The organism is Limnobaculum allomyrinae, assembly GCF_016649425.1.
In the GTDB taxonomy this organism is placed as follows: Bacteria; Pseudomonadota; Gammaproteobacteria; order Enterobacterales; family Enterobacteriaceae; genus Limnobaculum; species Limnobaculum allomyrinae.
Genome location: NZ_JADRCR010000006.1, coordinates 1 through 115,343 on the forward strand (window position 1 = coordinate 1; position 115,343 = coordinate 115,343).

Sequence of the window (115,343 nt, forward strand, 5' to 3'; positions counted from 1 at the left end):
GGCGGAAGGCCGTAAAGTTCGCGTGGTATCGATGCCTTGTACCGAAGTGTTTGACCGTCAGGATGCGGCTTACCGTGAATCGGTGCTGCCATCAGGCGTAACGGCACGTGTGGCGGTGGAAGCAGGTATTGCGGACTTCTGGTTCAAATACACCGGTCTGAACGGTCGCATTGTAGGCATGCGCAGCTTCGGTGAATCTGCACCGGCAGAACAACTGTTTGTTGAGTTTGGCTTTACGGTTGATAACGTAGTGGCGAATGCCCGTGAGTTGTTGAAGTAACTCTAAACATTCTTCTCATATAGTTAGATTTAAAGCCCTGATAGTGATATCAGGGCTTTTTAATTTCATAAACAGCAACTGTGAGATATTGCGTGTTACAACACATATCACATCTCAAAACCAAAATTTTTTAGTTTAACCGCATATAACCAGTAGTAATTCCGGCAGGATTTTCGTAATCTGTAGAGACATGCTGAAGCGTTTCAGTTTTTATGGTTTCAGGTATAGAATAACGCTAATATTGGAACAATACCCGTGGTTTAAGGCTATCGATCCGATAGCGGTATCACAGACAGACGGCACTGTTATGATTAGAATAGACGGGTTAATCTCAACTATACTTTTCGTGTTATCATTTGCTGCAACGATTTATCCGGTATGTTAAATATTTTGATGTATAGGGCTCGTGCGCGTGTTTTGTTTACCGCGAATGTCCTGTGTGATAAGTGATTTTTTGTTAAAAGTAGCAATCTTTGGTGGGACAGAGCCGGGCACTGCCGGAAAGCGTCAACCATCGGAATATATGAGTATCGGCAACGAGGCCGGGCTCAGGTAACTTTGAGAGAATTAACAAGAGGATTCACAATGACTGTAATTAAGATGAGCGATCTGGATTTAGCGGGTAAACGTGTACTTATCCGTGCAGATCTCAACGTACCAGTAAAAGATGGCAAAGTAACCTCTGATGCCCGTATCCGCGCATCTCTGCCAACTATCGAATTAGCCTTAAAACAAGGCGCTCGTGTTATGGTAACTTCTCACCTGGGTCGTCCAACTGAAGGTGAATATAACGAAGAGTTTTCTCTGTTACCGGTTGTGAATTATCTGAAAGATGCCATTAAATCTCCGGTTCGTCTGGCTAAAGATTATCTGGATGGTGTTGACGTTGCGCAAGGCGAGTTAGTGGTTCTGGAAAACGTTCGCTTCAATAAAGGCGAAAAGAAAGACGAAGAGACGTTATCTAAGAAATATGCTGCGCTGTGTGATGTATTCGTAATGGATGCTTTTGGTACCGCTCACCGCGCTCAGGCGTCAACTCATGGTGTAGCAAAATATGCACCGGTTGCCTGTGCAGGTCCGCTGCTTTCTGACGAGCTGGAAGCATTGGGTAAAGCGCTGGGTAACCCGGCTCGCCCAATGGTGGCTATCGTTGGTGGTTCTAAAGTATCAACCAAGCTGACTGTATTAGGTTCTCTGTCTAAGATTGCTGACCAACTGGTGGTTGGTGGTGGTATCGCGAATACCTTTATTGCGGCTCAAGGCCATAACGTGGGCAAATCACTGTATGAAGCCGATCTGATTCCTGAAGCGAAAAAACTGATGGAAACCTGCCATATTCCGGTTCCTACCGATGTGCGTGTGGCAACTGAGTTTTCTGAAACTGCGCCAGCAACCATGAAATCTGTTGCTGACATTAAAGATGATGAACAAGTTCTGGACTTAGGTGATGCTTCAGCTGAAGAGCTGGCAGCAATCCTGAGAAAAGCAAAAACTATCCTGTGGAATGGCCCGGTAGGCGTATTTGAGTTCCCTAACTTCCGTAAAGGAACTGAAATCGTTGCTCAGGCTATTGCTGAGAGCGATGCATTCTCTATCGCAGGTGGTGGTGATACGTTGGCTGCGATCGATCTGTTTGGTATCGCAGATAAAATTTCTTATATCTCAACCGGTGGTGGTGCTTTCCTTGAGTTCGTTGAAGGTAAAAAACTGCCAGCAGTTGTGATGTTAGAAGAGCGTGCAAAGGGTTAATTCGATAAGACGGGAGGCTTGCCTCCCGTTTCTTCTATTATTTATAGGGTAAAATTATTTTATCCATCAATAACCAATGAAAAATAGGACGAGTAGCATGTCTAAAATTTTTGATTTCGTAAAACCGGGTGTTATCACTGGTGATGATGTTCAGAAAGTATTCAAAATTGCTAAAGAGAATAATTTCGCATTACCTGCAGTTAACTGCGTAGGTACTGATTCTATCAACGCGGTTATTGAAGCAGCTGCAAAAGTTCGTGCTCCGGTCATTGTTCAGTTTTCTAACGGCGGTGCTCAATTCATGGCCGGTAAGGGTATGAAACTGGAAGGTCAGGGCAATGCTATCGTTGGTTCAATCTCCGGTGCTAAACATGTGCATCTGGTTGCTGAACATTATGGCGTGCCAGTGATTCTGCATACTGACCACTGTGCTAAAAAATTACTGCCATGGTTAGATGGCCTGTTAGATGCCGGTGAAAAACACTTTGCAGAAACTGGTAAGCCGCTGTTCTCTTCCCATATGATCGACTTGTCAGAAGAGTCTCTGGAAGAAAACATTGAGATTTGTAGTAAATATCTGAAGCGTATGGCTAAGATTGGCATGACGCTGGAGATCGAACTGGGCTGTACCGGTGGTGAAGAAGACGGCGTGGATAACAGCCATCTGGACAACTCTGCGCTATATACTCAGCCAGAAGATGTGGATTACGCTTACGAGAAGTTAAGTGCTATCAGCCCACGTTTCACCATTGCTGCTTCATTTGGTAACGTTCACGGTGTTTATAAGCCGGGTAACGTACAACTGACGCCAAAAATTCTGCACAACTCTCAGGAATATGTTTCCAAGAAACATAACCTGCCACACAACAGCCTGGATTTCGTATTCCACGGTGGTTCTGGCTCAACGGCAGCAGAAATTAAAGAAGCAGTTAGCTACGGTGTAGTAAAAATGAATATCGATACTGATACCCAATGGGCAACATGGGAAGGTATTCTGGAATACTACAAGAAAAATGAAGGCTACCTGCAAGGCCAACTGGGTAACCCGGAAGGTGCAGATAAACCAAACAAAAAATACTATGACCCACGCGCATGGTTACGTGCTGGTCAGGTAACCATGATTGCTCGTTTAGAAAAAGCATTCAAAGAACTGAACTGCGAAAACGTACTGTAATCGTTATTGCTTTAATTGGTTGATAAACACCGGTTGGAAACAGCCGGTGTTTTTTTTATTGGTGTAAATTTGAGATGGCCTGTTCAAAAGCTAATTGATTATTAGCGTCACCTAATGGGTAATAAGAATTATCCATTTCTCATTATTCTCGTCACCCGTTAGTCTATCGCCCGATGCAATTTGTGAAGAGTTAAAGTGAGGAATAACGTGCTGGTAGCCTATTTTCAGGGAATTATTTTAGGAATGGCAATGATTCTGCCTATTGGGCCGCAAAATGCCTTTGTGCTGTCTCAGGGAATTCGCCGTCAATATCCGGTCATGGTGGCAGCACTCTGCGCCATTAGTGATGCTATTTTAATTTCTCTGGGCGTGTTTGGCGGTGGGGCACTATTGGCTCAGTCACCGCTGTTGTTGCAACTGGTAACCTGGGCTGGAGTAGCCTTTCTAATTTGGTACGGATGGGGGGCTTTTCGTGAGGCATTCAAACCCAATCCTGATACCTTCAGTATCGATAACCAGACGTTGCATACGCGCTATCGCATTATTGCCACTGTTTTGGCTGTCACCTGGTTAAATCCACACGTCTATCTGGATACGGTAGTGGTATTAGGTAGTCTGGGGGAGCAGTTTGGTGACTTAAGGCTGTGGTTTGTTATTGGTGCGGTAACAGCTTCAATTATCTGGTTTTTCTCACTGGCACTGTTAGCGGCATGGATGGCACCCTGGCTGCAAAAGAGCCAGGCTCAGCGTGGCATCAATCTGGTGGTTGGCTCGGTAATGTGGGTGATCGCCATACAGCTGGCCAGACATGCACTTTCAGGGCTGCTTGCCTGAGTCAATATTCATCTTGGGTAAACAGAACGTCAGGATGTTGTAAATTCTGTTGCCATTGTTCTGGATAATTCTATCATTGATTCGGTTATACATTGATGGCGCAGATTTTGCGCCATCAGGTTATTCTTTCCGAGGAGAGTTCATGAAATTAAAAGCGCTGGCGATGGCTGCTGTGGTTGCCATGTTACCGATGACGATGCAGGCAGCAGAAGTGCCTGATGGGCCGCATATTGTAACTTCAGGTACCGGAACTATTGAAGTCAAACCGGATATGGCAACGTTACTGATCGAGGTAAAAGTATCTGACAAAGATGCTGCGGTAGCGAAAAAGCAAAACGATGAGCGTGTTGCTAAATATATGGAGTTTCTTGAGAAGAACGGTATTGCCAAAGCTGATATTGATGCGGCTAATATTCAAACCCGGTTGGAATACAACTATCCAAATAGTAACGACAGCAGCAAAGTGGTAAAAGACTATGCAGCGGTTCGTCAGGTGAAAGTGACAGTTCGTCAACTGGATAAGCTGAACACATTACTGGATGGTGCATTAAGCGCAGGTCTGAATGAGATCCGCGATGTCACGCTGGGCGTGGCTAAAGATGACGCTTATCGTAATGAAGTGCGTAAAAAAGCGGTTGAGAATGCCAAAGTACAGGCAGAAGAGTTAGCAAAAGACTTTGGTGTTAAGCTGGGGCCGGTATTTAGCATTCGCTATCGTGCCGCTAATCCAATGCCGGTACCTATGATGCGTGCTTATAAATCTGACGCTGTCTCTGCCAGCGGTATTGACGAAACATACCAGCAGCAGAGCATCAGCTTTAACGATCAGGTCGATGTAGTATTTGATATCCAACGTTAATAGCGGGTTAGATTTGTCTTAACACCTGACGCCCGTAGCTTAACAGGGCGTCAGTCACTCCACGCATAATCTTACTTTCTGGTGAGAAACGATGCCAGTAAAGCATCCGACGCTGGCACAGGCCCGGTGTCAAATCCATTAACTCACCGTTAGCCAGTTCCCGCTCAATTTGCAGGTGTGGGATCATACAACAGGTGGTTCCCTGTTTTGCCAACTGCACAAAGGCTTCTGAAGAGCTAACAATGTGACAAGGTACACTGCCCGGCGGCAGGTCAAAGTTTTGCTGTAAGAACGCCTGATGCATATCATCCAGATGGTCAAATGCAACAGCTGGTGCTTTAAGCAATGCGGAGCGAGTCACGCCGTTAGGAAAATAGCGTTCAGCAAAGTCGGGTGATGCTACGAAGATATAGTCTAATGCCCCTAACTGATCCACCAGACAGCGCGGCAGCGCCTGAGGCTGGATACTCACTGCACCAACCACTTCCCCCAAACGTAAACGTTCCTGAGTTCGCGTTTCGTCTTCAACCTGCAGATTTAAACGAATCGGAGAATCGGATAATACGGGTTTCAGCGCCGGTAATAGCCAGGTTGCCAGACTATCGGCGTTAACAGCCAGAGAGAGCTGCAATGGAGAGTCAGCACTACCTTCATCATTAAGCCATTCATCTTCCAGTAATTCTACCTGATGTAATAACGCCAGCAGTTTTTGCCCTTGCTCTGTAGGACGGGGTGGAACGGTACGGATCAGCAGCGGCTGACCATACAGGTATTCAAGCTGTTTAATGCGTTGAGATACGGCTGATTGTGTAATACATAATTTTTGTGCTGCACGTTCAAAACCGCGCTCACGGATAACCGCATCCAGCGCCTGAAGTACGCGATAATCTGGGCGTTTCATTCCTAAGTATTCTCCGTTTTAATCAGACCGTCTCTCTGTCACTATGCCATACTTTTTAGATTATCGTATGTTTCTGACAGGTTTAACTGTTTAGCCTTGTGGGTTACTCTATAATAATCACATTTTTGACAGCGTAGGTAGATTTAACCATGACTCAAGATGAACTGAAAAAAGCAGTCGGCTGGGCGGCTCTGAAGTATGTGCGTCCGGGAACCATTGTAGGTGTCGGAACTGGCTCAACGGCGGCGCATTTTATTGATGCATTAGGTTCAATAAAAGACCAAATCGAAGGGGCGGTTTCCAGCTCTAATGATTCAACGGCCAAACTAAAAAAATTGGGAATCCAAATTTTCGACTGTAACGATGTGGATTCGCTGGATATCTATGTTGATGGTGCCGATGAAATTAATGGTCATATGCAAATGATCAAGGGTGGGGGTGCAGCACTGACCAGAGAAAAAATTATTGCGGCGATTTCTCGGAAATTTATCTGTATTGCTGACAGCTCTAAGCAGGTTGATATTTTGGGGGCTTTCCCGTTGCCAGTGGAAGTGATTCCTATGGCCAGAGCTTATGTTGCCAGGGAACTGGTTAAACTGGGCGGTATGCCAGAGTATCGTCAGGGTGTGGTTACTGATAATGGCAATATTATTCTGGATGTACACAATCTGAAAATTATGGACGCAGTGGCGATGGAAAATAAGATTAATAGTATCGCTGGTGTCGTAACCGTAGGATTATTTGCTAACCGCGGTGCTGATGTGGCGTTGATTGGTACCGCTGATGGTGTCAAAGTCATCGAGTCATAATGATGTGATGCCCCGAATTTTATATAACCCTATAAAATTCGGGGAAATATTCAAAAATTATTACATATAATTAAAAAAATATTAATTTGGTGATATATGTCACACTTAGCGTTTTTGTGATGTTAACAAGCTGCCCGTCCTTATCAGAGGCAGGATAAACCACCTAAATTAAAACATTCACTTACGCCTTCTACTGATATATAAGCAATCGATTGTATTGCTGTAACTTCTATTTTTGATATGTTGGTTAGACAGGGTCTATATAATAATCACTAGGGCAAGGTTCAGCAGATGGTAAAAGTATCGTTGGAAAAAGAGAGAATTAAGTTTCTCCTGGTGGAAGGTGTTCACCAAAGTACGGTTGAGAACCTGCGTGCAGCAGGCTATACCAATATTGAATACCATAAAGGTGCATTAGATGATGAAGAGCTGAAAGTCGCGATTCGTGATGCGCACTTTGTCGGTATTCGTTCCCGCACCCATTTAAGCGCAGACATTCTGGCGGCAGCAGAGAAGCTGGTTGCCATTGGTTGTTTCTGTATCGGTACCAATCAGGTGGATCTGCATGCGGCAGCTAAACGTGGTATCCCTGTGTTTAACGCACCATTCTCCAATACTCGTTCCGTTGCAGAGATGGTGTTAGGGGAAATTCTACTGTTATTGCGCCGTATTCCTGAGGCTAACGCCAAAGCTCATCGTGGTGAGTGGTGTAAGCTGGCGGTTGGCTGTTTTGAAGCCCGGGGTAAAAACCTGGGGATCATTGGTTACGGTCATATCGGAACCCAACTGGGTATTCTGGCGGAATCTATCGGTATGAACGTAATGTTCTACGATATTGAGAACAAATTGCCACTGGGAAATGCAACTCAGGTACGTCATTTATCCGATCTGTTAAACATGAGCGATGTGGTGACGTTACACGTACCAGAAACCGCCAGCACCAAGAATATGATGGGCCATAAAGAGCTGGCGCTGATGAAGCCTGGAGCGGTGCTGATCAACGCTTCACGTGGTACGGTAGTGGATATTCCTGCGCTGTGTAGCGCATTGGAAAGTAATCATATTGCAGGAGCCGCTCTGGACGTATTCCCAACCGAACCTGCAACCAATCAGGATCCGTTTGAATCACCATTAACCGCTTTTGATAATGTGTTAATAACGCCGCATATCGGTGGTTCGACACAGGAAGCACAGGCCAACATTGGTAATGAAGTGGCTGGCAAACTGGCGAAATATTCTGATAACGGCTCAACGCTTTCAGCGGTTAACTTCCCGGAAGTGTCCCTGCCGGCACCAAGTGAAAATGTCAGCCGCTTACTGCATATTCATGAAAACCGCCCAGGGGTTCTGAATCAGATCAACCATATCTTTGCGGAAGAGGGCATCAACATCGCCGCTCAGTTCCTGCAAACCAATAATGATATTGGCTATGTAGTTATCGATGTGGAAACCGATCGTTCAGATGAAGCGCTGGAGCACATGAAATCGATTCAGGGCACCATTCGTGCAAGACTATTGTTCTAATCGGAATCGATAATGACTAAGGCGGCTGATTAGCCGCCTTTATTTTGCCGTTTTGCCTGATATGATCTTTACCAACGCCAGTCACGAGAGGGAGTAATAATCTCTGGCAGAGGGATATCCCAGTCTTCACAAGGTAAAGCTTCAACCTGCTGGCAGTCGTGGGCAATCCCGATGGGCCAGGAGCCGTTATTGCGCCACTGTTTTAATGTGCGATCGTAGTAGCCGCCGCCCATTCCTAAACGATTTCCCTGTGCATCAAAAGCAACCAGCGGTGTAATAATCACATCCAGCTGTGACACGGGTAAAACCGACTGAACGTTCAGCCGGGGTTCCTGAATGCCAAAAGGGTGTGAAATCATCGGGGTTTCTGGTGTGTAGTGTAAAAACAACAGATGACCAGGGCTAAAAGGGTGTAGAACCGGTAGATAAAGCGATTTATTTTGTTGCCAAAGTGCCTGAATTAATGGGCGGGTATCGATTTCACCGTCAAAAGAGAGAAACAGAGAGATGTGCTGAGCTGATTTAATTTTAGGATGTTCACACAACTTTTGGCACAGTATCTGAGCGGCTGAATGTTGTTGTTCCGGGGTTAAGTTATTGCGTTGTTGGCGAATTTTCTTTCTGAGGATTTGACGAGCGGAAATCTCAAAAGTCATACCGGATACGCTTATATCAAAGGATGAACAGTGAAGAGAGGACTCCGAGGTGCCGTCCCGGGCTGTAACCCTTGAACCCTTGGTTCAAGGTGAACATGAATTTACAGTTATCAGGCTTCCCGGACGGACCGGGCATGCACACAAATTGTAGGAATCCACATTCTGTTGGTTTGAAATATCGGCTCAGGGGACTGGCCCGATAACGCACACCTCAGAGAATTTTTTCAGAAACCGTACACTACGTTTTCTATGATTCTTGGTTAGTTAATCTGTTTGACCAACCACACATTAACTATAACAACATTTATGAAAGAGTATATGTGTTTTATTCAAATTTTGCACCCTGACGTTTCGATATCAGGTTCTGTTCGACTAAAGCTTGTTCAATTGTATGCTGCAACGTGCGGATTCGCTCTTCCATATTTTTAGCATAATCATCGGTTTTATTTTTTTCCTGCGCCAGCTCATAGCTAATATTCAGAGCGGCAATAAAAACCAACTGTTCTGTATTAGTCACGCGAGTACGAACTTTCAAGTCCTGTAAGCGTTGACTCAAGTCTTCTGCGGCCTTATTCAGAGCTTCTTTTTGCTCTGGCGGGCAGTTTACCCGTAACGATCTGCCGAAAATTTGTAAATCTACCGGTTGTGCTGACATGTCACCTTCCTGCCGAATTTCGACCTGTGCTCTTTGTATGGAAAACCCGCAGGACCCAATCAACTAAGAGACGAATAAATAAAACAGATATCACTAATCTAACAAACTACGGCCATTATACCAAACTATCGCTTTGTGTGGGGCGGTACCTTCAGACTATGATTAAAAGATAGATATTCTCCTGACAAATACAGAGAGAAAGTACCTAAGATTTATGCCTTTTATGGAATCAGATCTGCGGTTGATGGTAGCATAGCATTAACTTATCTGACCTTACCTATGGTGGTGAATCACTCATGATGGCCGAGAACATGCTCCCCTCTTATCAAACACTGAATACAACGTTAGCACAGCACCATATCGGAATGACTGCATCAGAAATGCATGGCTTGATTAGTGGTTTACTGTGTGGTGGCAGCAATGATAGTAGCTGGACAGTGATGGTTCATGACTTGACCAATGAAGGTATTGCGTTTGGTTACCCTCTGAAGGATATGGTGACGCAATTATATGATGTGACCAAGCAGGATCTGGAGGATGAAGGTTTTGACTTCGACTTGTTGGTACCCGATGACGAAAGCTCGGTTTTTGACCGAATTGATGCCCTGTCAGGTTGGGTTAACCATTTTTTGCTGGGGCTGGGAATGATGCAACCTAAACTGGCGCAAGTAAAAGGGGAAACCGGCGAAGCGATTGATGACCTGCGTAATATTGCTCAGTTAGGGTATGAAGAAGACGAAGACCAGGATGAGCTGGAACGCTCACTGGCAGAGATTCATGAGTATGTAAGAATGGCGGCAATGTTGTGTCATAACGAGTTTGTTAAGCCGGGGACGGTTGGGGTGGAGAAGCCGGTATTACATTAATGTTTTGATGTTTGGTTCGGTGTGAATTTTGCTGCTTTAAGAGCTGACACAGCAGCGTAGAGCCGCCCCCGACGTCGTTGTTTGAATGTTTGGTTCAGTGTAAGTTTCGCCGCTTTATGTGCTGTGTTTGTCTCGGCAGCGGTGCTTGCGTCGAGCAGAGGGGCGTTGGGGCGAACGCCCCTCTGCACTCCCCGCGCCTGCGCAGCCGACTGTTGACCGCCGCGTTGCGGCGGCAACCTCAGCCAATAAAAAAGCTGACGCACCGGCGCAGAGCCGCTCCCGACGTCGCCGCGCCTCGACCAACATCCATGTTGGTCGTGCTACTTTTTTATTGGCTGAGGCAACATTCGGATGCTTTAACCTGAAGGGCAAAGGGCAAAGGGCAAAGGGCAAAGGGCAAAGGGCAAAGGGCAAAGGGCAAAGGGCAAAGGGCAAAGGGCAAAGGGCAAAGGGCAAAGGGCAAAGGGCAAAGGGCAAAGGGCAAAGGGCTAAAGATAAAAAATAAATGCCCGAATGGAATACCGGATTGGCCGTTAGCATTGCTAATCGGAGGGAGAGGCCGCCGTGGGGGGCGACTTGGCGTAAGCCAACGAAGTGCCCGTAGGCGGGCTAGGCCCGACGCTCTCTAAAGCTGAGTATATGGCCCTACCGGCCGAGCACAGAGATAATATGAACATTTTGGCTTTTACGGCCGGAATATCCACCGTAGCCAACAGTAAAAGAAGTTCATCGGAGGGCCAGTCCCGACGCTCTCCGAACCAAAATACAACCGGTCTTTCGGCTGGGCTCGGTGGCAATTTGCAACAGTCGCATAAAATTTTCATTAATCCGAACGCGAAAGGACAGCAACTATGATTACGTTATCTGAATTCCAGCGCCGCCGTCAGGCTCTACTATCAAAGATGATGCCGGGGAGTGCGGCGATTGTTTTTGCTGCGCCGGAAAGAACCCGCAGTGCGGATTCAGAATATCCTTTCCGTCAGAATAGCGACTTTTGGTATCTCACCGGTTTTAACGAGCCGGAAGCAGCGTTAGTGTTGATTAAAAGCGATGAAACCCACAGCCACAGTGTGCTATTTAATCGGGTGCGTGATTTAAATGCGGAAACCTGGTTTGGGCGCCGCCTGGGGCAGGATGCAGCTCCGCAAAAACTGGGTATCGATCGCGCACTACCTTATGATGATATCCATCAGCAACTTCATTTATTGTTTAATGGCCTTGACGTGGTGTACCACGCTCAGGGGCAGTATGACTATGCAGATAGCATCGTATTTATGGCGCTGGATATTTTACGTAATGGCAGCCGCCAGAACTTACGCGCACCGGCAACCATGACGGACTGGCGCCCATGGCTACATGAAATGCGCCTGTTTAAGTCACCGGAAGAGATTGTGGTAATGCGTAAAGCGGGTGAAATTACGGCTAAAGCCCATACCAGAGCCATGGAGCGATGCCGTCCCGGCATGTTTGAATATCATCTTGAGGCCGAAATTCACCACGAGTTTACCCGTCACGGAGCCCGTTATCCGGCTTACAATACCATTGTTGGCGGTGGTGAAAATGGCTGCATCCTTCACTACACCGAAAATGAATCACCGCTAAAAGAGGGTGACTTAGTACTGATCGATGCCGGGTGTGAATATTATGGCTATGCGGGAGATATCACTCGCACTTTCCCAATTAATGGTAAATTTAGCCCGGCGCAACGCACCATTTACGACATCGTATTAGCCTCTCAATATAAAGCCATTTCATTGCTTACCTCAGGACGCAGTATTCGCGATGCCAATGAGCAAGTGATCCGTATTATGTTACAAGGTCTGGTGGAAGCTGGTGTACTGGAGGGTGATGTGGAACAACTGATGGCAGACAGAGTTCATCAGCGCTTTTATATGCATGGTCTGAGTCACTGGCTGGGGTTGGATGTTCATGATGTAGGTAATTATGGTTCTTCCACTCGCGATCGCTTGCTGGAGCCGGGAATGGTACTGACTGTAGAACCGGGGCTGTATATTGCCCCCGATGCGGATGTACCCGCTAAGTTCCGCGGTATTGGGATTCGTATTGAAGATAATATTTTAATTACTGAGCAGGGTTGTGAAATTTTAACTGCAGGCGTGGTGAAAGATCCGGATGATATTGAAGCCCTGATGGCGGGAGCTCGGCAATGAATTCGGTGATTATTGTTGGCGGTGGCATGGCGGGAGCAACGCTGGCTTTAGCGCTGTCAACGCTGAGTAAAGGCCGCATCCATATTGATTTAGTCGAAGCGGTACTGCCCGAGAATGCAGAACACCCAGGGTTTGACGCTCGCGCCATTGCGCTAGCTCAGGGAACCTGCCAGCAATTGGCTCGCGTTGGTATCTGGCCTGCACTGGCGGATTGTGCAACGGCAATTCAAACGGTGCTGGTGACCGAGCGTGGTCATAGTGGCATGGTAACATTACACTCTGATGATTATGCTTTGCCAGCACTGGGGCAAGTAGTGGAACTGCACAATGTTGGTAATCGACTGTTTTCCCTGTTGAAGAAAGCGCCTAATGTCACTTTGCATTGCCCGGCTAAGGTAGTAGAGACTCAACGTGATACCACCCGGGTTCAGGTAACATTAGATAATGGCCAAAACTTGTCGGCTGCGCTTTTGGTCGCGGCGGATGGTTCTTTCTCCTCAGTAGCTACTGCGCTGGGGATGGAGTGGAGCGAAGAGGATTACCAGCAAATCGCGTTGATCGCGAATGTCACTACCGCCTTACCCCATCAGGGAAAAGCCTTTGAGCGTTTTACACCTCAGGGGCCGGTGGCATTGTTGCCTATGTCAAAAGGGCGTATGTCGCTGGTGTGGTGTATGGAACAGGCTCAACAGCAGCAGGCCATGGCATGGGACGATCAAACCTTTGTTAAACAACTTCAGCAGGTTTTTGGCTGGCGCCTGGGAGAAATCGTGTCGGCAGGGCAGCGGAGCAGCTATCCATTACGTTTGCGCACCGCACGTCAGCCGGTCAGCCATCGTTTGGTTCTGGTTGGCAATGCTTCACAAACGGTGCATCCTATTGCCGGACAGGGGTTTAATTTAGGGTTACGTGATGTGATGTCGCTGGCCGAGACATTATCCCAGGCAGTTGAACAGCAGGAAGATCCGGGAAGTTATGGTGTCTTGCGTCGTTATAGCCAGCGTCGCCAGCCAGATCGACAGGCAACCATTGGCCTGACGGATGGTTTAATTCACCTGTTTGCTAATCGTTATGGGCCACTGGTAGTGGCAAGAAATCTTGGATTAATGTCCATGGACAGCTGTGAATTACTTCGGCTGCCTCTGGCACACAGAACCCTTGGCTGGGTTAAACGATAGGACAAGCGTTCATGCACTCTTATGATGTAGTAATTGCCGGTGGCGGTATGGTTGGACTCTCTCTGGCCTGTGGATTACAGGGCAGCGGTCTGCGTATTGCCATTGTTGAAAATCAATTGCCGGATGAATCCCTGTCTACTGAACCAAGCCTGAGGGTTTCCGCGATCAATGCTGCCAGTGAGCGCTTTCTTGATTATCTTGGCGTATGGAAAGGTATTGAGGCTTTACGTCTTAGCCCGTATTCCGCCATGGATGTTTGGGATAGGGACAGCTTTGGTCGTATCGCTTTTAAGGCAGAAGATTATGGCTATACCCACTTGGGACACATTATTGAAAATGATGTGATTCATAAAGCGCTGTGGGACAAAGCCAATAGCAGTGGCGATATTACTCTGCTGGCGCCCGCCCGGCTTAAACAAGTGGTCAGAGGTGAAAACGAAGCCTTTATCACTTTGGAGGATGGCCGAATGTTAAGTGGCCGTCTGGTGGTCGGTGCCGATGGTGCTAACTCATGGGTGCGTCAACATGCAGATATTCCCCTGACATTCCGTGATTACGGTCATCATGCTTTGGTCGCCACCATTCGCACTGATGAACCTCACCAACATTGTGCCCGTCAGGTGTTTCATGGCGATGGCATTTTAGCTTTCCTGCCGCTATGGCAATCAGATTTGTGCTCAATTGTCTGGTCGTTACCGCCGGAAAAAGCTGAGCAAATGAAGCAAATGGATGAACAACATTTTAATCATCAGCTTGGCATTGCTTTTGATAACCGCTTGGGACGTTGCCATGTGGTGAGTGACAGAGCGATATTCCCTTTAACGGCTCGCTATGCGCGCAGCTTTGCCGCTCATCGATTGGCACTGGTTGGTGATGCAGCGCATACCATTCACCCGCTGGCCGGGCAGGGTGTTAACCTTGGTTTTATGGATGCAGCCTGCCTGACAGAAGAGATTCGTCGCTTACAGAAGCAGGGTAAAGATTTAGGTAATTATCTCTATTTGCGAAAGTATGAGCGCAGCCGTAAGCAGAGTGCGGCGATGATGCTGGCGGCAATGCAGGGTTTCCGGGATGTGTTTGATGGTGATAATCCGGCCAAAAAACTGTTTCGGGATATCGGACTGAAACTGGCGGATACTCTACCGGGGGTAAAACCCCATCTGGTTCATCAGGCCATGGGGTTGCGCGATTTACCAGACTGGCTGGCAAGCCCGTTATAGAGCACTGCCAGCGTTATCTTTGGTGATTAGGCCTTAGTCTGTTGGTCATGCCACTGGGCTAAGGCATCGCGAACGCGACCAATGACTTCTGCCCATGATTTTTCGTCGCTGTGACGGAATAGACGCATCGCCGGATACCAAGGGGAGGTTTCCTGTCCCTTAATCCATCGCCAGTCAATGGCAAAGGCCGGGAGCATTACCCAACATGGTTTGTTCATGGCTCCGGCAAGGTGCGCAACAGAAGTATCAACGGTAATCACCAGATCCAATTGTTCGATAATTGCTGTGGTATCTGCATAGCTGGTTACCTGATGGCCTAAGGCCAGAATTGGGAACTCTGCCGGTGCATTAAGAGCTTCATCTTCGCCTTCTCCCTTCTGCAAACTGATCCATTCAATATCAGGCACTGACCATAGCGGATGCAGTACTGACAAACTGGCTAAAGAGCGGTTGCGATCGTTAGCGTGCTGAGATGAACCTTTCCATACCAAGCCTACACGTAAACAACGGGAACTTGCCGAAGGCAAACGCCATTGTTCTGGTATCTGAGGGGGAGCAAACACATAAGGTGGTTGCAGGGCGAAAGGGTTCTGACTGTTAACAAAGTGTCGCGGTAAGTCCAGCAGCAAACTCCAGACGTCAAATTCCGGTAATGTGGCAGGATTATCTTTATCTAATACGATAACACCGTCGATATTAGGCAGTGATTGCATCAGAGCATACAGCACCGGGCGGCACATCAGATAAACTGCGGATGCGCCTTTTTCCTGCTTCAGGCGAGTGACGAAGCGACAAAATTGTATTTCATCCCCCATTCCCTGTTCCGTATGAACCAAAATGGCTTTGCCGGTCAGATCTTCACCTTCCCAATAGGGGCGGTTAATTGATGGTAGATTCACAAAACGGTGAGGGTTATTTTTACTATAACGACTGCGGTATAGCGCCCAACCCTGTTCAAAATTTCCTTGTTGCATTAAAACCATGCCTAAGGTGCATTGAGTTCGGGCATCTTGTGGCGAGAGTTCTAAAAGACGGCGCATATGTTCAGCAGCGGGTTCCAACTGCTGCATATGGGCCAATACTGAACTTAGTCCGAAGCGAGCCTCCAGATGGTTTGGGTCTGCTTCTAAGGCTAACTGATACTGTTCAGCTGCTTCCTGATAGCGATCTATTTTATGCAGCATAATACCGTAGTTATTACGGCAGCCGGCATAAGAAGGTAATACCGACAACGCCATCTGATAGTATTTTTCTGCATTGGCAAAGTCTTCGCGACCGTAGTAGGTAAGACCGAGTCCGTTTAATGAGCCGAGATCGTGTGGGTTCACGGCCAACACTCGTAAGTAATAACGTTCAGCCTCATCCAGTTTTTCACTACGACGGTAAAGACGTGCAGCTTCATGTAAAAACCAGGTGTCTTTAGGGGCAAACATCAACCGAACCTGAATTTTTTTCAAGGCCTCTTCAGTTTTTCCGGCATTAATTAATTCTGTCACCGTCTGCTGCAGAGACGATGGCGTGGCAGTTGAGCTGCTGACCTTAGCTTTTTTCTTCATAAAACGTATTGTAACTTCCCATATCTTCGTTTATGACGAGGCGAACACTTCCCTGATGAACCGCCGCCAACATGGCGATAGAACGGTGCATGTATGGCTGAAAGTGGTGCGTTTAATAGCCGTAATCATATACTAAAAAGCAGAAGATATTGAGCCTTATGCCGGGGGGTAAGTACAGTTGGGTATTGGGTAGTGATGAATACAGTAAAAATTTAGAAAAGCTGAGAGGGCAAATTGTGGTTCAGGTATGAAAAATTCTAATCTTCTGAATGTTTCAGCATTACTTTATCTAATCTGAATATTGATTCAACTATTTGTTAATTAAATAGTTATTAAATATTTCTCTCTAATCTCTATCGAACTTTAATAAAACCAATACTGATTTCTGTGCAGAAAAACGCAGTTTATGAATCAAAACTGCTGCATCATAGCAATTGTTCACATGTTGCGATAATTATTAACAATTACGTTAACTTATTATTACATGAAGTCAGATGCCGCTTTTGGCACCCGATTTATCTATTACGGGATTCACCCTGAAGTATTTAAAGAGGACGCAATGACCAATAAGACCCCTCTGTACGATAGACACCTCACCTGTGGCGCCCGCATGGTTGATTTCCATGGTTGGATGATGCCACTGAACTACGGTTCACAAATCGATGAACATAACGCCGTACGCCAGCATGCTGGTATGTTTGACGTTTCCCATATGACCATCGTGGATTTGCATGGCGTTAATACCCGAGAATTTCTTCGTTATCTGTTAGCAAACGATGTCGTCAAGTTAACTCAGCCCGGTAAAGCGCTATACAGTGCAATGTTGAATGCTTCGGCGGGCGTGATTGACGATCTGATCGTCTATTTTCTGGCAGACGATTTTTTCCGCTTGATTGTGAACTCCGCGACGCGAGAAAAAGATCTGGCATGGATCAACGAGCATGCCAAACCCTCTGCCGTTGAAATTCGTGTGCGTGAAGACCTGGGCTTGATTGCAGTGCAAGGGCCAGAGGCGAAGCAAAAAGTAGCCACCTTACTGACGGATGAACAGCGTCAGGCGGTTAGCCAGATGAAACCCTTCTTCGGCATTCAGTCCGGCGATCTGTTTATTGCTACCACCGGATATACCGGGGAAGAGGGCTATGAACTGATGATGCCCGCCAGTCAACTGGATGACTGGTGGCAGAAACTGATGGCCGCAGGAGTAAAGCCTTGTGGTTTAGGCGCCCGTGACACATTGCGTCTGGAAGCGGGAATGAACCTGTATGGTCAGGAGATGGATGAAGGGGTTTCTCCTCTGGCTGCCAATATGGGATGGACCATTGCCTGGGAACCTGCGGATCGTGATTTCATTGGCCGTGCAAGGTTAGAGGTTTTGCGTAAGCAAGGCACTGATAAGTTGGTTGGACTGGTTATGACGGAAAAAGGCGTCTTGCGTAATGAGTTACCAGTGATGTTTTGTGATGCGGCGGGTAAAGAGCATCAGGGAGTGATTACCAGCGGTTCTTTCTCCCCGACATTGGGTTGTAGTATTGCTCTGGCGCGGGTTCCGCAAGGTATTGGTGATGTAGCCATCGTGCCAATTCGCAATCGTGAAATGCCGGTGCGGGTGGTTAAACCCGGATTTGTACGTAACGGCAAATCGCTGCTGGCACCTACTGAATAAGCCAGATTAATTATCCTGAACCACTGAATTAAACAAAGTCAGTTGAAAATAGCCATAAAAAATGGAGAACGACATGAGTAATGTACCTGCTGATTTGAAATATGCGACGTCTCACGAATGGGTGCGTGAAGAGCAAGAGGGTGTGTATACCGTTGGAATTACTGACCATGCTCAACATTTGCTGGGTGATATGGTATTTGTTGAACTCCCGGATGTTGGCGACGACGTTTCCGTTGGTGAAGAGTGTGCGGTTGCTGAGTCAGTAAAGGCAGCCTCAGATATTTATGCGCCTCTCAGCGGTGAAGTGATAGCAGTAAATGAGCAACTGAGTGATGCACCAGAATTGGTTAACAGTGAGCCATACGCTGAAGGATGGCTGTTTAAAATCAGAGCCAATGACATTAATGAGCTCAACAGTTTATTGGATGCGGCAGCTTACCTGGCAACGTTGGATGACGAGTAATTGATAAAGAGCCCTGTATCTTAACGACAGGGCGTTTTGCTTTTATTTTCGCTATTTCTCTATTCCTTTACAGGTATCAGCCGATATCAGGCATGGCGGCCTTATCGAATAAATTCAGGAAGGTTATCCAATGAATCGAACAATTAAACAGCTTGAGTATGGCGAATCTTTTATTGAGCGCCATATTGGTCCATCCGCAGAGCAGCGTCAGCAAATGCTGGACATTATTGGGGCAAAAAGTCTTGATGAGTTAACTCAGTTTATTGTCCCTGCCGATATTCAATTGCCTCATCCTCCGGCAACCGGCGATGCCCAGACGGAACATCAGGCATTGGCCGAGCTTAAAGCTATTGCAGCACAAAACCAACGCTATAAATCGTATATTGGTATGGGCTATAACGCCGTACTGACTCCCCCTGTTATTTTACGCAATATGCTGGAAAACCCGGGTTGGTATACCGCTTATACTCCGTATCAACCGGAAGTCTCTCAGGGGCGTCTGGAAGCGTTACTCAATTTCCAGCAGATGACTCAAGATCTCACCGGTTTAGATTTAGCTTCCGCATCACTGCTGGATGAGGCAACCGCCGCGGCAGAAGCTATGGCGATGGCTAAACGCGCCAGTAAATTGAAGCTGGCAAACAGTTTCTTTGTGGCTGAAGATGTTCATCCGCAAACTATTGATGTCGTTAAAACTCGCGCAGAGGCTTTTGGCTTTAATGTGGTTGTCGGGCCAGCCGATCATGTACTGAACCATAGCGATCTGTTTGGTGCTTTGGTTCAACTGACCGGAACTACCGGTGAGCTACATAATGACAGTGCGTTATTGCAGCAGTTAAAACAGCGTGGGGTTATTACCTGCATGGCAGCGGACATTATGTCACTGGTATTGCTGGAATCTCCTGCTGCGATGGGGGCTGATGTAGTGTTTGGTTCCTCCCAGCGTTTTGGTGTCCCTATGGGATATGGTGGCCCGCATGCCGCGTTTTTTGCCTGTCGTGATGAGTTTAAACGTTCCATGCCGGGGCGAATTATTGGTGTATCCAAAGATGCTGCCGGTAACACGGCACTGCGTATGGCAATGCAGACGAGAGAACAGCATATTCGTCGCGAAAAGGCCAACTCCAATATCTGTACTTCACAGGTGTTGCTGGCCAATATCGCTGGTTTTTATGCGGTGTATCATGGGCCGACAGGGCTTAAACGTATCGCTCAGCGTATCCATCGGTTAACCGATATTCTGGCGGCAGGATTACAACAAAAAGGGCTTAAGCTTCGTCACCAAAGTTGGTTTGACACCCTGTGCGTGGAAGTGGCAGATAAAGCGGCGGTGTTAACTCGTGCACTGAGCTTTGGCGTTAACCTGCGGGCGGATCTTGATAGTGCAGTAGGTATCAGTCTTGATGAGACAACCACAGTAGACGATTTGAATATCCTGTTCGATATTTTGTGCGGTGACCATGCCGATATCGATATAGACGCATTAGATCGCCAATGTATCACCCAAAGCCAGAGTATTCCTGCGGCGTTATTACGTCAGACTCCGATTCTGACTCACCCGGTATTTAACAGTTATCACAGCGAAACCGAGATGATGCGCTATATGCATCGTCTGGAGCGTAAAGATCTGGCATTGAATCAGGCGATGATCCCATTGGGCTCTTGTACAATGAAGCTGAATGCTGCTGCTGAGATGATTCCTATTACCTGGCCAGAATTTGCCGAGCTGCATCCATTCTGTCCGCCAGAACAAGCAACGGGATATCAGATCTTGTTAGGTCAATTATCCCAATGGCTGGCGCAGATCACTGGGTACGATGCGGTATGTATGCAACCTAACTCCGGGGCTCAGGGGGAATATGCCGGATTGCTGACTATTCGTCGCTATCATGAAAGTCGCGGCCAGGGAAATCGTCATATCTGTCTGATCCCAAGTTCTGCTCATGGGACTAACCCGGCATCCGCTCAAATGGCCGGTATGACGGTCGTGGTGGTGGACTGCGATAAGCAGGGAAACGTAGATTTACAAGATTTAAGAGTCAAAGCGGAACAGTCTGGTGATGAACTCTCCTGCATTATGGTGACGTATCCATCCACTCACGGAGTGTATGAAGAGACTATCCGTGAAGTGTGTAACATCGTGCACCAGTTTGGCGGTCAGGTTTATCTGGACGGCGCCAATATGAACGCACAGGTTGGTATTACCACTCCGGGCTATATTGGCGCTGATGTTTCGCACCTTAACCTGCATAAAACCTTCAGTATTCCTCACGGCGGCGGTGGGCCGGGCATGGGGCCTATTGGCGTGAAGAAACATTTAGCGCCGTTTGTTCCGGGACACAGCGTAGTGCATCTGGAAGGGGTAATCACTCATCAGGGGGCTGTATCAGCGGCACCGTTTGGCAGTGCTTCTATTCTGCCAATCAGCTGGATGTATATTCATATGATGGGGGCTGAGGGGCTGAAAATGGCCAGTCAGGTAGCGATTTTGAACGCTAACTATATTGCCCGCCGACTAAAAGATGCCTATCCGGTGCTCTATTCTGGTGTAGATGGTTTAGTGGCTCATGAATGTATTCTGGATATTCGTCCGTTAAAAGAGGAGTGCGGCATTACCGAAATGGATATTGCTAAACGACTGATTGATTATGGCTTCCATGCACCAACCATGTCGTTCCCGGTAGCGGGCACATTAATGGTAGAACCAACTGAGTCAGAGAGTAAGGTGGAGTTAGACCGCTTTATTGATGCCATGTTGGCCATTTGCAGTGAAATCCGCCGGGTACATTCCGGAGAGTGGCCGCTGAATGACAATCCACTGGTGAATGCACCGCATGTTCAGGGTGAATTGGTACATGAGTGGAACCACCCTTACAGTCGGGATCTGGCGGTTTTCCCGTCTCAGGCCGTGTTCCATAATAAATACTGGCCAACGGTAAAACGTTTGGACGATGTGTACGGGGACAGAAACTTATTCTGTTCTTGTGTGCCGGTGGGGGAATATCGGTAAGCTTGTGGGTATTCCGGCCGTGATGATTAATTTTGTGTGCGGCCGGAATCTCTTTTGTATCTTGTATTAAATCGTCCGTCAGCGAATGCCACGAATAGTGATCCCTCCGATTTTCCCACCCGGTTTCGTGGTTGTGCTGTTCCCGGATTGGCTACTCTCGTCTTCGTTTGATGCGCTGTTGGTTTTACCACTGTTGTTAGCGATCCCTGCTTTTTTAATACAGTATCTGGCAGTATCTTCCATCACTTTCTTAATCTGTGTCTGTGTTGGGTTATTCATTGCCTGAATTTTTTCTAAATCTTTCTCCTGACGAGATTCAACACACTGACAAACCTTTATCGCCTGAGAGCGCGTAATTTTTGAGTTAGTTTGTTGCTGCATGTCCGCACAGGCATTGACATAGTCACTATTAGCGGCCAGCACATTACCGCTTATCAACATCATGGTACATAACAACAATGCTTTTTTAAGCATGGATTTCATCCCTGATAGCTGGTGTATGGTGAGAAACCATTATCTGGACTCAGATAATGATTAATATCATTGTTTTGGTAACGCATCATCAATCTTAATATCAAAACTAGCCAGACTTATAAGGTGAAAACGTGATCATTTTCACTATCACGCATATTAATAATTGCATTGTGGTACTAACAGCTTATATGGAATAACCCTATCCAACGCTTGATTATTAGTGTTATATTTCCCGCAATATGGGGAGGTGTTTTCTTTCTCTGTCATTTTGCAGCGCTCTCTTGCATATCTTACTGATATACCAAGGTTCGTTCCCTTGGTGTTTTGATTGGGTATGTCAGGCTGCCAAAGTGAGAAAAGTGACAGACTACTCATATACAACAATGACGTGCGATAACGCACGCGTAAAAATTGCAAGCAAACACACAACATAACTAAGAGAAACTAAAGTATGGAGATACTTGAGCAACTGGTCGATCGGGTTAATAGCCTGCTCTGGGACCATCTATTGATATTCCTGCTATGCGGAACGGGGATCTACTTCACCATTCGTTTAGGTTTTATCCAGATTAGACATTTTGGCTCCGGCGTTAAAGCGCTGTTTGGCGGCATGTCGCTTAAAGGGGATAAAGCAGGCAAGCATGGGATGAGTTCATTCCAGGCGGTGGCAACCGCCATTGCAGGTCAGGTAGGAACAGGGAATCTGGCCGGGCCGGCAACGGCAATTCTGGCTGGTGGACCGGGTGCTATCTTCTGGATGTGGGTCTCCTCTTTTCTGGGGATGTCTACTATCTATGCTGAAGCCATTCTGGCACAAAAATTCAAAACCAAAGATAAAAACGGACAAACCGTTGGTGGCCCTGCGTACTATATTGAGCAAGGTTTAAAGTGTAAGTGGTTGGCCTGCGTTTTCGCCGTGCTGATTATTTTTGCTTTAGGCTTCATCGGTAATATGGTGCAGTCCAATGCGATTGCTTCTGCCTTTAACAGCTCTCTTGGTGTTCCAAACTGGCTGATGGGCGTGATCATGGCTATCGTGGCCGGTGTGGTGATTATCGGTGGTATTCGCAGCATTGCTTCTTTCAGTGAGAAAGTGGTGCCAATTATGGCCATCTGCTATCTGATAGGTGCTTTTACTATTCTGGCATTTAACTACCAATATGTTTTGCCCGCTTTTGAGTCGATTTTTATCGCAGCATTTAATCCGCAGGCGGTTGTCGGTGGTGGTGTAGGTATTGGTATTCAGCAGGCGATGCGTTTTGGTATTGCCAGAGGTCTGTTTGCCAACGAAGCCGGTATGGGTTCTACGCCTCATGCTCACGCCGTTGCCCGGGTAGCAAGACCAGAACAGCAGGGCTTTATTGCCATGATGGGTGTGTTCGTGGTGTGCGTTATCGTTACCGTGACTGCTTTGGTCATCATTACTTCAGGTATGAAGGAATGGGATGCAGCGGGTCGTGTTGGTGAATCTTTCCTGAGTATTTTCCACGGTCAGGGAATTACCGTGACACAACAGGCTTATACCTATGTGTTTGGCCATTTCGGTAGCTTGTTTATCTCGGCATCGCTATTCTTCTTTGCGTTTACCACCATTATCGGTTGGTATTATTATGCAGAGAACAACGTGCGTTATCTGTTTAGCTCAACATCGGCAGTCCGTATTTATCAGTTCCTGGTGATTTGCTTTATTTTTGTTGCCTCACTGTTTAATGTCGAGCTGGTGTGGAAAATGGCAGATATGTTCAATGGTTTGATGGTGTTACCGAACCTTGCTGCATTGCTGTTGCTTTCACCGATAGTGATTAAGCTGGGCAAGATGGCGGGATACGGCAGCGGTATTGCGGATCCTGAACCGGGCCAATAATATTTGTAATGATGACTGCTCACGATGTGAGAACTTATCGAATAACTAACGGCAGCCCCTGAAAAGGCTGCCGTTAGTGTTTAAACATAACGCTTGCTGAAACCAGAATATTTTTTCAACAGTTTCCCTCCGGTAAATATTTCTACAGATTTACATAAAATATTCAGCTTACATGTGTACACTGAAATGATTCTCATATACTCTGATATCGGTTGTGAATATGAAAACTATCGACGTTGTTTTTATCCTGAATAAAAGGTCACCGTATGTCAGCGTCTGTTAAACAGGGTTACTCCGTAGCCGAAGAGATTGCCAATAGTATTAGCCACGGCATTGGATTTATATTAGGTATTGTCGGGCTGGTATTACTTTTAACTCAGGCCATCGGCAAAGATGCCGGTTCCCTGGAAATTACCAGTTATAGTTTGTATGGCGGCAGTATTATTCTGCTGTTCCTTGCCTCAACCCTTTATCATGCTATTCCCAATCAAGCCGCCAAGCGTCGGCTAAAAGTGTTTGACCACTGTGCGATTTATCTGTTGATTGCCGGTACCTATACCCCCTTTTTGCTGGTGGGTTTAGGCTCTCCACTGGCGCAGGGACTCATGGTGGTTATCTGGAGTCTGGCTCTTATTGGTGTGTTGTTTAAGTTAGCATTTACTCACCGTTTCAAAGTGGTATCGCTGGTGACCTATTTGGGAATGGGGTGGCTCTCTCTGGTGGTGATCTATCAGATGGCGGTGAAGCTGTCAGTAGGGGCGGTTGGGTTATTGGCCGTGGGCGGAGTTATTTACAGCCTTGGTGTTATTTTCTATGTGAATAAACGAATTCCGTTTAATCACGCTATCTGGCACGGATTTGTGCTGGGTGGCAGCGTTTGCCATTTTCTGGCTATTTATCTGTATATTGCCTGATGAGCGTTTGGCTTCCTGCTGCGTTGCAGGAAGCCAATGACATATTACGCTTTGTCTGCTTCTTCCAGTGAATAAGGTAGCGGTTGAATAGCTAACTGACTGGTTACATCATCTTTTACCCGCAGAACGGCATCACTCTCCAAATCGTTATTTAATACGGCCTGTACCCAAATGGTGTTGTCCGTCAGCTTGACTGAGGCCAGTACAGTACCGGTACGACGCCAGTTTTCTCCCAACTGCAATTCCAGATCGTCGCCAGTATTTGGCAGACTCAGTGCTTTACCCGCCAGCCAGTACATAGCGCGTTTATTTGCGCCGCGGTATTTAGCACGGGCAATCATCTCCTGTCCGCTGTAACAGCCTTTGGTGAAGCTGATGCCATCTAAAGCCTGAATATTGGTGGCCTGAGGAATAAACTCATCGCTGGTGGCGCTATCAATTACCGGAATACCTGCTTCAATATCCAGCGCAAGCCACTGGCGGCTATCGTTTAGTGCCGCTTTACCCAGCAGATAACCATATAAACTGTTCGCCTCATCTTGAGTCGTCACAACCAGGAAGCGCTCGGTTGGCAGCGGGAAGTGTAGAATGCAGGTATCACCATGTTGAACTACCGACGTGGTGGCATCCGGCAGAGTTGCATAAAGGGATGACAACATGGTTCGGGCATGACTACCAGCGACACCCAAAAGTACCGCATCGTTTTTCTGTTCAATAGTGACTTTAGAAAACACGGCATATTTTTTCAGCTCAGTGAGTTGAGTCTCACATACGCTGCTGCGTTGCAGATAGGCTAGCGCATCGCCATATTGAAACAGACGAATAGCACTCCACATTTTTCCTTTGGCATCACAGTGAGCGGTTAACTGATGCCGATCCGGCTGTAGGGCAAACACGTCATTACTGAGCTGCCCTTGTAAGTACTTACGATTATCTTCACCGCTCAGGGTCACCAAAGCCCAGTCTTCCAATGAGATGAGTGTCAGCGACAAGTCAGAGGATGGACAGGCTAACTGAGAAGGTAGTGGGGATTTATAAGTCATAGGTACTCCAACATAAATAGAACGATATACAGATGAGCCCGGATAACAAATTCAGGGGCCGCCATATTGCGGCATTAAGCTGTGGCATAGTTTACTTAACAATAACGAAATGCAGTATAAGAATCGTGGTTCTTTCTCTGGAAAGTTTTTCGTTAGTGAAGGCCTGATGTTGAATCCGGGTAAACACCATGTTCTATCGAGTATAAGTCAGATTTGACACAACAATTTCGATCTTTATGGCAAATTTAAGCTAACTTTATCTGTAGCCTTTCCCAAATCCGAGCCAAATTGTTACTCTACACCACCACGTAACCTGATATGAGTAAGAGTCATAATGGATATTAATAATAAAACCCGAATTCACTGGGCGTGTCGCCGCGGAATGCGTGAACTGGATATTGCCATCATGCCGTTTTTTGAGAATGACTATGACAGCTTATCGGATGAGGATAAACAAGTATTTATTCGTTTACTGTCATGTGAAGATCCTCAACTGTATCGCTGGTTAATGAATCAGGCGATACCGGAAGAGGCGGATATGGCCCGTATGATTAAAATGATTCAGAAGAAAAATGCCGAACGTAGTTCTCTGGCATAGTGACATTCGGGTTTCCTGGAAAACCCAATGCATTTCACTGTTGATACATGGTGCTCTGGTGCTATTGGTGTTGCTCTCCCCGTGGAATGATGGTTATTGGCCATTATGGTTAACGCTGGTTACTCTGGTGATTTTTGACTGTTTGCGCAGTCAGCGTCATATACAGCGGATGCAGGGGGAGATGATACTGCTGAGTAATTATGATGTTCAGTGGCACCGTGAGGAGTGGCGCCTATCCGGCAAACCGATGATGCTTAAGTGGGGTATTATGCTGAAGCTGGCTTCTGTTTCCGGAAAGTACTCCCGCCGCCGAGTCTGGCTGGCAATTGACAGTATGGATGCAGAAGCATGGAGTAGCTTACGTTTTCATCTTCTTCAGCTTGATAAACAACAAAATAAGCATTAAAAAATGATGAAAAGAGCGCAGATAGCCTGGATGAAAGGATATGGAATAAGGTTATGTCACTAATTTGGCTGGTTGAAGATGAAGCAAGCATCGCGGATACCCTAATCTATACGCTAGAGACGGATGGTTTTGACGTTCGCTGGTTTGAACGTGGCGAACCGGTGCTGGCGGCTTTGAATCAGAGTCGTCCTGCATTAGCTATTCTGGATGTTGGGTTGCCAGATATTAATGGTTTTGACCTGTGCCGTCGTATGCTGGCTCAATCTGCTGACTTGCCGCTGATTTTTCTCACCGCCCGTAGCGAAGAACTGGATCGTATTGTTGGTCTGGAAATTGGCGCAGATGACTATATTGCCAAGCCTTTTTCTCCACGTGAAGTGAGCGCCCGTGTTCGAACTATCCTGCGTCGTCTGGAAAAACAGCAGCGTATGTTACCCAGTTATGGTGCATTTGGGCTGGATGAAGAGGGTGCAACTATCACCTTCTGCGGTCAGACATTATTGCTAACCCGCTATGAATTTCTGCTGCTCAGAACGCTGATTAAATCACCTCGTCGGGTATTCTCCCGTCAGCAACTGATGGATTTGGTATGGCAGGATGCAGAAGAGAGTCTGGATCGCACCGTGGATACCCATATCAAAACATTAAGAGCTAAACTGCGCGCAATTTCAGAAGAAACCAATCCGATTCAGACCCATCGCGGTTTGGGATACAGCCTGAGCCCTGATAAATGAGAATCGGTTTTCGATTATTGCTCGGCTTTTTTATGATTGTGGCGGTGGCCGCCTACTTCGTTATGAATATTTTTGTTCAGGAAGTGAAGCCCGGAGTTCGGCGAGCAACAGAAGGCATGATGGTGGATACCGCAAACCTTCTGGCACAAATTGCCGAGCAGGATATCCGTAATCGCAATCTGAGCCAGGGTCATATCGCTCAGGCTTTCTTTGATATTAATCGTACGCCGATTGGTGCGCAGATTGACCATATCGTTAAAAATCGTATGGAGTATCGGGTCTATATTACTGACAGCAAAGGTAAAGTCATATTTGATTCCAGCGGCGAAGCGCTGGGGCAGGATTACTCGCGCTGGAATGATGTCTACCTGACCCTCAGAGGAAAGTACGGCGCACGTAGTACCCGTCTTGATCCTGACGATGAAAGCACTTCAGTAATGTATGTCGCTGCACCGATTAAATCCTCTGACGGTAAGATTATTGGGTCGTTAACCGTCTCCAAACCCAATCAGACCATGCAGCCAGTCATTCGCCGTAGTGAACGCCGGATGGAGATCGCAGGCGGCATATTATTGGGTATTGCGTTAGTGATTGGAGCCGGCTTTGTTTGGTGGATTAACCGTTCTATTTCCCGATTAGTTCGTTACGCCAGTGAAGTGGCCGATGGTCATGCACCGACGTTGCCGAAAATGGATAGCCCGGAGCTATCCAGCCTGGCTCGTGCGCTGGAGAGTATGCGAATTAAACTGGAAGGTAAGGATTACATTGAAAAGTATGTCCACACCTTAACTCATGAACTAAAAAGCCCTCTGGCAGCCATTCGTGGCGCGGCAGAGATTTTACAGGAGATGCCACCAAAACCCGTAGCTCAGCGCTTTATCAGCAATATTCAACAGCAGAATGAACGGCTACAGCTGCTGGTTGACCGGATGCTTCAGCAGGCTCAGGTTGAGAGTCGAATTCGTCAGGAGCTTGCACCGGTCGATCTGGCTGAAGTATTACACAGCGTTATTGCTGCCAAAGAGGCACAAATTACCCACCGTAAAATTCAGTTAACCAGTCAGATTGATGCTCCGGTCAGCGTTCGTGGCGATAAGCTGTTGCTGGAACAAGCTTTCAGTAATTTGTTAGATAATGCTTTGGACTTTACGCCGGAAGGGGGCGAGATCGCCATTAGCGGTGAGTTTATTGATAAACATTACCGAATTATTGTGGCAGATAGCGGGCTGGGTATGCCGGAGTATGCGCTGGATAAAGTCTTTGACCGTTTTTATTCTCTTCCCCGTCCGGATAAAGAAAAAAGTACTGGTTTGGGCCTTAGTTTTGTGCGGGAAGTCGCCTCTATTCATCAGGGAACCATTCGTTTGGTGAACGGTGAGCAGGGGGGAGCAAAAGCTATTTTCATTCTGCCGGTGAAAGAAAAATAAGTTATCTGACTTGATATAAACCTGTTACTTCACACTGCCTTCACACAACATCATCATCTGTTCACGCAGCACATTTATCCTGACCTCATAATAGGGAACAGGAGTGTTTGGTGATGTTTAAATCAACGTTATTTTGGAAAGTTTTTGTACTTATAGTGCTAACGTTACTGATGTTAGTACCTATTGGCATGGTGCTGGAGATGATTGATGGTCGTAATCAATATCGGGAAAGTGTCATTAGCCAGATTAAGGATGGAACCAGCGGTGAACAAACGGTGATAGGGCCGATATTAGTCGTTCCCTATGTGCGTCTTGAGACTGAATTAGTCAGCGACGGCACCAAAAAAGGAAAAACGATAAAAAAAGTTAACCGGGTACAGGGGCAGAGTTACTTTTTGCCGGATGATTTAGCCGTTAATGGCAGTGTCAATGTAGAGCCACGCAAGGTGGGTATTTATCAGACTCAGGTTTATCAGAGTCAGCTACAGTTCAAAGGCACCTTCGGCAAGGTGAACTTTACTAATAACGACAAAATCATCTATGAAAAACCTTATCTGGTATTAGCTCTGGCGGATTCTCGCGGCATTACCGCAGTACCTACTGCCAAACTTAATCAATATCAGAGTGCATTTGAGGCGGGAACGCGCTATACAGAGTTTCCTCAAGGGATGCACGCTGTTTTCCCGGAAGCGATACTGACATCGCCACAGCCTCTGGATTTTGAATTTACTGTTTCTCTACAGGGAACTGGCCATCTGGCACTAATGCCGGTAGGGGCAACCTCAACGTTTAATCTTAGCGGCAACTGGCCACACCCGAATTTCCTTGGGCAGTTCTTACCGAAAAAACGGGAAGTTACCGAGCAGGGCTTTACCGCCAGTTGGGAGAGTAGTTGGCTGGCTAATAATATCAATAACAACTTTGGCCGTTATGATATGAGCGATATTCGCAGAAGCCAGGCTCAGGCGCGTTCGTCAGGTTCTTACAGCTATGCTGAAACGGAATACAGTGAAGGCAGCAGGATATCGAGTTTTCCAACGTTCAGTACCAGCTTTATTGAGCCGGTTAATCATTATCAGTTGAACACGCGTACCGTGAAGTATGCCATTCTGTTTATCAGCATGACTTTTGTTGCCTTTTTCCTGTTCGAAGTACTGAAGTCGTTATCGATTCACCCTATGCAATACTTGTTGGTGGCAGCAGCCCTGATGGTGTTCTACGTTATTCTGTTGGCGCTTTCAGAACGTATTGGTTTTGCCTGGGCTTATTGCATTGCGGCAGTAAGCTGTAGCAGCCTGATTGGTTTCTATTTAAGTGCGGTATTGAAAGGGGTATGGCGCGGTATCAGCTTTGCCGGCGGGTTATTGATTTTATACGCTGTACTCTATGTCCTGTTGCAATCTGAAGATAATGCCCTGCTGTTGGGAGCCGGATTACTGTTTGTGGTATTGGCGGTCATTATGACATTGACACGTCGTTTAGACTGGTACAAGGTTGCATCGCCAGCATCGCCAGCATCGCCAGCATCGCCAGCATCGCCAGCATCGCCAGCATCAACATCAGGTGGCGGAATGCAACCTTCCGGTGATGCCAATATTGAGTCAGTGGCAGAGCACGATGAGGATAGTCTGGAGCGAAGGAAATATCGGTTATGGAAATAATGTATTTGAACTGACCGATGGTTCGTTATAGTTATCACTGACCCCATATTTTAGCGAATGCTTGAGTACGGGGTTTTTCACATGTCATGATCCACTTTTGTCAGACGTGCCTGGCAACATAGCCTGCGTTATCGCCTTAAATAATTGTTTACAAATTTACTCTAAAATTAATCCTCGATTAATCATACTGATAGTTATTGTTTTGCAGCAACGCCTCTTCTCCTTTCTGAGTGCCATTTTCCTTGTGAAAGGATGATCTTCAGGCGGAAAAAACAATACGTGCATCTCATATAATACTCTGTTGTATAAGTTAAATTAGAATAATAACCTATTGTTATTAGTCGTTGGCTGCCGTTTAATAAGGCCTTCTGAAATTATCGTCTTAATTTCTTATAACGGATAAATTTACCACGGACAGGGTATGTGCTTTAAAAACAATCATAATCTCATCAATCGAAAAGGGACGCTTTCGCATTTTTGGGGGGCAGTCGCGTTACTGCCGTTTACTTTTTATGCTCATTCAGCGCCTGAGTTGAACAGCATCAATAACCAGCAAATTATCAATCAGCAAGAACGCCAGAAGGCACTGGAAGAACAACTTGCGCCGGAACAGCCTGATGTGCGCCTGGAGCTGCCTGCGGGTAGTTCAGCGATTGCTCAGTTCCCCTCAGAATCGAACTGCATCACCATCAATCAGGTGACGTTAAGCGGTAGTGAACATTTAACCAACTGGCTGATGTTACAGCGGGTAGCCAATCAGGCTAAAGGGCACTGTATCGGTGGTAAAGGCATTAATTTGCTGATGAGCGCCATTCAAAATCGGTTGGTTGATCGAGGTTATATCACCAGCCGGGTATTAGCCCCTCCGCAAGACGTAAACAGCGGTGAACTGAAACTGCAAATTATGGAGGGCAAAGTCAGCCATATCCTGTTTGCCTCGGAAAGTGACAGTTATATTCAGATGTTCAATACCTTACCGGTATCTGAAGGCGATTTACTCAATCTGCGAGATATTGAGCAAGGGGTAGAGAACCTGAGACGAGTGCCCACTGCACAGGCGGATGTCAATATGCTGCCGGGCGCCGAGCCGGGAGAAACCGATTTAGCTATCAGTTGGAAGCAGAGCCGTCACTGGCGGCTGGGTGCATCTTTAGATGATTCCGGCACCACCAGTACTGGCCGTTATCAGGGGGGATTAACCCTGTATGTGGATAACCCACTTTCTCTGAGCGATACCTTCTATATTTCCGGCGGCCATGACCTGCAATGGAAAAATGATCGGGGTAGCCATAACTATACCGCTCACTACTCCGTGCCTTATGGCTACTGGGGATTTAATGTCACCACCAGCGCCTACAGTTATAACCAGAAAGTAGCAGGCCTGATTGAGGATTATGACTACAGCGGTGATAGCAACAATCTGACCTTTGGACTGAGCCGTTTGTTGCATCGTAATGCCTCACAAAAAACCACCCTGACTTACGATGTGCTGCTGAAATCGACCCGTAATTATATTAACGACACCGAAGTGGAAGTTCAGCGTCGTAATACTTCAGCCTGGCGTCTGGGCTTACAGCATCGTCATTATATTTACGCCGCCACGCTGGATGCCGGGGTGAGTTATCAGCAGGGTACCCGCTGGTTTGGCGCACAGCCAGCACCAGAAGAGTACACCGGTCTGGCGACGGCCCTGAGTAAGATAGCTCAGATTTCCGCCAATCTGGACGTGCCTTTCAGCCTGTTTGAACAGAAATTCAGCTTTCGCAGCCAGTACCAGCGCCAGCTTCCTTCCTCCACCAGCCTGACCTCACAGGATCGCTTCTCCATTGGCGGTCGCTATACGGTGAGAGGTTATGACGGCGAACTGAGCCTGTCAGCGGATCGGGGTTGGTTCACCCGTAATGAACTGGCATGGCAAACGCCGCTACCGTCTCAGGAACTCTATGCAGGATTGGATTACGGCGAAGTGGGCGGCAGGGGAAGTGAGTACCTGCTGGGGAAACATCTGGCGGGGGCCGTACTGGGGTTAAGAGGTAACGCCTTCAATACCAGCTATGACCTGTTTGCCGGTATTCCTACCTCAAAACCGGATGGCTTTAAAACCGATCCGGTGACGTTAGGCTTTAATCTTAACTGGCAGTATTAAGGAGGCACGAGATGAAATATGGAAACTTTCATATTACCGCCCCGTTGATGCTGGGTGGTGAAGTGAATGAAGCGGAGGTTCTGGGTGCATCGGTCTGGTTATGGATGCACTCCCCACAACACAATACCGCATCATTAAATACGCTACCGACCCTGTTACTGCCCATTATTAAAAATCAGCAGTTTGTTTTAGTCAGTGAAGGCAATAAGCCGGTGTTTTTTCTGTCGTGGGCGTGGATGAATGAGCAGGCAGAATACCGCTACTTTACTGAAGATTTCCTGATGTTCAGAGAAGAGGACTGGATCAGTGGTGAACGCTTATGGATCCACGACTGGATAGCGCCATTCGGTCATTCGATAACCATGAAGCGAATTGTCACTGACATCATTTTTCCTGAACACTTTGGCCGCATGATTTATCACAAAACCAAAAATTATCAGACTAAAACCTGGTATGGAAAAAATACCCGGCGTTTAGAGCGAGAGCAATGGTACGGGGAACATCCTGTTATCAAAGATGAGTCAACATTAGCTCAGTTAGCTCAACCGTAAAATCAGTAACCCTGTCTCTGGCAGATGTGAATAACTAAAAAAAGACCAGTAAAAGGATTTCACGAATGAATAAGAATTTATACCGGGTTATTTTTAACCAGGCCCGTGGTCAGTTAATGGTAGTACCGGAGATTGCCGGTGCACATTCTGCTGGCGGAAGTCCCCGTGTTTCATCCGGAGCCGGGCATACCTTAAGTCAACTGATTGCCGGCCTTAAACCCCTGACGTTGTTGACCAGTATGGCGTTGGGGTTGTTGGCTATTAGTATGCCGGTACAGGCAGATATCGTGGCAGATCACAGTGCGCCGGGTAACCAGCAGCCAACGCTCATCAGCAGTGCCAACGGCACGCCGCAGGTAAATATTCAGACACCGAGCGCCGCAGGCGTATCGCGCAATACCTACAGCCAGTTTGATGTGGATAATCGCGGAGCGATACTGAATAACTCAGCCGCACCGGTACAGACTCAACTGGGTGGTTATGTCGACGGCAACCCGCAGGTCATACGAGGTGGGGCTAAAATTATTCTTAATGAAGTCAATTCCCGCAACCCAAGTCAGCTTAACGGTTATGTGGAAGTGGCCGGGCAGAAAGCTCAGGTAGTTATTGCTAACCCATCGGGTATTACCTGTGACGGCTGTGGTTTTATTAACGCCAACCGTGCGACGCTGACTACCGGCACGCCAAATCTGGTGAATGGTCAACTGGAAGGCTACAACGTCCAACAGGGTAATGTGACCATTCAGGGTAGAGGAATGGACAGCAGCCAGCAGAGCTATACCGATATCATCGCCCAATCGGTGAATGTAAATGCCGGAGTCTGGGCCAATGAGCTTAACGTGGTCACCGGCAAGAACAAAGTCAGTGCTGATGCCAGCCAGATTGAAAAGCAAGGAAGCAGCGATGCTTCCAGTCCTCAATTCTCAATGGATGTCACCGCGCTGGGCGGCATGTACGCCAACACTATCCGCATGGTGGGAACCGAAAATGGTGTGGGTGTTCATAACGCCGGGCATATTGGCACGCAGGCGGGATCGGTAGAATTGACCGCCGATGGTCGTATTGAAAACAGTGGAACAATAAGTAGCGGTCAAAACCTGACAGTCACGACGACGGAAGGGCTGACCAACAGCGGTACGCTGTTTGGTAAAAATCAGGTTCAGCTCAGTGCTCAGGGAGATATGGTTAACACTGCTTCCGGGCAAATGGGGACTAACGGGGAGCTTAACGTCACCACGCAGGGTAACCTGACCAGTCAGGGGGTGATAGCGGCAGACGGTAACACCAGGGTCAGCGCCCGTCGGAAATTAAATAACAGCGGTACGCTCTCTTCAGGTCAGGAACTTCGGGTATCGGCCAGCAGTATTGATAACAGCGGTACGTTGCAGGGCAAAGGGCGTACAGCCATCAGCACTCCGGGATATATCAATCAGGCTGCCAGCGGGAAAATCAGCAGCGGTGGTTTTTTAAGCATTGACAGCGGTGACTGGATGACCAGTTACGGCAGCATCTGGTCTGCGGACGCCGCGTCTCTTAGCGTTCAAAATGCGCTGTTAAACGCCGGAACCCTGGATGCCGGGCTGAGTCTGACTTTGTCTGCCAGTCATATCAATAACAGCGGGGCGATTTACGCCGGTGGCGATGTACAGGCACAAAGCCGCAGTAGCCTGCTCAATAGTGGAACTCTGGGCGCTGATCGGGATATTACCCTGAATGCGGCGGGTGAGTTCTCCAGTAACAATACGATTTATGCTAAAGGCAATGCCCGGTTAACGGCGGGCAGCACAATTAGCAATAATGGCACGCTGGCTGCGGATGGATTGCTGAGCCTGACTACACCGGGCGCGTTATATAACAACGGTACGCTATACAGTAAAGGCAACCTGTCATTAACCGCAGACCAGTCGGTGACCAGCTATGGTTCTATCGGTGCCGACGGTGAACTGAATCTGAATACTTACGGGGCGCTGTTTAATAATCAGATGCTGTACGGTAAAGGTCAGACAACCCTTAATACCGGTGGTGATGTTACCAACCATGGCGTGATAGGTTCTGACAGCCGTTTGTCTCTGACTACACCGGGCTGGCTACTCAATACCGGCACCCTGTATAGCGGTGGTACGATGGCCGTGGCGGCCAACGGGCAGGTCACCAACGGCGGTACCCTCAATAGCGGTAGCGATTTATTCCTGACCACGCAGAGTGCGCTGTATAACGGCAATACAATTTATGCCAGAGGTCATGCCTCCCTTAACGTTGCCGGAGCAATGACCAATGATGGCACCCTTGGCGCTGACCGCAACCTGACGCTGACCGCCGGTGGCGATATCCTGAATAACGGTACACTGTACAGCCAGGGCGTGGGGAAATACCTTACCGATGGCAGCTTTACCAATAATCACCTGCTGCACAGCGAAGATTCGTTGTTTGTGGATGCCGACGGAAATATCCTCAATGACGCGGATATCTATGCCTTTGCCGGGCTGGATTTCAGCGCCGGACAACGGATTGATAACCATGCCCAGCTTTACAGCGGCGGGGCACTTAACCTGCATGCGCTTGGGGATATCAACAATACCTCAACGCTGGCAGCGCTAAACGATATTGTCCTTTCCACCCACTATTTTAGCAACGGCAGCAATGCCCTGCTGGCAGCCGGCGTGCAAAGCAATGGTCAACTGGCAAACGCCGGAGATATCACTCTTCTCAGCACACAATCTGTCGATTTACAGGGGCAGACGCTGGCCTCCGGCACTCTGAATGTGGATGCGAACGGCATTAATCTTGCTGACGGTCTGGTGAGTGCCGGCGCGGTGAATCTGCAGGGGCATAGCGGTGAGATAAACACCGACCGCGCTCAGCTCTACGTTAACAATGGCTTCAGTGCACACACCACCGGTCACTGGAGCAACCTTGACGGTCAGCTGTACGCCGGCGATATGCATCTTAATGCCGGGTCGCTGACCAACGATGCAACAGGGGTTATCAGTGCCCAGTCCACTAATCTCACTTTGAGTGGGCTTTTAAGCAACAGAGGACTGATTGACGGGCTGCTGACGCGTCTTCAGGCCAGTCAAATCGATAACTATGGCACTGGTCGCATCTACGGCACCTGGCTGGGTTTACAGGCAGATGTGATTAATAACCGGGAAGAGGATGGCACCGCTGCCACCATCGCCGGTCGTGAAACGCTGGATATGGGGGTGGGTACCTTAAACAACTACACTCATTCGCTGATATTCAGCGGTGGCAATCTGTCCATCGGTCGATTGCTGGATGAAAACGGCAATGCCATCGGTATGGGTGGCGTGTTGAATAACCACAGTGCGACGATTGAAGCGCTGGGGGATTTAAGGTTGTCGATGGGGCAGGTGAATAATGTTAATGACCATTTTTTAACTGAATTCAGAGTGGTATCGCAGGAAAATATTCTTGAGTACGCAATGAATGCCAGCAGCCGTCACTACTTCCTTGATGAGGTCAGCTTTACCTTCAATAGTCGTGGCGTTTCCACATTGTATACGCCGGATTCGGATAGGGGGGACGATGACTATTATGAGTTTACTTATGTCCGAACCACGCAGGAAAACGCCATTGTTGAAACCGACCCAGCGAAAATTTTAGCTGGTGGTAATCTGCTGATTACTGCGGATACGGTCAATAACGATAAGAGCCAAATCGTTGCGGGAAATGTATTGAATATTGCCGCAAATACCCTGAATAACACAGAAATTAGTGGTACCCGCATTATTACTGAATCGGGGATTATGCAGCATCGATATTCAACCCCAATTGGTGGTGTACGGGTACAGGGGCATCATGATTATGATTACTCCCCGGCTGCTGTGTATCAGGATATCATGCTAAAAGCCTCTGAAACGGTAGGTAACACCCAGCCGGAGGGGAGTGGTGTCTCGATTAATGCGCGTCAGGAAGGTTTGGCTCCGGGCGATAGTATTGGCGGCATCAGCATTGAACGAGTGAATATCCAACTGGCGGGTGTGAATGGCATGCAGGATGTCAGCGTGGTGACACGTCCTCCGAGTCTGAATCTGACGTTACCCAATGCCAGCCTGTATAAAATCAATCCGGCAGTCGGCAGCCAGTATCTGGTAGAAACTGACCCTAAATTTACCCAGCTTAAGCGTTGGTTAGGTTCGGACTACATGACCAGCCAGTTAAAGGCCGATCCGAACAATATGCATAAACGTTTAGGCGATGGTTACTATGAGCAGCGCCTTATCAGTGACCAGATCATCAGCCTGACAGGACAGCGTTTTTTAAACGGCTACGCGAATGACGAAGAGCAGTATATGGCGCTGATGAACAGCGGCGTTGAGTTTGCTCAAAAGTACAACCTGTCGTTAGGCGTAGCGTTAACAAAAGAGCAGATGGCTAATTTGACCTCGGATATCGTCTGGCTGGTAAGCCGTGACGTGACCTTACCGGATGGCACTATTCAGACGGTTTTGGTGCCGCAGGTATATGCCATGGTCAAGCCGCAGGATATTGATAGTAACGGTGCTCTTTTAGCAGGTAAGCAAGTCAATTTGCAACTGAGTAATGATTTGGTGAATCAGGGGCGCATTCTGGCGGGCGATAAGCTGAACGTGCTGGCGCAGAATATTCAGAATATGGGCGGCAGCATTAGCGGTAATAACGTGGCGCTGCTGGCGAATAATGATATTAATAATATTGGCGGACTGATACAGGGCAATGACAGCCTGAAGCTTCAGGCCGGTCATGATATCAATATTATTACCACCACCAATCACAATGAAAAAGGCGGAACTAACAGTTCGTCCCATACCAATATCAATCAGGTAGGAGCCTTGTCGGTTAATAACGATAATGGCGTGCTTCAGCTTTCATCCGGTAATGATATCAATCTGACAGCGGCGTTGATTATTAACGCCGGTCAAAATAGTGAAACATCTATCGCGGCGGGTCACGACCTGAATATGAATACCGTGACGGAAGAGAAGCAGCGTGACTATATCTCTGCCAGTAAGAACAGCTCGCGTAAAGAGGCAAGCTCACAGGATATCGGTACCCAGATTAGCAGTAGCGGCAATGTTACTCTGTCAGCGAAAAATGATATCAACGCGAAAGCTGCTCAGGTCATGGCCGACGGTCAGTTAGCCGTAGTGGCCGGAAACGATATTAATATTATCGCCGGACAGTCGACTGATCATGTGGAGAGCACCAGCAAATCCACCAGCCGCAGCGGTATGACCAAAACCGTGACGACAAAGCAGGTCGTGCATGATGTGCTTTCGGCGGAAAGCAGCAATTTTAGTGGTGATACCGTCATCATGAATGCCGGAAACGACCTGCGAGTTGAAGGCAGTCAGATAACCAGTACCAATGATATGGCATTACATGCCGGTCACGACCTGACGTTGACGACAGCGCAGGAACAGCAGGATGATCTTGAGATAATTCGTAAGAAAAAGAGTGGCGTGATGAGCTCCGGTGGTATCGGGGTGACATATGGCAAGATAGATGAAAAGTCGAGTAACACCAGCCATCGTGTTACTCAATTGGCTAGTACTGTGGGCAGCACTGAGGGCAATGTTACCCTGAGTGCCGGAAACAATCTGACGGTTAAAGGTTCAGATGTTATCGCTCAGCAGAACATTAACCTGACAGGTAAAAACGTCACTGTTGAGTCAGTGGAGAATCAGACCAACATTCAGGATAAGTACGAACGTACTCAGTCTGGTGTGACTATTGCACTGTCCGGCGCTGCCGGTAGCGCTCTGAATGCAGCAGTAACCGAAGCCAAACAGGCACAGGACACTCAGGACAGTAAAATCAAAGCGCTACAGGAAATCAAAGCAGCGTTGTCGGCAGTTCAGGCCGTGCAGGCCGGTATGATGGACTTGCCTGACAGTAGTGAAGGGTTTGTGGGTATCAGTATTTCCGGCGGTACCCAACATACCGAATCCACCACCGATACCAAAATTCGGGCGGCGCAGGGCTCCGCTATTGCCGCAGGGAATAATCTGTCCATTACCGCCACCGGTAACGGTGAGAAAGGCGTTGACGGCGATATCACCATTAAAGGCTCTGCCATTAATGCCGGTAATAACATGATTCTGGACGCCAATCGGGACGTTAACCTGCTGGCGGCGGCGAATACTCAAAAAACTGACAGCGAGAACAAGAGCTACGGTGGTAACGCCGGGGTGAGCTTTGGCTGGGGCGGGGGTAAAAACGGCCTGCGTTTCTTTGCTGATGCTAACTTCTCGCAAGGGAATATGCATGCAGACGGTCTGTACTGGACTGAGAGCCAGTTAGAGGCGGGTAACAACCTGACCATCATCAGCGGTCGGGATACCAACCTGATTGGTGCACTGGCGAAAGGTGATTCCGTGCTGATGGACGTGGGTCGCGACCTGACCGTTCGTTCGTTGCAGGACACCGATGATTACAGCTATGAGCAGTACTCGCTTAATATTGCAGGCAGCTACGGCACCGGCTTTGACGGCAGTCTGGGCTTCACCATGGACAAGATGGACAGCACCTGGGCCAGCGTCAATGAGCAGAGCGGGATTTATGCCGGCAAGGGCGGTTATGACATTACCGTGGGTAAGCACACGCAGTTAGATGGTGCAGTGATTGCATCTGACGCCACAGCCGACAAAAACAGTCTGGATACCGGTACGCTGGGCTGGAGTGATATTAAGAACCATGCAGATTACGACGTCAGCCATGTGTCGATCAGCGTTGGCTCTGGTGGTGGCGCACCAATGGGCTTCCCGGGAACACCGATTGTGGTGGCCTATGGTGACAGTGCCAGTAGCACCACCCATGCGGCGATTGCGGATGGTTCTATCACTATTCGGGATAAGGAGGGTCAGCAGCAGGATATTGCCGCCATCAGTCGCGATACGGAAAATGCCGCCAATCCGCTGGATAAAATCTTCAATGCTGAAGAAGAGATGCGCAATCTGGAGGCGATTAATCTGGCGGGGCAGATAGTTTCGCAGGTGACGACGATTGCGACCAATATTGGGGTGAAGGCGGCGCAGGATGAGGCGCATGCTAAAGCGGATGCACAAAAGGATGCGGCGGCGAATGACCCGGCGATTTTGGCAGAAGCGAGAGCCAATCTGAAAAAGGCGGGTAACGAAAACCCAACTCAGGAAGACCTCAACAAAGCCACGTATGATGTGGTGTATCAACGAGAGTTTACGATTGCCAATGAAAAGCAGATGAAAGAGTACGGCACAGGTAGCAATGTGCAACGGGCTATTCAGGCGGCAGGTGCGGCGCTTACCGTGGCGATGGGCGGCGGTAGTGCAGGGAATGCGGCGGCGGCGGCTTCAGCGCCGTTTCTGGCTCAGGGTGTGAAGAAGCTGGCGGATGCGAATTTCCCGATAGACGAGGAACACCCGAACAATGCGAACCTGTTTGCCAAAGTTATCGGTCATGCCATCGTGGGTCTGGCGGTTGCGGAAGGTTCGGGTAATAATGGCCTGTCTGGTGCGTTGGGTGCGGCCAGCGGTGAGCTGATAGCGAAGGCAATAGCGGAGGATCTGTATCATAAGAAGACTGAAGATCTGACGGAAGCCGAGCGTCAATTTATTGCTAATATGACCTCAATCGCCACCGGCGTGGCGGCGGGTTTAGTAGCTGATAATACGGCGAATGCGGGGACGGCTGCTAGTGCAGCGTACAACGCTGCGGTTAATAACTATCTGAGTACAGAAGATATCACTACGTTTACTGAAAAATACGCGAATGCTAAGACAGATGAAGAAAGAGAGCAGCTTAAAGCTGAACTCAGCCAGTTAGATAAAGATCGGCAGCGTCAAGCTTTAGTAACAGGTATTCCGTTGAATGAACAAAGAGCGGAATTAGAGAAATTGAAGCAGCTTGCTGCTTCGTCAGACTGCGTGGGGCAATGCCAAGAGTTGGTTAATTACTCTATCTCTGAACTGGAGCCAGTGGTTAATAATCCAGAGCTACACCAAAATAATATTTTCAAAGGTGTTTTGGCCGGTGTTATCTATGGATTGACGGTTGAAAAACCTTCAAGTGGAAATGCTAATGCTTCGCCATTAACTAGAGAACAGGAACAGTTAATCAAGAATGCTGAATATATAACGACAGCTAAAGGTATACAAAATCCATTCCCACGCGATCTGAATGAGAAAATTGTGTGGAATCAGGTACGAGCTAATCCAGTGCAGGGAGAAAAGTTATTGGGTCTAAATAGTGACCCTCGTTTCCCTACATCGGCTGGATTCCAGAAGATGGAGGTTAGCCATAAACTTCCAGATGGTTCAAGCCTTACTATTCACTACCAATACAACTCTTATACGGGTAAGGCTTATGATATGAAAATGGTGAATCCTCAACGTAATTCATTACAGTCAGGGCCTTCCCTTAAGGATAACAAATAATGAAGATTCAGGAAAAAGATGGTGAACTTGTTGATATTTATTCAATATATTGGGTTGGTAATGAAACTTTGTTTTTAGGATTCCCAAGAGGTTATGGTGGGTTGAAAGCATATAACTTATCGAAAGTAACTGTGGTTGATAAAGATATAAGTGGTGAATTTGTATTCCACCAATTTAATAATATGAATAGTATTTGTCATTGGGCGTTAATCAAAGAAAGGTTATTAGATGATCTTCTTGAATTAGATGAAACTGCTTATAAACGCTTCCTTGAGATCCTGAAAGCAGAAGGTCAAATAGATTCAGATTTTTATTAATCATCGGCTCTCCCAGCCATAAATTTGGCTGGGAGATTTGTTTCAACCATCAAATATTAACCACCTCCTCAATCACCACTCGCCCCCGCTCAGTGGTCACAGTCACCGCCTGCCCGGTCGTAAACCCCAACTCTTCCAGCCACTTACCGCTGATTTTAATCTGTGGACTGGGGCGAGTTTTACCGCCATTCGGGACATATCCCACGGTGTAATGACGGGGTTGTGGTTGTTTTGCGTTAACTGTGGGTTGTGATTTACAATTGCGCTCAGTCATAAGTAACTATTCCTTCTCTGTCTGGTTGCTTGTGGTTAGACACCCGGTTAGTGCTCCAACACTATCGGGTGTTGCTATTTTAGTGGTTGTAAATGAGTAACTATTACGTTGTAATTACAATTTACTACTGAATAATAGGATGATTGTAATTACAATGTCAATCGAAAAAGCCAAGACCGATCAATATCAAATCCGTTTATCTCATGAATTACGTGCTCAGTTAGAAGATGAGATGCGCAAAGACGGTGATTCATCACTCGCGACCTGGATTAAACGAATACTGCGTAAAGAATTACAGCAACGAGGTGTTACGCCTAAAGGATGATAAATAAGTTTTAGTTTACCTAATTTCAGATATCGGCTGACTAGTTAGCAGTGATGCGGCCCTGCTGATAGCGTAGTGAATATGGCAGTGAACGAAAATAAACAATTGCAGAATATACAAGGAATATTATGTCTATAATTTATGGTTATATTAAGTCCTCTGCACTTGATGATGAGAGATTAGATCTATTTAATAAAGCGGTATTGCAGGAGTTGCCTTACTGCGGTGCATATATTTGTCGGGATATGTTTTCAGTACTGCCTTATGGTAATAGGGCCACAAGTAAATACTCTCATCTTATTCATTTTGCAGCAGAGTATAACAATATCTATGTTATGCCAGATGAATGGTTAGAAGAGTTCGAATGCCTCTTGGCTAAATTATGTTGGAATAGAGCTTGTGTTATTGAAACTTATTCAGGTAATCGGTTTGAATGGTCAGCAATATATAAAGATAAAATAATTCCAGAAAAAATAGAAGCGACTCAAGAATGGAATAGAGCAGCTTATGATTCTTACCATTATTTAAATGAAATTTGATAGAGATATCTTATATGTATAATGAATTTAACTTATGTATATCAGATTTTAGTCATGATGTTTCTTCAGAAGATTATTGGTATGATTGCGGTATATTGGAAGCAACGGAGCTACTTAATAAATTTGATGAAAATGATTGGGAAGTGTTAATCGAGCAATTAAAACATAAGTCTATACTTTGGCAAAAGAGACTTGTAGAGTGTTTGGGGGATTTACATAGCTCATATGAATTAAAAGTGATTTTAGAACTGATTAATACAGAGGATAAAGATATACTTGTTACTTGTTACTTGTTACTTGTTACTTGTTACTTGTTACTTGTTACTTGTTACTTGTTACTTGTATTGATTCGCTAAGGTGTTTGAATTTATCAAAATTGAATCAAGATACAAAAAAACAGTTATTAATTAATGCGAGCTTATTAATAGAAAAATCTACACCTCCAGTTAAAAAGGTATTAGAGGAGTTCATTAAGAAAAATTTGGTTAGTGGTAATTGAAGATTATGATAATTCCAGCTTAGGTCGGGTATATATTGGCAAAAGAATAATCAGCCCGTCGCAACCCCAAACAAGCTGAAGAGAAATAACTTTAAAATATAATAAAGTGAGTTGGCACCTCACCACTCAACCAAACCCCATTCTCCGCCCGATAAAACACCAACCCCTGCCGAGACATCTCCAGTGCTCTAATCTTTAGCACCACAGGTTTACCATGCCGTTGTCCGATGGCCACTGCCGTAGCTTCATCCGCAGACAGATGCACATACTGACGCGACCCGGCAATCAACCCCTGCTCGCGAATAGAATCAAGAAAGCGGGTAGCGGTGCCATGGTATAAAAACTCAGGTGGAACCTGCTCTTCATAACGGATATCTACCTGAGCAGATGAATGTCCCTGAACGGCCCGAATCCGCAGGCCATCTTGCGAAATGGCAAACCGCTTTTTATCGCTGGTTTCAACCACAGACTGAATCAATGCCAGCTCAAGGCGTTTACCGTCTTTAGCGGCACAGGCGATCAACGTATCAATATCTGCCCATCCTTCACTATCCAGCGTTAATCCAATAGCTTCCGGCTGATGACGCAGAACATAACTTAAAAATTTACTGATGTCGGCGTGTTGCTTATCCATCTCTTTTATCCTGAAAATTTCCGTTTTAACTCACGTATTTTGCTGCATATAACCTCAAAATTGCCTCGGCAAACTCGTCATCAACGGTATAGAAATAACATTCCGGCACATTAAGCACTTTGGCAATTGAGCACATCATTTCAAATGTAGGGCGGTAAGTCCCACTCTCATACTGAGAAACGCGTGAACGAGCGGTGGATTCATCAATTCCGGCCATAACCCCCAATTTCTCTTGAGTCAGGCGAGCTTTTTTTCTGGCGGCCTTAAGACGTTTTGGCAGCATGACATCAACCATCAATTAAACACATTGACGATATGTTTAGCATCCCTTAACATTTAGGTTGTTTAGAATAACTGAACAAGTTAGGTGAATTGTTTCAGATAAAAAGGACATACAAGGTTAATCAAATGGTTAAACAACACATACTGCAACAATTTGTTGTAATTGAACGGGTAACTTATCGACACAGACCTGACTTTGGCCTGAAACTGCTGGCAGTGACCGACTCACCGGAAAGGGCGGAGGAACTGGTGCAACAGCTCAGGCAGTCCTATCAACAAAACGAACATAACCTGATCAGTTTTCTCTATTTAAAAGTAGATAACGCCTTACTTGAACAACGATTAGCAATGGCTTATGCCGCAGAAAGCGGCATTTAGCAGCAACTACAGCAGGGCCTGCATCTCACCTAAAATTTGCTCACACCAGTTTTCAATGCGTTCATCGCTGGCGTCATACTGAACCACATCATCCAGCGCCAAACCAACAAACTGGCTGCCATCCGGGGTAACGGCTCGTTGGCTGGTAAAGTTATAGCCTTCGGTTGGCCAGTAGCCGATAAACTTAACGCCCATCGGTTTAAGATGGTCGTGCAGCATACCCAGCGCGTCCAGAAACCATTCACTGTAGCCATCCTGGTCGCCCATACCGTAAAGCGCCACGATCTTACCGTGCAGGTCAACACGCTCCAGATCTCCCCAAACCTTATCCCAGTCTTCCTGTAGCTCTCCAAAATCCCAGGTAGGAATACCCATGATCAGGATAGGATACTGCTCCATCAGGGTAACGGGATCGTCTTTAACGTTGTGCAGAACCACTAAATCTTCACCGAGAAAATCGCGGATTTTTTCTGCCGCCATTTCGGTATAACAGGTACTTGAACCATAAAACAGGCCGATCTTCATGGTGTATATCGCTTTATTACGGGTAGAAGTTTAGGGGGAAGTATACCAGATAGGGTATTATCAGACATAATTAAGCAAAAGGTAGTGTCAGCGAAGGAGGAAAGGTGGCGCAGGATAACACAATTCTGATTGAACAATTTCTGGATGCGCTCTGGCTGGAACGCAATCTGGCAGAGAATACGCTGGCATCTTACCGTCTGGATTTACAGGCATTAAGCGAGTGGCTACAGGCTCACGACCTGATGCTGGAGAACGCGCAGGCATTAGATTTGCAATCGTTTCTGGCCGACAGAGTTGATGGCGGATACAAGGCAACCAGTTCCGCCCGTATGCTAAGTGCCATGCGGCGGCTGTTTCAGTATCTGTATCGGGAAAAGATCCGCAGCGACGATCCTTCGGCGTTGCTATCCTCACCAAAACTACCACAAAGATTGCCTAAAGATTTAACCGAGTCTCAGGTAGAATCCCTGTTGCAAACCCCCCGTACTGAAGAACCTATCGAATTGCGCGATAAAGCCATGCTGGAAGTGCTGTATGCCACCGGATTGCGGGTATCTGAACTGATAGGGCTGACTATCAGTGATGTCAGTCTGCGTCAGGGCGTGGTACGGGCTATTGGTAAAGGCGACAAAGAACGACTGGTTCCTCTGGGGGAGGAAGCGGTTTACTGGCTTGAACAATATATTCAGTATAGTCGGCCATGGTTGATCAATGGCGGCACACTGGATATTCTGTTCCCCAGCAAACGCGGGCAGAAAATGACCCGCCAGACATTCTGGCACCGCATTAAACATTATGCGGTGCTGGCCGGTATCGACAGTGAGGCACTTTCACCTCACGTATTACGTCATGCATTTGCGACACATTTATTGAACCATGGTGCAGATTTGCGTGTCGTACAGATGCTATTAGGTCACAGCGATTTATCGACCACTCAGATTTATACTCATGTAGCAACCGAACGGTTGAAACAGTTACACCAACAGCACCATCCCCGGGCCTAACCGGATGGGCTCCGGACTGATACTCCAAAGGAAAAATGATGAAGAAAGGTTTATTGCTATTAACGCTGGCGCTGACAGCACTCACTTCTGTAGCTAAAGCGGATGATGCGGCGATTAAGCAAGCTCTGCAACAGAAGCTTGGCGCCACTCAGATCGAGATTCTGCCATCGCCGATTGCCGGATTGCAGACCGTACTGACTGAGGGAGGGGTACTTTACGTCTCCAGCGATGGTAAACATATTCTGCAAGGACCTTTATATGACATCAGCGGGCCGGTGCCGGTTAATGCCACTTCCGATCAATTAGGGCCAATTCTGTCTAAGCGGATGGAAGCCCTGAAAGATGAGATGATCATTTATAAAGCACCACAGGAAAAATATGTGGTCACTGTCTTTACTGATATCACCTGCGGTTACTGCACCAAGTTGCACAAAGAAATTGCTGGTTATAATGAGTTAGGTATCACCGTTCGTTATCTGGCTTATCCACGTCAGGGCGTTGAGTCAGACGCAGAGAAAAAAATGGCGTCTATCTGGTGTGCGTCTGACCGTATGACGGCCTTTGATGATGCGATGGCCGGTAAAGCAGTAAAACCAGCCAAGTGTGATATTGATATTAAACGTCATTATGAACTGGGTTCACTGTTTGGTATTCAGGGAACACCAGCTATCGTTGTCGATGGTACCACCGTACTTTCTGGCTATAGTGCTCCAAGCGATCTGAAAGCGACGCTGGATGCTTATACTGCACATAAAAACGGTATAAAAGTTAACTAATTCTTTCGTTAGTCGCCCGCAGCAGTTGGTACTGCTGCGGGTATTGCGCTTTGCTCTTCGCGGTAAACACCAGGTTTAAATACGTTCCCACTATGAATAAAACACAATTACGTCGTCGTCCTCAGGTTGACAGCAGTACTCTGCCATCGACAATTCCAGCGCTATTGCGTCATTTATATGCCTCTCGTGGGGTAACGGATGCCAGCCAGTTGGATAAAGGTGCCAGAAGTTTACTGAGCTATCAGCAACTGGACGGAATACAGCAAGGGGTAGATTTGCTGTTGGCGGCGTTGAAGGATAAACGTCAGATTATCATCGTGGGTGATTTTGATGCGGATGGAGCCACCAGCACGGCGTTAAGCATTCTGGCGCTGCGCAGTATGGGTTTTCCCCGAGTGAATTATCTGGTGCCTAATCGGTTTGAAGATGGCTACGGCCTGAGCCCGGAAGTGGTTGAACAGGCCGCGGAGTTGGGGGCAGAACTGATTGTTACCGTGGATAACGGAATCTCTTCCCATGCCGGAGTTGATAGCGCTCATGCCAAAGGGATTCAGGTGCTGGTCACCGATCACCATTTGCCGGGAGAAACGCTACCTGCCGCAGAAGCCATTATTAATCCAAATCTGGATAACTGTGAGTTTCCCTCTAAATCACTGGCGGGTGTGGGCGTCGCTTTCTATTTGATGCTGGCTCTACGGGCTCGTTTACGTGAAGAACAATGGTTTGAACAGCAGGGAATTGTGGAACCAAATCTGGCGGAACTGCTGGATTTAGTTGCCTTGGGTACCGTAGCGGATGTGGTACCGCTGGATGCTAATAACCGAATTCTGGTGCATCAGGGGCTTAATCGTATTCGTGCCGGGCAGTGTCGTCCGGGGATTAAGGCATTGCTGGAAGTCTCTAAGCGAGATGCCAGGCAACTGACCGCCAACGATATGGGTTTCTCGCTGGGGCCGCGACTGAATGCGGCAGGGCGTTTGGATAATATGTCCATCGGCGTTGAGTTACTGCTGAGTAACGATATGGCTGAAGCGCGTGGGATGGCAAGCGATCTGGATACGCTAAACCATACGCGCCGCGAGATTGAACAAGGGATGCAGATTGAGGCGCTGGCGCTGTGCCAGCAGCTTGAGCAAAACGAAGCCGAGCTCCCTTATGGTGTGGCAATGTACCATCCTGAATGGCATCAGGGGGTGGTAGGTATTTTAGCTTCAAGAATTAAAGAGCGTTTTTACCGTCCGGTGATTGCGTTTGCTCCGGCAGGTGATGGGATTCTCAAAGGATCCGGGCGTTCGATTGCCGGATTGCACCTGCGTGATGCCCTTGAACGATTAGATACCCTTTATCCGGGGTTAATGCTGCGATTTGGTGGTCATGCTATGGCGGCTGGGTTATCCCTTGAAGAATCCCGCTTCAGCGAGTTTCAGCAGCGTTTTGCTGATTTAATTGGTGAATGGTTGGATCCCTCCGCGCTGGAAGGCGTTATCTGGACAGATGGTGAATTGGAAAATGCTTTACTAACGCTGGATACCGCTGAGTTACTACGCGATGGTGGCCCATGGGGGCAGTCATTTCCGGAGCCGGTATTTGACGGTCAGTTTAAAATCCTACAGCAGCGTCTGGTTGGTGAACGGCATTTAAAAGTGACTGTTGAACCGGTAGGTGGGGGTATGCTATTAGATGGTATTGCATTCAATATTGATACGACCCAATGGCCGGATGCCAGTATTAAACAGGCCACTATTGCTTATAAACTGGATATTAATGAATATCGCGGCAATCGTAATGTTCAATTAATGATTCAGCACTTATGGGCTAATTAATTTAACTAAAATAAATACCGTCTTTATTTTACTTAGGTAAGGCCTAATAACCACACTTGTGATAATCAATATACATAAGACACTTGTTTTATCGAGCGGTGTATTTGCCACAATAAAAAAAATAACATCTCGTTATCTTTTTTTATGAAATTATTTTGCACGGGTAATAAAAAGTTAGTGTTTTAATTTTAATCAAAATCAGTGCGTTAGATTGGGTTGAGCGAGAATTAATAATAATTTTAATTATTCGGCGCTATTTCTATAAATATTATATTGTAGGACAATTACTATAGCTGAACTTAAATAGATTGACGTTTCCTGTTTCTTTCTCTTAAGCTCCCATCCGTTAATTATGTCCTTCAATAATTAAACCGGCAATAAGATGATTAACCTCATTATTAAATTAACTAACTTCTATATTTATAGTGAACTGTAATGGTTTGTTATAGATACTATTTATCCAAGGATAGATGAATAACAATGGACAATATAATTAAGCTACTGACTGCCAATGTAACACCGCAGCTGATTGAAAAACTATCTCACTCTTTGGGAGAAAAAGAGAGCGGTCTGGGACTGGCATTACCCAGCGTTTTTCCTGTTGTTTTAGATCAGGTGAGAAATTACCTGAAACATTCGAATAGCTCTCATGAGTTTATTGCTGAATTAGAGGAAATTCCTGAGTTTAATATTAATAGTCTCATTGATGGTAATCATCACCAGAGCGATAAATTATCCTCATTGATGACTATGATCACCGGTAAAATGCCAGAAATCACTGATAAAGTGGCTTCGGTATTTAATCTGAACGGTAGCTCAGCCAAAATGCTGTTAACCGTCGCTGGTGGAATGGTGATGAATGCGCTGAGAGATTATGTCAATAATCGTGCTACTCAGTCTATTTCACTGAAGGGATGGTTATCTTCTCAGGCTCACCTGATTTCTGCCGAATTGCCGGTTCAATTCCAGTCATTCTCTGGCGATCAGGCAATGAAACAAAACACCGTTAAGGTGGTTGCCCCAGCTAAACCACTGCTCAACCCGGATGCACCAATTAAGCCAACACCTAAATTAGCTGAAAAGAAAAAAGGTGGTGGTAAATGGTGGCTGCTTCTGTTGTTACTGTTGATTCTGGCTGCGGTTTATTTCCTGCGTGGTTGTGGTACTACTAAAGAAAGTACTCCTGTAGAAATTGCACCGCCAGCAGCTACCTCTCAGGTGACTACCGGAAATCTTTGGGGCAATCTGGGTGATTTCTTCCGTAAATTATTACCAGATGGTAAAGAGCTGAATATTCCACAGTATGGTGTTGAAAATAAACTGATTGAGTTTATCGAAAGCAGCCTGCCAGTAGACAGCACCATCTGGTTCTCTTTTGACCGTTTATTGTTTAAAACCAACAGCGCTCAACTGGAGCCACAGTCGGATGAACAGCTGAATAACATCGTTGCGATTCTGAAAGCTTATCCAAATGTGAAACTGAAGCTGGGTGGCTATACCGATAATACCGGTACTGAAGAGATTAACCTGAAGTTATCTCAGGATCGTGCAGACTCTGTACGTGCTCAGATGATCCAACTGGGTGCTGATGCCAGCCGCCTGGAAGCGAAAGGTTATGGTTCAGAACATCCGGTAGCGCCAAACGATACAGATGAAAATCGTGCTAAAAACCGTCGTATTGATATTTTAGTTATCGAGAAGTAATGCATTAGTCTCTCTCAACCTGTGTGACAGGTTGAGAGAGACGTCAACATGTACCATTAACGTAGCGCAATAATCCCTTTTAATACCTTACGTAGCGTCTCTATCTCTTCTTCACTAAACGTCGATAACACGTGATCCTGCTGTCTGGCTGCAATATCCCATAGCATTTCAGCCTGTGTCGTTCCTGCATCCGTCAGGCGATAACCACTTTGAGTATGAGAAACTAAGCCTTTTCGACACAGATTTTCTTCTGCATCTTCAATTTCCCGATCCGGCATGGCGGCCTCCACCAGAAGGCGAGAACGTTCCAGTTCGGCATCATTTTCCAGCACCATTAGCATACGAGCCTCATTGGCGCGTAAACCGGTAGAAAGTTGTTTCGGCTGGTAGTCAGCCTGATAGCTGCGCAATGCCTGGGTTAACAGGTAGAAGATATTGTTACGTAATCTACCCTGAAAAGTGCTTTGCGTGGTGCCGCACTCTTCTTTCTTTTGTATGCGCGGATAAGGGAGAACCATCGAGTAAGATCCCTGATGGTAAACCAGCGGTGCGCGCCCACAGTCATCAAAAGCGACCACTTTTCCGATCATTATCCAATGGTCACCTCCGTCGACCTGCTGATATTTTTCGCACTGAAAACGAGCAGAACAATCAATAAACAGAGGTGCGCCGCCCGCACCGGCTTCGATGTCTACACCGGCAAACTTATCGTCCTGAGGGCGGGCAAACTGGTTAGACAGATTGACCTGATCTGCCGCCAGCACATTAATAGCAAAATGCGTAGCCTGCTCGAATACCGGATAGCTACCGGAACGCTTATCGATACTCCATAGCACCAGCGGTGGATCGAGAGACACAGAGTTAAAGCTATTGGCGGTTACCCCGACTTTGGTTCCGTCAGGCAAAGCCGCCGTTACAATGGTTACACCGGTTGCAAAGTTACCCAGAGCGCGCCGGAAAGCGCGCGGGTCCAGAGTATTATCAGCATGGGTTGTCATGAAGCAGGACTCCTTATCTCATCTCAAACCATGGTTGGATCGGGTTCCAGTCCCATCAGCTCACGGCCGAGGATCTGTGAACAGACGTCATAGTCGGTGTAGGCGTGTGCCGCCGTCATGTGTGAATCACGGAACAGGCGCTGTATTTCATTGTGCTCCATCCAGCTGGTTGCGCCGGCGGCACTGAACAGACGGTCTACCGCTTCCACGCACATTTTTACCGCGTAGGCTTGATTGGTGCGCCAGTTAGTGAGCGTCGCTCTGGTTGGATATTGGTGGTTGCGTCCATGCTCTGCATGCTCTTCCCAGGTTTTTTCCAGAAATGCGCGGGCAGCGCCAACCTGATGGGTTGATTCCGCCAGCCGCATCAAAGCTGGTGTTGCAGTACCAACTTTTGCACCGGTATAGGCGCGTACACGGTTTTGAGTTTTCTCTTTGAATGCCACCAGCATACGTTCGGCAACCCCAAGGCTGATAGAGGCGAAGCCACAGGCGAAATAGGGGCGATAAGGGGTATAAAAAATATCGCTGTCAGGGTAGAGATCGAAACCGCTGGAACGACCTTCCATCATGTCCTGTGCGGCTTCAATACGGTGATTAGGAATAAAGGCATCTTTAATCACCAGGGTTTTGGAACCGCTGCTACGCATACCAACGGCATACCAGTCATCGCGAATTTCATAATCGCTACGTGGGATCACCCCGAAGCTATAAATCAGTTCGCCTTTGTCGTTTTCACGACGCATGCCGACAATCGCCCAGTCAGCATGGTCACAGCCGCTGCTCCAGCCCATTTCACCGCTGAGATAGACTCCGCCATCGCCTTCGCGAATGGTACTGAATGGCGCGATACTGCTGCTGGCGGTGGCGTCCGGATTATCTCCCCAGATCTCATCCTGTAACTGTTTTGAGAACATGGCCAGTTGATGGCTATGGGTACACAGCAGGCTGAATGCCCAGGCGGTACCGCCGCAGGCTCCGGCCAGAGCCGCAACGCAGTCGGTAAATTCAGGCAGAGAGATTTCCATACCGCCATAGTGTTTTGGCTGAAATACTCGGTGCATACCGATGCCTTTTAACAGGGCGATATTTTCGTCAGGTACTTTTCGTTCCAGTTCTGCACGAGCGGCGTTGGCGGCAATAGCCGGAAGGATTGGTTTTAATTTCTCAAGCATCGGGTTGGTCTTTTTCATAATCTGATTGCCTCCATGGTGTTTCAGTACGCTGTAGTGCGCTTTTTATTGTTCTCCCTCCACCAGTTGCGAAGGGGTTTTGATTCAGTGATTAAAATGAATGTTATTTATTTGTTTAAATTTTATTTATACATTGAAACAAGATAATCACAGACAAAGAAGAGACTTTTAAGGCAATGACGGGTACTTTTCATGGGCTGACAGGATTAAGTTATTGGTTCTGTCGGCTTATCGGAAATAGAAACCCGGCTCATACGATAACCCGTTGGAGAACTGCCGGTCATGCGGTTAAAGAAGCGGGCAAAATAGGCGGGATCTTTGAACCCCAACTGATAGGCAATGGTATGAACCGAATCGGTTGAAAACAGCAGAGAGCGTTTGGCTTCGCTGATAATACGTTCAAAAATGAGGCGTTTGGGTGGCATGTTAGAGAAGCGGCGGCAGAGATCGTTAAGTCGTGATTCAGTAATACCGATTAATCCGGCGTAATGGGGCACGTTATAGTGCTCTCGATAATGCTGATCAATCAAAAAGTTAAAGCGTTGGAACAGCTTAATATTGCCTTTCACACTGCACACCGAGGACTCCAGTTCCTCAATATTGCGCAACAGTTGAATAAACAGTGCCTGAGAAAGCAGAGCCAGAGTTTGTTCTCCCGGCCCGTCCTGTTGTTGAAACTCTGCGGCAATAAGCTGCCAGTAGGTTCTGATTGTGCTGAGTTCTTTATCCTGCCCGGATAATGACTGGCAAATGGCAGGCAGATTTAGCGCCCCCTGATTGCCGGGATAGAGTTTTTCTAATAGAGGCCAAACTAATTCCTGACGTATCGTCAGAACATGGCCATCGCTGTCTGATTTAGTATTGAACGCATGGGGTATGGAAGGGGGAGTAATAATAAACAGCGGTGCCTGCACTGAATAGTGTTGATCATCAAGCTGTAGCTCAATTTGTCCACTGTCTAAGAAGTGCACCTGAAAATAACAGTCATGCCAGTGAACCTGCATATCCCGACCAAAAAACTCAGCCAGACGGGCAAAGGACTCATAGTGAACATCCCGTGACTCATAGCGAGCGTCATAGACTTTGCTGATATCGATATTAGCGATAAAAGGCTGTGGGTGGTGGTTTTTGTCGTTCATAGACGCCTCCCGGGTATATTGAGTTTGAGCGGTTTTTAGTTTTAGTGCTGAGTCAATTTCGTCCACTAATCGTGTTGTGTCTGAATGAATATTGGTGCGAGTGGCCGAGCAAGGGGCGTTAGGGCGAACGCCCCCTGCACCCCCGCGCCTTCGCACCCGAATCCAGGTCGCTACGCGACTCCCTTCCTCCTTCTTTCGGCCTTAACGCACCGGCGCAGAGCCGCTCCCTACGTCGCTGCGCCTCGGCCAACATCCCTGTTGGCCGTGCTACCCTCTCTCAGTCGTCAGCTGAATTCCAGTGCTCTGGAAGGTCAAGGGCCAGTTTCTGATTCAGTTGTTTAAAACTTACGGTGTAGCCCTTGGTCTAGAGTGTTGCATCGGGATAAACCAAATGATGATGGCACCTACAATCAGTAATCCGGCGACGAAGTAGAGTCCGGAGGAGAAGCTGCCGGTCTGATCTTTCAGGATGCCGATTAGCAGTGGACTTACCGCGGAGCCAACGTTGCCGGTAGCGTTGATAACGGCGATACCAACGGCTCTGGCTCGCAAACTGATAGACTGATCCGGGGTGGTCCAGAAGATCGCCATGGCGGTAAATGAGCCAACCGAGGCCATAATGATTCCCAGCAGTTGTACCATTGAATGATTGGTTAATGACGCCAGAATCCAACCACAGGCGGCAAATATGTATGGCAGTACGGTATGGACTTTTCGTTCCTGCATGCGGTCGGAACGTCTGCTCCACCAAATCATCCCCGCGACGGTACAAAATTGAGGGATGGCCGTCAGGAAGCCAATCATGATGTTGCTGCTGCCCTGATTGAAGCTCTGCATAATCTGCGGCGTCCAGATATTAATGGCGCTCAGGGTATTGGTCAGGCAGAAGTAGGCCAGGGTGTACATCAGAACCACCGGAGACAGCACTTCGCGCCACAGGCTTTTTTGTTGCATTGCGCCGTAGCTGCTGGGGCCTTCCGGTTGAACTAAGGTCAGACGGTCTGATTCCATCATGTCGTGCAGACATTTTTTGTCTTCATCAGTTAACCATTTGGCCTTCTGTGGGGTATCGTCCAGATAGAACCATACGACAATGCCTAACAGGACTGACGGGAAGCCTTCCAGCAGGAATAACCACTGCCAGCCTTTAAGGGCTAAAATACCATCCATCGACAGAATATAGCCGGAGGCCAGTGAGCCAAAGGCCATGGTGACCGGCATGGCTATCATAAATAGCGCATTAGCTCTGGCGCGGAAGAACGCGGGGAACCAATAGGTCAGATACACCAGGATCCCTGGCAGGAAGCCCGCTTCGGTAATACCTACCAACATGCGCAGGATATACAGGCTGGTTGGGCCGGTGGCGAACATGGTGGCGGTGGAGGCCAGCCCCCATAGCACCATGATGGTGGCGATCCAGCGCCGTGCTCCGACGATGCCGAGCATGATGTTGCTGGGTATGCCGAAAATAACATAGGTGGCATAGAACAGTGTAGCTGCAAGGCCAAACATGGTGGAGGACAGTCCCAGATCTTTACCCATGGTTAATCCGGCGAAGCCGATATTAATTCGGTCGAGAAATGAGAACACGAACAGCACAAACAGGAAGATGATCACGCGACGGAATAGCTTTTTGATGACCGCCTGTTGTTGTGGTGTATGGGTGGTGTGCTGCATGTCTGGTGAGGTTGAGCTGCCACCGGTATTTTGATGTAGAGATTCTGTATTGTTCATAGGCTTCTCAGTTTGTGTGGTGGTGAGTATTAGCTTCGGTGGATATTCCGGCCGTAAAGGCTAATGTGCACATATTTCGGTTGTGCTCGGCCGGAAGACTCTATGTACTTAGCTTCTGTGAGCGTCGGGTCTGGGCTGCCTACGGGCAGTTATGAAACACCTTGCGGTGTTTCACCCTTGGGGGCTGTGTGAGCGCTGTTCAAACAGGCTTCGCCTGTTTGTTGTTGGCTTACGCTAAGTCGACCCTCACGGCACCCTCTCCCTCCGATTAGCTTTGTTAATAAAACCCAGGGGATAAATTTCCCTTTTTGATTAGTTTTATTAGCATTATCGAAGGACGGCTTTACCTTGTTGTTCACCTACTCTCTAATAAACACTACTTGTACTGTTTGTTTCCGGTGTTGCTGTCTGTTCAGCGGTTTGTTGAAACTGTTTTGCCAGTGATTCGGCGGCTTTGCTGAGTAGGGTGGTGTCGACGCCGACGGCGACGAACAGGGCGCCCAGAGACAGGTAATGTCGGGCCATTTTTTGATCGGCCATCAGGATGCCGGGGGCTTTTCCGGCGGCGATGATTTGGCCGATGGCGTGTTCAATGGCCTGTTGGACTTCCGGGTGGTTTGGCTGGCCGGGGAGCCCCATGTCGGCGGAGAGATCCGCTGGGCCGATAAATACGCCGTCGATGCCTTCAACCTGAAGTATGTCCGGTAAATTGACTAATCCACGGCGGGTTTCAATTTGTACCAGTACGCACATTTCACTATCGGCTTTTTGCAGATAGTCAGGGATGCGGTTCCAGCGTGAGGCTCTGGCCAGTGCGCTGCCGACACCCCGGATCCCATTGGGTGGATAGCGGGTAGACTGAACCGCTAATTGTGCCTCTTCTGCGCTTTGTACCATTGGCAGCAGCAGGGTTTGCGCACCAATATCCAGCAGCTGTTTCACTCTGACCGGATCGTTCCATGGTGGGCGAACTACCGGCTGTGAAGCGTAAGGAGCAACCGCCTGTAGCTGACTTAAAATGGTTTGCAGGTCGTTCGGTGCGTGTTCACCATCAATCAGCAGCCAGTCAAATCCGGAACTCGCCAGCAGTTCTGCGCTGTAGGGGCTGCACAGGCCGAGCCATAAACCGATTTGTGGTCTTTTTTCTGCCAGTGCGCGTTTAAAATGGTTAATTGGCATTTCCATGATGTTCTCCTTAAACAAACCGGCAGCTGATAGCGCCCATTGAACCGTAATCCACATGGAAGGTATCGCCGGGGCGGGCAGGTACCGGGCGGGTGAAGGAACCGCCAAGGATCACCTGTCCGGCTTCCAACTGAACGCCATAAGGGTGGAGTTTATTTGCCAGCCAGGCCACGCCGTTAGCCGGGTGGTTTAGCACTGCCGCCGCTACGCCTGACTCTTCAATTACGCCGTTGCGATACAACAGAGCGCTGATCCAGCGTAAATCCAGTGCATCCGGTTTGATTGGCCGACCGCCCATCACCACACCTGCGTTAGCAGCGTTGTCAGAGATAGTGTCAAACACTTTGCGTGGGCGCTGGGTATCCGGATCGATGTTGTGGCAGCGGGCATCGATAATCTCCAACGCCGGTATGATGTAGTCGGTCGCGTTATACACATCGAAAATGGTGCAGTTCGGGCCCGTCAGTGGTTTAGCCAGAATAAAAGCCAGCTCCACCTCAATACGCGGTACGATAAAACGGTCGGATGGGATATCGCTGCCATCGTCGAAGAACATATCGTCCAGCAAGGTGCCGTAGTCCGGTTCACTGATTTGTGAACTGTACTGCATGGCTTTTGATGTCAGGCCAATTTTGTGGCCTTTCATCTGGCGACCCTCTTCGATTTTGAGTTTTACCCAGGTACGCTGAATGGCGTAGGCATCTTCCAGCGTGATATCCGGGTTTTGCAGCGAAATCTGTTGGATCTGCTGTCGGTTTTTCTCAGCCTGGTTGAGTTGCTGAGCCATGCGCATAATAGTGTCTTGATTTAACATATTGATTTCCCGCTTCAATCCAGGCTGCCAAAACAGAGATATTTAATCTCCATATAATCTTCAATACCGTGCCGGGAGCCTTCGCGTCCCAGACCCGACTGTTTAATGCCGCCAAAAGGGGCCGATTCATTGGAAATTGCACCTTCGTTAATTCCTACCATGCCGCACTCCAGTGCTTCTGCCACGCGGACGATTCGGCCAATATCACGTGAGTAGAAGTAGGCTGCTAAACCAGACTCGGTCTGATTTGCTAGCTGAATAGCCTGCTCTTCGGTATGGAAACGAATTAACGGCGCTACCGGGCCAAAGGTCTCCTCATTGGCGATCAGCATGTTCTCAGTCACCCCGGTTAATACCGTTGGTTGGAAGAAGAACCCGCCTTGAAGGTACGGTTGACCGCCGATAAGAACCTGGGCGCCATGCTGTTTGGCATCGTCAATATGAGATTGAACTTTGGCCACGGCAGCGGCGTTGATAAGCGGGCCCTGCTGGAAATCGCCTTCCAGCGCCGGGCCGGCTTGTAATGTGGCAACCGCACTAGCCAGTTTTTGGCTAAAGGCGTCATACACTGAGTCCTGAACCAACAGACGGTTGGCACAAACGCAGGTTTGACCGCTGTTGCGAAATTTGGCAGTTAGCGCCCCGGTAACGGCGGCGTCCAGATCTGCATCATCGAATACGATAAACGGTGCGTTGCCTCCCAGCTCCAGCGACATTTTTTTCACCGTGCTGGCACATTGGGCCATTAATAGTTTGCCGACGTGGGTGGAACCGGTGAATGAGAGTTTGCGCACTACCGGGCTTTGAGTCAGCGCTCTGCCAATGGCTACCGCATCGGTACCGGTTACCACATTGAATACGCCGTCAGGAATACCGGCTTTTTTAGCCAGCGCTGCCAGAATTAATGCGGACAGCGGGGTTTCCGGTGCCGGTTTTAATACCACGGTACAGCCTGCCGCCAATGCCGGTGCGACTTTGCGGGTAATCATGGCATTAGGGAAGTTCCATGGGGTAATGGCTGCCACGACGCCGATGGGCTGTTTAATGGTAGTAATACGGCGGCCGGGCAGAGGCGAAGGAATGGTCTCCCCATAGGTACGTTTACCCTCTTCGGCAAACCATTCGATAAAGCTGGCGCCATACAGAATCTCGCCCCGGGATTCTGCCAGTGGCTTTCCCTGTTCAAGACTGAGCAATCTTGCCAGAGGTTCCTGTTGCTCAATAATCAGTTGATACCAGGTTTGCAGGTACTGACTACGCTGTTTAGCCGTGAGTTTTTGCCATGCAGGCAGGGCCTGACGAGCCGCATCAATGGCTTCCAGCGTTTCGGCTTCACCCAGATTACTGACGTGAGCAATCACTTCGCCGTTAGCCGGGTTATTCACCGGATAGGTGGATTTATCCTGCGCATCGCACCATTGTCCGTTAATAAATGCCTGACGATAAATTACTTCTGGCATCATCATGCGGCACCCCCGTTAAAAAGGGCGTGAACGTTATTCTGCTTAAAGTTAAGTTCAGCGTCGAGCTCGACCATCTCAAATGAGATGGCGAGATAACGTTCCGCCATTAAAGCGGAAAAATGCTGTTTGATTAACGCAAACAGGGATTCAGCCACCTGTTTGCGACTTTCTGCACTACGCCCGTGCCCGATTTTTAATGTCATATGTACAAAGGCGTAGTCGTGGGCACCATCAGCCATCTGCCAGGTGTCTAACCAGATAGCACGGCTGCGGATCCCCGCCAGAGGGAATATTCCCGTTGCGGCCAAATGCTGGTTAACCTTGGCGAACAGCGCAGGTAACTGAGCAGAATCACGTATGTTGTCCGTACATTCAGCATAAAAATGTGGCATATCGCCTCCGGTTTCAGAAAAATGACGTAATCAGGCAGCAGCCCGGGAATTGATATCGTCTGGCAGTGGGAAGATGGCATTAACCTGCCCGGTGCCGGAACTTGGGAACAGATCGGTGACAAACTCCACTTTGCCGTCGTATTTATCCCAGCCCAGCAGACCCAACAGCATGACGGTGTCGTGCATGTTGCCTTCGCCAAAGCAGTATTGGGCGTATTCCGGCAGCATGGCGCAGAATTCTTTGAAACGACCCTCTTTCCACAGCTTGACTACGCGCTCATCCATCTGACGATCGAATTCACGGGTATAGCTGTGCATGCCTTCTTCGGCACGACGGTCATCAATGAAACGGTGAGAGAGGGAACCGCTGGCCAGCACGGCGACGGTACCGTCATATTTCTTGATCGCGTTGAGAATGGCTTCTCCCATACGGCGACTATCTTCAAAGTCATGAACGGTACAGAACGCAGAAATGGAGATCACTTTGAAATGTTTGTCTTCGTTCATATAACGCATAGGAACCAGCGTGCCGTACTCCAGATTCAGGCTTGGAATATCATGAGCCTGAGCGCGAACTCCCAGCTTACGGGCTTCATCGGCAATCATTTGACCCAGTTCCGGGTTGCCGTCGTAATCGAAGGTGATGTCGCGGATAAAGTGCGGCAGTTCGTTACTGGTATAAACGCCCTTGAAGCTTTTAGTACAGTTGATGTGATAGGCGCTGTTGACCAGCCAGTGGGTATCAAACACGATAATGGTGTCGACCCCAAGCTCACGGCAACGATTGCCGATCTCTTTATGACCGTCGATGGCTGCCTGACGGCATCCATAATTTTTCCCCGGTAATTCTGATAAATACATCGAGGGGACGTGTGTTGTTTTGGCTGCTAACGCTAACTTACCCATATGTTCCTCACTTGATGCCCGTGACTGGGCATCACAATAATGGTCGATGATTAGGAGCACTCAGGCTCCGGTACGAGTTACGCTTAGTAATAACAACTGCCAGGGATAATCCCCTTAAACACCCCAACGCGGGATGTGATGGTCGCCGAACGAAATACAGACGTTTTTCATTTCAGCAAACACTTCAAAACTGTACTCACCGCCTTCACGTCCGGTACCGGAGGCTTTGATGCCGCCGAATGGCTGGCGTAGATCCCGTACGTTCTGGGTGTTAACAAACACCATGCCCGCTTCTATGCTGCGTGACAGACGCAGTATCTTGCTGATGTCTTGTGTCCAGATGTAGGAGGCCAGTCCGTACTCCACGTCATTCGCCATGCGCAGACCGTCTTCTTCGCTGTCGAATGGAATCAGACAGGCAACCGGGCCAAAGATCTCTTCTTGTGCCACGCGCATTCTGTTATCCACATCCGCCAGTACGGTAGGACGCAGGAAGTGACCACCGCGCAGATGCTCCGGAAGATCGGTTGGTTTGTCTGGCCCACCGGCCAGCAGAGTTGCCCCTTCTTCAATACCCAGACGGATATAGCCAGAGACTTTGTCCCAGTGCTGTTGGCTGATCAGTGAGCCAAGTTGAGTGGTTAGATCCTGCGGATCGCCTACTTTCAGGCGGTTGGCCCGCTCGGCAAAACGTTTCACAAACTCCGGATAGATGCTGCGTTGAACAAAGATGCGCGAGCCCGCGGTACAGCGCTCTCCATTGATGGAAAAGATGGTGAACAGCGATGCATCCAGTGCCCGCTCGATATCCGCATCTTCAAAAACCAGCACCGGTGATTTACCGCCCAGTTCCATGGAGTATTTTTTCAGACCCGCGCTTTCCATAATCTTGCGTCCGGTCAGGGTGCCGCCGGTAAAGGAGACAGAACGAACGTCGTGGTGGCGCACCAGCGCATCACCCGCGGTAGCGCCGTAACCCTGAACCACGTTCAGTACTCCGGCAGGAATGCCGGCTTCCAGCGCGAGCTCACCAAGGAAGTTGGCGGTAAGGGGAGACAACTCGGACATTTTCAGCACCGCGGTATTGCCCAGCGCCAGACAAGGTGCAACTTTCCAGGTGGCGGTCATAAAAGGGACGTTCCACGGGGAAACCAGAGCACAAACCCCAACTGGCTGAACCAGGGTGTAGTTGAGCATCTTGTCATCCACCGGATAGGTTCGACCGTCCATGCGCTGGCAAACTTCGGCAAAGAATTCAAAATTGTGCGATGCCCGAGGGATCAGTACATTTTGTGTTTGATGCAGCGGCAGACCAGTATCTGCCGTTTCCATTTGTGCAATTTCCGGCACGTTTTCAGCAATCAAATCGCCGAGGCGGCGCATCAGGCGAGCGCGTTCTTTCATTGGCAGGTTAGCCCATTTAGGGAAAGCAATTTTGGCTGCTTCAACCGCCTGATGAATTTCTGCTTCTCCGCCGGAAGCGACATCGGCTAATACTTCTCCGGTGGCCGGGTTCAGGGTTTGAAAAGTCTCTTTACTTGAAACACTTTTGCCATTAATCCAGTGGTTAATCATTTGCATGACAGGGTTTCCTCATATTCAGTTTCACTTACAATCCGGTTGCTCAGACGTCCTACGCCCTCTACTTCAACAATGACTTCATCACCGGGCACTACGTCAGAGAGGCCTTTTGGCGTACCGGTTGCGATCATGTCCCCCGGCTGTAGCGTCATAAACTGGCTCAGGTATGAGATCAGAAAGGGGATATCGAAAATCAGGTCTTTGGTGGAGCCTTTCTGGCGCAGCTCGCCATTGACGTGAGTGGTGAGCGTCAGGTTATGCGGGTCGGCAACGTCTTCTTTGTCCACAATCCATGGGCCAAGAGGCGTCAGGGTATCGCGGCTTTTTACCCGCAGGTTGGGGCGGTAGTAATTCTCCAGATAATCGCGAATGGCATAGTCGTTACATACCGTGTAGCCACCCACATACGCCATGGCCTGCTCACGGCTGACGTTGCGGGCGGTTTTACCAATCACCACCACCAGCTCCGATTCATAGTGCATATAATCGACATTGTCAGGGCGGACGCTGACCTGCTGGTGGCCGATCAGGGTATTGGACGCTTTAATAAAGATCAGCGGCTCTTCCGGCGCTTTAAATTCCAACTCGGCAGCGTGGTCGGCATAGTTCAGACCTAATGCAAACAGAGTGCCATCCGCTGGCGGTAGCCATTTAAAGCTGCCTGCTGCAAGCTGAGTTCCATCTGCCAGTACCGCCTGCTCCCTATCGTCGATCGTGACCTGATAAGGCTGGTTCTGATATTGAATACGGGCGTGTCTCATATAGCAGCTCCTTGTTGCATCACGATATTGGTTAATTCAGGCAGGCCTTCGGCACGAACCGTGATCCGGTCTCCCGGATGGATTCTGGCGCGCTGATGAGGGGTACCGATCAGAATCTTGTCCCCTGGTTGTAGCGTGGCGAAATCACTTAACGCTGCCACTAATTCATAGGCTGAGCGTTGAAGGTCAGCAGTATTCCAGCGGTCAACTTCGTTGCCGTTGATTTCGGTGCAAATAGTTAACTGCTCCGGGTTAATACCTGCGACAGTTTCGCCAATTGGACAGAAACCATCACAGCATTTGGCTTTAATTGCCGGGCGGTAGAAGCTGGTTTCCGGCAGGCTAATGTCGTTAGCCAGCGCATAACCGGCGATATAAGCCAGGGCTTCGCCAACCGGGACTTTACGTGCAGTCTTGCCAATCACTACGGCTAAGGTGGCACCGCTCAGTACTTCTGACTCACCCGATGGATAAGGGACAGGAGCCAGAGGCCCTGTTTGGGTGTTGTGAGGTTTAATAAACCATACCGGCGTTTTAGGTAGCGCTTGATAAGGCGGCTGCTGAAATGCACTACTCCAGACAGCAAGCTGACTTTTATGATTCAGGGCTACTGCAAACACATTGTTCTTCATGAACGTCATCCTCGGTTGCAAATCATTTTCATCCGATTACCCCACACGGGTTAATTGTTAATATATTAATGATATCTATTTATACGCATGTCTCGTGGCGATCAAGTAAACGTTTAAACATTGTGATCAAAGTAACAATGTATTTACAAATAATTATTATTTATTTTATTTATCAATAAGATAATTTGTTAATGATTGTTTGTGCGATTCAGCTCTTATTTTTATCATTAACATTTAATTGAATTTTTACTGCAGAGATTGAGTTAAATGGTTAATATGGCAGGAAAAGCATCTTACAGGATGATGGTGAGACGAAGTCGGGCATGTCAGACCGAAAAGAATATTTGGTTTTACGTGCCATACTGATGTGGAGCTATCTGACGTTTAATTGAGAGTGAAATACCTTATGCATGAGTCCCTGACCATTGCCCTGTTGCAAGCGCGAGAAGCTGCAATGGGCTTTTTTCGTCCGATCCTTAATGAATATAATTTGACGGAGCAGCAGTGGCGTATCATTCGGGTACTGGCAGAAATGCACTCCTGTGATTTTCACCTTCTGGCAAAACAAACCTGCATTTTACGGCCAAGCCTGACAGGGATTCTGTCGCGTATGGAACGCGACGGCTTAATCATCCGCCTTAAACCCCTTAACGATCAGCGCAAACTCTATGTTTCACTCACGGATAAAGGCCATCAGATCTACCAACAGGCAAAAGAACACATCGAAAAAGGCTACCGCCAAATTGAAAGCAGCTTCTCCGAAGAAAAACTGGGAGAACTCATGGTACTTCTGGAACGGTTTATCGCAGTTGTGGATAACGGGAATAGCGAACAGATTGCTGAAAAATCAGTGAATTAAAAAGACAGCGTTTGAGTAACTATTAGGTTGAGGGTAAATATTTATGCCTGAAAATTGCCAATCGTCGGGAGAGCTTGCCGTTGGGGTCGACTTGGCGTAAGCCAACGAAGCGCCCCTAGGCAAGGTAGGCCCGACGCACTCCAAGGCCAAGTGCAGATGCCCTACCGGCCGAGCACAAAGGCAATATGAGCAATATCGTTTTTACGGCCGGAATATCCTCAGAACTCCATAATATCAATCTACGATGAAGTTTCCTGGCTACGCAGTGAGATCACCACACTCTTCTCCTTAATTGGCAAATTCACCACCGCAGCCAGCAGCGCTAACGCAATATCGGCATACCATACCCACAGCAGATTGCCTTCATACTGCATTGCCAGTCCGCCCAACCAGGCTCCAAAGAAAGCCCCAATCTGGTGAGTGAATAGCGTAAAACCAAACAGTGTTGCCAGATAGCGGGTACCAAACAGTTTGCCGACAATACCTGCGGTAGGCGGAACCGTCGCCAGCCAGGTAAGGCCGGTAGCCGCAGCGAAAATATAGAATGTCAGTTCTGTTTTAGGTGAAATCAGATAGATAGCAATCATCAGCGCACGTGAGGCGTACAGCACCGCCAGAATATATTTCATCGGGAAGCGCTTACCCAGAATTCCGGCAAAGATGCTGCCTGCAATATTACACAGGCCAATAAGAGACAAACTTACCGCGGAGACCGAAGCATCGTGTCCACACAGGCTGACTTCCCCCGGTAAGTGGGTGGTGAGAAAAGCCACGTGAAAACCGCAGGTGAAAAAGCCAGCGTGCAATAACAGATAGCTGGGGTTGCGAAATGCCGCTTTGATCTGCTGTTTTAGTCCAATTTCAACCTGAGGATTTTGTACCGGTACGGCAGAGTGATGAGGTTTGGCTATTTTTCCATTTCGGCAAAGCAGCCATGAAGGAATTATCGTCACCAGTGCCGAACAGGCCAGAAACAACAATCCGGATGACATACCGCGCAGGCTGACCAGTGCCTGAACCAGCGGAGCAAAAATAAATTGCCCCATAGAACCACCGGCATTGATAAGGCCGCTGGCGACAGAGCCTTTATCCGTTGGTAAACGGCTGGCCACAATACCAATCAGCACCGAGAAACTTCCGGCTGCGGCACCGGCAGGGCTGAAAAGCCCCTGAGCCAAGGTCAGTGGAACAAAAGAGGAGGCCCACAAAGTCCCATGGCGATCAGCACCGCACCAACGACCAGGACGGGAAAAGCCCCTTTCTTATCAGCCCAGGCGCCAAACAGTGGCTGAAAAGCTCCCCACATCAGTTGGCCTATGGCCAGCGCCATGCTGACTTCAGCAATGCTCATGGCGGTTGTTTCAATAATTGGATGGACAAACAACCCAACCGTCTGGCGAATACCCATGGTAACCATCAGGATAATACTGGCCAGAATAATAGGTAACCACAGGTTAGGCGAATGGGAAGGGGGCTCGCCCACTGTAGAAGATCCGGTATTATCGCGCTTGCTCAAGGGATATTCCTTTTATCGTCAGATGATAAGTAACGCTATAGCGTATTGGCGGTGTTAAAAAAGCCCATCAGACTTTGATACTCTTCGCCAAGCTGTTGTTTAAATTTGTTTTGAGCCTGCTGCCACAAAGGAATAGCTTCCTGTAGTGTGTGCTCACCTTTTGGAGTAAGGCTAAGACGACGTTTACGGCTTTCCGTAGGGGAAGCATCAGCAATCAGCCCTGCCATAAGCAACGGCTTTAACGTGCGAACCAGCGTACTTTTCTCCAGTCCGACTTTTTCAGCCAGCTCCCCGGTACCACATTCGCCAAGACGAGCAACATTAATCAGCAGTGAGTACTGATTAACACTAATGCCGCTGGGTAATAGCGTCTTGTCATAATAGTCGGTGATCCTTTGTGCCGCCCGGCGCATACGGATACATAAACAAGGATCCTGAGGAAGTGCGGTTTGCATAATATCAACCCCGTGATTGATTATGGTGTATATACACCATAATCAATGTGAAACGGAGGGTCAATGAATTTTTGTGAGAAATAGTGTTGATTTATTGGTGTTATTCATAATCTGAGGCACGGCGCGAAATGCGCCGTGCTGTAGTCGAACGATTAAATCTTTGCGGCTACTGCTGTTTATGAACCTGTCGATTCAACTGCCATAACAGCAAATCGGTAAACCCACTCCAGCGATTAAACTGCTTCTGTTGTTCCGGCGTCATGGCTTGGGGTTCCCCAAGCAGCAGGCCTTGATCTGAAGCCCAGGGGCGGTATTCGCCTTTGTCCGTCAGAAGATAGGCACCCTGTGGGGTAATAATCGCTTCCGGGTTATAGCCCTGACACCAGATATCGTCCAGATGCTCGGCCAGCAGGTTACAGCCGGTTTTATAGTAAGGGGTATCGGACAGGCTCAGTTGATACAGGGTTGGCCAGATATCCTTGTGGCTACCAACGCGGGCAGCATCAAAATGGCTCTGTTGACGATAGGCTTGTGGAACATACAGGTAGAAAGGCACCCCGTGTCCCAGCACCCGCTCACGGGCATCCGGATAACCAATTCCACGAATATTGTGGTCGCCGGTGGCAGCAATAATGGTACGGGAGCCCAACGGCTGAGATTTAACCCAACTGATAAACTGCCCCAACTGATCGTTAGTGTAACGCAGGGTCTGCATCACTTCGTCAAGGGTTGCACCCGTTGCCAGATTGCTCAGGCGCTGCTTTTCTTCATCGCTGAGTACAATTTGGGTTTTCTGGTAACCATCCGGCGTTTTATAAGGTGGATGATGGGTAGTGGACATGGACATAATCAGTACGTGCTCACCATTTTTGTCCGCTTCCGCCAGCCGCTCTTCAATATAACGGAACATGAACTCATCCGGCACGCCCCAGGTTCCTAACTGTGCTTCGGGATAGCGTTTTTTCAGGCCGTTTTGCTCCATGAATTCGCTAACCCCCAGATGGGAAAGGAACTGGTTAAGGTTACGCCATGAGCCGTTGCCGGAAGTCACGAAAATTACTTTATAGTCGTTAGCCAACCAGGGCTTAAACATATTACTGGCAAAGTCGAGGGATTGAGCGCTGGACTGGGTAATACCGCTCATCGGACTGCGTACGAAGAAGCGGCTTAAGCTATCAATGGTGCCATCACCTTCTGAGATAAAGCGCTCAAAACGCCAGTCGCTGACCCAGTGCTGCTTTAATGCGCCAAACAGATCGCGATCCGGACGATCGTAACTTTCAAGGTAATAGCCCATGCTCTCCATTACGGCGAAAACCACGTTAGGCGGCGTTTGCTTCGCCAGCGGATTAACGTCAGTTTTTGCCATAAACGGCGCCAGTCCGGCCGGGGTTGGTTTATCCAGAAAACGGCTCAGCAGTTCCTGACCCTGTTGGTCAGTGGCCTCGGCGAAATGGTTATTTTCGCTGTGGGCCTTAAACGCCCAGTTAAGCGCCATCAGCCCGTTAGGCGTCAGCATATTTAACATTTTGAGTTCAGAAACCTGTGCATCCGACTGGCGCAGTGGGAAAGTGCCAATGGAACCGCGCATGCCGACAAAACCAATAGCCAGAATCAGCAGGGTAGATAATGCGCCCATTGGCAGACTGAGGCGACGTTCCGGCTTAGCACTTAAACGGCGCTGCCAGCGGCGATAAAGCCAGAAAACCAGTAAAGCGAACAGCCCTAAACCCAACAGACCGCGGATAACCGGATAGTCTTGCCACATGGTAGTCAATACCGCTACGGTGTCGTCTTCAATCAGCCCGAAAACAAAGATATCAATCGCCCGATCGTAGGTGGCGTAATAAAAGATATTACCAACGGTGATCGTCAGTACCAGTGTGCTTAATAACGTTGCCAGCCACGGCCAAAAACGCTGCCAGAAATGAAAACCGCACTGAGTTACGGCCAGCAACGCAGCAATCAGCAGGCAGGGTACAAACAACAGGCTGGCAATTCGAATATCAAACAGGCCGCCAGTCCAAAACATCCGTGTTACATCAGAATCGAAACCCGCCAGAATTTCGTTCGAGCCATAAGCTGATAGCAGATAGGTTCTGCCAGCGGTTTGAGTTAATACCGCCAATAGCCAGGGCAATAAAAGCGCGACAAAAGCTTGTCGAAATCTGAAAAACCACATAATGCCTTCTTTCTGGTAAGCAAATTGGAATAGACACATTCGTTAGCCGGGTAGTGTACGAGATTTATCAGACGAATTTGAATAGAGAATGATAATAATTGGTTACTGAAGATGAAATTGTTCGGTAACTTTTCCTGCGTATTATCCGTTCTTGTTACATTCAGGTCATGATTCAACAGCAAGATGCATAAAAAGCCCCTGTTTCGGCTATATTCCGCAGCGCAGATCCGATAGAATTACTCGTTTATGATAAAAATCCTGTCAACGTATACGACGTAATGGTAAGTACAAATCATGTTTGAAATTAATCCGGTAAAAAACCAGATTCAGGATCTGTCCGAACGGACAGCGGTTCTTCGGGGGTATCTTTGACTATGATGCCAAGAAGGAACGTCTGGAAGAGGTCAATGCAGAACTAGAACAACCCGATGTCTGGAATGAGCCAGAGCGCGCGCAGGCATTAGGTAAAGAACGTTCTTCCCTTGAAGCTATCGTAGAAACAATCGATCAAATTGAGCAGGGTGTTGAAGATGTCACCGGGCTGCTGGAACTGGCAGTGGAAGAGGATGACGAAGACACCTTTAATGAGACGGTTGAAGAAGTAAACCTGCTGGAAGATAAATTAGCCCAGTTAGAGTTTCGCCGTATGTTTTCTGGCGAATATGACAGTGCTGATTGTTATATTGATATTCAGGCTGGTTCTGGCGGTACAGAAGCCCAGGACTGGGCCTGCATGCTGGTACGGATGTACCTGCGCTGGGCTGAAGCCAAAGGTTTCAAAACCGAAATGATTGAAGAATCTGATGGTGATGTGGCCGGTACCAAATCAGCCACCATTAAAGTTATTGGTGACTATGCCTATGGCTGGCTGCGTACTGAAACTGGCGTTCATCGTTTAGTGCGTAAGAGTCCGTTTGACTCCGGCGGCCGTCGTCATACCTCATTCAGCTCTGCTTTCGTTTATCCGGAAGTGGACGATGATATTGATATTGATATTAACCCGGCAGATTTACGCATTGACGTATACCGTGCATCCGGTGCCGGTGGTCAGCACGTTAACAAAACCGAATCTGCGGTTCGTATAACACATATGCCTACCAACATTGTGGTGCAGTGCCAGAATGACCGCTCCCAGCATAAGAATAAAGATCAGGCCATGCGACAGCTGAAAGCAAAGTTGTATGAGTATGAATTGCAAAAGAAAAATGCGGATAAGCAGGTGATGGAAGAGAACAAATCGGATATCGGATGGGGTAGCCAGATTCGTTCTTATGTACTGGATGATTCACGCATCAAAGATTTACGTACCGGTGTTGAAACCCGTAATACTCAGGCCGTATTAGATGGCGACCTGGACAGATTTATTGAAGCAAGCTTAAAAGCTGGGCTATAAAAAAGGATAGAACAGAAATGTCTGAGCAACCTCAAGAGCATGATGCAGCGCAATCTATTGCGGAATTAAATAACGAGCTACAGGCTCGCCGTGAAAAGTTAGTGGCACTGCGCGAGCAGGGAAATCCGTTCCCGAATGATTTCCGTCGTGATGTGACATCCGACAAACTGCATGCAGAATATGATGGTAAAGAGAACGAAGAGCTGGAAGCATTAGGCCTGGACGTTGCGATTGCCGGTCGTATGATGACTCGCCGCATTATGGGTAAAGCGTCGTTCGCAACCCTGCAGGATGTGGGCGGTCGCATTCAGATTTATGTTTCTCGTGACGATCTGCCAGAAGGCATCTATAACGAGCAGTTTAAGAAGTGGGATCTGGGGGATATTATCTCTGCCCGCGGTAAACTGTTTAAAACCAAAACCGGTGAGCTGTCAGTTCACTGCCATGAAGTTCGCCTGTTAACTAAAGCATTACGCCCACTGCCGGATAAATTCCATGGCCTGGCGGATCAGGAAACTCGCTATCGCCAACGTTATTTAGATTTGATCACCAATGACGATTCCCGTCGTACCTTTGTGATTCGCTCTAAAATCATGGCGGCTATCCGTAATTTCATGGTGAAACGTGACTTTATGGAAGTCGAAACCCCAATGATGCAGGTCATCCCGGGTGGTGCTACTGCGCGTCCATTTATTACTCATCATAATGCGCTGGATATCGATATGTACCTGCGTATTGCGCCAGAACTGTACCTGAAGCGTCTGGTGGTGGGTGGCTTTGAGCGGGTGTTCGAAATTAACCGTAACTTCCGCAACGAAGGGGTTTCTCCACGTCATAACCCAGAATTCACCATGATTGAGCTGTATATGGCCTATGCCGATTACAAAGACTTAATTGTGCTGACCGAAGATCTGTTCCGCACCCTGACTCAGGAAGTGTTGGGCACCACTACAGTGGAATATGGCGATCAGACTTTTGATTTTGGTAAGCCATTTACCAAAATGACCATGAAAGAGGCAATTTGCCACTATCGTCCGGAAACCAATGTTGCCGATTTAGATGATATGGATAAGGCGAAAGCCATTGCTGAATCTTTAGGTATTAAAGTTGAGAAGAGCTGGGGCTTAGGCCGCGTTCAGTGTGAAATCTTTGAAGAAACCGCTGAAAGCCATCTGATTCAACCAACGTTCATCACCGAGTACCCGGCTGAAGTGTCACCTCTGGCTCGTCGTAATGATGATAATCCGTTCATCACCGATCGCTTTGAGTTCTTTATCGGCGGTCGTGAAATCGGTAATGGCTTCTCCGAGCTGAATGATGCAGAAGATCAGGCTCAGCGTTTTGCCGATCAGGTTAGTCAGAAAGATGCCGGTGATGATGAAGCGATGTTCTATGATGAAGATTATGTCACCGCACTGGAGCATGGTTTACCGCCAACGGCTGGTTTAGGTATTGGTATTGACCGTATGGTGATGCTATTAACCAATAGCCACACTATCCGTGACGTTATCCTGTTCCCGGCGATGCGTCCGGTGAAATAACCGAAGCTATTCAACAAGAATAAGGGGAGCGTTGGCTCCCCTTTTTTTGGCATTTTTGTCAGAGCCTGAAATTAATTTCATGTTTTTATTATAAAAATTGAATTTATTTTTAATGTAAATCAATTATGATAGTCAGGTATTAAGACTGTTAAGTGAACACCTTCCCTATTTTATTGTCGAAATGTAACCGTAATGCGTATACCTGTGCATTACAGGAGAGTGCGTCACCTGTTTTTTATAAATAAAGGATCATTTAGACCATGATGAAGAAAATAGCGTTAGGGATAGGCGTTAGCGCCATGGTGTTACTGGGCGGATGCGCAACCGAGTCCTCTCGTAGTGTGGAAGTGCCTAAAGTGGCTTCTTATAACACCAATTATCAGGGCGCACGTAGCCCGATCTCTGTAGGTAAGTTTGATAACCGCTCCAATTATATGAATGGTGTGTTCTCCGATGGTGTTGATCGTCTGGGGAATCAGTCTAAAACGATTCTTATGACTCATCTGCAGCAAACCGGGCGCTTTAATGTATTAGATCGCGCCAATATGGAAGAGATTAAGAGCGAAGCAAAAATGGCCGGCAAAAGTCAGCAGCTAAAAGGTGCTGATTATGTGGTTACCGGTGACGTAACGGAATTTGGTCGTAAAGAAGTGGGTGACCGTCAGTTATTTGGTATTTTAGGCAGAGGCAAAACCCAGATTGCTTACGCTAAAGTTAACCTGAATATTGTTAATGTACGCACCTCTGAAGTGGTTTACTCAGTACAGGGCGCGGGTGAATACGAACTGTCTAACCGTGAAGTGATTGGATTTGGTGGTACCGCCAGCTATGACTCAACCCTGAATGGTAAAGTTCTGGATTTAGCTATTCGTGAGGCGGTGAATAATCTGGTCACCGGTATTGAAAACGGTTCCTGGAAACCAGCACAATAATCAGATGGAATAGCCATAATGAAATTAGGATACAAAGCAGGGTTGCTGCTGGTAGCTGCTGTGCTGGGTGGCTGTATGAATGCTCCCAAGCCTATTTATAGTTGGGATAATTATCAGGATACGGTTTATGAGTATTACAAACTTGAAACCGGGCCTGAAGAGCAGATAGCAGCCCTTAAAGTGGCGATAGAAAAGGCGAAAGCCAAAGATCTTCCTGTTCCTCCAGGGTTACATGCCCATTTAGGTCTGCTGTATAGCAATACCGGACATCCTGAACTGGCCGGAAGTGAGTTTGAAGCAGAGAAGGTGCTGTTTCCTGAATCCGCACCCTTTATGGAATTTCTGCAGAAGAAGTTAAAGGGAGGCAAGAAATGAGACATTTAATCGCCCTGACGGGATTAATCGCGACGTTGCTGCTGGCCGGTTGTGCTAAACCCGTTGATTATGATTATTCGGCCTTCCGACAAAGTCAGCCGAAAAGCATCTTAGTATTATTGCCTCAAAACTCATCGCCGGAAGTGAATGCCAGCCATGGTGTTTTATCTCAGGTGACTTTGCCACTGGCGGAGTCGGGATACTACGTATTCCCGGTAGCGGTAGTTGAAGAAGTTTTCAAACAAAATGGTATGACGAATGCCCATGATATTCAGGGCGTGAGTGCCACTAAGCTGAGAGAGATTTTCGCAGCCGATGCTGTGCTTTATCTGGAGGTCACTGATTATGGTACCTCCTATAAAGTAATTACCAGTGAGTCACGGGTAACGGTAAGCGGCAAACTGGTTGATCTGAAAACCGGTCAACAGTTATGGAGTGGTTCCGCGACTGCCTCTTCCGCGGAAGGAGATTCGGGTAATAATGGTATTTTGGGTATGTTGCTTCAGGCAGCGATTAATCAAATTAGCCATACGTTATCAGATAAAAGTTATGACATTGCCGGTATTACCGCCGCGCGCCTGCTCTCCGCCGGCAGACCAAGCGGTATTCTTTATGGCCCTCGTTCGCCAAAATATGGTAAAGAAGCCGAGTAATCTTAGCGGTTATAGCTAGTTTCCCGGGCCACGTGATGTCATACCGCGTGGCCCGTTTTTTATGCATTCAGGCAGCTTTAGATTCGGGTGGCGATGGGGGAGACGCACTACTTTTGGGTTCTAAAGGCATGACATTGGCATTGGTTGGTGCCTTATCAATGGTGTTTCGCAGATACATAAACCAGAAAGGTAAGCCAACAAGCAAACCACCCAGAATATTGCCGATGGTCACCGGCAGCAGATTCTTCAGTAAGAAATTAGCCAGCGTCAGATCGGAAAATTGTTCAACGGAAACGCCAACTGAAAGCCAAAATTCAGGGGCAGCAAAGTTTTTAATCGCAATTCCCATCGGGATCATAAACATATTAGCGATACTATGTTCGAAGCCGCTGGCGACAAACATTGCGATGGGCAGGATGAGAATAAACATTTTATCCATCAAACTTTTACCCGCGTAACTCATCCATACCGCCAGACAGACCATCAGATTGGCCATCAGACCAAGAAAAACTGCCTGGGTAAAGCTATGGTGCAGTTTATATTGTGCGGTATTCAATACGTTCAATCCCCATTGCCCATTAGCCGCAGTGTGCTGACCGGCAAACCAGATGATAGCAACCAGAAACAGCGCACCAAAAAAGTTACCGATATAGACATGAGTCCAGTTGGTGAGCATTTGGCCTAAGCTAATTTTGCCACTGGCTTTGGCGACGCTGGTTAAAATGGTAGAGGTGAACAAATCAACCCCGCAGGCAACCACTAACATTAGCCCTAATGAAAAGCAGGCGCCTCCCAGAAATTTAGCCCACCCGTACGGGGCGCTGGCAGTTCCGGTAGTGGCAGTAATGTAGAAGACAAAAGCGATAGAGATAAATAAGCCGGCAAGAATGGCGGAGATATAAACCTGACTCAGCGGTTTACTGGTTTTATAGATACCGGCATTTTCTGCAATTTTGGCCATCTCCGGGGCGGAAAAGCAACTAACGCCGTTTGCATGGGGATTATCCATAATGTGTACTCTCTCAGTTATCAATAATGGCATTAACCGTAGATAGCGGTAGTTGGTCATTAACTCGGCTTTCGTTGCTTCGCTATCTGCACATTTGGGGTGTTAAGTTATTGGTGTCGAAATCGATCAGCGGTGTGGGTTTCTTGTGTGATGAGCGATATCATGACAATGATTAACAAGCATTTTTTATGCCATAGTGGGTGTTTTTTAATCAGTTGAAAATAAAGTATAAATTTTAAATAACTGAGATTGTCAGACAGTTTCAGCAGAAATGTCGACGATAATGTATCGTCATTCATAGCTGATAGATTGAGTGATGGTATTTGGACAAATAAGCTTTATTTATATATTAGCAATATATTAATAATATTTACTTTATTAAATGAGAACTACTCGTATATAATAATGATTATCAAACTTGATTGAACAATGATATTTATTTTCTTTTACGACAATAACCTATGTCTATAATAGGCATATTCTATCTGCAATATCCCCTCAGAGTGCTATACTATTTAAATATTAATCAGGCACTCCAATGTTAAAATACAATGAGGACACGGATAATGAGTACAGTTAAATCATTAAAAGCAAAAGAGTCAAAATTAGCGTTCACACGCCTTGATATTGAAGAAAGTGTAAAATTATCCTCAATTAAGACCTTAAATCACATGGTTGCTCAACTGGCCGATTTGGCGTTGATTACTAAGCAAGCCCATTGGAATATGAAGGGTGCTAACTTTATCAGCGCTCATGAAATGATTGATGGTTTCCGTGATGTGCTACTGGCTCATCAAGATACTTTTGCTGAGCGTGTGGTTCAGTTCGGCGGTACCGCAATGGGCACTTTACAGGCTGTAGCCGTTGCGACAACCCTGAAGGCTTATCCAACGGATATTTACACAGTTAAAGACCATCTGACTGCGCTGGCAGACCGTTATGCGGTTGTGGCTAATGAAATGCGTAAAGCGATTACTGAAGCAGAAGATGAAGACGTGGCTGATATGTTAACTGCCGCTTCCCGCGATCTGGATAAATTCGTGTGGTTTATTGAAGCTCATTTGGCTTAATAACTTGTAGTAATAAGATAAATAATTAACCCCTCTGATAGTAATATCAGAGGGGTTTTTGTTATATAAACTTAAAATATATCAGCTCTGTTTTTATCATTTCAAACACTAATCATAATTACAGGTGTTGTACTGAGATAATCTTTATTTCTGTATCAAAAGTATTATTTTTCAGGATGGTAATATTGATTGCTACCAATAATAAAGCACCGCCTTTAAATAAAAGAGGCGGTGCTTTATTATTATTTTTTCTTTTCCACTAAACGCTGCTCAAGGTTATTAATCAGATAATCTTTAAATAACGATAGTCTGGCCGGATAGTGTTCACGCCGCTTGTAATACAGATTGATATCAAAGGTGCTGGCCATATAGTTCTCCAGAATACTGACCAGATGCCCCTGACGAATATCCTCTTCCACTAAAGACTTTGGCAGATAAGCGATGCCCGCGTGGTTAAGAGCCAGTCGTTTGAGAATCTCTGAGTTATCGCATTCAAAAAAATTCGGAATGTTATAGATGCTGACTTTACCATTCAGGAAGAATTGCCATTTGTTACCACCTACCAGGCTCTTGGAATACAGGCAGCGATGGTCAGCTAAATCTTCCGGGCTTTGTGGCGCAGGATGCTGGCTCAAATAGCGAGATGAGGCAACGGTGACCAGCGGTTCACTGACTAAACGTTTACGTACGTCTGAAGAGTCATGGTCGATTTTGCCCTTATAGCTGGCCTGTGCCCGAATAGAGAAATCGACCTCATCCACCAGGTTCACCGGGAATGGATTAATAAACAGCTTCACCTTAATTTTGGGATACTCAATTAAGAAGCTGGAGATAATGTCCACCAAATGTTCGGTGGCAAACAGCGGGGTAGAAGCAATACGAATCAGGCCAATATAGTCATTGCCGGTACTCATTACCTCTTCAATCATCTCACGGGCATCCCGCGCCAGTGGTTCAAACTTCTCATAAAGATGCATACCGGTTTGGGAAGGGGATACCCGACGAGTGGAACGTTTTAACAGGCTAACGCCCATCTCTTTTTCTAACTCAGCAACCCAGCGGCTGGCAGCCGAAACTGAAATATTAAATTCTTCCGCTGCTTTACTTAATGAGCCTGATTTAACCACGGCACAGAAGAAGATAATTTTATCCAGCATGACGATACTCCTACTTTATTGTTTTTCATTGTTGTTATATTCGCCACGTTATTTGAAGCAAAACGACAGGTTTGGAACAATCTACGCTGGCTGGCGGTAAAAAATAATCTATCCCTTAAACGGGACACTCGTCCCAATAGTATATTTTACGATCTCTTATTGTGCAGGTCGCTCTGAGCGCTCACAAAATGGGAGGATGGATAGGTTCTGTCTATTCAGAGGGAATAAAAAAACCTCCTGAACGAATGTACAAGAGGTCAGATTACAGGCTAAAGCTAATTAAATCGCTCTTCCGGCCGGGCACTTGAGTGATAGGCCCACATCGTCATTACGGCCGGAATATCCACTGAAATCGGATCAGACAAACAACAACCTCACCCCCAAAAAATTCAGCGGTGAGGTATTCAAGCGATAAAATCAGAGGTTCTTAATTACGATAGCCACACCCATACCGCCACCAATACACAGTGAAGCCAGACCATACTGATTATGGCGACGCTTCATTTCGTGAATCAGTGAAACGGTAATACGACCGCCGCTGGCACCCAGCGGATGACCAAGGGCAATAGCGCCACCGTTCACGTTGGTATGAGGTAATATCGATTCCACGCTACAACCATGTTCTTGTGACAGTTCACGTAACACTCCCAGAGACTGGGCAGCAAAGGCTTCGTTTAGCTCAATCAGCTCCATATCCTGAAGGCGCATACCGGCATTTTTTAACGCTTTGCTAATTGCCGGTACCGGGCCAAGGCCCATCACTTTAGGATCAACACCGGCTTGTGCATAGGAAACGATTTCAGCAATGGGCTTCAGACCGTACTTCTCTACCGCTTTTTCACTGGCAACGATCAACGCACAGGCGCTGTCATTCAGGCCGGAAGCATTGGCGGCAGTGACGGTACCACCCTCTTTTTTAAAGGCAGTGCGCAGCTTTTCCATATCGGCGAGAGTAGTAAAAGGCTTGATATACTCATCAGTATCAAAAGTAACCGGCCCTTTACGTCCCGGAACCATAACCGGAACGATTTCATCGCGAAATTTTCCTTGTTCCTGAGCCGCGCCGGCTTTTTGCTGACTGGCCAGCGCAAAGTCATCTTGCTCCTGACGGCTGATATGATGTTTTTCAGCGATATTTTCAGCCGTAACGCCCATATGAATCTGGTTCATGGCATCCATTAAGCCATCAATCAGCATGGAGTCTTCCAGCGTCATATTCCCCATCTTCACGCCGTTACGTATTTTTCCCGGCATCAGAAACGGTGCAGAGGACATATTCTCCATACCGGCAGCCATGACCAGATCCGCATCGCCCGCTTTAATATGCGAGGCGGCATCCATAATGGTTTTCATGCCGCTGCCACACAGCATATTCAGGGTGTAGGCAGGAACGGAATCTGGCACACCAGCTTTTAATGCTGCCTGACGACCCGGGCCCTGACCCTGACCGGCACTCAACACATTACCGACAATCACTTCATCCAGCCATTCTGGTTTAACACCTGACTTTTCCAGTGTCTTTTGCATCACTTGTGCAGCAATATCGCTGGCAGGTAATGAGGATAAGGTTCCGCAGAAGCTGCCGATTGCCGCACGCTGGGCGGCAACAATGTATACTTTATTCGTCATATATCACCTTCCAATGCGTTTACAGCGTTAATCCACCGTCAATTTTCAGAACCTGACCGGTAATAAATTTGGCCTTTTCAGACGCCAGGAACAGTACCCCTTCAGCAATATCTTCTGCTGTAGCCATACGGCCAAGTGGGGTTTTATTATTGATGCCTTCCAGCACTTTTTCCGGCAGGTCTTTGGTCATTGGGGTTTCAGTGAAGCCAGGTGCCACGCAGTTGGCGCGAATTTGTGCCCCTTTACGAGCGAACTCTTTAGCCCAGCCCTTGGTCATAGCGATAACGCCGCCTTTAGTGGCCGCATAGTTGCTTTGACCAATGTTGCCATCGGTACCCACGATAGAAGACATGGTAATGATGGAGCCTTTGCCGTTTTCAGTCATCAGCGCCACGATGGCCTGAGTCATATTGAAAACGCCTTTCAGGTTAACGTTGAGTACTGCGTCCCAGTCATCTTCAGTCATTTTGCCGATCATGGCATCGCGGGTGATACCGGCGTTGTTAACCAGAACATCGATTTGGCCGAACTCGGCTTTTACTGCATCAACAAAAGCGGTAATAGCAGGGCGATCGCATACGTTCAGTTTGGCAGGACGTACATTTGGATATTGGTTTTCCAGTGATTTTAGCTCTTGCTCGTTCATATCAACGGCAAAAATCATTTTGGCTCCGGCTTGTGAAAATTTCTTCACGATTTCCAGACCAATTCCCCGACCTGCACCAGTAACGACACAAATTTTGTTTAACATAATTTTTCTCCAGTTGAGCATAGACGTAAATAATGGGGTTGATTGCCGCGCCGGATGATGAATGGCGCGGCAATACGGGTGTTATTTCAGCGTTAAACCAATAGGGCGGTCGTGGAAAATGGCTTCATCCATGGTTTTCAGATTCGGACTGATCAGTGGAACGAATTCCATCTTGCCGAGAATGTCTTTTTCCAGATCGATACCCGGTGCGATTTCCGTTAATTCAAGCCCTTGTGGGGTTAAACGGAATACCGCACGCTCGGTGATATACAGCACCGGCTTGTGGTTTTCGTTGGCAGTTTTTGCCGAGAAGGTAATTTGCTGAACTTTGTCGATGAATTTGCTGATATCACCATCTTTATTGATGGTTAACTTGCCGTCACCAACCTGAATATCAAATTTTCCGGCGGTGAAGGTGCCACAAAAGAACACCTCTTTGGCGTTTTGGGTAATATTGATAAACCCGCCACAGCCAGGGATCTTGGTACCAAAACGGGATACGTTAAGGTCGCCGGTTTTGTCGCATTCGGCCAGACCAAGGAATGCCTGATCGATGCCGCCACCGTCATAGAAGTCAAACTGCTGATCCTGAGTAATGATAGCTTCCGGGTTAGCGGAAGCGCCAAAGCTCAAACCACCGGCCGGAGTGCCGCCAATGGCTCCCGGTTCAACCGTCAGGTTCATTGCTCCGGTCTGTCCTTCTTCATCGGCTACGGCAGAAATGTATTCCGGTAAGCCAATACCCAGATTCATGATGGCTCCGCGTTTCAGTTCCTGAGCGGCACGACGGGCAACCACTTTTTTGGCATCCAGTTTTATCGGCTTAACGTCTTTTTCTACTTTTGGCGTCAGGCGGCAGTAAGCATCATTTTGCTGTTCTGCAAAGGTCTGCATGTGTTCGGCCGGGTTATCAACCACCACCACCATATCCACCAGAATGCCGGGAATGCGTACCTGTTGTGGCTCAAGGGTTCCCGCTTTGACTTTACGTTTTACCTGTACAACGACTTTGCCACCGTTGTTTTTCACCATCTGGGCCGCCGCCAGGTTTTCAACAAACAGGCATTCGTCTTCCATGGTGATATTGCCATTTTCATCTGCAGTGGTACCGCGCAGCAGAGCGACGTTGGCATCTAAACGTTTGTAGAACAGGTACTCTTTATTATGAATGGTGATAACTTCAACCCAATCCTCTTTAGTAGATTGGTTGATCTTTCCACCTTCAATGCGCGGGTCAACAAAGGTTCCCAGTCCGACATGGCTGAGCGTGCCTGGTTTACCTGCGGCGGTATCACGCATCAGGTGGGCGATGATGCCCTGCGGCAAGTTATAGCCGGTGATTTTTTCTTCATTAGCCAGCTTTTGTAGCTTAGGAATTAAGCCCCAGTGGCCACCGATAACGAAAGAGACCAAACCTTCTTCCGATAGATTGTTTACCGCTCTTTCCGCTGAATCACCCTGACCTGCGGCGAAATAGAGGGACAAATTACGCGGATGCCCCTCCTGCTTAAAGCGAGAACCAACGGCTTTTTCCAGCGCTTCGGGTACTACCGCGCCGATAAAACCACCAAGTACCAGCCTGTCCCCATCCTGAATGGATTGGGCAAACTCATCCAGAGATACAAATTGAGCAGCCATTTTTATACTTCCTTAGCTATCAGCTAAAAATCAAACCAATCCGGTCATGTAGTAAACGCCGATGATCACAAACACTGCGAGGGTCTTAATGCAGGTCACGGCAAAAATATCTTTATAGGAGTCTTTATGGGTTAAGCCGGTAACGGCTAACAGAGTGATAACCGCGCCGTTGTGGGGCAGAGTATCCATACCGCCACTGGCCATTGCGACCACGCGGTGCAGTACTTCCGGGCTGATTCCTGCTGCCTGAGTAGCAGCCAATAACTGCTCCCCCATGGCGGCCAGCGCAATACTCATCCCACCGGAGGCTGAGCCGGTAACGCCTGCCAGTGAAGTTACGGTGACTGCGGCGTTGACTAATGGGTTAGGAATACTGGTTAACGCATCACGAATAATCATAAAGCCAGGCAGTGCGGCAATAACGGCACCGAAGCCATATTCTGAGGCGGTGTTAACCGATGCCAGCATGGCACCACCGATGGCGACTTTAGTTCCTTCGGCGAAGTTCTTACGTACCACATTAAACGCGGTGCAAAGAACGAAAAGGATACCTAACAGCAGTGCGGCTTCTACCGCCCAAATACCAACAATGGAAGGAACTTTAGTGACTAAAGGATCTTTCAAACCGGGCAGTGAGACGATATGTTCCGCGCCATACCATTTTGGTATCAGCTTGGTGAAGGCCATATTGGCTACGCCAATCAGAATCAGCGGTGTAATAGCCAGCCATGGTGAAGGTAAATCGCTGGTATCCACAGGAGCAGGTTCATTGACCAGGTTGGTTCCATAACCTTCGCCTTTGCGAATGGCACTGCGTAAACGCCAGTTCAGATATGCCATACCCACACAGAAGACAAATACCGCACCAATACAGCCCAGAATTGGTGCAGCTAAGGTAGTGGTACCAAAGAAGGTGGTTGGAATAATATTCTGAATTTGTGGCGTACCGGGTAGGGCATCCATGGTAAATGAGAATGCCCCCAGAGCAACGGCACCGGGGATTAATCGTTTAGGTAGATTCCCCTGTCGGAACATTTCTGCGGCAAACGGATAAACAGCAAATACCACCACAAACAGTGATACGCCACCGTAGGTCAGCAGAGCACAAACGATCACGATAACCATTATGGCACGTTCACGTCCGATCCATTTGATGACGGCGGCAACAATTGATTTAGAAAATCCGGAGAGTTCAATCACCTTACCGAAAACGGCACCCAGCAGGAATACCGGGAAGTAGAGTTTAATAAAGCCGACCATCTTATCCATAAATAATCCGGAGAAGACTGGAGCAACGGCGGCAGGTTGGGTGAGAAGAACGGCCCCGAGAGCAGCGATGGGTGCCATCAGAATAACGCTATATCCGCGATAGGCTGCGAACATTAGAAAACACAGGGCACCGAGAACAATGATGAAATCCATCGTTAAGTTACTCCTAAGGTTTAGTGCGGTTAGAAGATGTTTCTATTTTTTTAGTTTTTTATTTATATGCTCAGGATCCTATTTTCCTGATGTTTGAATTGACTTTTTCCAACTAATAATTAGCAGGGAAATATTTTATTTATGGATTTTTAATGACTATAGAAACGAAAGGTTCTAAATAGTCTGTGGCTGCGGATAATAGTCATCAAAGTGCGTGGCGTAAATATAAAAGAATCGTAGCTATGCTATTTCTGTCAATTGTTAAATTTAACAATTTAATCATATATCAATGAAAATTAATGAATTATGTTGATTTTAATTTATGCTGAATCGTTTTTATTTGCATTTTTAGAAAATCATATTTGCAGAAATGAAATTAGAATATAACCAATTTATATCCCTACTTTTATAATGGTAACGTGGTGGATTTATTTATTAATAGAATTGGTATTACCAATTAACAATAAGGGTTATTTTATTATTTGATAGGGTTCACATTATTTTATTGTTTTAAATGATGAATGAAAGTTTAAATGTTTTTTAAATAAATTTAAGGTGGTTAATGTGGTTTTTTTGTATTTATTTTTTGGATGAGGTGAGGGGATATAAAGGGATTGAGGTTTGAGTCAGTGTAAGTTTCGCCGCTTTTAGCTCGGTGTTTATTTCGGCAGCGGTGTTTGCGTCGAGCAAAGGGGCGTTGGGGCGAACGCCCCTCTGCACTCCCCGCGCCTGCGCAGCCGACTGTTGACCGCCGCGTTGCGGCGGCAACCTCAGTCAGCAAAAAAATGACGCACCGGCGCAGAGCCGCTCCCGACGTCGCTGTTTGAATGTTTGGTTCAGTGTAAGTTTCGCCGCTTTAAGTGCTGTGTTTGTCTCGGCAGCGGTGTTTGCGTCGAGCAAAGGGGCGTTGGGGCGAACGCCCCTCTGCACTCCCCGCGCCTGCGCAGCCGATTGTTGACCGCCGCGTTGCGGCGGCAACCTCAGTCAGCAAAAAAATGACGCACCGGCGCAGAGCCGCTCCCGACGTCGCTGCGCCTCGACCCGCATCCTTGCGGGTCGTGCTATTTTTTTGTTTCCTTCGGCAACATTCGGATGCTTTAACCTGAAGGGCGAAGGGCGAAGGGCGAAGGGCGAAGGGCGAAGGGCGAAGGGCGAAGGGCGAAGGGCGAAGGGCGAAGGGCGAAGGGCGAAGGGTGAGGGGTGGGATAGCTGCCAACATTCACTTTCTGGAGGCTACGGCGTAGACTTGGTTCAGATTATTGTTTAGTTATGCCGATGCGGAGAACTTTGATGGCACAGAATATTTATGACGATCAGACTTTCTTTGATGGTTATGCTCAGCTTAGCCGTTCTGTTGATGGTTTGGATGGTGCACCGGAATGGCCAGCTATCGTGAGTATGTTGCCGGATATGCAAGGGTTTCGCGTGGCGGATCTTGGCTGCGGCTATGGCTGGTTTTGTCGTAATGCGCGTGAGCGAGGTGCAAGCCAGGTATTAGGGGTCGATCTGTCTGAGAAAATGTTGAATAAAGCCAGAGAGATGACAGACGATCCGGCGATTAGCTATCAACCTGGTGATTTAGAGACGCTACAGCTGCCAGAGAATGGCTATGATTTGGTGTATAGCTCACTGGCTCTGCACTATATTGAAAACTTACCGGCGCTATTCAATACCATCTATCAATCGTTAGTGCCCGGTGGCTATCTGGTGTTTTCCGCTGAGCATCCAATCTATACCGCACCGAAACATCCCGGTTGGCTGGTTGATGGTGACGGGCAAAAATCATGGCCGGTAAATAGTTATCAGGCAGAAGGGCAGCGGATAACCAACTGGATAGCGGAAGGGATAGTGAAACAGCACCGCATGTTGGGTACTTATCTGAATATGCTGATTAAGCAAGGATTTGTGATTACTCACTTAAATGAATGGGGGCCAACAGCTCAACAGATAGCCGATATCCCCGCGTTAGATGAAGAAAAAGAACGACCAATGATCTTTTTGCTGTCGGCGAAAAAACCATGGTAGTAGCCATAAAATAGGGTGAAGTTTAAACCTCGCTGAGCCTTCGTTTTTTCTGATGCGAAGTAATTTTGACCGTGGGTGCCAACAGACTTGTTTTGTTGGTAAATATTGCTTCTGTCCGTGATGATTTGCGGTTTATAATCGTCCGGCAGTTATTTCTCCCTGCGGGCGTAGTTCAATGGTAGAACGAGAGCTTCCCAAGCTCTATACGAGGGTTCGATTCCCTTCACCCGCTCCATTTTCAAATCTCCCGAACTCCACTCAAGTCAACTACCTACTGATTTTACTCGATTTTTTATCGATTTTTCGTCAACTCAATTCAACCTGACTTACCCCAAATCAACACCTTATGTTGTATAGAAATGTGTATAGATTCTCCTATACACTCTAAAACTATACACACAGGGAGATCTCAGAGGAGAAAACTATACATATGCCTCTTACAGACCTTGAGATACGCCGTGCGAAGCCTTCTGAGAAAGTATATACGAAAGCGGATGGTAACGGACTATCTCTGCAAATCGAGCCTAACGGTTCAAAAGGATGGCGTTTCCGTTTTCGTTTTGAGGGAAAGGCTAAGATGCTTTCTTTGGGGACGTATCCCAAAGTTTCCCTATCCGAAGCCCGTAAAAAACGAGATGAGGCTCAGGAGCTATTAGCGGCGGGTATCAACCCTAGTGACAGTCGCAAGGAAAAGAAGTTAGCGCAGCAGGACAGGTTGGGAAATACTTTTGAAGTCATCGCAAAAGAATGGTATCAACGGCGCTATGACCTTTGGGCTGAATCTTATCGAACCGAAATGATTGCGACTTTTGAAAAAGACGTTTTCCCTTACATCGGTCATCGTCCAATTGATTCCATCACCCCGATGGAGTTGATGTCCGTTTTGACCCGTCTTGAGCAAAGAGGGGCCACGGAGAAAATGCGTAAAGTTCGCCAGCGTTGCGGTGAGGTTTGGAAGTATGCAATAGCTACAGGACGTGCGTTATCAAACCCAGCTCCCGATCTTGCAAGCGTTATGATGCCGCATAAGAAAGAGAGCTATCCGCACCTGAAAGTTGCAGAGTTGCCGGAGTACAGGCGTACAGTGGGAACGTGCTCATTAAGCTGGCGATGAGGCTTCTCATTTTGACGGGTACCCGACCTGGTGAGCTACGCAAAGCAGAATGGTCAGAGTTCGACTTTGAAAACAATCTTTGGAATATTCCAGAAGAGCGCATGAAAATGCGTCGGCCTCATCTGGTTCCACTTTCAACGCAGTCGCTCGCTATTCTGAAAGAGCTTAAAACGATGACAAGCGGGTACCAGTACGTGTTTCCGGGCAGGCTTGATAAAGTAAAGCCAATCAGCGATATGTCTCTGAATGTGTTAATTAGGCGCATTGGCTACGGCGGAAGGGCTACTGGTCATGGTTTTCGTCACACCATGAGCACTATTCTCCATGAGCAAGGTTTTAACTCAGCATGGATCGAGTTGCAGCTTGCACATGTGGACAAAAATACCATTCGCGGCACATACAACCATGCTCAGTATCTGGATCAGCGCAGAGAGATGATGCAGTGGTACGCCGATTATATAGATTCACTGGCTGGCGTAACGGCTGAGTAAGCATTACTTGTTGCTAATATTAAAGAAGGCATCCGTTCATTAATGTTCGGGTGCCTTTTTGCTTTCTAACGAACTGAAGTTAAGGAGAATTGTAAAATGACTACAATATGCCCGGAATGCGGCTCTGACCGCGTAAGTGAACGTCATATTGGCAGGAAGACGGGAAGTATTGCCGGAGGTGTGGCTGGCGCTCTCAGTGGTGCGGGAACGGGGGCTGCGATTGGTTCTGTTGTGCCTGTAGTGGGGACAGCGACAGGGGCGGTCATTGGTGCTCTGCTGGGACGGTTTGTCGCCGGGGCAACGGCTGGAGCTGTTACGGGTTCAGCTATGGACGGCGTACTGTTTGATCGATATGTATGCCGGGAATGTGGACATACATTCGATTGATTATATTGATATTTATTGTCCTTTCCTTCCTCAGCCATACACCCATCATATATTCATTTCTTCTGAACCTTCTTTGCTGATTGATCTGTGCTGTCGATCGGTTTCCCAAAATCAATAGATTTAATGGATTAATTTCAAATAATCGATCGCTATAATCTATTGGTTAAAACGATCGATTTCCAATTATCGATCGGTATTAACAATTTTACACACTTCTACCTTCCTGAAAAGATCACAAAATCTTGTCGTTAGTCAGGTTATTCCTGAGGGGGGCCAAGAATCCCGTTCAGGATTTACAGGGCTAACTGACCAGTTAACAAAGGGGTAAATAAATGGAGGAAAGAGTAAAAGCAAGTGACAACATCGAAGATTGCTGATTGCAATCATGTACGTAGCTATCCAAATTAAACTTTGTGGAGCATTTTGCGTACTTTCATAAACTATTTACAATGGATGGTGGCGAGCTAATGAGGACGGAATTAGATAAAGATGATTTAAATGACTCTCTGGATTATAGCTGGACTATAAGGATGGGGACCCGGTTACTTGTTTTATCATGGGCCTTAGAAGCCCATGAGTTTAGCTTTGATATAAAAGACAGGTTTAGAGAAAGCAGAGATACAATAGGGGTTTCATTCGATGTTAAATTCAATAGAAAAGATTTTTTACTAACAATTAAACATTCATGGAATTATTTACGTGAGCGCGAATCTATTAGTGATGAGTCAAACATTAAATTTACTGATATTCAAGTGGAATTTAATCCTTCTGATATAATGTCAAAATCAAGCGCTGAGGAAAACTTTCTCACTCTATATTTTAAATTATCACACATTCTTATTAAAGATTTCCCTATGCTAAGTATAAGCATGTTAGATGATAATAGCTTTGATCCTAATAACCCAACAATAACACTACACAACGCATATGTTTATGAGGAAGATGATGGATTATCTATAAATCTTAAATTAATATTTGATTGCCTAAATAAATTATATGCTTGGTAATTTAATATTAAAAAATGCACCATCTGTTTTGCTAAATATTTATACAAGGAGTTTTATATGGATCAGTATTTCGACAATATTCAAATATCAGATAAAGGAATGGTAAAGTTGATTCGTAATAACGGAAAAGATTATATCTTTCCAGCCAGTAAGATCATTACTGTTCATCGGGTAAAACCCAATGATGATCCAAACTCATGGATTCCCATTGCAAGGGACCTATGTAATATATTAAATGTCGATGCTTTTCAGGAAACCAGACCCTATACCGTATGTGTTGAAACAGATGAAGGATACCTCTACGTTAATATTCCATATACTGAGGCGCTATATGACCGTTTGGATAATGCTCATACCTATTCAACCAACATAGCCAAAGAGAAATATGGAACATTTAAATAAACCATGATGGTTTTTTATTTTACTCAAATGGATAGTCATATGAAAAAATTGATTGGTGGGATAGTATTAATAACAAATATAACATACTCTGGTTTTTCGCTCGCAAATGAAAAGTACGATTTAAAATGTACCCTCGATGATGGTGAGCAGATGACGGTTAGTCATGTCAGCGATACGGTTTACATCGCATTTTTGGCTCCCGGAGATGATCCTGATGAAGGCGGTTCAGTCATTAAACTCGATGTTTCATCAGGTGGTGTTAAGCAGGAATTAACAGAGCCGGGTATGAAATACCCATATTTTACTCTAACAGGGACTGATGAAGAGATTGATGGTAAAGTTATTATCGATTATAGCACTGACGAAAATATGAATGCTTCAGCTTCTTTTTCACATATTGATGGTAAAGGAAATTCGGTTTCTAAAAGTTACTGTAAATCTAAAACAATTGAAATTAGTGGCAACCTAACTGAAAAAGGTATCATTAATACAAAAGCATCAAATAACTCAGGTGCTAATGTTGATAGCATCAATAAAGTACAACCAAAAGAACCTCCATATGGGTTAACGGTTAATGCGGAGACGATTAAACAAGGTGTTCCTGTACCATATGGACGCTGGAAATATGAAATAAGAAGTAATGTTGATGGGCTAACCGTTAAAAACGTAACAGTTAACAGAGGGAAGTGCAAAGTCATTTGGTATACTAATCCAAATAACCTTAAATGGGATGATACCACTAATTTTGGTGTGACAACTGATGCTCGTTTTTCGACATGCAAGCCGAGGGAAGTAGTTATCGAAACAAATTATGGTATAGAAACATTTAAATGGAAATAATAAATAAAAATATCTAAAACATAAAATAATAGAAGCTCACCAGCAACGGTGAGCTTCTACGCATTTATTTTTTAGATTATATTTTTAATATAAGATTGCGACAAAAATAGTATCGACACTTGTCTCCTCAAACATCCGGGCAGTGAAATCAGGATGGATATCTTCACCTGCTAAATCTTCACGTTGCATTACTCCAATGATTCAACTATAGTTGAATCGTTAAACCAAAACACTGACAATAGGCTCTTTTGATTGCTTATGGAAAAACAAACCGCCACAACCATCTTTGAATCCCTCTCCTCCGGTGTGCGTCTGGACGTATACCGACTGCTGATCAAAATGGGTACAGAAGGTATGGTTGCCGGGGAGATTGCATCAGCGCTGGATATCCCACCGACTAACTTATCGTTTCATTTAAAGGCTCTGACGCAAGCCGGGATGCTGACGGTAGAACAGGAAGGTCGTTACCAGCGTTATCGTGCCAACATCCCGCTGATGCTGGATTTAATCGGCTGGCTGACAGAGGAATGTTGTTCAGGTCACCCGGAACAATGCGAGAATTTTCGTTCGGCTTCTTCCTGCTCAGAAGCCGTTTTACCCCCACTCAACACCACGAAAAAGAGTAAACCATGAACGTACTTTTTCTCTGTACCGGCAACTCCTGCCGTTCCGTGCTGGCCGAAGCCACGTTTAACCATCTGGCTCCTGCCGGATGGCGCGCCATGAGCGCAGGCAGTCACCCGGCGGGTTATGTGCATCCCCGTGCGTTGGCGTTACTGGCGCGGGAAGGGATTTCAACAGAAGGCTATTTCAGCAAATCATGGGACGACCTCCCGCAAACGCCGGATATTGTCGTGACAGTCTGCTCAAACGCAGCCGGAGAAACCTGTCCGGCTTATCTCGGCAACGTGATGCGTACTCACTGGGGTGTTGACGATCCGGCCCATGCTACCGGCAGCGATGCCGAAATCGATGCGGCTTTTGTCGCAGCTTACCAGACATTACGGGCGCGTATTGAGGCCTTTCTGGCACTGCCGCTGAATGAATTGCAGCACAATCGCGCTCGTCTGAAAGCCGAACTGGATCGCATTGGCGAAATTTTTTAACGACCTATATTTCAATAGTTGATGGAGAATCAAATGAAGACGATTCAGATTTTCGATCCCGCTTTATGTTGTTCTTCCGGTGTCTGTGGACCGGAAACCGATCCGGCGCTGGTAGCGTTCGCCGCTGATTTTGAGTGGGCCAGAACGCAGGGCGTCAATATTGAGCGTTTCAATCTGGCGCAGCAACCATTGCTCTTCGCACAGAACGAAACCGTGAAAGGTTTTCTGGCCCGTTCCGGCAAAGAGGCGCTACCGCTGATTCTGGTAGATGGTGAAGTCGCTCTGGCTGGTCGTTACCCTCGCAGAGAGGAACTGGCTCGCTGGATGGGGCTTACCGTCTATTCGAGTTTTACGCCAGCGGCTTCCTCCTGTTGCGGTGGCGATAAGTGCTGCTGATGGACTGATTTCCCGTTTTATTTAATTTAAAGGAGTCTTTTTTATGCTGATGCTTCGGCAGGTGTCCCCCTTTTTGTTTTTTACCGGTAAAGGCGGTGTGGGTAAAACATCGCTGGCCTGCGCTACCGCGATTCATTTAACCGCTTCCGGCAAACGCGTATTGCTGGTCAGTACCGATCCTGCGTCCAATGTCGCACAGGTATTTGAACAGACCATCGGCCATCAGATAACCCCGGTTACAGCGGTTAACGGACTGTCCGCGCTGGAAGTCGATCCGTCCGCTGCCGCAGCGGCATACCGTGAACGCATTGTCGGGCCAGTGCGTGGCATTCTGCCGGACGACATCGTGGCAGGTATTGAGGAGCAGCTTTCTGGTGCCTGTACCACCGAAATTGCCGCCTTTGATGAATTCACCGCATTGCTGACTAACCAGCAACTGCGCGATGAGTACGATCATATTGTGTTCGACACCGCGCCAACCGGCCATACGCTGCGAATGCTGCAACTGCCCGGCGCGTGGAGCGGCTATCTCGACAACAGCCAGCACGGTGCGACCTGTCTCGGACCGCTGGCCGGGCTGGAAAAACAGCGCAGCCAGTATCGCGCCGCCGTGGACGAACTGGCCGCCATCGGTCTGACGCAGCAGTATCTGGTCATTAACGGCCTGTTGCCTGAGCAGGAAGCTGCACACGATATGCTGGCACAGGCACTGTATCAGCGTGAGCAACAGGCGCTACAACATCTACCTGATAACCTGCGTGCATTGCCCTGCGATCGCCTGCCGCTAAAACCGTTCAATATGGTGGGTCTGTCGGCATTACGTGGCCTGCTGGACGACAGCGCAACAGGCGCGCTGGTGGAAAGCGGAGAGATACCGCCCGTTGACCTCCCTTCGCTGTCATCGCTAATTGATGGATTCGCGTCGCAGGGACATGGCCTGATCATGCTGATGGGCAAAGGTGGCGTGGGGAAAACCACGCTGGCGGCGGCTATTGCCGTCGAACTGGCCCGTCGCGGTTATCCGGTTCACCTGTCCACATCCGATCCGGCGGCGCATTTGGCCGACACGCTGGACGGCTCACTCGACGGTCTGACCGTCAGTCGTATCGATCCACTGGCCGAAACCGAGCGTTACCGACAGCAGGTGATGGCTGAGCAGGGTAAAAACCTCGACGAACAGGGGCGCGCCGTTCTGGAAGAGGATCTGCGCTCTCCCTGTACCGAAGAGATCGCCGTGTTTCAGGCTTTTTCCCGCATCATTCAGGACGCGGGTAAGCAGTTTGTCGTCATGGATACCGCACCGACCGGCCATACGTTGCTGCTGCTTGATGCTACTGGCGCTTATCATCGCGAGATTGCCCGACTGGCCGGTGAGCACGGTCAACCGGTACTGACGCCCATGATGCGTCTACAGGACAGCGAACAGACAAAAGTGCTCATCGCCACGCTGGCGGAAACCACACCGGTACTGGAAGCCGCCCATTTGCAGGACGATCTGCGCCGTGCAGGGATTGAACCGTGGGGCTGGGTAATTAATAACAGCCTGATCAATACGCCGACCACTTCGCCGCTGCTGCGTCAGCGGGCAGAACGTGAACGGTCGCAGATTGATGCCGTCTGTACTCACCATGCCCGCCGCTGCGCGCTGGTACCGCTACAGGCGGAAGAGCCTGTCGGCGTTGAGCGTTTACTACAACTGAGCACAACGGGAAAATAAACCCAAAGGAACCTGACATGTCCGCACAAACCCAGGCCGCTCCGGCCATGAACCTGTTTGAACGTTACCTGAGCGTCTGGGTTGCGCTCTGCATCGCTATTGGCATTCTGCTCGGACAGGTGATGCCGGGTGTTTTTCACGTTATCGGCGGTCTGGAGATCGCCCGCGTCAATTTGCCAGTAGGTTTGCTTATCTGGGTAATGATTATTCCGATGCTGCTGCGCATTGATTTCGGGGCGCTGGGTCAGGTCAAAGCTCACTGGCGCGGGATCGGCGTGACATTGTTTATCAACTGGCTGATTAAGCCGTTCTCGATGGCCTTGCTCGGCTGGTTGTTTATCCGTTACCTGTTTGCGCCGTGGCTGCCAGCCGATCAGCTTGACAGCTACATTGCCGGGCTTATTCTGCTGGCCGCCGCACCCTGTACGGCAATGGTGTTTGTCTGGAGTCGCCTGACTAATGGCGATCCCTATTTCACGCTGTCGCAGGTGGCACTAAATGATGCCATCATGATTTTCGCCTTTGCGCCGATGGTTGGCCTGCTGCTCGGTTTATCCTCCATCACCGTGCCGTGGGCCACGCTGTTGACCTCAGTGGTGCTGTATATCGTCGTGCCGGTTATTCTGGCCCAGCTCTGGCGTAAGGCACTGTTACGCAAGGGGCAGGCGGCATTTGACAGTGCGCTGACGAAAATCGGCCCGTGGTCGATGGCGGCATTGCTGGCAACGCTGGTGTTACTGTTCGCTTTTCAGGGCGAAGCCATTCTGCAACAGCCGCTGGTCATTGCTCTGCTGGCGGTGCCGATTCTGATTCAGGTGCTGTTTAACTCGGCGCTGGCCTATGGGTTGAATCGACTGGTGGGCGAAAAGCACAATATTGCTTGTCCATCCAGCCTGATAGGTGCATCGAACTTCTTTGAGTTGGCCGTCGCAGCGGCAATCAGCCTGTTTGGTTTTCATTCCGGTGCCGCGCTGGCAACTGTGGTTGGCGTGTTGATCGAAGTGCCGGTGATGCTGCTGGTTGTGCGGGTGGTGAATCGTTCGAAAGGGTGGTATGAGCGAAACCAGTAGTTTCAGTTGTCGTTGGGCTTATATCCCTAATGCCTGCTACTTGAGCTTCAAAGGGATTGTAAAATATAGGTATTCTGATAACGATGTTTCCTATTGGAGCGAGATACAGTCCCGTGATTGTCTTTCATTACAAAGGGATAGTGCGTGCGGTTTGCAGTGATTGAAAATGCCCGAAATATCGAATCCTGTGTTGCTATGGCCTGTTGATCATCGTGCGTAACCGCATTATGAAAACTTGTTGTCTAATTCCAAATAGCAAACGGCCATACATCGTTAGCAGTGCGTAATTCATTAATTTTATACTCGTTTTTGTTGTTCCTTTGTCTTATGCTCTTTTATATGTGAGAAAAATTAATATAACGGACCAATAACATGGATGAGACAATAAAATCACTTTATTATAATAATTCTGAAGTTTACCCTCTTACAGCTTTTCCTTTGATTATGAGAAATGCGATTGAATCGTTGCATAGAGATTGCGGTGTCCCAATGAGTATGATTGGCAGTGTGATGCTTGCAAGTGCTTCACTAACCTGTCAGTCACTGATAGATGTCGTTTTACCTTATGATAAATATAATAAAGGTTCATGTGCATTATTTCTGTTAGTACTGGCGGAATCAGGGGGACGTAAATCCACTATTTTCACAAAAATCATGTCGCCATTTGATCGGTTCAGTAGTCGCATGAAAGCTGACTACAATAGAAAGTTGCAACAATATGACGATGAAATGGAAGCATGGACTGAATATAGTAAAGATCTACGTATATTGCTGAGAAAAACCAAAAGTACTGAGGAGCGGGATGAGCTCTGGGATGAGATAAAAGAACACCGTAAAAATAAACCATTAGCACCAAGACGTTTTCATCTTCGTTATGGCAACACGACAGAAGCATCACTTGCTAAAGGTCTAATGGATTACCCTTATGGTGGAATAATAACTGATGAAGCCATCAATTTTTTCAAAGGAAATATAGTAGATCTTCTGGGGTTCCTTAATGGTGTCTGGGATGGTGTGCCTCAACCGTTTGATCGATTAACAAAGAATATTGATCAAGATATCACCGCATGGATGACCATCTTACTTATGGTTCAGCCTAAAATATTTGACACGTTTATGAAAAAAAACGATGAGGAACTAAGAAACAACGGTTTTGTATCGCGTTTTATTATAGACGTGCAACCCCGAAATAAATATATTGAAACGAGTCTTGATTATAGCGAATCAGATGCAGCGATAGCTGAATATAATAATCGAATTGAAGAGTTACTAAAAGTACAAGAAACAAAATTCAATATTTTTGATGACAGTAAGATTTCATTGCAATTATCAGAAGAAGCCAAAAAGCTATGGCAAAGTAAAAATTCAGAGATAGACAAAAAGAGAGATATAGGTCAGGAGTGGGAAAATATTAATGATATAGCATCAAAAGCAAGTAATAACGCTATTAGAATAGCAGCTATTTTCACACGAATTACGAATGATGAGTGTACTATAATTAATTTAAAACCTCTGGAAAATGCTTATCGGATTGTTGAATGGCACCTGCAACAGGCTAATAAATTATTTTTTAAAGACTCACCTCAAGAACTCTTTATCAATGATGTTATTTCTGTGTTCGAATACATAAAAGAAAAATTCAGAAGCAATGGAGGCATGCCCTTTTCAAAAAATGACTTAACTCAGAAAGGTGTTGATGGGCCGCGTAAGTTGCGATGCACTAAACAGTTAGATCCAATACTTTCACAACTAGTCAGCTTAAAGAAAATTGTTATCATAACAAATAAAAATCGTGCCATATATATTGTTAAGCCTAAGCTTGAAGCAATGTATAATATATATGAAGGGAATATTTATGAGTGTTTGCATCTACCATATGATTTTTTGCCTTTAAATTCTATTGCCCGAATTAATATGCCCTCAAATACTCAGGGGAAATATAGTAACAATCTGTTTGATCCCCAGAAACTACAATATTAAAATGTCAATTTATTGTTAATTACTAGGGTTGCTGTAATGTAAGAAGTTTACGTATGCGCGATATCTTCCTCCTTAAATATCTTGCTAGAGTTGCTATTTTCATTAATTAGCAACTCTAGCAAATATTTTAACCATCTTCATGAGGTAAGGAAACCGAGAATGTTAACAAATATGATTGTATTTGTTGCGTTTAATGGCGGCACCATTGGTATGTCATAATACTTCCTGTGAGCAAATTTGAGAGGGTTTTATGGGTAAGGTGATGATGGTGTTGATGGCTTCTGAGTGGGTTACAGGCTGTTTAAATACTTGCTTGTGATTAACTCTTTTAAATTAACCTCGTGACTGGTCAATACGTTCCTGAACCCATTTTTCCACTTCGCTTTGCATCCAGCGGGAACTCCGACCTAATTTAATTGGCTCAGGGAACTTCCCTTCGCTTATCAGCTTATAGAACCACTTGTCCGTTAATCCAGTAAATTCAGTGATAAATTTCATATCAACCATTTTATCGTCAAGCAGACGGCTATTGTTGTTCCGGGTATCCATGAGGCTGTCTCCATATGGATTATTGAGAGATATGGAGAAACGTTGGTTGTAATGATTAACCGTTGACGCATTCTCCTTCTCAACATCCACATGTCAGTAATAAAATAATTTATTCCCGTTACCCTATAGAACAACCAAAGTTACGTTTACCGTCCGAATAGTCTTTACTGTATTCTTTAGCCAGATAACTTAGCCTGTTCATGATGACTGCATAATCATTCTGGTAAGATAAGCCATACATGTTCAGACGAGCATGACAGTTATCTGGAAACTGGATAAGTCGATAGTACTGTTGATAGTTCTCCTCTTGATCGAGATGTAATACCCTTACCCAGGCCTCCATAATCATATATGCAAGGTTGTGACGATATTTACCTTCATGGTCAGGTTTATATGTTCCGGGATAGGCATAAGCTTCTTGATTGAAAAATAAAGCCAGATGATAATGCTTCTTGCCTTTTTTGTTAAATTCCCTTACCCATACATATCTTATCCGACAGTGATGAGTTCTTTTTCTGAGAGATATTTTATTTAACCTGTCTGCATTCTTCTGGGATTTCAGGGATTCCATAAAACGCGTTATTAATGTCGAGTCATTTTCATACGGGCTATTTTCTGGCAATCTCAGGTCAATTCTAAGTATCATTGTTCGGTGATGTTCTCTGAGTGACTTGTTTAAAGTATCTTTGATTCTTTTTATGTGCTTTATATTTAATAGACCATTACTGCTTAAGTTAATCATACTCTTTCCCTTTTGTTATTACGTGTCAATATTATTAGAAAGTGAGTAATATTTTATTACAAGCAACTGGTAATAATATTTAAGATATTGCATTGGTGTTATTTATCCATACTTATTAAGCACTGGTTATTGGTTATACTATATTATTATATTACCAACCCGACATGGTAGCAGCGGTAAAAATCAAAAATGCAATATAAGAAGGAAACGTCTAAAACAACTAATTCATTGCGCCATTATACATAATATTAACTCTGAAGTTAATTAATGAGCATTTATGTAGACTACCGTTCTTTAACACATATAAAAAAACAGCCTGATATTATTAAGGTGAATAATCAGGGACGATCTTTATTTATCGAATTCAACGTCAAGCTTAACATCCTACACCAATTGCAGACTGACCATGCTCCTTCACCGGGGCATGGTCTTTTTCTTTTATGTCTTTTAATAAGGAATTATCCATGAGATTAGCCAGCCGCTTTGGTCGCGTGAACCAGATCCGTCGCGACCGTCCATTAACCCATGAAGAACTGATGCGCCATGTTCCCAGCGTTTTCAGTGAAAATAAACACGAATCTCGAAGTGACAGATACACCTACATCCCAACAATTACCCTGCTGGATAATCTTCAGCGGGAAGGCTTCCGACCGTTCTTTGCCTGCCAGACCCGCGTTCGGGATGAGAGTAAACGCGAACATACGAAACACATGCTGCGCTTGCGCCGCGAGGGGCAAATTACGGGTAAACAGGTGCCGGAAATTATCCTGCTGAACAGCCATGATGGGTCCAGTAGCTATCAGATGCTGCCGGGCTTGTTCAGGGCTATCTGTTGCAATGGGCTTGTTTGCGGTGAGTCTTTTGGTGAAGTTCGCGTACCGCATAAAGGCAACGTTGTTGAAAGAGTAATCGAGGGGGCTTATGAAGTGCTCGGTATTTTCGATAAGGTTGAAGAGAAACGCGATGCCATGCAGTCACTGCTTCTCCCTCCTCCTGCACAACATGCACTGGCTAAAGCGGCGCTGACGTATCGCTTTGGTGAAGAACATCAACCCATTACCGAATCACAGCTACTGGCTCCCCGACGCTGGCAGGACGAATCAGGGGATCTCTGGACAACTTATCAACGTATTCAGGAAAACCTGATTAAAGGTGGCTTACCCGGTCGCTCTGCACAGGGTAAACGCGCCAGAACTCGTGCCGTGAATGGTATTGATGGTGACGTTAAACTCAATCGCGCTTTATGGGTAATGGCCGAAAGTATGTTAAAAATTACCCGATAAGTAATACTACTATAGGTTGAGTAGAATCGGGATCTATCATAAATACAACAAGTTAGAATTTAAATCCAACTGGAAAACCAGAGTATATAATACCTCTGGTTTTATTTTAGAGTATTACCACTAATACTTAACCTTACGAAGGCATATAGTACGAGCGACCAAAGACCGAAAGATAAGGTCCAATATAATCCCAATTTTTTTCGAGGAATGAAGCATAATCGATGAAAATAATATTACTTTCAGGTATTACATTTTTAAAATGTGCATCATCGATGGTTTTTATTAGCCCTCGAGTGAATCCTTCTTTTCGTGCCATGTTCGCTTTTGATATGCCGATTAAGATAATGATAATGTCAGTATTCATTATCATTTCTTTTACTGCTGTAAATCCATGATGGACTGTTCTAAACGATGAGTTAGTAATACTCTCACATATTGCAAGTGCGCTTTTGTCTCTGGCATCAACAAAGACGAAATTGCGGTTAAGAATATTTAATGCTTCACTTGTTGATTTTTCAAGCAATTCTATTTGACTCTCGGAAAATGCTGGCAAGTATACACACTGCATATTCGTCTGGAATTGCGTGTTTAATGTGAAAACATGAGATAGGAATGAGACTAACTTTTCATTACTCTTATTTTGTTTTTCATCAATTAATTCTGCGGGATCAGGCGCAGTATGCTGAGCTCGTAGCGTATTGTAATTACGATACCCAAGCATTGACGAGATAACATTCAGTGCCTTCGAATGTGTCAAAGGAAGCTGTTCTTTATTAACATTTTCGCAAAGACGTTTAGACAAAACCTTAACATCATCAAGGGTAATATTTTTTAGATTCATAGCCATATCTCCAATAAATTACTAGCGACCGCTAAAAACTGAAGAGACTCCCATTGTCTAACTATCACGGTCAACCATAAATCAGAAACATAACCGATTGAATTATAATACGCAGATTTACCATACCTGAAGTTACAGGCGGGAGTGGTAGGTGAACTGCGGACCCACATCAGATGATACAGCCCAAATGCAAATTTACAAACAAAATATCTGAATGAGTTCAGATGACTAGACCGAACATGTCTCAGCACTCTCCTTCCAATTAACACCCACTATCAGAGTTCATAATTATGATTAATATTGCGGTTTCTACTGTAACCGATGAGGTACACGCCAAATCATGGCCTCGTAAACTCGCTCAGGTCCATCAGTGGGTATTCCTGAGGTCACGGGTCCTTACAAAGCCCACCACCGAAAATGTTGTATATATACTTGTTTTCACGGAGCTTTATTCACTACTGAATAGGGGAAATATTCTTACCTCACCAGTGGGTGAAAAACATATTCAGGCTTATCTTGAACATAGCAACATTATGCGATTAGTTGACCAAGGGGATGGAATATGTCTGATGTAACTATGATTCCCTCGACTCTTCCCTTATCGGCACAGCGAGTAATTAAACGCGCGCTGAACTTACTGGAGAAATACCAGCGCAATCCCGGTGAACAATTTCTTACGACAAGATTTACTAAGATCTGGCTGCAACTACGTCTTGCCCGTCAGGAACGGGAAATATTTATGGCGCTATATCTCGATAATCAGAACCGTTTACTGGAACATAAAATGCTGTTCCTCGGCACGATTAACAATACCGAAGTACATCCTCGCGAGGTTGTGAAATCGGCACTGCGCCACAACGCGGCTGCGGTGATCCTCGCCCATAACCATCCGTCAGGGGTTACAGATGCCAGCAAAGCAGACCGCACTATAACTGACCGGATCGTAAATGCCCTGAATCTGGTAGAAGTACGGGTACTGGATCATTTCATTATCGGTGATGGCGATACGTTGTCTTTTGCTGAGATGGGCTGGCTGTAACTTCAACCCCACATATTTATCTGCACTGAATAGGAATCTTTATGGAAAAACACGATAACCCTGAATGGGGGCTTCTGTGCGAGGCAATACCTCGCTTTAGCGCAAGGCTGGTACAGGAAGGCAACCGGCTACATTATTTAGCTGACCGCGCCGGGATAACTGGCGCGTTCAATGAAGAAGAGTGTCACCAGCTGAATAGCGCATTTCCGCACTTTATAGAGCAGATGGAATTGATGCTGCTCTCAGGTGAACTTAACCCCCGCCATGCACATCGCGTAACTCTGTACCACAACGAACTGATCTGTGAAGCGGATACCCTCGGTTCGCACGGCTACGTTTATATAGCGATTTATCCCACTCAACGTTAAGTCAATTTCCCAACGAGAAACTTTATGAAAACTCTTTCTGCAAATCAGCGGGTGGCGAAGCCATGCGCGCCGCCTGAGCTTGTCTGGCAAACGCTGCTTACACGCTTGCTGGAGCAACACTATGGCCTGTCGCTGAACGATACGCCGTTCAGTGATGAGAACATTATTCAGGAGCATATCAACGCCGGTATCACGCTGGCGGATGCCGTTAACTTTCTGGTGGAAAAGTACGAACTGATTCGTATCGATCGCAGGGGGTTTAACTGTCAGGAGCAGTCACCTTACCTTCGGGCGGTAGATATTTTACGGGCAAGGCAGGCAACCGGCCTGTTACGGCAAAGCCGTCATCCTTCGACACGCTGAATCTTGCGAGCCGTCTTCCCGATTTACATTCCCGAACTTACTTCCTTTTTTACTCATTGCATAATGCGCCTGCCATTTACGGCGGGCGTGTTTGCTTTTACGGACAAAATACCATGCAAACAGAAGCTGAGGTTTTAACCGATCATAATGAGCTAATTTGCTCAACCAGCATTGAGCGTATCGTGACAGGACGCGATGCAGCGCTGAAACAGATCGAGGCGCTGATTCGTCAGCTTGATGACGTTTCCCGACTCACTTCCGCGATTGGTGGCGACGTAGCTAATCATTGGGCGATGCGGCAGGGCCATTCCTTCGACTGCTGGCTGGTGCAACCTGTAGATAAAGCGATGCCAGTCATCACCCGCAACATCGACCGCAGCATCTGGCGCGATCTGATGTTGAAGTCAGGGATGTTGACGTTGATGGATGCTGAGGCGCGTAGCCAGTGGACTAAGAACCTAGAAGAGGGCGATCTCCCGGCAATCAGCGAAGCGAATATCCTGAGTACCTTTGAGCAGCTTCATCACAACAAACAGGATGTGTTCGAGCGTGGCATCATCAATGTGTTCAGGGGATTAAGCTGGGATTACAAAACCAATAACCCCTGTTACTTCGGCAAGAAGATTATCGTTAACAATCTGGTGAAGTACGATAAATGGGGGTACGGCCTGAACTGGGGCTGGCGGCGTGACCAGATTGCGGATCTGGAGCGCATGTTGTTCCTGCTGGATGGTAAAACCATTCCCGATAACCGGCACGATGTGACCATTCGACTGATGGACTTCATTCGCGATAATCCACATCAGCAGGTCTTTGAGGATGAGTTATTCACTATTCGTTATTTTCAGAAGGGGAGCGGACATATCACTTTCAAAAGACCGGATCTGATTGATAAAATGAACGACATCATCGCCAGGCATTATCCGGGAATGCTGGCGTGATAAACTGGCCGTAGTTGGCTTGACAGTTAAGCAACCAAACTGACGTGCAGCTCAGGGAAAATCAAAGCGGACGCAATGTTGTATATCAATGTGTATAGATTATAAGTTAATTTTTAAATAATCCTTATTTTACAATGCATTGATGAATTTGTTCGATTCCCTTCGCCCGCTCCAAATTTAGCTTTCCCCATTTCTCTGGAAATCAGCCAACAACAACGAAATGTTTTTGGTTATGAATATTTCTATCTTACCTGCTGATTTTAATCATATTTCATTAAACCACATCTTTCTTATCACGCTTACCTGACCGGTGTTTTTGGGATTTAACATTTGTTTAAATAGATTATTTACTTTACTGTTAAGTAAATAATCTATTTCTGGAGCATCATATGCTGGCTAGATTTTTTGTTGATAGACCGGTCTTCGCTGCGGTAATAGCCATTTGCATTATGGCGGCAGGGTTGCTGACGCTGTTTACACAATCAGTAGAGCAATATCCGGATATAGCTCCTCCAGGGGTAAATATCACTGCAAACTACCCTGGTGCTTCAGCCAAAACCGTTGAAGACAGCGTTACTCAGGTGATTGAGCAGCAAATTAAAGGCATCGATGGTCTTCTCTACTTCTCTTCCAGTAGCAGTTCAGCCGGTCAGGCGCGTATAGGTTTGAGTTTTGCGCAGGACACCAATCCCGATATTGCTCAAGTCCAAGTGCAGAACGCGGTTAATCAGGCGATTACGCGTCTACCACAAGAAGTTCAACAACAAGGTATCACCGTAACCAAGTCTCAGGGTGACAGTCTGATGGTCGTGGCACTCTATGACCCTTCCCGACAGCTAAGCAATATTGATATCAATGACTTTTTGATTAGTAATTTGCAGGATCCCCTTAGCCGGGTCGATGGTGTGGGGGAAACCACTGTGTTTGGTGCACAATATGCGATGCGCATATGGTTAGATCCTTATAAGTTAAACAGCTTCGGACTGATGCCCTCGGATATACAAAGTGCGGTTGAAGCGCAAAATGCACAGGTTACCAGTGGCGAAATTGGTTCCCAACCCGCGCCACCGGATCAGTATCTGAATGCCATTGTCACGGTACAGTCACGCCTTGAAACGCCAGAACAATTTGAGAATATCCTGCTTCGTACAAATAGCGACGGTTCGACCATTTATCTACGGGATGTAGCAAGAGTTGAGATTGGCGCTGAAAACTATCAGAACCTGACCACACTCAATGGTTATCCGGCCGCAGGGATCTCCATTCAACTGGCATCGGGAGCGAATGCATTAGCGACAGCTGAAAATGTACGTACTGAAATAGAACGCCTGACGCCACAGTTTCCAGCGGGGGTGATTGCAGCCTATCCCAAGGATAGTACGCCATTCGTACTCGTATCGATTGAAGGTGTTATTCATACCCTGATTGAGGCCATTCTGTTGGTTGTTGCCGTTATGTTCCTGTTCTTACAAAACTAGCGGGCAACACTGATTCCGGCCATCACGGTTCCCGTTGTGATGCTGGGGGCTTTTGGAATATCGAGTCTGCTGGGTTACAACATCAATACGTTGACACTTTTTGCCATGGTATTGGCCATCGGGCTGCTGGTAGACGATACCATTGTTGTGGTCGAAAACGTTGAGCGCATAATGGCTACGGAAAAATGCAGCTCGGTAGAGGCGACATTACGCTCGATGGCAGAAATTACCAGCGCATTGGTTGGTATTGCACTGGTGCTTTCCGCTGTGTTCATACCGATGGCCTTTTTTGGTGGTTCTGTCGGTATAATTTACCGGCAATTCACCGTGACGATCGTGTCTTCAATGATGTTATCTGCTCTGGTTGCGTTAACGTTGACCCCGCCGCTTTGCGCACATCTGCTTAAAGCCGTTCCGCACCAACAAGGTCGCTTTTTTACTTGGTTAAATCAGGGCATTGAGAAAAACCAGATGGCCTACCTCAATCTGTTGCAACGCAGCATAAGCCGGCCAATCCGCCTGTACATCCTCGCATTCATTCTGGTTTTATTCACGGTAGGGGTTTATTTGAAACTACCGACCAGCTTTTTACCGGAAGAGGATCAGGGTTCGGTAATGGTTCAGTTTGCTCTGCCTGTTGGTTCGCCAATCACGCAGACTCAGGTGGTAGGCGATGAAATAACGCAATATTTTCTTAAAGAAGAAAAAGAGAACCTGAATGTCATCTTTATGGTCACCGGACGCAACAACGCCGGAAGTGGACAAAATGTTGGTATGGCTTTCGCTGAGCTAAAACACTGGGATAGACGTAGTGGTAAGCACAATAGTGCACAGTCCATTATCTCGCGCGCTAATCAGTATTTTAAAAACCATTTGCTGGCATCCATTAATATAACCGCACCACCAACGGTACGCGGGCTCGGCCAGTCGAGTGGTTTTGAAGTATGGTTACAGGATCAGGAGGCTAACGGCTATGACGCGCTGCTATACACCCAACGCCAGGTTCTTAATCTTGCGGCAAACAATGCCAGTCTTGCCGCTGTCAGGATCAACAGCCTTGATGAAAAAGCTCAACTCAGGGTCGAGATTAACAGACAAAAAGCACAGGCTCAGGGGCTTGAGCAGATAGATATCAATAGTACATTGTCCGCTGCCTGGGGAGGCATCTATATTAATGATTTTATCGATCGGGGGCGGGTAAAGCGGGTTTATATGCAAAGCGATGCCGACTGGCGTACCTCGCCGGAGGATATTTCAGCCTGGCACGTGCGGGGAAGTAATGATTTGATGGCCTCCTTTGACAGTTTTAGTACTCTGCACTGGACAACCGGCCCCCAAATGCTGCAACGATTTAATGGACTCTCTTCCGTCCAGTTTCAGGGTAATGCGGCCGAGGGGGTAAGTTCAGGTTCTGCGATGGATGCGATAGAGGAGGTGATAACGAAGTTTGATGGTTTTGGTCTCCAGTGGAGTGGTTTGTCGTATCAGGAACAATCATCCTCAGGACAAACCCTGTGGATCTATCTGGCGACCAGCGTCTTTATCTTCCTGTGTCTGGCTGCGCTGTATGAAAGTTGGGCCATTCCACTGGCGGTATTGTTCATCATTCCCCTTGCCATTTCTGGTGCTGTCTTCGCCACTGGGATCAGCGGATTGACCAATGACATCTATTTTCAGGTTGGCATGCTGACAACAATGGGATTATCCGCAAAGAATGCCATTCTGATCGTTGAATTCGCACAAGCACAATACCAGAGCGGTAAAGAGATTGTCGCAGCGACGCTGGAAGGCGCCAGTTTACGCTTACGGCCTATTATGATGACATCATTGGCATTTGTTGCCGGGGTGATTCCTCTGGTACTCTCCACAGGAGCAGGGGCATCAAGCCGCCATGAAATTGGCGTTGCCGTTATCGGCGGTATGCTTTCAGGAACATTATTAACCCTGCTGTTTGTTCCGCTGTTCTTTATTGTTATTCGCAGAGGAATAGAGAGAATGGCTAATGCCCCGGTATTGATCGAGAGTGAAAAGGAAAAGTAAATGAATAAACCACAAGGTCGCCCGATGAAAGCCCGCCCACGAATTCTTGAGGCTGCGCGCGACGTTTTCCTTGAACATGGTGTGGATGTTTCTCTTCATATTATTGCGGAAAGGGCCAAGACAACCAGACCAACACTTTACAGCCATTTCCCGGGTGGAAAGGATCAGCTATTGGTTGAAACCTTTAGTTTTCTCAACGACCAGCTTCAGCCTTCTCTGCAACAGCTACTTAATGATAAACAGCATGATTTGCCGGCGTTACTGCTTGGGATAGCCAGGATGATACAGGCTTATTTTTTCTCGCCGGCAAATATTCACTTTCAACGCCTGCTTATCCAGGTTCTGGTTCAGCGTCCTGAAATCTTTTCCAGCCTTGCTCAGCGACCAACCGGTCGGATTCGCGATACGCTTGCACAGGTTTTGGCTCAGTTCAACGCCGAAGGTAAAATTCAGTTAGACGACTCCAATTTGCAATCAACGGCTTTTCTTGGAGCTATCATGGGTTACGCTTTTCCTGCTGCGCTTATTGGTGAGGTTCCGGTAGATCCAGTCTGGCTGGATAAGCTGGCACTATCCGCGGTGGAGACTTTCCTCAGAGCATGGAAATATAACTCTTTGTAAATTATTAGGATAATGCAGGCCTGCGGGGCAGGGATGGCAGCAAGGACGATTAAAACGATTCCCCGGTACAGATCATTGATAAGGCTTCGCCTGTTAGCGAAGCCTCAGTAAACTACCTTATCCAGATGGTTAGCAGAATGATGATTACTGCGATGATCACCATGTGTAGAAAGACTTTTTCAAACCTTTTTTTCGCATGTTTCACCTCGTCAGGTAACGATTTGCCAGATGGTTAACGATAGTATCAGCAGGCCAATCAGTACAAAGGTCGGCGCGGTGATGTTGTCGGAAGAACGTTTTCATTTTGCGTCTCCTGTTCATCATCAGAACCACTGACCAAAGCGTTTGATATAGAAACGTTTCATACCCTGAGCGACCAGGCAGTAGCTCAGCAGGGTTGCCACCAGCCATGGGAAGTAGCTCATCGGCAGCGGTTCCAGTCCAACCATCGCACCGAGTGGTGAGAAGGGAATGTAGATACCCATTGCCATGATCAGTGCGGTGGTCAGCAGCACCGGCAAGGTGGCACGGCTTTGAATAAACGGTATCTTCTGCGTTCTTAGCATATGGACTACCAGCGTTTGCGATAGTAATCCTTCAATAAACCAGCCGGACTGAAACAGCGCCTGAGCTTCGACGCTGTTGGCCGCAAAAACGTACCACATCAATGCAAACGTGCTGATATCGAAGATGGAAGAGGTTGGGCCAATCCATAACATAAAGCGGCCAATGTTTTTGGCATCCCACTTCCGTGGTTTACGCAAAAACTCTTTGTCCATCTTGTCCCATGGCAGAGACAGTTGGGAGATGTCATACATCAGGTTCTGGATCAACAGATGAATCGCCAGCATCGGCAGGAACGGGATGAATGCACTGGCTACCAATACCGAAAAGACATTGCCGAAGTTAGAGCTGGCGGTCATGTTCAGGTACTTTATGATATTGCCGAAAGTCTCACGCCCCTTGATAACGCCTTCTTCAAGCACCATCAGATCTTTTTCCAGCAGGATGATATCGGAGGACTCTTTAGCGATATCGGCGGCGCTATCGACAGAAATTCCCACGTCCGCATCTCGCAGTCCGGGGGCATCGTTAATACCATCGCCGAGAAAGCCGACGGTATGACCGTTTTTCTGTAACGTCTTCAGGATGCGAGACTTTTGCAGCGGCGTCAGTTTGGCAAACACCGCGCGCTTTTCTACCTCTTGTTCCAGTTGACTGTCTGACATTGACTCAATCTGCGTACCGGTGAGAATGTCATGTGCATCAATGCCCACTTCCAGACAAATACGCGCCGTCACTATCGGGTTATCTCCGGTCAGTACTTTCACCGCTACCCCGTTATCACGCAGCGCAGTAATGGCTTTTCCGGCGCTCTCTTTTGGCGGATCGAGAAACGTCAGCATTCCTTCAATTGTCAGCGCCTGTTCATCTGCGGTGCTCAGTGGCAGATTCAGGGCTGCATCATCCAGCTTGCGGGTTGCTACCAACAGCACACGAAAACCATTGGCGTTGTAGTCCTCTGTTTTTGCCAGCAGTTGTTGGCGACGGACGTCATCCAGCTCAACAACGTTGTCACCTTCACGCAGATGAGTCGCCACCATCAACATCTCTTCTACTGCACCTTTGCTGATCAGGATGTTATCGCCATGGTGAAGATCTTCCACAGAAACCGACACGCGACGGCGCACAAAGTCGAACGGTAGTTCATCAAGTTTCACAAAGCGTTCTTTCACCGATGGGGTAACGCGTTCCTCCCCGAAACGGAGTACGGCTCTGTCCATCAGATTACGTGCACCGCTCTGACTACTGCTGTTCAGCCAGGCCAGCGTAAGTACCCGATCGCTTTCCACACCATTCACGTCGAGATGATGTTCAAGAATGATGTTGTCCTGAGTTAAGGTACCTGTTTTATCGGTACAGAGTACGTCCATGGCACCAAAGTTTTGAATTGCGTTCAGCCGCTTGACGATCACTTTACGCCGCGACATGGCGATAGCCCCTTTTGCCAGATTGGAGCTGACAATCATCGGCAGCATCTCCGGGGTTAGTCCTACCGCCACCGCCAGTGCGAACAGTGAGGCTTCAACCCAGTCACCTTTGCTGAATCCATTGATCAGTAACACAATGGGCACCATGACCAGCATAAAACGAATCAACAGCCAGCTGACGCTGTTTACGCCACGATCGAACGCTGTCTGGGTACGTGTGCCAACGATGGATTTCGCTAACGAGCCGAACCAGGTACGATTGCCGGTTGCGACCACGACCGCCTGGGCTCTGCCACTGGTTACGTTAGTTCCCATCAGACAAATATTACCCATCTCCAGCAGGCTTTTATCCTTATTCGGTGTTGGCAGGTGTTCACAGTTTTTTCCGGATACGTTGGCTATCACGTCATACTTCTCAACCGGCAGCGATTCTCCACTCAGAATCGATTGGCTGACGAACAGATCGCGTGATTCCAGCAGCCGAACATCCGCCGGAACCAGATCGCCAGCGGTGAGAAAAATCACATCACCCGGTACCAGTTGTTCAATGGGGATCTCTTTTTGTGCCGGATGCATATTGTCCGGTTCACGACGCAGCACGGTGGCAGTCGTGCGTACCATCGATTTCAACGCATGCGCTGCTTTGTTGGTGCGAAATTCCTGCCAGAAACGCAATAACCCGCTCAGGCTGACCATCGTTAAAATAATGATAATTCCGGTCAGATCGGTCTCTTCACCATGACGTAGCGGTAGCCAGTAATCAGTGATGACACTGACGGCGGCCAGCGCCATCAGTACATAGATAAACGGGTTATTGAATGCCTGCAGGAGCTGAATCAACGCCGGAGGCGCCTTTTCATGAGCCACTTCATTACGGCCGTACTCTTCCAGCCGGTTAAGGGCTTCTTCGGTCGTTAACCCCTGACGGCTGCTGTTGAGCCTGTCCAGTGTGTGCTCCGGGCTGTGAAAAGCCTCGATTGCAATTGGAAAGCTCTTCTTATGCTGCTTATCATTTTCTGACGCAGACCGGTTTAATTTCCGGTTTTCAATTTTGATGTCAGTCATGATCTATCCTCAAATTTAAGACGTAGTTATCCCTGCACAGAAATATCTATGCATCATTCATTTCTCACGCTATAGAGCGGGTATTACTTTATATGTATGGGAATATCCATCATTCCCTCCTTAGATGAGCTTTCACATCGTATTGAATAGTAAGGGGGAGTTAACCCCCTTCGGCACTCCAGCGAACCGCAGTAATATTCTCGTGTCCGCCGATTCTGGACATAATGATGTCCAGTGTTTTTCGATAATCCGCTCCGCTAATCAGCTCGGCGCGAATTTCTTTTTGGCCCTGCTCCTGTGCAGAAACAGAACCGAGTCCTTGCAGGCTGAGCGCCAGTTCTTTCGCTATATTCAGCACCAGCTGGCGAACGGCATTCTCATGGTGGTTATTGCAGGTTATTTTCAGGACATAACGTTTTTCTTCTTCTGTGGCACCAGGGATCTGATTAATCCGCTGTGCCGCCTCGCGCAGCAATATGTTGGCGCAAAGGATAATGAGCGTTGCCGCCGCTGCATTCCAGAACTGCCCGAGGCCGCATAACACACCAATACCCGCGGAGCACCACAATGTCGCTGCGGTATTCAGACCGCGAACATTCATGCCTTCGCGCATGATGACGCCCGCGCCAAGAAAGCCAATTCCGGAGACGATCTGTGCCGCGATACGACCCGGGCTGTCGGGCGATGTGGATATTGAACTCAGAATAAAAACTGCTGCACCGGTAGCTACCAGCGCATTGGTGCGAAGGCCAGCCATACGCTGGCGCCATTGTCTTTCTGCGCCAATCAGCGCACCTAGCAGCATTGCTGCAAGCAAATTTGAGATATAAGGAAACATCAACATACGTTCCTCCATTTTTGCCGGAAGAATTAAGTACGTGCTTTATTTAGCACACGACAAATTGTCGCCCGAAAGAGCGATTAACGTCGTGTTGACGGTGGAGGGAATAATGAATTTTTAAACATGAACATGACGACTGACCTCGCGATAATACGCGTTTGTAACATTTTGGGATGCAATCGTCAGTATGAGGAGATTGCTGCCCGCCGATTTGGCAAGCAGCGCAGGAATAAATGCGTTAGCTTGCCTTTGTATTTAAGTAAGGGTGACTGTCCAACGTATTATTACTCCTGTATGAATTTGTGCTTATTATAATCAGAAAATAAGTTGAGTAAAGTTAAAATTAATGTGTGTTTTTATTTTTCATTATCTTCTGTATCCGAAAGGGTGCTCAGGTAATTAAGGTATTCCTGCCAGACGAATTCAGGATCGATATCATCATAGCCGCGTTTTTCAGCCATCATGGCGTTGCTTCCGGCAGGGAGCGCGATGCATACTGCATTATCCCGAATGGCCTCTGCTTCGCTTTGTGTCAGCGGTTCACCCTTGTTATTCTGGGCATTAATCAGTAACAGGATTAATGGCGGCATAAATACCAGCTCTAAACTTTCTTCCATAATCTTTATCCATTTTAATTTGCTATCGATAGATGAATATTATCAGTAGTAGAATGAAATTTCCAAAACGATATACCGGCGTTTACCAGGATGAGGTGATAATGGATTTCAGGGAAAAGAAAAGTATTATTGATAGCTATATTAAAGCGTGGGTTCCGGATAAAGCGTTTCATTCAGTTTTTAATTTAAAGTATGAAATTGAAGATGAAGTAATCATCATTTATCAAACAGGCACTTGTTGTCTGGAAAAATCATCCATTCCAATAATAAAAGCAGAGTTTAATCAATTGGCATGCTGTTGGTATCTCTATTGGTTTAACTTAGATCATTGGGTATTGTACCATTGTGCTCCTCTGAACACGCTTGATGAAGCACTCAGGGCTGTTGATGAAGACGACTCTTCGTGTTTTTTTGGCCAGGTATTCACCGTAACTGCAGTAAACAAAACATGTTTTTGGGATATTTACAGCGGTAGCCGGTAATCAAAAGCAGCTTTTTAATGGATGAAAAAGATGGCAAATATAAAAACTAAAAAGCATCGACTTCCCAAATACCTTATCCTTTTTCTGTTTATGACAGCCTTTCTTTATGCCCTGATAAACGCCATAACTATCTGGAACTACAGCGATAAAGACGAGCGAACCAACGCTGATGTCGCCATTGTGCTCGGTGCCGGTCTGTCGGATGGAAAAGTGACGCCGGTATTTCAGCAGCGGATTAATCACGGCATATTTTTGTATCAACATGGATATGTGAAGAAACTGATTTTTACCGGTGGATATGGCGAAGGGAATCAACATTCTGATGCCTGGGTGGCGAAGCAATATGCCGAACAGCAGGGAGTACCGCCGCAGGATATCTTATACGAAGAAGCCTCGACCATCACTCAGGGAAATATACGTTACGCTAAAGTCATTATGGATAGTGAACAGTATCAAAGTGCCATCATTGTCAGCGATCCGCTGCATATGAAACGGGCCATGCTGATTGCCGAAGATGCCGGTATTAACGCTTATAGTTCACCAACGCCCACCAGCATGTATATCAGCTTTAAAAACAAGCTGGCGTTTTTAGCCAGAGAGACCTTTTTCTATTCGCTGTACAAAATTCATGGGTAGCGGCGGCTTTAATTGGCTGCTACCTCATCACGTCTTACATCAGCTACGGCTGTATACCCAACATCTTCTGGGTTTTCTTTGGTAGCCCTTGCACAACCAGAAGATAGGAGTGATCGATGCTTTCTTCAATCATTTCCATGGATAAAGCCCCGTCCAGAAACAGGGTGTTCCACAGTCGTTTATTTAAGTAATAGCCGGGAATGATATCGGGGAAGGTTTGGCGCAAAATATCAGAACGATCCGGATCGCTTTTTAACGAGATGATGGGTCGACCGTTAAGCTCACCTAATAAAGCAAACATCTTATCGCAGACACAAACGCGGTCAGCTTCCCATTCGGCTTTATAGTCGTGTACCGCACCAAGTTTTGTCAGACAGTAAGGGATTAACGCTTTGCTATTCATTCTATTTTTCCCATTTAAGCGGATAAAGTCTGTTCCATCTTACCTAATCCAACACAATAAGAAATATGAAATATAAAAGCTTCGCATTGACCGTATGGGGCTTTGTTATATACAGAAGAACCCCAGCCTGGCTGGGGTTCCATAAAGCTTTCGGCTCTAAATCCATGATAAAAACCCCTTTGATTGGTTAAAACACCTTGAGGTCTGGTAACGGCAAAAAGTTAAACCAGAAATCAAAATGGGGCTCAATAGGGGACGAAAAGAGCGTGTTCAATACCCGATGGAACGGCAAATATCACATCGTATTTGCACCTAAATATCGGGGACAGGCTTTCTACGGGGAGAAACGTAGAGCCTATAAATATGCTTCCGGAAATCCCGCTAAAGATGACGGTGTCAGGCTTGATGGGATATCTGAAAGGAAAAAGTAGCCTGGTTTTTTTATATGAAAATATTATCTATTTTAAGCCAGAACAATAATTGGGAAACCAAAGCCATCTACTGTGGACGTTTAACATAGATGATGCGTAACAGAGTTCCCACAATAATACCGCTTAAAATTCCCAGCGGTATGAAGTAGATAGTAAGGGGGATAGCGGAAAGAGCACCTAACGCACCGGATAAAACCACAGCCAGCCAACTGGCCTTTATTTTGGGATTAATAATAAATTCCATCAGTAGACTATAGATAATCGACTGGATACCAAAAAGTATATAGCCTAATCCAAGCAGGCCGAAAATATCAGGGAGGCTGGGATAATACTCTGATGGTGAAAACAATACCGCTTCCAGAATAAAATAGCAGTTGGCAACCAGTACCGGTAATATTATCCCTAACACTAAACGGATAGCTTTCATGCTGTCTTGTCCTTGAGTCGGCATAATTTAAGTTTAGAGATCTAAACCTTCAGGCCATTATGGCTGTATATCCGGCATCTTTTGGTTTTTCCTGGATAGTCCTTGTACCACCAACAGAAATGAATGGTCAATACTTCCCTCAATTATCTCCATGAATAAAGCCCCGCATTACCGTGCGGGGCTTTATTCCGATCATATTATCTATTTAGAACAACAGATAGTTAGCCACCAGCATTGTCACGATACCGCCCAGTGCCGGAATTAGTGTTCGTCTTACAATCATAAACGGAGAGCATTCACCGGCCTTACTGACGGCAATAATGATACCTGCAACCGGAGAAATAGAACGTCCCATACCGGCCATTAACTGCATTGGCAGAATCATATACACCGCATCAGCCCCAAACTTGCTGGCGATTGACGGCGCCAGACCGGAGAAGGAGAAGAAAGCGGCAACGCCAGAACCGGTCAGTACAGCGGTAATACCGACTAATAACGTCATGACGATAGTCATGCTTGTGAAACCAAAGCCTGCGTTTTGCACTGATTCAAGCAGATAATCGATAGCGCCAATTTGCTGCATCCCTTGGGCATAGATATCGGCACAAACCAGCAGAGAGACGATACTGGTAAACATACCGCCCATGCCTTTAAAGAAGACCTGTACCCCTTTACAGCAGGCGAGGAAATCACGTTTGACGATCAGCTCACAGACAAAGGCCAGCATGGTACCGACGATCATCGCAGTAACCACATCAATTTTGATGGTATCAATCACTAACGGGCTGAATATCAGTACCAGCGCAACCGGGAAAACAGGCAGAAGGGCATAAAATGTTGGTGCTGCATCCTCTTCCTGAGAGTCTGTTTTACTGACGTTCTGAATTACTACGGTGTGACCATCTTTTTTATCATAGTATTTTGCCGTGAAAAAAATCAGGATGGATACCACCAGCATAACCGCAATAGCCACTGGCATTTGGTAATGGGCAAAATAGACAGCGGTTTCCATACCGGCATGTTTTGCTGCCAGGTTTGCCGTTCCAACCGCCGGGCCGAGATCCATAAAGGCACACAGACCGATCATGGCGGCAGCGGCGGCTTTACTCACGCCTAAACGCACCAACACCGGGAAGAAGGTAACCAATAACAACATGGCTAACCCGGCGGCGCTTGAAATCGCTACGTGCAACATCTGGGCACAAATATAGCCCAGAGCCAGAATCAGGTAAGGGGCTTTGATGATCTGCAGAGGACGGATACAAATATTGACCATGGCGTTTGACGCTTTGATATGGTCCATATAGCTGGCGAAACCACCTGCCGCCATAATGATCAAACCAATGCCGGCGACCTGAGTAGAAAGTGAACCTTTAGCAAAGGCAAAAATATCCAGCCAGGTTGAACCGGTAGTGGTCGCTTTTCCGTATAAAATGCTTTTTTCCGGATGAAGAATCACGGTCATTGTCAGTAAAGCCAGACCAGCCAGCAACAGCACGGTTTGAGGTTGGTAATTCTTAATAATTAACCATGCGGCAATGATAGTAATCGCTATGGCGATTATAAATGCAGTCATGTGGTGTATCCTTTTATTTGTTTTTCCGGGTAGAAAAACCTACTGTTTAATAACGTCGCGCTTAAGAAAATCTGGTGGCAACAAAGGGTGTTGCATGCCGGCTTGTTATGCGGCCATAGTAGAAGTAAGGCGCTGATGACTGTATGAGAAAATGCTTTTCTCACAATAAATTGTGCGCAGGATCGCATTACGCCAAAGTAGTGATAGCAACGCTTAACAGCGATATTGATGGCTTTGGTCAGAGCGAAGTTTTTTTTGGTAACATCATTCATATTGGCAAGTCTGTTGTCATGCTTCGGGGCAAAACGAATGAACAATAACAACGCGTTGACATTAGAAGACTATATTTCTCAAACAGCACAATTGCATTCACTGACAGAGTCAGAACATCGGCTGGATAGCTATATTCAGGCGCATTTTAATGAATTGCCATTTCATGGCATTGTTGATTTGGCTCGCAACGCCATGGTGAGTAAAGCAACCGTTGGGCGTTTCTTAAATAAGCTCGGGTATACGGGGTATTCAGCCTTTCGTCGGGCGCTGGAAAATACATTATCTCAACAAAAACTGATTCCACCGTTTGAACTGGCATCAAGAGCTCAGGGGAAAGTCGCTGCAACTACGGCGGATATTGTCTCTGAGTTCAATAAAAACGTGACGATGCTGTTTGAAAGCTTCAAGAACAATATTGATATTGAAAGTCTGGATGAGTTTATTGCGCTTATCCTGAATACCGAACGACATATTTATGTGATTGGGCCTTCTTCGTCTCACGCGATGGCAAAACACTTTTCGACTCTGGTGAAATATTTTCGCGATCGGGTAACCCTGCTGTCGGTTGATACCGGCGATTTACCTAAAGCCTTATTGAATATATCAAGTCAGGATGTACTGATTGTGTTTTCCTATTATCGCTTTAATCGGGTGGTGATTAGAGTAACCGAATGGTTCCGCAAAAAAGAGGCGGTAGTGGTGCTGATAACTAACTCGGAATCCAATCCTTATGGTAAATTCTGCAACCTACAGTTTGTATTGCCCAGCGATGCTCAATCAGTATTTAAAAGCCGAATCATTGGCTTCTTTTTTGTGGAGTTAGTGCTGCATCTGGCATATGAGAAAGGCGAAGGCGAGGGTAATTTCGAGCAGTTAGAAGAGCTGTTTACCTTCTTTGAAACCTTTTCACCGCTGCCAAAATAAGTGATTCTCTCGCCCCGAGGGAATATTCCCGGGGCGGGTTTTCTGTCTGTTAGCGGTTCGCGTTTCTTACCGAATCAAAAAATGCCACCGTTTCATCAATCAATGCATCATTACATCCCAGATAAGACGATGGATCGCAGGCGGCGATAATTTCTGCTTCCGTTAACGTCTCACGAATAAGGTCACAATTGAGCGCCAGTTGCTGTAGGTTTTGCGAACCATCAGCCTCTTTCAATAGCGTTTTCATGATGTTATAGCCACGATCGCGGCCAATCTTCTCTGCCAGTTTCATCGAGACCGATTCCGACATAATAAAGTTTTTGGAGGCGCTGAAGTTGTCTCTCATCTTTTGTTTATCGACCACCAAATGCGTTATCAAACGACAGGCGCGTTCAAGACTGGTAGAGAGCGTTAATGCCGATTCAGGTATCAGACTCCAGTTCAGTACGCGCATTGAAGCGGCGCGTACATCTTGTTGATCCAACAAATTGGTTGCTCCGGAGGCATAAGTCCAGCCCATGCGGGACAGCGTTTGTATCATATTGCTGGCGCGAGGGTTGGTTTTATGCGGCATAGTACTGGAACCTCCGCCCGCTTCACCTTCTCTGACTTCC

General features: G+C 47.0%; 103 protein-coding genes, 1 tRNA gene, 1 other RNA gene and 4 pseudogenes (1 of these 109 running past the window's edge). 65 read left to right on the plus strand and 44 right to left on the minus strand.

What is annotated here, in order from left to right:
* The 5 genes from I2494_RS11995 to I2494_RS12015 all read left to right on the plus strand — a co-directional run.
* Positions 1–280 (plus strand): transketolase-like TK C-terminal-containing protein (locus I2494_RS11995; RefSeq protein WP_322091291.1); only part of this gene is annotated, 280 nt, incomplete at its 5' end.
* Between the two features lie 585 nt (positions 281–865).
* On the plus strand, positions 866–2,029 hold the full coding sequence (gene pgk / locus I2494_RS12000; RefSeq protein WP_130590417.1) for a phosphoglycerate kinase: 1,164 nt from the start codon (positions 866–868) through the stop codon (positions 2,027–2,029).
* A gap of 97 nt (positions 2,030–2,126) precedes the next feature.
* Positions 2,127–3,203 carry a class II fructose-bisphosphate aldolase gene (fbaA, locus tag I2494_RS12005; RefSeq protein WP_218467238.1) on the plus strand — a complete coding sequence of 359 codons (1,077 nt, stop codon included), beginning with the start codon at positions 2,127–2,129 and terminating at the stop codon, positions 3,201–3,203.
* 207 nt (positions 3,204–3,410) lie between these two features.
* Positions 3,411–4,037, plus strand: a complete 627-nt coding sequence (argO, locus tag I2494_RS12010) for an arginine exporter ArgO (RefSeq protein WP_218467255.1) — start codon at positions 3,411–3,413, stop codon at positions 4,035–4,037.
* A 142-nt stretch (positions 4,038–4,179) separates the two neighbouring features.
* Positions 4,180–4,896 carry an oxidative stress defense protein gene (locus I2494_RS12015; protein ID WP_218467237.1) on the plus strand — a complete coding sequence of 239 codons (717 nt, stop codon included), beginning with the start codon at positions 4,180–4,182 and terminating at the stop codon, positions 4,894–4,896.
* Positions 4,897–4,903: 7 nt separating this feature from the next.
* Here I2494_RS12015 and I2494_RS12020 read toward each other — a convergent pair whose 3' ends face one another.
* A complete protein-coding gene (locus tag I2494_RS12020) occupies positions 4,904–5,797 on the minus strand; it encodes a LysR family transcriptional regulator ArgP (protein WP_218467236.1) in 894 nt (297 codons plus the stop codon).
* A 149-nt stretch (positions 5,798–5,946) separates the two neighbouring features.
* On the opposite strand from I2494_RS12020, the gene rpiA reads away from it, so the two are divergent.
* Together rpiA and serA are read left to right on the plus strand one after the other, a co-directional pair.
* Positions 5,947–6,606 carry a ribose-5-phosphate isomerase RpiA gene (rpiA, locus tag I2494_RS12025; protein ID WP_218467235.1) on the plus strand — a complete coding sequence of 220 codons (660 nt, stop codon included), beginning with the start codon at positions 5,947–5,949 and terminating at the stop codon, positions 6,604–6,606.
* A 291-nt stretch (positions 6,607–6,897) separates the two neighbouring features.
* Entirely contained in the window at positions 6,898–8,130 is a 1,233-nt protein-coding gene (serA, locus tag I2494_RS12030; RefSeq protein WP_218467234.1) for a phosphoglycerate dehydrogenase, read from the plus strand.
* A 68-nt stretch (positions 8,131–8,198) separates the two neighbouring features.
* On the opposite strand, the gene I2494_RS12035 is transcribed toward serA, so the two are convergent.
* The 3 genes from I2494_RS12035 to zapA all read right to left on the minus strand — a co-directional run bounded on the left by I2494_RS12035 (position 8,199) and on the right by zapA (position 9,441).
* Positions 8,199–8,786, minus strand: a complete 588-nt coding sequence (locus tag I2494_RS12035) for a 5-formyltetrahydrofolate cyclo-ligase (protein ID WP_218467233.1) — start codon at positions 8,784–8,786, stop codon at positions 8,199–8,201.
* Between the two features lie 37 nt (positions 8,787–8,823).
* Positions 8,824–9,007: non-coding RNA, 6S RNA (gene ssrS, locus I2494_RS12040), on the minus strand.
* Positions 9,008–9,111: 104 nt separating this feature from the next.
* Positions 9,112–9,441, minus strand: a complete 330-nt coding sequence (zapA, locus tag I2494_RS12045; RefSeq protein ID WP_130590425.1) for a cell division protein ZapA — start codon at positions 9,439–9,441, stop codon at positions 9,112–9,114.
* 296 nt (positions 9,442–9,737) lie between these two features.
* Between zapA and I2494_RS12050 the strand changes: the two genes are divergently transcribed.
* From I2494_RS12050 to ubiI, 5 genes are all read left to right on the plus strand, one after another.
* On the plus strand, positions 9,738–10,307 hold the full coding sequence (locus I2494_RS12050; RefSeq protein WP_218467232.1) for a YecA/YgfB family protein: 570 nt from the start codon (positions 9,738–9,740) through the stop codon (positions 10,305–10,307).
* A gap of 145 nt (positions 10,308–10,452) precedes the next feature.
* On the plus strand, positions 10,453–10,812 hold the full coding sequence (locus I2494_RS12055) for a hypothetical protein (RefSeq protein ID WP_228350938.1): 360 nt from the start codon (positions 10,453–10,455) through the stop codon (positions 10,810–10,812).
* Between the two features lie 349 nt (positions 10,813–11,161).
* Positions 11,162–12,478: a Xaa-Pro aminopeptidase gene (pepP, locus tag I2494_RS12060; protein ID WP_218467254.1), complete on the plus strand. Its 1,317-nt coding sequence runs from the start codon at positions 11,162–11,164 to the stop codon at positions 12,476–12,478.
* A complete protein-coding gene (gene ubiH, locus I2494_RS12065) occupies positions 12,475–13,656 on the plus strand; it encodes a 2-octaprenyl-6-methoxyphenyl hydroxylase (protein ID WP_218467230.1) in 1,182 nt (393 codons plus the stop codon). Before pepP ends, ubiH begins: the two co-directional genes overlap by 4 nt.
* 11 nt (positions 13,657–13,667) lie before the next feature.
* Positions 13,668–14,876 (plus strand): FAD-dependent 2-octaprenylphenol hydroxylase, encoded by a 1,209-nt coding sequence (gene ubiI / locus I2494_RS12070; RefSeq protein ID WP_218467229.1) that lies wholly within the window; start codon positions 13,668–13,670, stop codon positions 14,874–14,876.
* A gap of 26 nt (positions 14,877–14,902) precedes the next feature.
* Here ubiI and I2494_RS12075 read toward each other — a convergent pair whose 3' ends face one another.
* Positions 14,903–16,432, minus strand: coding sequence for a tetratricopeptide repeat protein (locus I2494_RS12075; RefSeq protein WP_218467228.1), 1,530 nt, complete (start codon positions 16,430–16,432; stop codon positions 14,903–14,905).
* 559 nt (positions 16,433–16,991) lie between these two features.
* Here I2494_RS12075 and gcvT point away from each other — a divergent pair.
* The 3 genes from gcvT (at position 16,992) to gcvP (ending at position 21,571) form a co-directional block, all read left to right on the plus strand.
* Positions 16,992–18,098 carry a glycine cleavage system aminomethyltransferase GcvT gene (gene gcvT / locus I2494_RS12080; protein WP_218467227.1) on the plus strand — a complete coding sequence of 369 codons (1,107 nt, stop codon included), beginning with the start codon at positions 16,992–16,994 and terminating at the stop codon, positions 18,096–18,098.
* Between the two features lie 73 nt (positions 18,099–18,171).
* On the plus strand, positions 18,172–18,561 hold the full coding sequence (gene gcvH / locus I2494_RS12085) for a glycine cleavage system protein GcvH (RefSeq protein WP_218467226.1): 390 nt from the start codon (positions 18,172–18,174) through the stop codon (positions 18,559–18,561).
* A gap of 130 nt (positions 18,562–18,691) precedes the next feature.
* On the plus strand, positions 18,692–21,571 hold the full coding sequence (gene gcvP, locus I2494_RS12090) for an aminomethyl-transferring glycine dehydrogenase (protein ID WP_218467225.1): 2,880 nt from the start codon (positions 18,692–18,694) through the stop codon (positions 21,569–21,571).
* A 78-nt stretch (positions 21,572–21,649) separates the two neighbouring features.
* On the opposite strand, the gene I2494_RS12095 is transcribed toward gcvP, so the two are convergent.
* A complete protein-coding gene (locus tag I2494_RS12095; RefSeq protein WP_218467224.1) occupies positions 21,650–22,045 on the minus strand; it encodes a hypothetical protein in 396 nt (131 codons plus the stop codon).
* A gap of 451 nt (positions 22,046–22,496) precedes the next feature.
* Here I2494_RS12095 and I2494_RS12100 point away from each other — a divergent pair, with 451 nt between their 5' ends.
* Complete coding sequence (locus tag I2494_RS12100) at positions 22,497–23,909, plus strand: alanine/glycine:cation symporter family protein (protein ID WP_218467223.1); 1,413 nt, start codon at positions 22,497–22,499, stop codon at positions 23,907–23,909.
* A 266-nt stretch (positions 23,910–24,175) separates the two neighbouring features.
* Positions 24,176–24,823: a PAQR family membrane homeostasis protein TrhA gene (trhA, locus tag I2494_RS12105; RefSeq protein WP_218467222.1), complete on the plus strand. Its 648-nt coding sequence runs from the start codon at positions 24,176–24,178 to the stop codon at positions 24,821–24,823.
* A 44-nt stretch (positions 24,824–24,867) separates the two neighbouring features.
* Here trhA and ygfZ read toward each other — a convergent pair whose 3' ends face one another.
* Complete coding sequence (gene ygfZ / locus I2494_RS12110) at positions 24,868–25,866, minus strand: tRNA-modifying protein YgfZ (protein ID WP_218467221.1); 999 nt, start codon at positions 25,864–25,866, stop codon at positions 24,868–24,870.
* A 334-nt stretch (positions 25,867–26,200) separates the two neighbouring features.
* Here ygfZ and sdhE point away from each other — a divergent pair, with 334 nt between their 5' ends.
* The 9 genes from sdhE to I2494_RS12155 all read left to right on the plus strand — a co-directional run bounded on the left by sdhE (position 26,201) and on the right by I2494_RS12155 (position 42,120).
* On the plus strand, positions 26,201–26,464 hold the full coding sequence (sdhE, locus tag I2494_RS12115) for an FAD assembly factor SdhE (RefSeq protein ID WP_218467220.1): 264 nt from the start codon (positions 26,201–26,203) through the stop codon (positions 26,462–26,464).
* Complete coding sequence (locus tag I2494_RS12120) at positions 26,439–26,870, plus strand: protein YgfX (RefSeq protein ID WP_218467219.1); 432 nt, start codon at positions 26,439–26,441, stop codon at positions 26,868–26,870. The genes sdhE and I2494_RS12120 overlap by 26 nt, the downstream gene beginning before the upstream one ends.
* Positions 26,871–26,923: 53 nt before the next feature.
* Positions 26,924–27,604, plus strand: a complete 681-nt coding sequence (gene creB, locus I2494_RS12125; RefSeq protein ID WP_218467218.1) for a two-component system response regulator CreB — start codon at positions 26,924–26,926, stop codon at positions 27,602–27,604.
* Positions 27,601–29,031, plus strand: coding sequence for a two-component system sensor histidine kinase CreC (gene creC, locus I2494_RS12130; protein WP_218467217.1), 1,431 nt, complete (start codon positions 27,601–27,603; stop codon positions 29,029–29,031). The genes creB and creC overlap by 4 nt, the downstream gene beginning before the upstream one ends.
* Before the next feature lie 113 nt (positions 29,032–29,144).
* Complete coding sequence (gene creD, locus I2494_RS12135) at positions 29,145–30,692, plus strand: cell envelope integrity protein CreD (RefSeq protein WP_267081287.1); 1,548 nt, start codon at positions 29,145–29,147, stop codon at positions 30,690–30,692.
* A gap of 421 nt (positions 30,693–31,113) precedes the next feature.
* A complete protein-coding gene (locus tag I2494_RS12140) occupies positions 31,114–32,838 on the plus strand; it encodes a ShlB/FhaC/HecB family hemolysin secretion/activation protein (RefSeq protein WP_218467215.1) in 1,725 nt (574 codons plus the stop codon).
* 11 nt (positions 32,839–32,849) lie between these two features.
* Positions 32,850–33,389, plus strand: coding sequence for a toxin-activating lysine-acyltransferase (locus tag I2494_RS12145; protein WP_218467214.1), 540 nt, complete (start codon positions 32,850–32,852; stop codon positions 33,387–33,389).
* Positions 33,390–33,454: 65 nt separating this feature from the next.
* On the plus strand, positions 33,455–41,803 hold the full coding sequence (locus I2494_RS12150; RefSeq protein WP_218467213.1) for a hemagglutinin repeat-containing protein: 8,349 nt from the start codon (positions 33,455–33,457) through the stop codon (positions 41,801–41,803).
* Positions 41,803–42,120 (plus strand): hypothetical protein, encoded by a 318-nt coding sequence (locus I2494_RS12155; RefSeq protein ID WP_218467212.1) that lies wholly within the window; start codon positions 41,803–41,805, stop codon positions 42,118–42,120. The genes I2494_RS12150 and I2494_RS12155 overlap by 1 nt, the downstream gene beginning before the upstream one ends.
* 49 nt (positions 42,121–42,169) lie before the next feature.
* On the opposite strand, the gene I2494_RS12160 is transcribed toward I2494_RS12155, so the two are convergent.
* Positions 42,170–42,394 carry a SymE family type I addiction module toxin gene (locus I2494_RS12160; protein ID WP_218467211.1) on the minus strand — a complete coding sequence of 75 codons (225 nt, stop codon included), beginning with the start codon at positions 42,392–42,394 and terminating at the stop codon, positions 42,170–42,172.
* 154 nt (positions 42,395–42,548) lie between these two features.
* Here I2494_RS12160 and I2494_RS12165 point away from each other — a divergent pair, with 154 nt between their 5' ends.
* From I2494_RS12165 to I2494_RS12175, 3 genes are all read left to right on the plus strand, one after another.
* Positions 42,549–42,719 carry a hypothetical protein gene (locus I2494_RS12165; RefSeq protein WP_218467210.1) on the plus strand — a complete coding sequence of 57 codons (171 nt, stop codon included), beginning with the start codon at positions 42,549–42,551 and terminating at the stop codon, positions 42,717–42,719.
* 128 nt (positions 42,720–42,847) lie between these two features.
* The gene (locus I2494_RS12170; protein ID WP_218467209.1) at positions 42,848–43,258 is read left to right on the plus strand and encodes a hypothetical protein; all 411 of its coding nucleotides are present in this window, start codon (positions 42,848–42,850) and stop codon (positions 43,256–43,258) included.
* A 14-nt stretch (positions 43,259–43,272) separates the two neighbouring features.
* On the plus strand, positions 43,273–43,614 hold the full coding sequence (locus tag I2494_RS12175; RefSeq protein ID WP_228350940.1) for a hypothetical protein: 342 nt from the start codon (positions 43,273–43,275) through the stop codon (positions 43,612–43,614).
* Positions 43,615–43,848: 234 nt separating this feature from the next.
* Here I2494_RS12175 and kptA read toward each other — a convergent pair whose 3' ends face one another.
* Positions 43,849–44,391, minus strand: a complete 543-nt coding sequence (kptA, locus tag I2494_RS12180) for an RNA 2'-phosphotransferase (RefSeq protein ID WP_218467207.1) — start codon at positions 44,389–44,391, stop codon at positions 43,849–43,851.
* 25 nt (positions 44,392–44,416) lie between these two features.
* Positions 44,417–44,674, minus strand: coding sequence for a helix-turn-helix domain-containing protein (locus I2494_RS12185; RefSeq protein WP_218467206.1), 258 nt, complete (start codon positions 44,672–44,674; stop codon positions 44,417–44,419).
* Between the two features lie 125 nt (positions 44,675–44,799).
* Here I2494_RS12185 and I2494_RS12190 point away from each other — a divergent pair, with 125 nt between their 5' ends.
* Positions 44,800–45,051, plus strand: coding sequence for a hypothetical protein (locus tag I2494_RS12190; protein WP_218467205.1), 252 nt, complete (start codon positions 44,800–44,802; stop codon positions 45,049–45,051).
* Between the two features lie 6 nt (positions 45,052–45,057).
* Here I2494_RS12190 and fldB read toward each other — a convergent pair whose 3' ends face one another.
* On the minus strand, positions 45,058–45,576 hold the full coding sequence (gene fldB / locus I2494_RS12195; protein ID WP_218467204.1) for a flavodoxin FldB: 519 nt from the start codon (positions 45,574–45,576) through the stop codon (positions 45,058–45,060).
* Positions 45,577–45,680: 104 nt separating this feature from the next.
* Between fldB and xerD the strand changes: the two genes are divergently transcribed.
* The 4 genes from xerD to I2494_RS12215 all read left to right on the plus strand — a co-directional run bounded on the left by xerD (position 45,681) and on the right by I2494_RS12215 (position 50,883).
* A complete protein-coding gene (gene xerD, locus I2494_RS12200; RefSeq protein ID WP_218467203.1) occupies positions 45,681–46,580 on the plus strand; it encodes a site-specific tyrosine recombinase XerD in 900 nt (299 codons plus the stop codon).
* Positions 46,581–46,618: 38 nt separating this feature from the next.
* A complete protein-coding gene (dsbC, locus tag I2494_RS12205) occupies positions 46,619–47,356 on the plus strand; it encodes a bifunctional protein-disulfide isomerase/oxidoreductase DsbC (protein WP_218467202.1) in 738 nt (245 codons plus the stop codon).
* Between the two features lie 92 nt (positions 47,357–47,448).
* Positions 47,449–49,179, plus strand: a complete 1,731-nt coding sequence (gene recJ, locus I2494_RS12210; RefSeq protein ID WP_218467201.1) for a single-stranded-DNA-specific exonuclease RecJ — start codon at positions 47,449–47,451, stop codon at positions 49,177–49,179.
* Positions 49,180–49,659: 480 nt separating this feature from the next.
* Positions 49,660–50,883 carry an OmpA family protein gene (locus I2494_RS12215; RefSeq protein ID WP_218467200.1) on the plus strand — a complete coding sequence of 408 codons (1,224 nt, stop codon included), beginning with the start codon at positions 49,660–49,662 and terminating at the stop codon, positions 50,881–50,883.
* A 56-nt stretch (positions 50,884–50,939) separates the two neighbouring features.
* On the opposite strand, the gene I2494_RS12220 is transcribed toward I2494_RS12215, so the two are convergent.
* From I2494_RS12220 to I2494_RS12275, 12 genes are all read right to left on the minus strand, one after another.
* Positions 50,940–51,881 carry a p-hydroxyphenylacetate 3-hydroxylase reductase component gene (locus tag I2494_RS12220; protein ID WP_218467199.1) on the minus strand — a complete coding sequence of 314 codons (942 nt, stop codon included), beginning with the start codon at positions 51,879–51,881 and terminating at the stop codon, positions 50,940–50,942.
* 23 nt (positions 51,882–51,904) lie between these two features.
* Positions 51,905–53,074, minus strand: a complete 1,170-nt coding sequence (locus tag I2494_RS12225; protein WP_228350941.1) for a p-hydroxyphenylacetate 3-hydroxylase oxygenase component — start codon at positions 53,072–53,074, stop codon at positions 51,905–51,907.
* Between the two features lie 206 nt (positions 53,075–53,280).
* The gene (hpaA, locus tag I2494_RS12230; RefSeq protein WP_218467198.1) at positions 53,281–54,213 is read right to left on the minus strand and encodes a 4-hydroxyphenylacetate catabolism regulatory protein HpaA; all 933 of its coding nucleotides are present in this window, start codon (positions 54,211–54,213) and stop codon (positions 53,281–53,283) included.
* A 345-nt stretch (positions 54,214–54,558) separates the two neighbouring features.
* Positions 54,559–55,947, minus strand: coding sequence for a 4-hydroxyphenylacetate permease (gene hpaX, locus I2494_RS12235; RefSeq protein WP_407657910.1), 1,389 nt, complete (start codon positions 55,945–55,947; stop codon positions 54,559–54,561).
* 366 nt (positions 55,948–56,313) lie between these two features.
* The gene (gene hpaI / locus I2494_RS12240) at positions 56,314–57,132 is read right to left on the minus strand and encodes a 4-hydroxy-2-oxoheptanedioate aldolase (protein WP_218467197.1); all 819 of its coding nucleotides are present in this window, start codon (positions 57,130–57,132) and stop codon (positions 56,314–56,316) included.
* Positions 57,133–57,142: 10 nt separating this feature from the next.
* A complete protein-coding gene (gene hpaH / locus I2494_RS12245; protein WP_218467196.1) occupies positions 57,143–57,946 on the minus strand; it encodes a 2-oxo-hept-4-ene-1,7-dioate hydratase in 804 nt (267 codons plus the stop codon).
* A 14-nt stretch (positions 57,947–57,960) separates the two neighbouring features.
* Complete coding sequence (locus I2494_RS12250; RefSeq protein ID WP_321206114.1) at positions 57,961–59,412, minus strand: NAD-dependent succinate-semialdehyde dehydrogenase; 1,452 nt, start codon at positions 59,410–59,412, stop codon at positions 57,961–57,963.
* Positions 59,409–59,801 (minus strand): 5-carboxymethyl-2-hydroxymuconate Delta-isomerase, encoded by a 393-nt coding sequence (locus I2494_RS12255; RefSeq protein ID WP_218467195.1) that lies wholly within the window; start codon positions 59,799–59,801, stop codon positions 59,409–59,411. The genes I2494_RS12250 and I2494_RS12255 overlap by 4 nt, the downstream gene beginning before the upstream one ends.
* Positions 59,802–59,831: 30 nt before the next feature.
* Positions 59,832–60,707: a 3,4-dihydroxyphenylacetate 2,3-dioxygenase gene (hpaD, locus tag I2494_RS12260; RefSeq protein ID WP_218467250.1), complete on the minus strand. Its 876-nt coding sequence runs from the start codon at positions 60,705–60,707 to the stop codon at positions 59,832–59,834.
* Between the two features lie 114 nt (positions 60,708–60,821).
* Positions 60,822–62,288: a 5-carboxymethyl-2-hydroxymuconate semialdehyde dehydrogenase gene (hpaE, locus tag I2494_RS12265; RefSeq protein ID WP_130590509.1), complete on the minus strand. Its 1,467-nt coding sequence runs from the start codon at positions 62,286–62,288 to the stop codon at positions 60,822–60,824.
* The gene (locus tag I2494_RS12270) at positions 62,279–63,049 is read right to left on the minus strand and encodes a fumarylacetoacetate hydrolase family protein (protein ID WP_218467194.1); all 771 of its coding nucleotides are present in this window, start codon (positions 63,047–63,049) and stop codon (positions 62,279–62,281) included. The genes hpaE and I2494_RS12270 overlap by 10 nt, the downstream gene beginning before the upstream one ends.
* Positions 63,046–63,681, minus strand: a complete 636-nt coding sequence (locus I2494_RS12275; protein ID WP_218467193.1) for a fumarylacetoacetate hydrolase family protein — start codon at positions 63,679–63,681, stop codon at positions 63,046–63,048. The genes I2494_RS12270 and I2494_RS12275 overlap by 4 nt, the downstream gene beginning before the upstream one ends.
* Positions 63,682–64,087: 406 nt before the next feature.
* Between I2494_RS12275 and hpaR the strand changes: the two genes are divergently transcribed.
* The gene (gene hpaR / locus I2494_RS12280; protein ID WP_218467192.1) at positions 64,088–64,540 is read left to right on the plus strand and encodes a homoprotocatechuate degradation operon regulator HpaR; all 453 of its coding nucleotides are present in this window, start codon (positions 64,088–64,090) and stop codon (positions 64,538–64,540) included.
* Positions 64,541–64,779: 239 nt separating this feature from the next.
* On the opposite strand, the gene I2494_RS12285 is transcribed toward hpaR, so the two are convergent.
* From I2494_RS12285 to I2494_RS12300, 4 genes are all read right to left on the minus strand, one after another.
* Positions 64,780–65,748 carry an MFS transporter gene (locus tag I2494_RS12285; RefSeq protein WP_218467191.1) on the minus strand — a complete coding sequence of 323 codons (969 nt, stop codon included), beginning with the start codon at positions 65,746–65,748 and terminating at the stop codon, positions 64,780–64,782.
* Positions 65,721–66,056 carry an MFS transporter gene (locus I2494_RS12290; protein ID WP_218467190.1) on the minus strand — a complete coding sequence of 112 codons (336 nt, stop codon included), beginning with the start codon at positions 66,054–66,056 and terminating at the stop codon, positions 65,721–65,723. The genes I2494_RS12285 and I2494_RS12290 overlap by 28 nt, the downstream gene beginning before the upstream one ends.
* 35 nt (positions 66,057–66,091) lie before the next feature.
* Positions 66,092–66,511: a MarR family winged helix-turn-helix transcriptional regulator gene (locus I2494_RS12295; RefSeq protein ID WP_218467189.1), complete on the minus strand. Its 420-nt coding sequence runs from the start codon at positions 66,509–66,511 to the stop codon at positions 66,092–66,094.
* Between the two features lie 166 nt (positions 66,512–66,677).
* The gene (locus I2494_RS12300; RefSeq protein WP_218467188.1) at positions 66,678–68,693 is read right to left on the minus strand and encodes an LTA synthase family protein; all 2,016 of its coding nucleotides are present in this window, start codon (positions 68,691–68,693) and stop codon (positions 66,678–66,680) included.
* A gap of 294 nt (positions 68,694–68,987) precedes the next feature.
* Between I2494_RS12300 and prfB the strand changes: the two genes are divergently transcribed.
* The 5 genes from prfB to I2494_RS12325 all read left to right on the plus strand — a co-directional run bounded on the left by prfB (position 68,988) and on the right by I2494_RS12325 (position 73,587).
* A protein-coding gene (gene prfB, locus I2494_RS12305; protein WP_218467187.1) for a peptide chain release factor 2 occupies positions 68,988–70,086 on the plus strand; the annotation gives its coding sequence in 2 pieces (ribosomal slippage) (positions 68,988–69,062 and positions 69,064–70,086; 1,098 coding nt in all).
* Between the two features lie 17 nt (positions 70,087–70,103).
* Positions 70,104–71,627, plus strand: coding sequence for a lysine--tRNA ligase (gene lysS / locus I2494_RS12310; protein WP_218467186.1), 1,524 nt, complete (start codon positions 70,104–70,106; stop codon positions 71,625–71,627).
* 260 nt (positions 71,628–71,887) lie between these two features.
* On the plus strand, positions 71,888–72,559 hold the full coding sequence (locus tag I2494_RS12315; protein WP_218467185.1) for a CsgG/HfaB family protein: 672 nt from the start codon (positions 71,888–71,890) through the stop codon (positions 72,557–72,559).
* A gap of 18 nt (positions 72,560–72,577) precedes the next feature.
* Complete coding sequence (locus tag I2494_RS12320) at positions 72,578–72,934, plus strand: DUF4810 domain-containing protein (protein WP_218467184.1); 357 nt, start codon at positions 72,578–72,580, stop codon at positions 72,932–72,934.
* The gene (locus tag I2494_RS12325) at positions 72,931–73,587 is read left to right on the plus strand and encodes a DUF799 domain-containing protein (RefSeq protein WP_218467183.1); all 657 of its coding nucleotides are present in this window, start codon (positions 72,931–72,933) and stop codon (positions 73,585–73,587) included. The genes I2494_RS12320 and I2494_RS12325 overlap by 4 nt, the downstream gene beginning before the upstream one ends.
* A gap of 166 nt (positions 73,588–73,753) precedes the next feature.
* Here the strand turns inward: I2494_RS12325 and focA are convergent.
* Positions 73,754–74,596 (minus strand): annotated as a pseudogene (gene focA, locus I2494_RS12330) (formate transporter FocA); the annotation flags it as partial.
* A 566-nt stretch (positions 74,597–75,162) separates the two neighbouring features.
* Between focA and dps the strand changes: the two are divergent.
* Positions 75,163–75,666, plus strand: coding sequence for a DNA starvation/stationary phase protection protein Dps (dps, locus tag I2494_RS12335; RefSeq protein WP_130590521.1), 504 nt, complete (start codon positions 75,163–75,165; stop codon positions 75,664–75,666).
* A gap of 242 nt (positions 75,667–75,908) precedes the next feature.
* Here dps and I2494_RS12340 read toward each other — a convergent pair whose 3' ends face one another.
* The 5 genes from I2494_RS12340 to I2494_RS12360 all read right to left on the minus strand — a co-directional run bounded on the left by I2494_RS12340 (position 75,909) and on the right by I2494_RS12360 (position 82,263).
* Positions 75,909–76,823 (minus strand): LysR family transcriptional regulator, encoded by a 915-nt coding sequence (locus tag I2494_RS12340; protein ID WP_218467181.1) that lies wholly within the window; start codon positions 76,821–76,823, stop codon positions 75,909–75,911.
* A 417-nt stretch (positions 76,824–77,240) separates the two neighbouring features.
* The gene (locus I2494_RS12345) at positions 77,241–78,452 is read right to left on the minus strand and encodes an acetyl-CoA C-acetyltransferase (RefSeq protein WP_218467180.1); all 1,212 of its coding nucleotides are present in this window, start codon (positions 78,450–78,452) and stop codon (positions 77,241–77,243) included.
* Between the two features lie 19 nt (positions 78,453–78,471).
* Positions 78,472–79,203, minus strand: coding sequence for a 3-oxoacyl-ACP reductase FabG (gene fabG, locus I2494_RS12350; protein ID WP_210405327.1), 732 nt, complete (start codon positions 79,201–79,203; stop codon positions 78,472–78,474).
* 81 nt (positions 79,204–79,284) lie between these two features.
* Positions 79,285–80,841 (minus strand): acyl CoA:acetate/3-ketoacid CoA transferase, encoded by a 1,557-nt coding sequence (locus I2494_RS12355; RefSeq protein ID WP_130590524.1) that lies wholly within the window; start codon positions 80,839–80,841, stop codon positions 79,285–79,287.
* A gap of 30 nt (positions 80,842–80,871) precedes the next feature.
* Positions 80,872–82,263, minus strand: coding sequence for a GntP family permease (locus I2494_RS12360; protein WP_218467179.1), 1,392 nt, complete (start codon positions 82,261–82,263; stop codon positions 80,872–80,874).
* Positions 82,264–83,553: 1,290 nt separating this feature from the next.
* Here I2494_RS12360 and I2494_RS12365 point away from each other — a divergent pair.
* The 13 genes and pseudogenes from I2494_RS12365 (at position 83,554) to I2494_RS12425 (ending at position 94,798) form a co-directional block, all read left to right on the plus strand.
* The gene (locus I2494_RS12365) at positions 83,554–84,288 is read left to right on the plus strand and encodes a class I SAM-dependent methyltransferase (protein WP_218467178.1); all 735 of its coding nucleotides are present in this window, start codon (positions 83,554–83,556) and stop codon (positions 84,286–84,288) included.
* Between the two features lie 161 nt (positions 84,289–84,449).
* Positions 84,450–84,523: transfer RNA gene (locus I2494_RS12370), tRNA-Gly, on the plus strand.
* 195 nt (positions 84,524–84,718) lie between these two features.
* Positions 84,719–85,893, plus strand: a pseudogene (locus tag I2494_RS12375) (tyrosine-type recombinase/integrase).
* Positions 85,894–85,989: 96 nt separating this feature from the next.
* Positions 85,990–86,280, plus strand: a complete 291-nt coding sequence (locus tag I2494_RS12380) for a complement resistance protein TraT (RefSeq protein ID WP_218467177.1) — start codon at positions 85,990–85,992, stop codon at positions 86,278–86,280.
* Between the two features lie 467 nt (positions 86,281–86,747).
* Positions 86,748–87,287 (plus strand): hypothetical protein, encoded by a 540-nt coding sequence (locus I2494_RS12385; protein WP_218467176.1) that lies wholly within the window; start codon positions 86,748–86,750, stop codon positions 87,285–87,287.
* 57 nt (positions 87,288–87,344) lie between these two features.
* Positions 87,345–87,689 (plus strand): hypothetical protein, encoded by a 345-nt coding sequence (locus I2494_RS12390; RefSeq protein WP_218467175.1) that lies wholly within the window; start codon positions 87,345–87,347, stop codon positions 87,687–87,689.
* Positions 87,690–87,728: 39 nt separating this feature from the next.
* Positions 87,729–88,529, plus strand: a complete 801-nt coding sequence (locus tag I2494_RS12395) for a hypothetical protein (protein WP_218467174.1) — start codon at positions 87,729–87,731, stop codon at positions 88,527–88,529.
* A gap of 258 nt (positions 88,530–88,787) precedes the next feature.
* Positions 88,788–89,162 carry an ArsR/SmtB family transcription factor gene (locus I2494_RS12400; RefSeq protein WP_218467173.1) on the plus strand — a complete coding sequence of 125 codons (375 nt, stop codon included), beginning with the start codon at positions 88,788–88,790 and terminating at the stop codon, positions 89,160–89,162.
* Positions 89,159–89,635 carry an arsenate reductase ArsC gene (locus I2494_RS12405; RefSeq protein WP_218467172.1) on the plus strand — a complete coding sequence of 159 codons (477 nt, stop codon included), beginning with the start codon at positions 89,159–89,161 and terminating at the stop codon, positions 89,633–89,635. Before I2494_RS12400 ends, I2494_RS12405 begins: the two co-directional genes overlap by 4 nt.
* A 33-nt stretch (positions 89,636–89,668) precedes the next feature.
* Entirely contained in the window at positions 89,669–90,031 is a 363-nt protein-coding gene (gene arsD / locus I2494_RS12410; RefSeq protein WP_000849419.1) for an arsenite efflux transporter metallochaperone ArsD, read from the plus strand.
* 43 nt (positions 90,032–90,074) lie between these two features.
* Positions 90,075–91,748, plus strand: a complete 1,674-nt coding sequence (locus tag I2494_RS12415; protein WP_218467171.1) for a TRC40/GET3/ArsA family transport-energizing ATPase — start codon at positions 90,075–90,077, stop codon at positions 91,746–91,748.
* Positions 91,749–91,765: 17 nt separating this feature from the next.
* Complete coding sequence (gene arsB, locus I2494_RS12420) at positions 91,766–92,818, plus strand: ACR3 family arsenite efflux transporter (RefSeq protein WP_218467170.1); 1,053 nt, start codon at positions 91,766–91,768, stop codon at positions 92,816–92,818.
* 372 nt (positions 92,819–93,190) lie between these two features.
* Positions 93,191–94,798, plus strand: coding sequence for a DUF3987 domain-containing protein (locus I2494_RS12425; RefSeq protein WP_218467169.1), 1,608 nt, complete (start codon positions 93,191–93,193; stop codon positions 94,796–94,798).
* Positions 94,799–95,131: 333 nt separating this feature from the next.
* Here the strand turns inward: I2494_RS12425 and I2494_RS12430 are convergent, their stop codons facing one another.
* Both I2494_RS12430 and I2494_RS12435 read right to left on the minus strand, forming a co-directional pair.
* A complete protein-coding gene (locus tag I2494_RS12430) occupies positions 95,132–95,347 on the minus strand; it encodes a helix-turn-helix transcriptional regulator (protein ID WP_218467168.1) in 216 nt (71 codons plus the stop codon).
* Between the two features lie 118 nt (positions 95,348–95,465).
* Positions 95,466–96,089, minus strand: a complete 624-nt coding sequence (locus I2494_RS12435; protein WP_218467167.1) for an inovirus Gp2 family protein — start codon at positions 96,087–96,089, stop codon at positions 95,466–95,468.
* 464 nt (positions 96,090–96,553) lie between these two features.
* Between I2494_RS12435 and I2494_RS12440 the strand changes: the two genes are divergently transcribed.
* A complete protein-coding gene (locus tag I2494_RS12440; RefSeq protein ID WP_218467166.1) occupies positions 96,554–97,372 on the plus strand; it encodes a DUF932 domain-containing protein in 819 nt (272 codons plus the stop codon).
* Between the two features lie 133 nt (positions 97,373–97,505).
* Here the strand turns inward: I2494_RS12440 and I2494_RS12445 are convergent, their stop codons facing one another.
* A complete protein-coding gene (locus tag I2494_RS12445; protein ID WP_218467165.1) occupies positions 97,506–98,213 on the minus strand; it encodes a glyoxalase superfamily protein in 708 nt (235 codons plus the stop codon).
* A gap of 562 nt (positions 98,214–98,775) precedes the next feature.
* Between I2494_RS12445 and radC the strand changes: the two genes are divergently transcribed.
* The 6 genes and pseudogenes from radC (at position 98,776) to I2494_RS12475 (ending at position 105,063) form a co-directional block, all read left to right on the plus strand.
* Positions 98,776–99,252, plus strand: coding sequence for a RadC family protein (radC, locus tag I2494_RS12450; protein ID WP_218467164.1), 477 nt, complete (start codon positions 98,776–98,778; stop codon positions 99,250–99,252).
* Positions 99,253–99,293: 41 nt separating this feature from the next.
* Positions 99,294–99,620 carry a type IV toxin-antitoxin system YeeU family antitoxin gene (locus tag I2494_RS12455; RefSeq protein ID WP_218467163.1) on the plus strand — a complete coding sequence of 109 codons (327 nt, stop codon included), beginning with the start codon at positions 99,294–99,296 and terminating at the stop codon, positions 99,618–99,620.
* Positions 99,621–99,644: 24 nt separating this feature from the next.
* Positions 99,645–99,983 carry a TA system toxin CbtA family protein gene (locus I2494_RS12460; protein WP_218467162.1) on the plus strand — a complete coding sequence of 113 codons (339 nt, stop codon included), beginning with the start codon at positions 99,645–99,647 and terminating at the stop codon, positions 99,981–99,983.
* A 113-nt stretch (positions 99,984–100,096) separates the two neighbouring features.
* Positions 100,097–100,924 carry a DUF4942 domain-containing protein gene (locus tag I2494_RS12465; protein WP_218467161.1) on the plus strand — a complete coding sequence of 276 codons (828 nt, stop codon included), beginning with the start codon at positions 100,097–100,099 and terminating at the stop codon, positions 100,922–100,924.
* A gap of 389 nt (positions 100,925–101,313) precedes the next feature.
* Positions 101,314–104,442 (plus strand): annotated as a pseudogene (locus I2494_RS12470) (multidrug efflux RND transporter permease subunit).
* On the plus strand, positions 104,443–105,063 hold the full coding sequence (locus tag I2494_RS12475; RefSeq protein WP_218467160.1) for a TetR/AcrR family transcriptional regulator: 621 nt from the start codon (positions 104,443–104,445) through the stop codon (positions 105,061–105,063).
* Between the two features lie 112 nt (positions 105,064–105,175).
* On the opposite strand, the gene mgtU is transcribed toward I2494_RS12475, so the two are convergent.
* The 4 genes from mgtU to I2494_RS12490 form a co-directional block, all read right to left on the minus strand.
* The gene (gene mgtU / locus I2494_RS20705) at positions 105,176–105,268 is read right to left on the minus strand and encodes a magnesium transporter protection protein MgtU (protein ID WP_407657911.1); all 93 of its coding nucleotides are present in this window, start codon (positions 105,266–105,268) and stop codon (positions 105,176–105,178) included.
* A 118-nt stretch (positions 105,269–105,386) separates the two neighbouring features.
* A complete protein-coding gene (mgtA, locus tag I2494_RS12480) occupies positions 105,387–108,119 on the minus strand; it encodes a magnesium-translocating P-type ATPase (protein ID WP_218467159.1) in 2,733 nt (910 codons plus the stop codon).
* Between the two features lie 160 nt (positions 108,120–108,279).
* Positions 108,280–108,975: an MgtC family protein gene (locus I2494_RS12485; RefSeq protein ID WP_130590530.1), complete on the minus strand. Its 696-nt coding sequence runs from the start codon at positions 108,973–108,975 to the stop codon at positions 108,280–108,282.
* Positions 108,976–109,316: 341 nt separating this feature from the next.
* Positions 109,317–109,577, minus strand: coding sequence for a hypothetical protein (locus I2494_RS12490; protein ID WP_218467158.1), 261 nt, complete (start codon positions 109,575–109,577; stop codon positions 109,317–109,319).
* 101 nt (positions 109,578–109,678) lie between these two features.
* Between I2494_RS12490 and I2494_RS12495 the strand changes: the two genes are divergently transcribed.
* Both I2494_RS12495 and I2494_RS12500 read left to right on the plus strand, forming a co-directional pair.
* Complete coding sequence (locus I2494_RS12495; RefSeq protein WP_218467157.1) at positions 109,679–110,059, plus strand: DUF3024 domain-containing protein; 381 nt, start codon at positions 109,679–109,681, stop codon at positions 110,057–110,059.
* Positions 110,060–110,089: 30 nt separating this feature from the next.
* Positions 110,090–110,695 carry a YdcF family protein gene (locus I2494_RS12500; RefSeq protein WP_228350942.1) on the plus strand — a complete coding sequence of 202 codons (606 nt, stop codon included), beginning with the start codon at positions 110,090–110,092 and terminating at the stop codon, positions 110,693–110,695.
* A gap of 43 nt (positions 110,696–110,738) precedes the next feature.
* Here I2494_RS12500 and I2494_RS12505 read toward each other — a convergent pair whose 3' ends face one another.
* Positions 110,739–111,098, minus strand: a complete 360-nt coding sequence (locus tag I2494_RS12505; RefSeq protein WP_218467156.1) for an MmcQ/YjbR family DNA-binding protein — start codon at positions 111,096–111,098, stop codon at positions 110,739–110,741.
* Between the two features lie 248 nt (positions 111,099–111,346).
* On the opposite strand from I2494_RS12505, the pseudogene I2494_RS12510 reads away from it, so the two are divergent.
* Positions 111,347–111,536, plus strand: a pseudogene (locus tag I2494_RS12510) (IS200/IS605 family transposase); the annotation flags it as partial.
* A 60-nt stretch (positions 111,537–111,596) separates the two neighbouring features.
* Here I2494_RS12510 and I2494_RS12515 read toward each other — a convergent pair.
* On the minus strand, positions 111,597–111,956 hold the full coding sequence (locus I2494_RS12515) for a hypothetical protein (protein WP_218467155.1): 360 nt from the start codon (positions 111,954–111,956) through the stop codon (positions 111,597–111,599).
* Positions 111,957–112,161: 205 nt separating this feature from the next.
* Positions 112,162–113,532, minus strand: a complete 1,371-nt coding sequence (gene dcuC / locus I2494_RS12520) for a C4-dicarboxylate transporter DcuC (protein WP_218467154.1) — start codon at positions 113,530–113,532, stop codon at positions 112,162–112,164.
* A 309-nt stretch (positions 113,533–113,841) separates the two neighbouring features.
* Between dcuC and I2494_RS12525 the strand changes: the two genes are divergently transcribed.
* Positions 113,842–114,729 carry a MurR/RpiR family transcriptional regulator gene (locus I2494_RS12525; protein WP_218467152.1) on the plus strand — a complete coding sequence of 296 codons (888 nt, stop codon included), beginning with the start codon at positions 113,842–113,844 and terminating at the stop codon, positions 114,727–114,729.
* 49 nt (positions 114,730–114,778) lie between these two features.
* On the opposite strand, the gene I2494_RS12530 is transcribed toward I2494_RS12525, so the two are convergent.
* On the minus strand, positions 114,779–115,343 hold the final stretch of the coding sequence (locus I2494_RS12530; RefSeq protein ID WP_218467151.1) for a class-II fumarase/aspartase family protein. 803 nt of this gene lie beyond the right edge of the window; the window shows 565 of its 1,368 coding nt (coding positions 804–1,368); the start codon falls outside the window, past its right edge; it ends in the stop codon at positions 114,779–114,781.

What these genes read in the sequence shown, in the direction of transcription:
- pgk (WP_130590417.1), top strand. Translation starts at nt 866, where the DNA reads ATGACTGTAATTAAGATGAGCGATCTGGATTTAGCGGGTAAACGTGTA.
- fbaA (WP_218467238.1), top strand. Translation starts at nt 2,127, where the DNA reads ATGTCTAAAATTTTTGATTTCGTAAAACCGGGTGTTATCACTGGTGAT.
- I2494_RS12015 (WP_218467237.1), top strand. Translation starts at nt 4,180, where the DNA reads ATGAAATTAAAAGCGCTGGCGATGGCTGCTGTGGTTGCCATGTTACCG.
- I2494_RS12020 (WP_218467236.1), bottom strand. Translation starts at nt 5,797, where the DNA reads ATGAAACGCCCAGATTATCGCGTACTTCAGGCGCTGGATGCGGTTATC.
- rpiA (WP_218467235.1), top strand. Translation starts at nt 5,947, where the DNA reads ATGACTCAAGATGAACTGAAAAAAGCAGTCGGCTGGGCGGCTCTGAAG.
- serA (WP_218467234.1), top strand. Translation starts at nt 6,898, where the DNA reads ATGGTAAAAGTATCGTTGGAAAAAGAGAGAATTAAGTTTCTCCTGGTG.
- I2494_RS12035 (WP_218467233.1), bottom strand. Translation starts at nt 8,786, where the DNA reads ATGACTTTTGAGATTTCCGCTCGTCAAATCCTCAGAAAGAAAATTCGC.
- zapA (WP_130590425.1), bottom strand. Translation starts at nt 9,441, where the DNA reads ATGTCAGCACAACCGGTAGATTTACAAATTTTCGGCAGATCGTTACGG.
- I2494_RS12050 (WP_218467232.1), top strand. Translation starts at nt 9,738, where the DNA reads ATGATGGCCGAGAACATGCTCCCCTCTTATCAAACACTGAATACAACG.
- ubiH (WP_218467230.1), top strand. Translation starts at nt 12,475, where the DNA reads ATGAATTCGGTGATTATTGTTGGCGGTGGCATGGCGGGAGCAACGCTG.
- ubiI (WP_218467229.1), top strand. Translation starts at nt 13,668, where the DNA reads ATGCACTCTTATGATGTAGTAATTGCCGGTGGCGGTATGGTTGGACTC.
- I2494_RS12075 (WP_218467228.1), bottom strand. Translation starts at nt 16,432, where the DNA reads ATGAAGAAAAAAGCTAAGGTCAGCAGCTCAACTGCCACGCCATCGTCT.
- gcvT (WP_218467227.1), top strand. Translation starts at nt 16,992, where the DNA reads ATGACCAATAAGACCCCTCTGTACGATAGACACCTCACCTGTGGCGCC.
- gcvH (WP_218467226.1), top strand. Translation starts at nt 18,172, where the DNA reads ATGAGTAATGTACCTGCTGATTTGAAATATGCGACGTCTCACGAATGG.
- gcvP (WP_218467225.1), top strand. Translation starts at nt 18,692, where the DNA reads ATGAATCGAACAATTAAACAGCTTGAGTATGGCGAATCTTTTATTGAG.
- I2494_RS12095 (WP_218467224.1), bottom strand. Translation starts at nt 22,045, where the DNA reads ATGCTTAAAAAAGCATTGTTGTTATGTACCATGATGTTGATAAGCGGT.
- I2494_RS12100 (WP_218467223.1), top strand. Translation starts at nt 22,497, where the DNA reads ATGGAGATACTTGAGCAACTGGTCGATCGGGTTAATAGCCTGCTCTGG.
- trhA (WP_218467222.1), top strand. Translation starts at nt 24,176, where the DNA reads ATGTCAGCGTCTGTTAAACAGGGTTACTCCGTAGCCGAAGAGATTGCC.
- ygfZ (WP_218467221.1), bottom strand. Translation starts at nt 25,866, where the DNA reads ATGACTTATAAATCCCCACTACCTTCTCAGTTAGCCTGTCCATCCTCT.
- sdhE (WP_218467220.1), top strand. Translation starts at nt 26,201, where the DNA reads ATGGATATTAATAATAAAACCCGAATTCACTGGGCGTGTCGCCGCGGA.
- I2494_RS12120 (WP_218467219.1), top strand. Translation starts at nt 26,439, where the DNA reads ATGCCGAACGTAGTTCTCTGGCATAGTGACATTCGGGTTTCCTGGAAA.
- creB (WP_218467218.1), top strand. Translation starts at nt 26,924, where the DNA reads ATGTCACTAATTTGGCTGGTTGAAGATGAAGCAAGCATCGCGGATACC.
- creC (WP_218467217.1), top strand. Translation starts at nt 27,601, where the DNA reads ATGAGAATCGGTTTTCGATTATTGCTCGGCTTTTTTATGATTGTGGCG.
- creD (WP_267081287.1), top strand. Translation starts at nt 29,145, where the DNA reads ATGTTTAAATCAACGTTATTTTGGAAAGTTTTTGTACTTATAGTGCTA.
- I2494_RS12140 (WP_218467215.1), top strand. Translation starts at nt 31,114, where the DNA reads ATGTGCTTTAAAAACAATCATAATCTCATCAATCGAAAAGGGACGCTT.
- I2494_RS12145 (WP_218467214.1), top strand. Translation starts at nt 32,850, where the DNA reads ATGAAATATGGAAACTTTCATATTACCGCCCCGTTGATGCTGGGTGGT.
- I2494_RS12150 (WP_218467213.1), top strand. Translation starts at nt 33,455, where the DNA reads ATGAATAAGAATTTATACCGGGTTATTTTTAACCAGGCCCGTGGTCAG.
- I2494_RS12155 (WP_218467212.1), top strand. Translation starts at nt 41,803, where the DNA reads ATGAAGATTCAGGAAAAAGATGGTGAACTTGTTGATATTTATTCAATA.
- I2494_RS12160 (WP_218467211.1), bottom strand. Translation starts at nt 42,394, where the DNA reads ATGACTGAGCGCAATTGTAAATCACAACCCACAGTTAACGCAAAACAA.
- I2494_RS12165 (WP_218467210.1), top strand. Translation starts at nt 42,549, where the DNA reads ATGTCAATCGAAAAAGCCAAGACCGATCAATATCAAATCCGTTTATCT.
- I2494_RS12170 (WP_218467209.1), top strand. Translation starts at nt 42,848, where the DNA reads ATGTCTATAATTTATGGTTATATTAAGTCCTCTGCACTTGATGATGAG.
- I2494_RS12175 (WP_228350940.1), top strand. Translation starts at nt 43,273, where the DNA reads ATGTATAATGAATTTAACTTATGTATATCAGATTTTAGTCATGATGTT.
- kptA (WP_218467207.1), bottom strand. Translation starts at nt 44,391, where the DNA reads ATGGATAAGCAACACGCCGACATCAGTAAATTTTTAAGTTATGTTCTG.
- I2494_RS12185 (WP_218467206.1), bottom strand. Translation starts at nt 44,674, where the DNA reads ATGCTGCCAAAACGTCTTAAGGCCGCCAGAAAAAAAGCTCGCCTGACT.
- I2494_RS12190 (WP_218467205.1), top strand. Translation starts at nt 44,800, where the DNA reads ATGGTTAAACAACACATACTGCAACAATTTGTTGTAATTGAACGGGTA.
- fldB (WP_218467204.1), bottom strand. Translation starts at nt 45,576, where the DNA reads ATGAAGATCGGCCTGTTTTATGGTTCAAGTACCTGTTATACCGAAATG.
- dsbC (WP_218467202.1), top strand. Translation starts at nt 46,619, where the DNA reads ATGAAGAAAGGTTTATTGCTATTAACGCTGGCGCTGACAGCACTCACT.
- recJ (WP_218467201.1), top strand. Translation starts at nt 47,449, where the DNA reads ATGAATAAAACACAATTACGTCGTCGTCCTCAGGTTGACAGCAGTACT.
- I2494_RS12215 (WP_218467200.1), top strand. Translation starts at nt 49,660, where the DNA reads ATGGACAATATAATTAAGCTACTGACTGCCAATGTAACACCGCAGCTG.
- I2494_RS12220 (WP_218467199.1), bottom strand. Translation starts at nt 51,881, where the DNA reads ATGACAACCCATGCTGATAATACTCTGGACCCGCGCGCTTTCCGGCGC.
- I2494_RS12225 (WP_228350941.1), bottom strand. Translation starts at nt 53,074, where the DNA reads ATGAAAAAGACCAACCCGATGCTTGAGAAATTAAAACCAATCCTTCCG.
- hpaA (WP_218467198.1), bottom strand. Translation starts at nt 54,213, where the DNA reads ATGAACGACAAAAACCACCACCCACAGCCTTTTATCGCTAATATCGAT.
- hpaX (WP_407657910.1), bottom strand. Translation starts at nt 55,947, where the DNA reads ATGAACAATACAGAATCTCTACATCAAAATACCGGTGGCAGCTCAACC.
- hpaI (WP_218467197.1), bottom strand. Translation starts at nt 57,132, where the DNA reads ATGGAAATGCCAATTAACCATTTTAAACGCGCACTGGCAGAAAAAAGA.
- hpaH (WP_218467196.1), bottom strand. Translation starts at nt 57,946, where the DNA reads ATGTTAAATCAAGACACTATTATGCGCATGGCTCAGCAACTCAACCAG.
- I2494_RS12250 (WP_321206114.1), bottom strand. Translation starts at nt 59,412, where the DNA reads ATGATGATGCCAGAAGTAATTTATCGTCAGGCATTTATTAACGGACAA.
- I2494_RS12255 (WP_218467195.1), bottom strand. Translation starts at nt 59,801, where the DNA reads ATGCCACATTTTTATGCTGAATGTACGGACAACATACGTGATTCTGCT.
- hpaD (WP_218467250.1), bottom strand. Translation starts at nt 60,707, where the DNA reads ATGGGTAAGTTAGCGTTAGCAGCCAAAACAACACACGTCCCCTCGATG.
- hpaE (WP_130590509.1), bottom strand. Translation starts at nt 62,288, where the DNA reads ATGCAAATGATTAACCACTGGATTAATGGCAAAAGTGTTTCAAGTAAA.
- I2494_RS12270 (WP_218467194.1), bottom strand. Translation starts at nt 63,049, where the DNA reads ATGAGACACGCCCGTATTCAATATCAGAACCAGCCTTATCAGGTCACG.
- I2494_RS12275 (WP_218467193.1), bottom strand. Translation starts at nt 63,681, where the DNA reads ATGAAGAACAATGTGTTTGCAGTAGCCCTGAATCATAAAAGTCAGCTT.
- hpaR (WP_218467192.1), top strand. Translation starts at nt 64,088, where the DNA reads ATGCATGAGTCCCTGACCATTGCCCTGTTGCAAGCGCGAGAAGCTGCA.
- I2494_RS12295 (WP_218467189.1), bottom strand. Translation starts at nt 66,511, where the DNA reads ATGCAAACCGCACTTCCTCAGGATCCTTGTTTATGTATCCGTATGCGC.
- I2494_RS12300 (WP_218467188.1), bottom strand. Translation starts at nt 68,693, where the DNA reads ATGTGGTTTTTCAGATTTCGACAAGCTTTTGTCGCGCTTTTATTGCCC.
- lysS (WP_218467186.1), top strand. Translation starts at nt 70,104, where the DNA reads ATGTCTGAGCAACCTCAAGAGCATGATGCAGCGCAATCTATTGCGGAA.
- I2494_RS12315 (WP_218467185.1), top strand. Translation starts at nt 71,888, where the DNA reads ATGATGAAGAAAATAGCGTTAGGGATAGGCGTTAGCGCCATGGTGTTA.
- I2494_RS12320 (WP_218467184.1), top strand. Translation starts at nt 72,578, where the DNA reads ATGAAATTAGGATACAAAGCAGGGTTGCTGCTGGTAGCTGCTGTGCTG.
- I2494_RS12325 (WP_218467183.1), top strand. Translation starts at nt 72,931, where the DNA reads ATGAGACATTTAATCGCCCTGACGGGATTAATCGCGACGTTGCTGCTG.
- dps (WP_130590521.1), top strand. Translation starts at nt 75,163, where the DNA reads ATGAGTACAGTTAAATCATTAAAAGCAAAAGAGTCAAAATTAGCGTTC.
- I2494_RS12340 (WP_218467181.1), bottom strand. Translation starts at nt 76,823, where the DNA reads ATGCTGGATAAAATTATCTTCTTCTGTGCCGTGGTTAAATCAGGCTCA.
- I2494_RS12345 (WP_218467180.1), bottom strand. Translation starts at nt 78,452, where the DNA reads ATGACGAATAAAGTATACATTGTTGCCGCCCAGCGTGCGGCAATCGGC.
- fabG (WP_210405327.1), bottom strand. Translation starts at nt 79,203, where the DNA reads ATGTTAAACAAAATTTGTGTCGTTACTGGTGCAGGTCGGGGAATTGGT.
- I2494_RS12355 (WP_130590524.1), bottom strand. Translation starts at nt 80,841, where the DNA reads ATGGCTGCTCAATTTGTATCTCTGGATGAGTTTGCCCAATCCATTCAG.
- I2494_RS12360 (WP_218467179.1), bottom strand. Translation starts at nt 82,263, where the DNA reads ATGGATTTCATCATTGTTCTCGGTGCCCTGTGTTTTCTAATGTTCGCA.
- I2494_RS12365 (WP_218467178.1), top strand. Translation starts at nt 83,554, where the DNA reads ATGGCACAGAATATTTATGACGATCAGACTTTCTTTGATGGTTATGCT.
- I2494_RS12380 (WP_218467177.1), top strand. Translation starts at nt 85,990, where the DNA reads ATGACTACAATATGCCCGGAATGCGGCTCTGACCGCGTAAGTGAACGT.
- I2494_RS12385 (WP_218467176.1), top strand. Translation starts at nt 86,748, where the DNA reads ATGAGGACGGAATTAGATAAAGATGATTTAAATGACTCTCTGGATTAT.
- I2494_RS12390 (WP_218467175.1), top strand. Translation starts at nt 87,345, where the DNA reads ATGGATCAGTATTTCGACAATATTCAAATATCAGATAAAGGAATGGTA.
- I2494_RS12395 (WP_218467174.1), top strand. Translation starts at nt 87,729, where the DNA reads ATGAAAAAATTGATTGGTGGGATAGTATTAATAACAAATATAACATAC.
- I2494_RS12400 (WP_218467173.1), top strand. Translation starts at nt 88,788, where the DNA reads ATGGAAAAACAAACCGCCACAACCATCTTTGAATCCCTCTCCTCCGGT.
- I2494_RS12405 (WP_218467172.1), top strand. Translation starts at nt 89,159, where the DNA reads ATGAACGTACTTTTTCTCTGTACCGGCAACTCCTGCCGTTCCGTGCTG.
- arsD (WP_000849419.1), top strand. Translation starts at nt 89,669, where the DNA reads ATGAAGACGATTCAGATTTTCGATCCCGCTTTATGTTGTTCTTCCGGT.
- I2494_RS12415 (WP_218467171.1), top strand. Translation starts at nt 90,075, where the DNA reads ATGCTGATGCTTCGGCAGGTGTCCCCCTTTTTGTTTTTTACCGGTAAA.
- arsB (WP_218467170.1), top strand. Translation starts at nt 91,766, where the DNA reads ATGTCCGCACAAACCCAGGCCGCTCCGGCCATGAACCTGTTTGAACGT.
- I2494_RS12425 (WP_218467169.1), top strand. Translation starts at nt 93,191, where the DNA reads ATGGATGAGACAATAAAATCACTTTATTATAATAATTCTGAAGTTTAC.
- I2494_RS12430 (WP_218467168.1), bottom strand. Translation starts at nt 95,347, where the DNA reads ATGGATACCCGGAACAACAATAGCCGTCTGCTTGACGATAAAATGGTT.
- I2494_RS12435 (WP_218467167.1), bottom strand. Translation starts at nt 96,089, where the DNA reads ATGATTAACTTAAGCAGTAATGGTCTATTAAATATAAAGCACATAAAA.
- I2494_RS12440 (WP_218467166.1), top strand. Translation starts at nt 96,554, where the DNA reads ATGAGATTAGCCAGCCGCTTTGGTCGCGTGAACCAGATCCGTCGCGAC.
- I2494_RS12445 (WP_218467165.1), bottom strand. Translation starts at nt 98,213, where the DNA reads ATGAATCTAAAAAATATTACCCTTGATGATGTTAAGGTTTTGTCTAAA.
- radC (WP_218467164.1), top strand. Translation starts at nt 98,776, where the DNA reads ATGTCTGATGTAACTATGATTCCCTCGACTCTTCCCTTATCGGCACAG.
- I2494_RS12455 (WP_218467163.1), top strand. Translation starts at nt 99,294, where the DNA reads ATGGAAAAACACGATAACCCTGAATGGGGGCTTCTGTGCGAGGCAATA.
- I2494_RS12460 (WP_218467162.1), top strand. Translation starts at nt 99,645, where the DNA reads ATGAAAACTCTTTCTGCAAATCAGCGGGTGGCGAAGCCATGCGCGCCG.
- I2494_RS12465 (WP_218467161.1), top strand. Translation starts at nt 100,097, where the DNA reads ATGCAAACAGAAGCTGAGGTTTTAACCGATCATAATGAGCTAATTTGC.
- I2494_RS12475 (WP_218467160.1), top strand. Translation starts at nt 104,443, where the DNA reads ATGAATAAACCACAAGGTCGCCCGATGAAAGCCCGCCCACGAATTCTT.
- mgtA (WP_218467159.1), bottom strand. Translation starts at nt 108,119, where the DNA reads ATGACTGACATCAAAATTGAAAACCGGAAATTAAACCGGTCTGCGTCA.
- I2494_RS12485 (WP_130590530.1), bottom strand. Translation starts at nt 108,975, where the DNA reads ATGGAGGAACGTATGTTGATGTTTCCTTATATCTCAAATTTGCTTGCA.
- I2494_RS12490 (WP_218467158.1), bottom strand. Translation starts at nt 109,577, where the DNA reads ATGGAAGAAAGTTTAGAGCTGGTATTTATGCCGCCATTAATCCTGTTA.
- I2494_RS12495 (WP_218467157.1), top strand. Translation starts at nt 109,679, where the DNA reads ATGGATTTCAGGGAAAAGAAAAGTATTATTGATAGCTATATTAAAGCG.
- I2494_RS12500 (WP_228350942.1), top strand. Translation starts at nt 110,090, where the DNA reads ATGGCAAATATAAAAACTAAAAAGCATCGACTTCCCAAATACCTTATC.
- I2494_RS12505 (WP_218467156.1), bottom strand. Translation starts at nt 111,098, where the DNA reads ATGAATAGCAAAGCGTTAATCCCTTACTGTCTGACAAAACTTGGTGCG.
- I2494_RS12515 (WP_218467155.1), bottom strand. Translation starts at nt 111,956, where the DNA reads ATGAAAGCTATCCGTTTAGTGTTAGGGATAATATTACCGGTACTGGTT.
- dcuC (WP_218467154.1), bottom strand. Translation starts at nt 113,532, where the DNA reads ATGACTGCATTTATAATCGCCATAGCGATTACTATCATTGCCGCATGG.
- I2494_RS12525 (WP_218467152.1), top strand. Translation starts at nt 113,842, where the DNA reads ATGAACAATAACAACGCGTTGACATTAGAAGACTATATTTCTCAAACA.